The 115,343-nt window shown below is 40.8% G+C and carries 104 protein-coding genes, 1 tRNA gene and 1 other RNA gene (2 of these 106 only partly in view); 29 read left to right on the top strand and 77 right to left on the bottom strand.

The genetic code is table 11. The features are described 5' to 3' along the window. From DW036_RS15210 to DW036_RS15160, 11 genes are all read right to left on the bottom strand, one after another. Positions 1 to 339, bottom strand: the beginning of a protein-coding gene (locus tag DW036_RS15210; RefSeq protein WP_118465132.1) for a bifunctional fucokinase/fucose-1-phosphate guanylyltransferase. It extends 2,496 nt beyond the left edge of the window; only the first 339 of its 2,835 coding nucleotides appear in the window; its start codon is at positions 337 to 339; its stop codon lies off the left edge, out of view. Between the two features lie 158 nt (positions 340 to 497). Beyond that, positions 498 to 1,034, bottom strand: a complete 537-nt coding sequence (locus tag DW036_RS15205) for a UpxY family transcription antiterminator (RefSeq protein WP_118465131.1) — start codon at positions 1,032 to 1,034, stop codon at positions 498 to 500. Between the two features lie 239 nt (positions 1,035 to 1,273). Next, positions 1,274 to 1,636 carry a MarR family winged helix-turn-helix transcriptional regulator gene (locus tag DW036_RS15200; RefSeq protein WP_115502755.1) on the bottom strand — a complete coding sequence of 121 codons (363 nt, stop codon included), beginning with the start codon at positions 1,634 to 1,636 and terminating at the stop codon, positions 1,274 to 1,276. A 34-nt stretch (positions 1,637 to 1,670) separates the two neighbouring features. After that, a complete protein-coding gene (locus DW036_RS15195; protein WP_118465130.1) occupies positions 1,671 to 4,115 on the bottom strand; it encodes an FAD-dependent oxidoreductase in 2,445 nt (814 codons plus the stop codon). Between the two features lie 255 nt (positions 4,116 to 4,370). Beyond that, on the bottom strand, positions 4,371 to 5,837 hold the full coding sequence (locus DW036_RS15190; protein WP_118465129.1) for a clostripain-related cysteine peptidase: 1,467 nt from the start codon (positions 5,835 to 5,837) through the stop codon (positions 4,371 to 4,373). A gap of 52 nt (positions 5,838 to 5,889) precedes the next feature. Beyond that, positions 5,890 to 6,300, bottom strand: coding sequence for a hypothetical protein (locus DW036_RS15185; RefSeq protein WP_022391989.1), 411 nt, complete (start codon positions 6,298 to 6,300; stop codon positions 5,890 to 5,892). Positions 6,301 to 6,492: 192 nt separating this feature from the next. Then, entirely contained in the window at positions 6,493 to 7,353 is an 861-nt protein-coding gene (locus tag DW036_RS15180) for an RNA polymerase sigma factor RpoD/SigA (protein ID WP_007209697.1), read from the bottom strand. A gap of 189 nt (positions 7,354 to 7,542) precedes the next feature. Next, a complete protein-coding gene (locus DW036_RS15175) occupies positions 7,543 to 9,117 on the bottom strand; it encodes a trypsin-like peptidase domain-containing protein (RefSeq protein ID WP_118465128.1) in 1,575 nt (524 codons plus the stop codon). 345 nt (positions 9,118 to 9,462) lie between these two features. After that, a complete protein-coding gene (locus DW036_RS15170; RefSeq protein ID WP_118465127.1) occupies positions 9,463 to 10,797 on the bottom strand; it encodes a transglutaminase family protein in 1,335 nt (444 codons plus the stop codon). Positions 10,798 to 10,836: 39 nt separating this feature from the next. Continuing rightward, complete coding sequence (locus DW036_RS15165; protein ID WP_118465126.1) at positions 10,837 to 12,003, bottom strand: dipeptide epimerase; 1,167 nt, start codon at positions 12,001 to 12,003, stop codon at positions 10,837 to 10,839. Positions 12,004 to 12,048: 45 nt separating this feature from the next. Continuing rightward, on the bottom strand, positions 12,049 to 13,251 hold the full coding sequence (locus DW036_RS15160; protein ID WP_118465125.1) for an NlpC/P60 family protein: 1,203 nt from the start codon (positions 13,249 to 13,251) through the stop codon (positions 12,049 to 12,051). 359 nt (positions 13,252 to 13,610) lie between these two features. Between DW036_RS15160 and rnpB the strand changes: the two genes are divergently transcribed. Together rnpB and DW036_RS15150 are read left to right on the top strand one after the other, a co-directional pair. Then, an RNA gene (gene rnpB / locus DW036_RS15155) (RNase P RNA component class A) lies at positions 13,611 to 14,012 on the top strand. A 130-nt stretch (positions 14,013 to 14,142) separates the two neighbouring features. Then, the gene (locus DW036_RS15150; protein WP_007664898.1) at positions 14,143 to 15,459 is read left to right on the top strand and encodes a YihY/virulence factor BrkB family protein; all 1,317 of its coding nucleotides are present in this window, start codon (positions 14,143 to 14,145) and stop codon (positions 15,457 to 15,459) included. 89 nt (positions 15,460 to 15,548) lie between these two features. On the opposite strand, the gene DW036_RS15145 is transcribed toward DW036_RS15150, so the two are convergent. The 8 genes from DW036_RS15145 to DW036_RS15105 all read right to left on the bottom strand — a co-directional run bounded on the left by DW036_RS15145 (position 15,549) and on the right by DW036_RS15105 (position 22,685). Next, positions 15,549 to 16,088: a nitroreductase family protein gene (locus DW036_RS15145; RefSeq protein ID WP_007664900.1), complete on the bottom strand. Its 540-nt coding sequence runs from the start codon at positions 16,086 to 16,088 to the stop codon at positions 15,549 to 15,551. A gap of 5 nt (positions 16,089 to 16,093) precedes the next feature. Beyond that, the gene (locus DW036_RS15140; RefSeq protein WP_118465124.1) at positions 16,094 to 16,696 is read right to left on the bottom strand and encodes a riboflavin synthase; all 603 of its coding nucleotides are present in this window, start codon (positions 16,694 to 16,696) and stop codon (positions 16,094 to 16,096) included. 577 nt (positions 16,697 to 17,273) lie between these two features. After that, the gene (locus DW036_RS26190; protein ID WP_255421313.1) at positions 17,274 to 17,402 is read right to left on the bottom strand and encodes a hypothetical protein; all 129 of its coding nucleotides are present in this window, start codon (positions 17,400 to 17,402) and stop codon (positions 17,274 to 17,276) included. Between the two features lie 172 nt (positions 17,403 to 17,574). Continuing rightward, positions 17,575 to 18,585, bottom strand: coding sequence for a hypothetical protein (locus DW036_RS15130; RefSeq protein ID WP_118465123.1), 1,011 nt, complete (start codon positions 18,583 to 18,585; stop codon positions 17,575 to 17,577). Positions 18,586 to 18,838: 253 nt separating this feature from the next. Further along, positions 18,839 to 19,684, bottom strand: a complete 846-nt coding sequence (locus tag DW036_RS15125) for a hypothetical protein (protein WP_233560451.1) — start codon at positions 19,682 to 19,684, stop codon at positions 18,839 to 18,841. Positions 19,685 to 19,766: 82 nt separating this feature from the next. Beyond that, positions 19,767 to 20,093, bottom strand: coding sequence for a hypothetical protein (locus DW036_RS15120; protein ID WP_118465122.1), 327 nt, complete (start codon positions 20,091 to 20,093; stop codon positions 19,767 to 19,769). Between the two features lie 591 nt (positions 20,094 to 20,684). Then, positions 20,685 to 21,323: a recombinase family protein gene (locus tag DW036_RS15115; RefSeq protein WP_118465121.1), complete on the bottom strand. Its 639-nt coding sequence runs from the start codon at positions 21,321 to 21,323 to the stop codon at positions 20,685 to 20,687. Between the two features lie 339 nt (positions 21,324 to 21,662). Then, positions 21,663 to 22,685: a DUF3871 family protein gene (locus DW036_RS15105; protein WP_118465120.1), complete on the bottom strand. Its 1,023-nt coding sequence runs from the start codon at positions 22,683 to 22,685 to the stop codon at positions 21,663 to 21,665. Between the two features lie 787 nt (positions 22,686 to 23,472). Here DW036_RS15105 and DW036_RS15100 point away from each other — a divergent pair. Beyond that, positions 23,473 to 23,712 (top strand): hypothetical protein, encoded by a 240-nt coding sequence (locus DW036_RS15100; protein WP_118465119.1) that lies wholly within the window; start codon positions 23,473 to 23,475, stop codon positions 23,710 to 23,712. On the opposite strand, the gene DW036_RS15095 is transcribed toward DW036_RS15100, so the two are convergent. From DW036_RS15095 to pstC, 9 genes are all read right to left on the bottom strand, one after another. Further along, entirely contained in the window at positions 23,705 to 24,385 is a 681-nt protein-coding gene (locus DW036_RS15095) for a hypothetical protein (protein ID WP_118465118.1), read from the bottom strand. The genes DW036_RS15100 and DW036_RS15095 overlap by 8 nt on opposite strands. Before the next feature lie 174 nt (positions 24,386 to 24,559). Beyond that, positions 24,560 to 25,465: a hypothetical protein gene (locus tag DW036_RS15090; RefSeq protein ID WP_233560450.1), complete on the bottom strand. Its 906-nt coding sequence runs from the start codon at positions 25,463 to 25,465 to the stop codon at positions 24,560 to 24,562. Positions 25,466 to 25,782: 317 nt separating this feature from the next. Continuing rightward, a complete protein-coding gene (locus DW036_RS25770) occupies positions 25,783 to 25,956 on the bottom strand; it encodes a hypothetical protein (protein WP_187374618.1) in 174 nt (57 codons plus the stop codon). A 239-nt stretch (positions 25,957 to 26,195) separates the two neighbouring features. Beyond that, positions 26,196 to 27,188, bottom strand: coding sequence for a site-specific integrase (locus DW036_RS26010; protein ID WP_233560449.1), 993 nt, complete (start codon positions 27,186 to 27,188; stop codon positions 26,196 to 26,198). Next, positions 27,163 to 27,819 (bottom strand): phage integrase SAM-like domain-containing protein, encoded by a 657-nt coding sequence (locus DW036_RS26005; protein WP_233560448.1) that lies wholly within the window; start codon positions 27,817 to 27,819, stop codon positions 27,163 to 27,165. The genes DW036_RS26010 and DW036_RS26005 overlap by 26 nt, the downstream gene beginning before the upstream one ends. Positions 27,820 to 28,241: 422 nt before the next feature. Beyond that, the gene (gene phoU / locus DW036_RS15080; RefSeq protein WP_118465116.1) at positions 28,242 to 28,937 is read right to left on the bottom strand and encodes a phosphate signaling complex protein PhoU; all 696 of its coding nucleotides are present in this window, start codon (positions 28,935 to 28,937) and stop codon (positions 28,242 to 28,244) included. Positions 28,938 to 29,107: 170 nt separating this feature from the next. Then, positions 29,108 to 29,863, bottom strand: a complete 756-nt coding sequence (pstB, locus tag DW036_RS15075; RefSeq protein ID WP_118465115.1) for a phosphate ABC transporter ATP-binding protein PstB — start codon at positions 29,861 to 29,863, stop codon at positions 29,108 to 29,110. A 22-nt stretch (positions 29,864 to 29,885) separates the two neighbouring features. After that, on the bottom strand, positions 29,886 to 30,746 hold the full coding sequence (pstA, locus tag DW036_RS15070) for a phosphate ABC transporter permease PstA (protein WP_118465114.1): 861 nt from the start codon (positions 30,744 to 30,746) through the stop codon (positions 29,886 to 29,888). 27 nt (positions 30,747 to 30,773) lie between these two features. After that, positions 30,774 to 31,958, bottom strand: coding sequence for a phosphate ABC transporter permease subunit PstC (pstC, locus tag DW036_RS15065; RefSeq protein ID WP_118465113.1), 1,185 nt, complete (start codon positions 31,956 to 31,958; stop codon positions 30,774 to 30,776). Between the two features lie 259 nt (positions 31,959 to 32,217). Here pstC and DW036_RS15060 point away from each other — a divergent pair, with 259 nt between their 5' ends. From DW036_RS15060 to DW036_RS15050, 3 genes are all read left to right on the top strand, one after another. Beyond that, positions 32,218 to 33,027 carry a PstS family phosphate ABC transporter substrate-binding protein gene (locus tag DW036_RS15060; RefSeq protein ID WP_118465112.1) on the top strand — a complete coding sequence of 270 codons (810 nt, stop codon included), beginning with the start codon at positions 32,218 to 32,220 and terminating at the stop codon, positions 33,025 to 33,027. A 62-nt stretch (positions 33,028 to 33,089) separates the two neighbouring features. Then, positions 33,090 to 34,829 (top strand): glutamine--tRNA ligase/YqeY domain fusion protein, encoded by a 1,740-nt coding sequence (locus DW036_RS15055; RefSeq protein WP_118465111.1) that lies wholly within the window; start codon positions 33,090 to 33,092, stop codon positions 34,827 to 34,829. Between the two features lie 27 nt (positions 34,830 to 34,856). Then, complete coding sequence (locus DW036_RS15050) at positions 34,857 to 36,281, top strand: lipopolysaccharide assembly protein LapB (protein ID WP_118465110.1); 1,425 nt, start codon at positions 34,857 to 34,859, stop codon at positions 36,279 to 36,281. A gap of 72 nt (positions 36,282 to 36,353) precedes the next feature. Here the strand turns inward: DW036_RS15050 and DW036_RS15045 are convergent, their stop codons facing one another. After that, the gene (locus DW036_RS15045) at positions 36,354 to 37,262 is read right to left on the bottom strand and encodes a DUF368 domain-containing protein (RefSeq protein WP_118465109.1); all 909 of its coding nucleotides are present in this window, start codon (positions 37,260 to 37,262) and stop codon (positions 36,354 to 36,356) included. Between the two features lie 221 nt (positions 37,263 to 37,483). After that, positions 37,484 to 37,984: a thiol peroxidase gene (tpx, locus tag DW036_RS15040; protein WP_021967221.1), complete on the bottom strand. Its 501-nt coding sequence runs from the start codon at positions 37,982 to 37,984 to the stop codon at positions 37,484 to 37,486. Between the two features lie 125 nt (positions 37,985 to 38,109). Here tpx and DW036_RS15035 point away from each other — a divergent pair, with 125 nt between their 5' ends. Continuing rightward, a complete protein-coding gene (locus tag DW036_RS15035) occupies positions 38,110 to 38,718 on the top strand; it encodes an HdeD family acid-resistance protein (protein WP_118465108.1) in 609 nt (202 codons plus the stop codon). Between the two features lie 72 nt (positions 38,719 to 38,790). Here the strand turns inward: DW036_RS15035 and DW036_RS15030 are convergent, their stop codons facing one another. Further along, positions 38,791 to 39,384 (bottom strand): master DNA invertase Mpi family serine-type recombinase, encoded by a 594-nt coding sequence (locus tag DW036_RS15030; RefSeq protein WP_270460710.1) that lies wholly within the window; start codon positions 39,382 to 39,384, stop codon positions 38,791 to 38,793. A 608-nt stretch (positions 39,385 to 39,992) separates the two neighbouring features. Between DW036_RS15030 and DW036_RS15025 the strand changes: the two genes are divergently transcribed. Genes DW036_RS15025 through DW036_RS15015 form a run of 3 tightly spaced genes read left to right on the top strand, consistent with a single transcriptional unit; the run spans position 39,993 to position 42,143 of the window. After that, complete coding sequence (locus DW036_RS15025) at positions 39,993 to 40,457, top strand: DUF4494 domain-containing protein (protein ID WP_007664937.1); 465 nt, start codon at positions 39,993 to 39,995, stop codon at positions 40,455 to 40,457. Between the two features lie 14 nt (positions 40,458 to 40,471). Beyond that, entirely contained in the window at positions 40,472 to 41,140 is a 669-nt protein-coding gene (locus DW036_RS15020; RefSeq protein WP_118465107.1) for a YggS family pyridoxal phosphate-dependent enzyme, read from the top strand. A gap of 25 nt (positions 41,141 to 41,165) precedes the next feature. Continuing rightward, positions 41,166 to 42,143 (top strand): dihydroorotate dehydrogenase-like protein, encoded by a 978-nt coding sequence (locus DW036_RS15015; RefSeq protein WP_118465106.1) that lies wholly within the window; start codon positions 41,166 to 41,168, stop codon positions 42,141 to 42,143. A 119-nt stretch (positions 42,144 to 42,262) separates the two neighbouring features. On the opposite strand, the gene DW036_RS15010 is transcribed toward DW036_RS15015, so the two are convergent. Further along, the gene (locus tag DW036_RS15010) at positions 42,263 to 44,170 is read right to left on the bottom strand and encodes a nucleoside-diphosphate sugar epimerase/dehydratase (protein ID WP_118465105.1); all 1,908 of its coding nucleotides are present in this window, start codon (positions 44,168 to 44,170) and stop codon (positions 42,263 to 42,265) included. 150 nt (positions 44,171 to 44,320) lie between these two features. Further along, positions 44,321 to 45,646: a PhoH family protein gene (locus tag DW036_RS15005; protein ID WP_007664946.1), complete on the bottom strand. Its 1,326-nt coding sequence runs from the start codon at positions 45,644 to 45,646 to the stop codon at positions 44,321 to 44,323. Between the two features lie 178 nt (positions 45,647 to 45,824). Here DW036_RS15005 and DW036_RS15000 point away from each other — a divergent pair, with 178 nt between their 5' ends. Beyond that, positions 45,825 to 47,078 (top strand): folylpolyglutamate synthase/dihydrofolate synthase family protein, encoded by a 1,254-nt coding sequence (locus DW036_RS15000; protein WP_118465104.1) that lies wholly within the window; start codon positions 45,825 to 45,827, stop codon positions 47,076 to 47,078. On the opposite strand, the gene DW036_RS14995 is transcribed toward DW036_RS15000, so the two are convergent. The 8 genes from DW036_RS14995 to dnaN form a co-directional block, all read right to left on the bottom strand. After that, the gene (locus DW036_RS14995) at positions 47,046 to 47,420 is read right to left on the bottom strand and encodes a RidA family protein (RefSeq protein WP_118465103.1); all 375 of its coding nucleotides are present in this window, start codon (positions 47,418 to 47,420) and stop codon (positions 47,046 to 47,048) included. The genes DW036_RS15000 and DW036_RS14995 overlap by 33 nt on opposite strands. A gap of 240 nt (positions 47,421 to 47,660) precedes the next feature. After that, complete coding sequence (locus DW036_RS14990; protein ID WP_118465102.1) at positions 47,661 to 49,364, bottom strand: serine protease; 1,704 nt, start codon at positions 49,362 to 49,364, stop codon at positions 47,661 to 47,663. 3 nt (positions 49,365 to 49,367) lie between these two features. Beyond that, positions 49,368 to 50,108 (bottom strand): 23S rRNA (guanosine(2251)-2'-O)-methyltransferase RlmB, encoded by a 741-nt coding sequence (gene rlmB, locus DW036_RS14985; protein WP_118465101.1) that lies wholly within the window; start codon positions 50,106 to 50,108, stop codon positions 49,368 to 49,370. A 37-nt stretch (positions 50,109 to 50,145) separates the two neighbouring features. Next, complete coding sequence (recN, locus tag DW036_RS14980) at positions 50,146 to 51,810, bottom strand: DNA repair protein RecN (RefSeq protein WP_118465100.1); 1,665 nt, start codon at positions 51,808 to 51,810, stop codon at positions 50,146 to 50,148. A gap of 36 nt (positions 51,811 to 51,846) precedes the next feature. After that, the gene (locus DW036_RS14975) at positions 51,847 to 52,728 is read right to left on the bottom strand and encodes a DUF4835 family protein (protein ID WP_118465099.1); all 882 of its coding nucleotides are present in this window, start codon (positions 52,726 to 52,728) and stop codon (positions 51,847 to 51,849) included. A gap of 30 nt (positions 52,729 to 52,758) precedes the next feature. Then, entirely contained in the window at positions 52,759 to 53,973 is a 1,215-nt protein-coding gene (gene coaBC, locus DW036_RS14970) for a bifunctional phosphopantothenoylcysteine decarboxylase/phosphopantothenate--cysteine ligase CoaBC (protein ID WP_118465098.1), read from the bottom strand. Positions 53,974 to 53,979: 6 nt separating this feature from the next. Then, positions 53,980 to 54,750 (bottom strand): 3'-5' exonuclease, encoded by a 771-nt coding sequence (locus DW036_RS14965; protein WP_118465097.1) that lies wholly within the window; start codon positions 54,748 to 54,750, stop codon positions 53,980 to 53,982. 111 nt (positions 54,751 to 54,861) lie between these two features. Next, positions 54,862 to 55,986 (bottom strand): DNA polymerase III subunit beta, encoded by a 1,125-nt coding sequence (dnaN, locus tag DW036_RS14960; RefSeq protein ID WP_118223803.1) that lies wholly within the window; start codon positions 55,984 to 55,986, stop codon positions 54,862 to 54,864. Positions 55,987 to 56,163: 177 nt separating this feature from the next. Between dnaN and DW036_RS14955 the strand changes: the two genes are divergently transcribed. After that, complete coding sequence (locus DW036_RS14955) at positions 56,164 to 56,538, top strand: DUF3127 domain-containing protein (RefSeq protein WP_118223851.1); 375 nt, start codon at positions 56,164 to 56,166, stop codon at positions 56,536 to 56,538. 84 nt (positions 56,539 to 56,622) lie between these two features. Here DW036_RS14955 and DW036_RS14950 read toward each other — a convergent pair whose 3' ends face one another. The 5 genes from DW036_RS14950 to DW036_RS14930 all read right to left on the bottom strand — a co-directional run bounded on the left by DW036_RS14950 (position 56,623) and on the right by DW036_RS14930 (position 61,985). Further along, entirely contained in the window at positions 56,623 to 58,254 is a 1,632-nt protein-coding gene (locus DW036_RS14950; RefSeq protein WP_044533985.1) for a hypothetical protein, read from the bottom strand. 109 nt (positions 58,255 to 58,363) lie between these two features. Next, a complete protein-coding gene (locus tag DW036_RS14945) occupies positions 58,364 to 59,128 on the bottom strand; it encodes an MBL fold metallo-hydrolase (RefSeq protein ID WP_118465096.1) in 765 nt (254 codons plus the stop codon). A gap of 27 nt (positions 59,129 to 59,155) precedes the next feature. Beyond that, complete coding sequence (gene murB / locus DW036_RS14940; RefSeq protein WP_118465095.1) at positions 59,156 to 60,136, bottom strand: UDP-N-acetylmuramate dehydrogenase; 981 nt, start codon at positions 60,134 to 60,136, stop codon at positions 59,156 to 59,158. 21 nt (positions 60,137 to 60,157) lie between these two features. Further along, positions 60,158 to 61,006 (bottom strand): DUF4348 domain-containing protein, encoded by an 849-nt coding sequence (locus DW036_RS14935; protein ID WP_118465094.1) that lies wholly within the window; start codon positions 61,004 to 61,006, stop codon positions 60,158 to 60,160. A 22-nt stretch (positions 61,007 to 61,028) separates the two neighbouring features. After that, positions 61,029 to 61,985, bottom strand: coding sequence for an NAD-dependent epimerase/dehydratase family protein (locus tag DW036_RS14930; RefSeq protein ID WP_021967226.1), 957 nt, complete (start codon positions 61,983 to 61,985; stop codon positions 61,029 to 61,031). A gap of 153 nt (positions 61,986 to 62,138) precedes the next feature. On the opposite strand from DW036_RS14930, the gene kbl reads away from it, so the two are divergent. Then, a complete protein-coding gene (gene kbl / locus DW036_RS14925) occupies positions 62,139 to 63,329 on the top strand; it encodes a glycine C-acetyltransferase (RefSeq protein ID WP_118465093.1) in 1,191 nt (396 codons plus the stop codon). A 107-nt stretch (positions 63,330 to 63,436) separates the two neighbouring features. Here the strand turns inward: kbl and DW036_RS14920 are convergent, their stop codons facing one another. The 10 genes from DW036_RS14920 to purU form a co-directional block, all read right to left on the bottom strand. Beyond that, entirely contained in the window at positions 63,437 to 65,701 is a 2,265-nt protein-coding gene (locus DW036_RS14920) for a HAMP domain-containing sensor histidine kinase (RefSeq protein ID WP_118465092.1), read from the bottom strand. A gap of 129 nt (positions 65,702 to 65,830) precedes the next feature. Further along, positions 65,831 to 66,310 carry a ferritin gene (locus DW036_RS14915; protein WP_118465091.1) on the bottom strand — a complete coding sequence of 160 codons (480 nt, stop codon included), beginning with the start codon at positions 66,308 to 66,310 and terminating at the stop codon, positions 65,831 to 65,833. Positions 66,311 to 66,549: 239 nt separating this feature from the next. Beyond that, complete coding sequence (gene lysA / locus DW036_RS14910; RefSeq protein ID WP_118465090.1) at positions 66,550 to 67,710, bottom strand: diaminopimelate decarboxylase; 1,161 nt, start codon at positions 67,708 to 67,710, stop codon at positions 66,550 to 66,552. A 129-nt stretch (positions 67,711 to 67,839) separates the two neighbouring features. Beyond that, complete coding sequence (locus DW036_RS14905; protein ID WP_118465089.1) at positions 67,840 to 69,159, bottom strand: aspartate kinase; 1,320 nt, start codon at positions 69,157 to 69,159, stop codon at positions 67,840 to 67,842. 21 nt (positions 69,160 to 69,180) lie between these two features. Next, the gene (locus tag DW036_RS14900; protein WP_007209750.1) at positions 69,181 to 69,906 is read right to left on the bottom strand and encodes a cell division ATP-binding protein FtsE; all 726 of its coding nucleotides are present in this window, start codon (positions 69,904 to 69,906) and stop codon (positions 69,181 to 69,183) included. A gap of 28 nt (positions 69,907 to 69,934) precedes the next feature. Next, complete coding sequence (gene hisIE, locus DW036_RS14895) at positions 69,935 to 70,546, bottom strand: bifunctional phosphoribosyl-AMP cyclohydrolase/phosphoribosyl-ATP diphosphatase HisIE (RefSeq protein WP_118403606.1); 612 nt, start codon at positions 70,544 to 70,546, stop codon at positions 69,935 to 69,937. A 56-nt stretch (positions 70,547 to 70,602) separates the two neighbouring features. Continuing rightward, positions 70,603 to 71,361 carry an imidazole glycerol phosphate synthase subunit HisF gene (gene hisF / locus DW036_RS14890; RefSeq protein WP_118465088.1) on the bottom strand — a complete coding sequence of 253 codons (759 nt, stop codon included), beginning with the start codon at positions 71,359 to 71,361 and terminating at the stop codon, positions 70,603 to 70,605. A gap of 83 nt (positions 71,362 to 71,444) precedes the next feature. Beyond that, positions 71,445 to 72,164: a 1-(5-phosphoribosyl)-5-[(5-phosphoribosylamino)methylideneamino]imidazole-4-carboxamide isomerase gene (gene hisA / locus DW036_RS14885; RefSeq protein WP_118465087.1), complete on the bottom strand. Its 720-nt coding sequence runs from the start codon at positions 72,162 to 72,164 to the stop codon at positions 71,445 to 71,447. 16 nt (positions 72,165 to 72,180) lie between these two features. Next, positions 72,181 to 72,774, bottom strand: a complete 594-nt coding sequence (gene hisH / locus DW036_RS14880; protein WP_007216310.1) for an imidazole glycerol phosphate synthase subunit HisH — start codon at positions 72,772 to 72,774, stop codon at positions 72,181 to 72,183. A 9-nt stretch (positions 72,775 to 72,783) separates the two neighbouring features. Then, complete coding sequence (gene purU, locus DW036_RS14875) at positions 72,784 to 73,641, bottom strand: formyltetrahydrofolate deformylase (RefSeq protein ID WP_118465086.1); 858 nt, start codon at positions 73,639 to 73,641, stop codon at positions 72,784 to 72,786. 339 nt (positions 73,642 to 73,980) lie between these two features. On the opposite strand from purU, the gene DW036_RS14870 reads away from it, so the two are divergent. After that, a tRNA-Asp gene (locus DW036_RS14870) sits at positions 73,981 to 74,054 on the top strand. A gap of 70 nt (positions 74,055 to 74,124) precedes the next feature. On the opposite strand, the gene DW036_RS14865 is transcribed toward DW036_RS14870, so the two are convergent. Then, a complete protein-coding gene (locus DW036_RS14865) occupies positions 74,125 to 76,416 on the bottom strand; it encodes an outer membrane beta-barrel family protein (protein WP_118465085.1) in 2,292 nt (763 codons plus the stop codon). Positions 76,417 to 76,745: 329 nt separating this feature from the next. Continuing rightward, entirely contained in the window at positions 76,746 to 77,528 is a 783-nt protein-coding gene (locus DW036_RS14860; protein WP_118465084.1) for a DUF4377 domain-containing protein, read from the bottom strand. A gap of 164 nt (positions 77,529 to 77,692) precedes the next feature. On the opposite strand from DW036_RS14860, the gene DW036_RS14855 reads away from it, so the two are divergent. Both DW036_RS14855 and DW036_RS14850 read left to right on the top strand, forming a co-directional pair. Further along, positions 77,693 to 78,337: a hypothetical protein gene (locus DW036_RS14855; protein ID WP_118465083.1), complete on the top strand. Its 645-nt coding sequence runs from the start codon at positions 77,693 to 77,695 to the stop codon at positions 78,335 to 78,337. A gap of 42 nt (positions 78,338 to 78,379) precedes the next feature. Continuing rightward, the gene (locus tag DW036_RS14850) at positions 78,380 to 79,765 is read left to right on the top strand and encodes a S9 family peptidase (protein ID WP_118465082.1); all 1,386 of its coding nucleotides are present in this window, start codon (positions 78,380 to 78,382) and stop codon (positions 79,763 to 79,765) included. Positions 79,766 to 79,838: 73 nt separating this feature from the next. Here DW036_RS14850 and DW036_RS14845 read toward each other — a convergent pair whose 3' ends face one another. From DW036_RS14845 to DW036_RS14835, 3 genes are all read right to left on the bottom strand, one after another. Beyond that, on the bottom strand, positions 79,839 to 80,612 hold the full coding sequence (locus DW036_RS14845) for a class I SAM-dependent methyltransferase (protein WP_118465081.1): 774 nt from the start codon (positions 80,610 to 80,612) through the stop codon (positions 79,839 to 79,841). Positions 80,613 to 80,809: 197 nt separating this feature from the next. Further along, complete coding sequence (locus tag DW036_RS14840) at positions 80,810 to 81,646, bottom strand: zinc finger domain-containing protein (RefSeq protein WP_118465080.1); 837 nt, start codon at positions 81,644 to 81,646, stop codon at positions 80,810 to 80,812. A 15-nt stretch (positions 81,647 to 81,661) separates the two neighbouring features. After that, positions 81,662 to 82,795 (bottom strand): GyrI-like domain-containing protein, encoded by a 1,134-nt coding sequence (locus DW036_RS14835; protein WP_118465079.1) that lies wholly within the window; start codon positions 82,793 to 82,795, stop codon positions 81,662 to 81,664. Positions 82,796 to 82,980: 185 nt separating this feature from the next. On the opposite strand from DW036_RS14835, the gene DW036_RS14830 reads away from it, so the two are divergent. The 3 genes from DW036_RS14830 (at position 82,981) to DW036_RS14820 (ending at position 85,743) form a co-directional block, all read left to right on the top strand. Beyond that, the gene (locus DW036_RS14830; protein WP_118465078.1) at positions 82,981 to 83,886 is read left to right on the top strand and encodes a DUF6268 family outer membrane beta-barrel protein; all 906 of its coding nucleotides are present in this window, start codon (positions 82,981 to 82,983) and stop codon (positions 83,884 to 83,886) included. A gap of 96 nt (positions 83,887 to 83,982) precedes the next feature. Next, positions 83,983 to 84,741 carry a LytTR family DNA-binding domain-containing protein gene (locus DW036_RS14825; RefSeq protein WP_118465077.1) on the top strand — a complete coding sequence of 253 codons (759 nt, stop codon included), beginning with the start codon at positions 83,983 to 83,985 and terminating at the stop codon, positions 84,739 to 84,741. 9 nt (positions 84,742 to 84,750) lie between these two features. After that, positions 84,751 to 85,743, top strand: coding sequence for a sensor histidine kinase (locus DW036_RS14820; protein ID WP_118465076.1), 993 nt, complete (start codon positions 84,751 to 84,753; stop codon positions 85,741 to 85,743). 4 nt (positions 85,744 to 85,747) lie between these two features. On the opposite strand, the gene DW036_RS14815 is transcribed toward DW036_RS14820, so the two are convergent. The 13 genes from DW036_RS14815 to DW036_RS14755 form a co-directional block, all read right to left on the bottom strand. Beyond that, positions 85,748 to 86,167: a pyridoxamine 5'-phosphate oxidase family protein gene (locus tag DW036_RS14815; RefSeq protein ID WP_118465075.1), complete on the bottom strand. Its 420-nt coding sequence runs from the start codon at positions 86,165 to 86,167 to the stop codon at positions 85,748 to 85,750. A 90-nt stretch (positions 86,168 to 86,257) separates the two neighbouring features. Next, on the bottom strand, positions 86,258 to 87,133 hold the full coding sequence (locus DW036_RS14810; RefSeq protein ID WP_118465074.1) for an AraC family transcriptional regulator: 876 nt from the start codon (positions 87,131 to 87,133) through the stop codon (positions 86,258 to 86,260). Positions 87,134 to 87,205: 72 nt separating this feature from the next. Next, positions 87,206 to 87,640 (bottom strand): hypothetical protein, encoded by a 435-nt coding sequence (locus tag DW036_RS14805; RefSeq protein WP_118465073.1) that lies wholly within the window; start codon positions 87,638 to 87,640, stop codon positions 87,206 to 87,208. Positions 87,641 to 87,733: 93 nt separating this feature from the next. Continuing rightward, on the bottom strand, positions 87,734 to 87,934 hold the full coding sequence (locus tag DW036_RS14800) for a hypothetical protein (RefSeq protein ID WP_147401495.1): 201 nt from the start codon (positions 87,932 to 87,934) through the stop codon (positions 87,734 to 87,736). Between the two features lie 354 nt (positions 87,935 to 88,288). Next, complete coding sequence (locus tag DW036_RS14795) at positions 88,289 to 89,608, bottom strand: carboxypeptidase regulatory-like domain-containing protein (RefSeq protein WP_118465071.1); 1,320 nt, start codon at positions 89,606 to 89,608, stop codon at positions 88,289 to 88,291. Between the two features lie 78 nt (positions 89,609 to 89,686). Beyond that, positions 89,687 to 90,226: a DUF5043 domain-containing protein gene (locus DW036_RS14790; protein WP_118465070.1), complete on the bottom strand. Its 540-nt coding sequence runs from the start codon at positions 90,224 to 90,226 to the stop codon at positions 89,687 to 89,689. After that, a complete protein-coding gene (locus tag DW036_RS14785) occupies positions 90,226 to 91,422 on the bottom strand; it encodes a hypothetical protein (protein ID WP_118465069.1) in 1,197 nt (398 codons plus the stop codon). Before DW036_RS14785 ends, DW036_RS14790 begins: the two co-directional genes overlap by 1 nt. 6 nt (positions 91,423 to 91,428) lie before the next feature. Next, positions 91,429 to 91,785, bottom strand: a complete 357-nt coding sequence (locus DW036_RS14780; protein ID WP_118465068.1) for a hypothetical protein — start codon at positions 91,783 to 91,785, stop codon at positions 91,429 to 91,431. 24 nt (positions 91,786 to 91,809) lie between these two features. Then, positions 91,810 to 93,564, bottom strand: a complete 1,755-nt coding sequence (locus DW036_RS14775) for an O-antigen ligase family protein (protein WP_118465067.1) — start codon at positions 93,562 to 93,564, stop codon at positions 91,810 to 91,812. 10 nt (positions 93,565 to 93,574) lie between these two features. Then, positions 93,575 to 95,743: a hypothetical protein gene (locus DW036_RS14770; RefSeq protein ID WP_118465066.1), complete on the bottom strand. Its 2,169-nt coding sequence runs from the start codon at positions 95,741 to 95,743 to the stop codon at positions 93,575 to 93,577. A gap of 24 nt (positions 95,744 to 95,767) precedes the next feature. Beyond that, entirely contained in the window at positions 95,768 to 96,175 is a 408-nt protein-coding gene (locus tag DW036_RS14765) for a DUF3244 domain-containing protein (protein WP_118465065.1), read from the bottom strand. 149 nt (positions 96,176 to 96,324) lie between these two features. Next, positions 96,325 to 98,112: a hypothetical protein gene (locus tag DW036_RS14760; RefSeq protein WP_118465064.1), complete on the bottom strand. Its 1,788-nt coding sequence runs from the start codon at positions 98,110 to 98,112 to the stop codon at positions 96,325 to 96,327. 68 nt (positions 98,113 to 98,180) lie between these two features. Beyond that, on the bottom strand, positions 98,181 to 100,268 hold the full coding sequence (locus DW036_RS14755; RefSeq protein WP_118465063.1) for a BT4734/BF3469 family protein: 2,088 nt from the start codon (positions 100,266 to 100,268) through the stop codon (positions 98,181 to 98,183). Between the two features lie 415 nt (positions 100,269 to 100,683). On the opposite strand from DW036_RS14755, the gene DW036_RS14750 reads away from it, so the two are divergent. Beyond that, the gene (locus DW036_RS14750; RefSeq protein ID WP_118465062.1) at positions 100,684 to 101,319 is read left to right on the top strand and encodes an HU family DNA-binding protein; all 636 of its coding nucleotides are present in this window, start codon (positions 100,684 to 100,686) and stop codon (positions 101,317 to 101,319) included. Between the two features lie 485 nt (positions 101,320 to 101,804). Then, positions 101,805 to 102,935: an OmpA family protein gene (locus DW036_RS14745; RefSeq protein ID WP_118465061.1), complete on the top strand. Its 1,131-nt coding sequence runs from the start codon at positions 101,805 to 101,807 to the stop codon at positions 102,933 to 102,935. Between the two features lie 91 nt (positions 102,936 to 103,026). Here DW036_RS14745 and DW036_RS14740 read toward each other — a convergent pair whose 3' ends face one another. Beyond that, positions 103,027 to 103,662, bottom strand: coding sequence for a SagB/ThcOx family dehydrogenase (locus DW036_RS14740; protein WP_118465060.1), 636 nt, complete (start codon positions 103,660 to 103,662; stop codon positions 103,027 to 103,029). 102 nt (positions 103,663 to 103,764) lie between these two features. Here DW036_RS14740 and DW036_RS14735 point away from each other — a divergent pair, with 102 nt between their 5' ends. The 5 genes from DW036_RS14735 to DW036_RS14715 are packed head-to-tail and all read left to right on the top strand — an operon-like array spanning position 103,765 to position 111,049. Further along, positions 103,765 to 105,093 carry an SWIM zinc finger domain-containing protein gene (locus DW036_RS14735; protein WP_118465059.1) on the top strand — a complete coding sequence of 443 codons (1,329 nt, stop codon included), beginning with the start codon at positions 103,765 to 103,767 and terminating at the stop codon, positions 105,091 to 105,093. Beyond that, positions 105,080 to 106,558 carry a DUF5691 domain-containing protein gene (locus DW036_RS14730; RefSeq protein ID WP_118465058.1) on the top strand — a complete coding sequence of 493 codons (1,479 nt, stop codon included), beginning with the start codon at positions 105,080 to 105,082 and terminating at the stop codon, positions 106,556 to 106,558. Before DW036_RS14735 ends, DW036_RS14730 begins: the two co-directional genes overlap by 14 nt. Before the next feature lie 11 nt (positions 106,559 to 106,569). Beyond that, on the top strand, positions 106,570 to 107,649 hold the full coding sequence (locus DW036_RS14725) for an AAA family ATPase (protein WP_029328066.1): 1,080 nt from the start codon (positions 106,570 to 106,572) through the stop codon (positions 107,647 to 107,649). Positions 107,650 to 107,688: 39 nt separating this feature from the next. Beyond that, the gene (locus DW036_RS14720; RefSeq protein WP_118465057.1) at positions 107,689 to 109,908 is read left to right on the top strand and encodes a DUF5682 family protein; all 2,220 of its coding nucleotides are present in this window, start codon (positions 107,689 to 107,691) and stop codon (positions 109,906 to 109,908) included. Between the two features lie 10 nt (positions 109,909 to 109,918). Next, on the top strand, positions 109,919 to 111,049 hold the full coding sequence (locus DW036_RS14715; RefSeq protein WP_118465056.1) for a VWA domain-containing protein: 1,131 nt from the start codon (positions 109,919 to 109,921) through the stop codon (positions 111,047 to 111,049). Here DW036_RS14715 and DW036_RS14710 read toward each other — a convergent pair. Together DW036_RS14710 and DW036_RS14705 are read right to left on the bottom strand one after the other, a co-directional pair. Then, positions 111,046 to 111,942: an AraC family transcriptional regulator gene (locus tag DW036_RS14710; protein ID WP_118465055.1), complete on the bottom strand. Its 897-nt coding sequence runs from the start codon at positions 111,940 to 111,942 to the stop codon at positions 111,046 to 111,048. The genes DW036_RS14715 and DW036_RS14710 overlap by 4 nt on opposite strands. Next, the gene (locus DW036_RS14705) at positions 111,939 to 112,847 is read right to left on the bottom strand and encodes an AraC family transcriptional regulator (RefSeq protein WP_118465237.1); all 909 of its coding nucleotides are present in this window, start codon (positions 112,845 to 112,847) and stop codon (positions 111,939 to 111,941) included. The genes DW036_RS14710 and DW036_RS14705 overlap by 4 nt, the downstream gene beginning before the upstream one ends. A gap of 561 nt (positions 112,848 to 113,408) precedes the next feature. On the opposite strand from DW036_RS14705, the gene DW036_RS14700 reads away from it, so the two are divergent. The 3 genes in view from DW036_RS14700 to DW036_RS14690 are tightly spaced (at most 40 nt apart) and all read left to right on the top strand, a layout consistent with a single transcriptional unit that may run on beyond the window. Further along, complete coding sequence (locus tag DW036_RS14700; protein WP_118465054.1) at positions 113,409 to 114,605, top strand: MFS transporter; 1,197 nt, start codon at positions 113,409 to 113,411, stop codon at positions 114,603 to 114,605. A 40-nt stretch (positions 114,606 to 114,645) separates the two neighbouring features. Then, positions 114,646 to 115,188 carry a flavodoxin family protein gene (locus DW036_RS14695; RefSeq protein ID WP_118465236.1) on the top strand — a complete coding sequence of 181 codons (543 nt, stop codon included), beginning with the start codon at positions 114,646 to 114,648 and terminating at the stop codon, positions 115,186 to 115,188. Positions 115,189 to 115,215: 27 nt separating this feature from the next. Beyond that, a protein-coding gene (locus DW036_RS14690) for an iron-containing alcohol dehydrogenase (protein ID WP_118465053.1) crosses the window boundary here: on the top strand, positions 115,216 to 115,343 show its start. It continues 1,048 nt past the right edge of the window; 128 of the gene's 1,176 nt are visible here — the first part of the coding sequence; it begins with the start codon at positions 115,216 to 115,218; its stop codon lies beyond the right edge, outside the window.

Here is a 115,343-nt window from a genome sequence, read left to right as displayed (position 1 = left end):
TTTCTCATAAAGTGGAACTTGCAAGGATAATAAGTTTTGTCCCAGCTTCTGCCCGCGTGCCCAGCGAAATACCGGTATCGGGGTTAATATCTTTCCGGAGGGAGCATATCCCGGCAGACGGCGGCTTTGTCCACCGGCATGCAACAGGATACGTTTCTCTGTTGAGTGTTCTGTTTGTTGGTTTCTATACCATTCGCGCAAGAGCCAGGTTGTTCCCCCACCCGATCCCAGTTTCATTCCTACAGGATCAGAGGTACAAAACCATTCCGTACGGTCTACATTTTCCAGTTCATAGAATGCCGACACAAGATTAGGCGGCAAGGATAATAATTTTTGCATATCCGATTGCTATAATGCTTAATATATTAGCTGCAAATTAAAGCAATCTTAAGCAAAATCCACGAAAAATTTTAATGATTTTGAAGATGAAGATAGAAATATCCCCGTACGACGAAAATAGAAGCGAAACTTAAGCGTAAAGCCTATACAAAGATCTCCTATATCTGTTCAATTAAAGAAGGATGGATAAAAGCTGTAGCCACAGCCATAAGACCCTGAATAACAACAACTACACGACGATCATCTTTTATACGAACAAATTCACCTTCCACACCTTCAAAAACGCCACCGGTAATACGAACACGCTGTCCTCTCTTCAGATTAATGGTAGTGGGATCTAAGTAGACAACCTGCTGATCGCAATTACCCGCAACAGCTATGAAACTCCGCATTTGTACATCCGGAATCGTAATAGGTTGTTGAGTTTCGCAATCCATGATGTACCGAATTGGAAGAATAGCTCCTTTGGCCTCTTTTATCTCTTCAAGTTGCTTTCGGGTGGAGTGGACAAAGACCAGATTATGAATAGCAGGAACAAGCTTGCGGATTTTACGTTCATTCCTCACAATATACTCATAACGCATTGGAATAAAATTTTCGATTTGCTTGCTGTCCAGATATTTTTTTAAGGCCAACTCGCGGCTATAAGTAATGCGCAGGGGATACCAATTCAGATCGGCGGAGCTTGTATTCACAATAGGATTTTTTATATAGCATTTAGACTTTTACTATGTATGAACTAATAAATTAGCCACAATAATGCAGACTTAATCGTTCATCCAACGGACGCAAAGTTAAAGCGTAACAATGAGAATACAAAATATTGCGATAAAGAAAAAGCAGTTCCGAGTAAAAGCTTTTCCATGAAATGCAAAAAGTTGACTTCCCGTTGACAAGAAGTTAAGAGTTTGTCAACAGGAAGTTAACCCTTTTTCTATTTTTCCAGCATATCTACTACTTGCTGTAATAATGCAGGCATTTTATGATTGGAATTCTTAATCGTATGAATCTGCTCTTTTCCTTCCGCAGTCAGTGAGAAATACATTTGGCGTTTATCGACTTTACCGATAATGCGGGCAATCAACTTCTTCTCCTCCACAGAGCGTATTAGCTTGGAAGTATTAGAATGAGTAAGTCCTAATGCCTCTGCTATTTCTCCGGAGGTGAGCCGGGGATTATCCAGAAGTGCACAGAGCAACATCCCCTCATTCAACGAGAGGTTGTATTGCTGGATAAACTGGGTTTCAAACTCGGCTATCGCCCGATAAACATCACGAATTTTACATAAATCCTCCATATATTCTCTTTTTTATTTGTTAAATAACAAATTACTAGATAAAAAGGTTGACATTGGCTTTATCTGCCCGCTCCATGTAAGTAGCAACACCACCGATAGTTACCTCATCCAACAGTTCTTCACGACTGATTCCCATCATATCCATTGACATTTGGCAGGCTATAAATTCTACGCCCTGTGCGAGAGCCTGAGAACGGAGTGATTCCAAAGAGTCCACCCCTTTCTGTTTCATAAGGAAGCGCATCATCCGGCTACCCATGCCAAACATATTCATTTTGGATAACTTCAATTTCAAAGAACTGGAAGGAAGCATCATGCCAAACATCTTACCAAAAATATCTTTCTTAACTTTCGGTTTCTGCACTTTCTTCAGAACATTCAATCCCCAGAAAGTGAAAAAGACCGTAACCTTCTGTCCTGTTGCCGCAGCACCATTTGCCAGTACAAAGGTAGCCAAAGCTTTGTCTAAATCATCACTGAAAAGGATCAAAGTTTTTCCCCTACCCGCTATTGCTCCGGCAGACGATGGACAAACAGCAGCCGGATCACCTTTCTCTATAGTGACCATATAACGGCCTTTTTCTTCATGACTTCCTATCAGACGGTTTCCCGTCGTATCACACCATGCTGAAGCATCACGTGCAAATCCGGCATCAGTTGCCACAATCTCCACTTGTTCTCCCGGAGCAAGAGTATCCATTGCCTTCTTAACTTGCATGATAGGCCCCGGACATTGCAGGCCACAGGCATTAATTTTCAATGGCCCTTTAGAAGAACTCACCGTAGATTCTATTGAATTAACTTGAGGTGTGATAACTTTATCGGGTACAGGTACAGGTGTTACTGCAGCAGAATAGAGCTTATATCCTCCTGAGAGGTTACGCACATTCCGATACCCATTCCCCATCAGGATACGTTGTGCCAGATATCCACGCAACCCTACCGCACAAAACAAGACAACCGGCTTGCTTGTAGGAACTTCCGACATACGATCTCTTAAATCATCCAAGGGAATATTAATTGCTCCCGGAATAGAACCGAAAGAAAATTCCTCGGGAGTACGGGTATCTATCAACATGACTTCATTCTTCTGCTGTACCAGTTCACGCCAGGTAATAATGGGCATTGCACCGCTTATTATATTAGAAGCCACATATCCTGCAATAGCAATAGGATCTTTAGCCGAAGAGAACGGAGGTGCATAAGTGTGCTCTGTTTTCATCAGATCGTAAACCGTCCCGCCCCGCTTAATAAGTCCGGCAATCTGATCGATACGTTTGTCCACTCCTTCATAACCAATGCACTGTGCACCATATAATTTTCCCGTAACAGGATGGAAAGTTAATTTTAAAGTCAGTGGCAATGCATCCGGATAATAGCCTGCATGAGAAGCAGAATGGGTTACAGAACTCTGATATTCCATCTCCCATTGCTTCAAGCGCTTAGCAGCAAGCCCTGTGGAGGCAACAGTCATATCAAAGACCTTGGCAATAGAAGTACCAATAGCACCTTCATAAGAAACTTTATTGCCAAATACCATATTATCAGCCACGATACGTCCCTGACGATTGGCCGGATTAGCCAGATAATTAAGCCATGGTTTTCCGGTCAGCGGATGCGGATATTCAATTGCATCCCCTACGGCATAGATATCTTTCTCAGAAGTTTCCAGATACTCATTCACCCAGATACCTCCGGCTTCTCCTATTTTTAATCCGGCATCTTTGGCCAAAGCAGTTGCCGGACGTACACCGATAGAAAGCAACACCATATCTGCCGGAATTGTCTTCCCACTTTTCAAGAAAACTGTAATACCTTGTTCTGTGCGCTGAAAATGGGTTACTCCTTCTTCCAAATAAAGTGAAACACCCTTCTGAACCAGATGTTGATGAACAGGAGCAGCCATAGAGAAGTCGATAGGTGCCATTACCTGATTGCCCATTTCCACTACAGATACAGAGACTCCTGCATGATGCAGATTTTCCGCCATTTCCAAGCCGATAAACCCTGCACCAACTACGACTGCACGTTTTACAGCATGTTCTGTGAGATAAGATTTAATACGGTCGGTATCTTCAACATTACGAAGGGTAAAGATTCCCTCTGAATCAATGCCTTCCAACGGTGGCCTGACCGGAGTAGCTCCCGGTGACAACAAAAGCTTATCATAAGTTTCTTCATATTCGCCTCCGTCAACCGTACGAACCGTAATGGTTTTATTCTGCGGATGAATGGCAATCACTTCATTCTCTACACGCACATCCACTCTGAAGCGCTGACCGAAAGAAGCCGGCGTCTGCACCAGTAACTTCTCACGTTCGTCAATCACGCCACCAATATAATAAGGTAGACCGCAATTTGCATACGATATATACTTTCCCTTCTCTAATAAAAGGATATCAGACTTTTCATCTACCCTTCTCAATCGTGCCGCCGCTGTAGCTCCCCCGGCAACACCTCCAATAATTATATACTTCATACTTCTTTATTTTAGTTTTGATGGTGCAAAGAAAATAATATTTTCTTAAATAAAATAGTTTCCGCTGGAAAATAATGTTAAAACACAGCACAACAGTACAATAACCAAGAGAATTACTATCATAAAGCATGGAACATACAGAGAAGAAGAAAGTTCATAAATGCAAGATATAAGTTAACAGGAAAGTACACACACATTTGTTTCAAGGCATATTTATGCCTCGAAAGATCATATAACAACCCTAAAAATCGAGAATTACCAACCGAGTTTTTCGAAACCGGCAGATGTATACCACTCAGTAGAACGGTATGCCTTATCAGTGGCAGTATTAGAAGTTGAAGGAATATAACAAGATACACCGTTAGCTCCTTCCATAGAGAACATACTCTGGGAAAAACCAGAAAAGTTCATAGGAGTAGTAACCCAATATGCTACAGCAGAATTAAAAATCTGTTTCCATGCTTCATAAGCATTATCGTCAGTAATCATTCGCATCATGCCCACCAGATCATAATACCCTACATGACCATCCTGATATCCATCAGAGCCACGACGTTTATCATAATCAAATACTGATTTACGAAGTGATGCATTATCAATCGTTCCAGATAAAATTTGCTTTGTCAAGACAGCCAGATCAACTAATGGCTCGGTTCTCAAAGCACATACAGAAGCACCACCAGTCCAATTAGTATTCGAAATTCCATTACCCTCATCATATTTAACTGCATAAGGTTCATAATAAGCCTTGGCTATATCTACTGCCGCATCTTCTGAAAAAAACATAGCAGGTACTAATTCATCATACGAAGCACCGGGGCCTGGTATCTCTGTTGGAGAGCCAATGCAATAATCCGTATAGTCACGCAATTCATAAGCGACCTCTACCGATTGCATAAAACAAGCATCAAACAGGATAAAATCAAAATGAGGAGTAACCTCCAATATCTCGACAAACTCAGAAATATTCATTCTCTTATCACCGTTACCTATATCTTGCCCCACCCAGCGGGTGTTGGCGCCTAACGGATAAGGAAGCCAGCCGTCACCATGCGACCAGTAAACCAATCCATAACTATCAGCCTGATATTGAGTATTTGAGAAAACAGCTGCAAAGACTTCCTGCGTTTCAGATACACCTACCGAATTACGACTAGAATAGGTCTTTACTACCTTTTCTACAATTGTCCCATTTTCATTTTTCAGTTCAAGCAGCTGAGGAGTTCCACCCTTATCTATATAAACCAGGAAATTCACATCAACATCTTCCACTTTTGCCATACCTACTTTCATTTCCTCAAAGTCCAGCGAAGCAAATCCAGAAAGGCTGTTATCTGCAGCAACATATACTAGCACCGTGCGACTACTCTTAAGTGGATCGCCCGGTTCAACAGTTACCGTACAAGTAGCAGTTTTCCCACCATCCTCAGTAATGACAGTAATCGTAGCTGTTCCCGGTTTTAGAGCTCTAATCTTACCATTGGCATCAACCGTAGCAATATCCGGATCACTTGATTTCCATGTTACACTCTGATTGGTAGCATCATCCGGAGTAATGGTAGCAGACAAAGTCACATTCCTCCCCTCTTTTAACGAAAGGGCGCTCTCATTCAATGCAACGCTTGTTACAGCAACGATATCCGGCTCCTGTGGATGATCTTCACAGGCCACAAACAATACAGAAAAACAAATCCACAGAAGAAAATCAAGTTTAGTTCTCATGGTTACAAGTAATAATGGATAGCTCCTTGTTTCAGCAAGGAAGTGAAGCCGACTATTCTTCCGGCTTCTTGAAGCGGAATGCATCAGGGTCGATAGGCATCAACACTATCGATTTATTCTTCTTATATTTACCTTTTACTTTTGCAGACTCTTTCTCCAACTTCTTTTTATTCTCAGAGAAATAAATCATGCAAGTATAATCAGGGCATTTCAAATCAAATTCCAAGTAATTCTTTAACTGATACGTATAAAGATCACGTTTAGGCAGGAAACCACCTTTGTCCAGCTTAATACTATCCAACACCTGGATATCGGTAAAATACACTACCGTGTCATTGAAAGAGGCAGCAACACCGAATGCATACACAGCCTTTTCCTTGCCTTCTTTTCCTTTTTTGAATGAGAATGCCGAGCATACCATAAAAACCAACGCTACGGCAAAAAGTATACGAACGTATTTCATAATCTGTTTTTTGTTATATGTTGGCGGCAAAGATAATGCAAACCGAGAGCAAAATAAAATGAATTCATTCATTTTTTTATGCTGAAGCGCAGCTCATCTTCACTTTTATGGTAAAAAAACAAAAAAACCGATGATCATAATATGACCATCGGTTTTTAATTCTTTCTATTTGTCGGAAATTGATATTTCTTATTATCCCAAATAAGACTTGAGCAATTTACTACGATTACTTTGTCTTAATCTTCTAATTGCTTTTTCTTTAATCTGGCGTACACGTTCACGGGTCAAACCGAATTTGTCGCCGATTTCTTCCAATGTCATTTCTTGTTGTCCGATACCGAAAAACATCTGTATGATTTCTTTTTCCCTATCGGTTAACGTAGAAAGTGCTCTATCAATTTCCCTCGCAAGAGACTCGTTCACCAAAGAGCGATCCGCCATAGGAGAGTCGTCGTTTACTAACACATCCAGCAAGCTGTTGTCTTCTCCTTCCACGAAAGGTGCGTCCACCGAAATATGGCGTCCGGATACCTTCAATGTATCGGAGATTTTGTCAACAGGGATTTCCAGTTCATCTGCCAGCTCTTCGGGAGACGGGCGACGTTCATTTTCCTGTTCGAACTTGGAGAATGCTTTGCTGATCTTGTTCAGCGATCCTACCTGGTTCAACGGAAGACGCACAATACGCGACTGCTCTGCCAAAGCCTGCAAAATGGACTGACGTATCCACCATACAGCATAACTGATGAATTTGAAACCACGTGTTTCATCGAACTTTTCGGCGGCCTTGATCAGTCCTAAATTGCCCTCGTTAATCAAGTCGGGCAAACTCAAACCTTGGTTCTGGTACTGCTTGGCCACAGATACAACGAAACGCAGATTGGCACGTGTCAACTTCTCCAGTGCGATACGGTCACCCTTACGGATGCGTTGAGCGAGCTCTACCTCTTCTTCGACAGTTATGAGGTCTTCGCGACCGATTTCCTGCAAATACTTGTCAAGAGAAGCGCTCTCTCTGTTAGTGATACTTTTTGTAATCTTAAGTTGTCTCATTCTTCTAAAACAGATTTGGGTTGCAAAGTTACGACATTTAATTTAGTTATAAGCTAACTTGCCCTAACTTTTTTATCTTATTCACTATAGTATTATAAACAAAAAGAATGCCGACAAGTTAGTTGTCGACATCCTTTTTCTTCTTTGTTAGCTAATATTACAATCTTCTTACCTAAAAAACATACCTTTTTATTCTTGAGTCAAATCTACCGCATAATTAGCACGTTTACCTGACGGGAACATACCTGTAATAAAGAGTACCTGATCCGGAGACTTCGTAGCTTCCTTCAGTACCTTTTCCAAGTCCTCTACAGTTTTCATCTGTACGCCATTGGCTTTTAAGATAATGAAGCCTTTACGGATACCGGCAGCTCCCATCTTGCCACTGTTAACACCTGTTACTTCAAGACCATAACCCAGATTCAGTTGTTTCTTCAATTCATCAGGTATAGGACGGAAAGCTGCACCAAGAATATCCATTCCTGCATCTTTTACTACTTTTGTAGTACCTTGTTCATTCTTCAGCGTCACTTCAACAGTCTTTTCTTTCTTATCGCGTATCAATTTCACTTTAACCTTATCACCGGGACGATGTTTTGCCAAAGCTTCCTGTAAATCGGCAAATTTATGAATAGGTTTATCGTCAATACCGATAAGAACGTCATCAACCTTGATATCGGCACCTGCAGCAGAACTACCTTCTACGATTTCTCCTACTAAAAGGCCATCAACAACACCTGATTTTTCACGAGCCTCTTTTTTAAATTCACTCAATTTCTTGCCACTCTTATCTACCGGACGTTGAGTATCACCCGGTTCTTCTACAAGCGGAGTAACAGCAACACCCAGTTTTACACGTTGAACTGTACCGAATTGTTTCAAGTCAGCAACAACTTTCTTCATGATACTGGTAGGAATGGCAAAACCATAACCCGTATTTGATCCCGTCGGAGAGAAAAGAGCAGCATTGATACCAATCAATTCACCGCGTGCATTTACCAAAGCCCCCCCACTATTACCTTGATTAATAGCAGCATCAGTCTGGATGTACGACTCAATGCTTTCCGTACCAGTCTGCTGCCCCATTCCTAAAGAGCGTGCTTTAGCACTAACAATACCTGCAGTCACTGTAGAAGTCAAATTAAACGGATTACCTACAGCAAGCACCCATTCACCAACTTTCAATGCATCGGAATCACCTACCGGAATAGTAGGAAAATCATCTCCCTCTATTTTAATCAAGGCAAGGTCCGTGACTTCATCCGTACCAATGATACGTCCTTTAAGCTGACGGTTGTCATTCAGCGTAACACTGATTTCATCCGCACCGGCAATTACGTGATTATTCGTTACGATATATCCGTCTTTAGAGATGATAACACCGGAACCAAAACCTGTACGTTCAGGAGTCTGAACCTGTCGTCTTTGTGTACCACCCCGACCACCAAAAAATTCACCGAAGAAATCAGAGAACGGGTCTCTAACTTCTACTTCCTGAACTTTGGAAGCTTGAGTAGAACGAATATGTACCACGGCGTGAACTGAATTTTCTGCTGCTTGCGTCAAATCTACAGGTTGCGCATCAACGGCATTATAAGAGGCCAAACGTACGTTCGGATTCTGCTGGAACATATCACTAAATGCAGCAGTACTATCAGCAGGCATATTTTTTTGCAGCATCTTATAGGTGGTTAAACCTGCTACTCCTGAACTGAGAAGTACAATAGCTGCAACCCCAAGAATGTTTTTTGTTGTCTGTTTCATACTTAATTTCTATTCTTTTAATTGTTAATATTCAAATCTCGTTTAACATTTCGACGTTAAAATAACGACAAAAATCGTTCACTTATTCCGCTTGTCACTCTTTTTTGTTCTCTTTTAACAGTGAACTTTTGGGGCTTAACAGCGGTTAACGGCAAGACCTGACAATTTTACATTTATGCACGTTTACTGACGTGAAAATAAGGCAGATAGACGTTAAAACAAGGCAGACCATCTATCTGTTTGAAATAGATGGTCTGTCAGGGGCAAACAGATGGTCTGTTGAGGGTAAACAGATGATGCGTTTGGGGCAAACAGACCATCTATTTTCATAGAGGAGATATATCCTTAATTATCAAGGTATTCTATATCCATGTGATAATCCCATTTCGGGAAGTAAAGATTGCCTCCCTCCCATTCCACTTCACCACGCTGGAAGTCGACGGTTTCACTGCGGGGATATTTCTTTTCGGGCATCAAAGGCATACCGTAGTCACTATTCACAATCATACGCCAGGAGTCGATCCCCCCCAGGAAGAAATATTCTTCGTCTGCATTACGGGCGAAAGTAGGAATACCAAATGATTGATCTACAGGCACCCAACCGATACCTTCAAAATAAATCTCTGCCCAGTCGTGCAAATTCCATGCTTTGGGATACATCATGAAACCGCTTTGGAAATGCGCAGGAATGCCACTGATACGACAAAGTGTAATGAACAACAGACTAACCTGACCGCAATCGCCCTTATTGTTATCCAGAACATATTCGGGGATATTCTCTATTGTAGAGTATTCACGTGCAGAAGCCCAGGGGAAGTTATCATTCACCCAACGAAAGATGCGTTTAGCCTTTAAGAAGGGATTGGTTTCACCCTCTGTCAATTTGGCAGCAAGCTGATGCATACGCGGTGAAAAGATGATGTGCTTCTCACGCTCGGCCGTATATTCCTTATATATAGAGGAGGTTGTGTCATACGGCTGAACATCTTCCGGCTTCAGATTATGCCATTCAGCATTGGCAGTATACTCAAAGCTTTCGGAGAATACAGTCGGTTCATCCTGCACAGCGCGTTTTTCCATATAAAGAGTGCTGTGAAGGCAATCCTGCGAGGAAAATGTATATTCCGGTTCGCTGGCAGAAATAAACCTCACATCCTGTTGTCGTGGCTGGTCAGTACGTGGATAAGGAAGCCAGCAACGAATCAACTCTCCGGCAGGAACAGCATTGATATCTACGGTAATAGTATAGGTGACACGCATCCGTTTGGGGGCGGTGATAGGATTACCATTCTTCTTCACACTTGCAATAACTTCAGGCAGATTTTCCATATTCACCTTTTCACTTCCACTAAAGGAAACACCGTCTTTTGCAACTTTTATCTTATAACAGGCAGAGTCCACGCGGAATAAGTTAGGTCCGGCATTGCGGAAGTAACGTTTCTCGCCATCCAGTGTCATACATTCCAAAGCCTTGGAAGCTTCCCATTGACGCATTTGCTCATCAGTAACATCAGGAATATACTTGCGGATGTAGTCTTTCACTTCAGTTTCTGTACGAGAGAAATCGGTAAGGAGACGTTGATGCAGGTCTTCTTCCCAGGTGTAAGGCTTGTTTTCGGGTTTTGTTGTACAAGCAGTTGCCAAGAAGAATAGAGCGGCGGTATACAATACTTTTTTCATAATGATTATTTTTATAGATGATGATGGAACAATACCACTTTATAGTTTCACAACTCCGATACCCGGCAAATCGGGCAATGTAATCTTACCCTTTATCACTTCCATTCCTTTGAAACGGTCGTTAGCAATAAGCAGATTGCCATCCAGATCGGCAAAATCAACTGCGGGAGAGAATTGAGCGGCGGCCGAACATGCACACGATGTTTCTGTCATACATCCCACCATCACTTTCATACCCAAAGCACGCGCCAATGTCACCATCTTCCAGCCCTCGCGCATACCTGTACATTTCATCAACTTAATATTGATACCATGAAATGCATCCTTCAAACCAGCCACATCACTCAGTCGTTGCAAAGATTCATCGGCAAAGATAGGCAACGGACTTTGCTGCGTCACCCAGGCAATGTCATCCAACTGGGTCTTAGGCATTGGTTGTTCAATCATGACAATTCCTTTTTCATGAAGCCAATGTATCATGTCGATGGCATAATGCTTATCCGTCCAACCCTGATTAGCATCTACTGCAATAGGAAGACTGGTTACAGAACGAATGGTTTCAATCATCTCCTTATCATTCTCACGCCCCAGTTTTACTTTGAGGATATTGAACTGATTCGCACATTCCTTCGTTTTCTCACGTACCACCTCGGGTGTATCAATACCGATAGTGAAGGTAGTAGAAGGGGCTTTGTCCTTATCCAGTCCCCAAATCTTATACCACGGGGCTTGCAGCAATTTTCCCACAAGATCATGTAAGGCGATATCTACAGCAGCTTTAGCAGCAGCATCTCCCGGCGAAAGTTTATCCACATAAACCAGAATATCTTCCAACTGGAAAGGATCGGGGAACTGCCCGATGACATCCTGCACTTTCTTCAGGAAAGCCATTACACTTTCCATTGTACCCAACTCTTTCTGCAGATAGGGCGGCATGGATGCTTCTCCATAACCGGTAATTCCATCATATTCAATCTCCACTTGCACATCAGGAGTTGTGGTGCGTGAGTAAGTAGCCACCGTAAATACATGACGCAACTTCAACTCATACGGGAAGAAACGCAATTTCATCCTGGCATTCACACCACTTTTATTGATATTGAACAGAGACGGGGTGCTTTCCCCTGCAAACACATTGTTAATAGCCACACTGGAACCTAATGCAGCGAAAGCCGCTGTTTTCAGGAAATCTCTTCTGTTTTGCATATGATTCGTTTTTAAATTATTAGATGATGATGGGAGAATTACGGATTATTCATAATAAGGGTTTGTTGCCGTTGTATTCAGGGATTCTTCCTTATTTATATAAGGTAACACACGCGTAGCAAACAACAGCCGTCCGAGGTTATATTCATCAAAGAGTTCGTCGGCAGGATCAAAACTACTGACATGCACATCTCCCTGTGAATGAATGAACCGTTTATCCCCAATATACATTCCCACATGCACCACACGCTCTTTACGATCTGCCGTAGCTTTACGGCCGAAGAAAATCAAATCCCCCGGTTGCAGGTTACCAAAATCAGGAGCAATATCAATATGCTCGCCCACATAAGCTTGTTGCGAAGCATCACGCGGAATGATAATATCATGTATGAACAGAATAGTACGCATGAAACCGCTACAATCAATTCCTTTGGAAGAAGTACCCGCCCAAAGATATGGAACGCCCATTAATGTGTGTGCCGTATGGATAATACTGGCAGCGTCTTGCTTCAAGGAAGCCCGCCATTTACTTTCCGGCATAGAGATGGATTTTGAGATATACCCCGTCCGTCCATCAGGATAAACAACCTTATAGTAAGCTCCTTTGCTTCCCTCCCACTTCAAGCGGTTACCTGCAACCACATCAGAAACAGTCTGGGAAGTTTGATTAGGTTCGGAATACACGAAGCCGTAATGAGAAGTCACCACAATTTTCTCTGCTGCATTCCAGGCATGAAATTCTTCTTTAGTTACCGGATGAATACCTACACGGTGTACCCAGGCAATGTAATTATCCGGTGTCTGAATGCGATACCAGCCATCGCGTTGCAACACGCGGATAGGCATCCCCATCAATCCCTGCGTCATCATTTCGGATGAAAAATCCGGTTCTACACGAAGATTGGATACCGATACATTAATGATACCATATGTTTTTCCTTCCAGCCCAGCCTCATCCGGCAATACCTTCAGACAGTCCATCACTTTATAATTGGCTTTCGACAATCCATTGAGAAGAGCTGCTTTCGCTTCAGGAGAGGTGGTTACACCACGTAACATCACATTTTTACCGGCAAAGGAATAATCTACATCAAAAAGTGCCACTCGTTTGTCCGGGGCATACTGACGTTTCAAGCTGTCGGATAACTGTGCCACATCGGCAGGAATAGCCCTGTCCCCGACTTCCGAAGCCACCGAACATAACGAAGCGAAAAGGAACAGGGATACGATAGGAATAAGTCTTTTCATTAGCTAAAATGATTTGGGGGTTATTAAGTATTAGCAAAGTTAGAAATAATTTCTATTTTGGTTATATATTTTCAGGAATATTAAGATATAGTTTTAGAATGAAACCCACCATCTCCGTATCAAGGCCGTACCAAAACCGTACCAACTCCGTATCAAGTCCGTATCAAGTCCAAGTGTATAGACACGGAGCAGGTACGAGGTTGATGTGGATCAGACAGAGAGTAGATAAAACATTGATTATGTCCGCTTGCAAAGAAGAATAAAAGGAGGAACAAACGCTTCATTCTTCAGAAGAAGTTAAAAAACTCAGCAAGGTTTTGTATCCGCTGGCATAAAAGTCGTATCTTTGCCCAACAAAAGCAGTTGGTCGGTCTGTCGCTTGCGCTTCGGCGCACGAGGAAAGTCCGGGCAACACAGAGCATCCCACTTCCTAACAGAAAGCTGTCCGCGAGGGTAGAGTAACGTAGAAGAAAACAACCGCCTGCGTCTTCGGGCGTCGGTAAGGGTGAGAAGGTGGGGTAAGAGCCTACCAGTCTTGTGGCGACACAAGGGCTGTGCGTCTTGGGAGTTGTAAGGTCATGTAAACCGACGCTATGAGAGCTGCTCGCTCCATGTCGGAGGGTAGACCGCTAAAGCTTGTATGGTGACATACGGCTCAGATAAATGATGGACACCTTGATGAATAAAGAATTAAGAATGAATAATGAAGAATTCTTCCTGAAAACAAGGAACAGAACCCGGCTTACAGACCGACTGCTTTTTTTTAATGAAGAGCTGAGAATGAAGAATGAAGAACTTCTGCATGATACAACAATTGGTACAACAATTTGATAGAGTTCTCCGTTCTATAGTCTTAATTCTTCATTCCTAATTCTTCATTCTTCATTGATTATGAATAAACGTATTACTGCTCTTTGGAAATTCCTGACATACGACATTTGGCGTATTACGGAGGACGAAGTCACTAAAACGACCTTCTCCCTCTATAATATTATTAAAACAATCTATCTATGCATTAACCGTTTCACTAAAGACAGACTGGTAAATAAAGCTTCTGCACTGACTTACAGCACACTGCTCGCCATTGTTCCCATTCTTGCCATCCTGTTTGCCATCGCACGCGGATTCGGCTTCGACAATCTTATGGAAAGCCAGGTGCGGATGGGATTTGGAGGACACAATCAAACGACGGAAGTAATCCTGCAGTTTGTCAATTCTTACCTGTCGCAGACTAAAAGCGGCATATTCATCGGAGTGGGTTTAATCATGTTGTTATGGACGGTTATCAACCTGATCAGCAGCATTGAAATCACGTTCAATCGTATTTGGGAAATAAAAAAAGCGCGAAGTATGTACCGTAAAATCACGGACTACTTCTCCATGTTCTTACTGATGCCTATATTGATTGTAATTTCGGGTGGTCTCTCTATCTTCATGTCTACCAGCTTAAAGTACATAGAAGACTTTGTTCTGCTGGCTCCTATCCTGAAGTTCCTGATACGCCTGATACCTTTCGTACTAACGTGGTTTATGTTCACGGGACTGTACATCTATATGCCAAATACCAAAGTTAGGTTTAAGCCTGCACTCATCTCAGGAATTCTTGCAGGAACGGCACACCAGGCATTCCAGTTTCTCTATATCAGTGGTCAGCTATGGGTATCACGCTATAATGCCATTTATGGTAGTTTTGCCGCACTCCCTTTGTTTCTGCTTTGGCTTCAGATATCATGGACCATCTGCCTGTTTGGCGCAGAGCTGACCTACGCAGGACAAAACATCCGGAATTTCAGCTTTGACAAGGATACCAAAAATATCAGCAGAAGGTTCCGGGATTTTGTTTCCATTCTTATCATGTCTCTTATAGCCAAGCGGTTTGAAGAGAATATTAAGCCGTACACTGCCGAAGAAATGTCCGAAGAATGCCAGATTCCTATCCGCCTGACGCATCAGGTGCTATACGAGCTACAGGAAATCAACCTGCTGCATGAAGTGGTAGATGAAAAAGACGAGGTAATCGGTTATCAGCCTGCAATGGACATCAATAAATTGAATGTCGCACTATTGTTGGACAGACTGGATACGCACGGTTCGGAAGATTTCAAGATCGATAAGGAAAAAGAATTCAGCGATCAATGGGATGTACTGATGAAGGCACGCGAGGAGTATTATAAGAGTGCGAGCCATGTACTGCTGAAAGACCTGTAAATTAGTGATTAGCGGTAAGTGATAAGTGATTAGCAACGCGACCATAGCGCAACTTGCTAATCACTTATCACTTACCGCTAATCACTAAATCAGTATTTATTGTAAGAAACCACCTTTTCTTTCGGCTTTCTTGCTTTCTTCCGCTTCTCTTTCACGGAATAGCCAATGGTGATAACCAACAGCAATCGCTTGGAAGACGGAATACCGGTCAGCTTCTTGATTTCTTTCTCATCAAACCAACCGAGAATACAAGAGCCCAGTCCTTCACTCTCAGCAGCCAATGTGATATGAGCAGTGGCAATGCCAATATCTATTAAAGGGAAATACTTGTCTTTAATCTTTGCACCCAGAAATGAAGTTACGTTCATTGATTCCTCCACCACCAAAATGTGTACAGGAGCATCTTTAGCGAACTTATTCATTCCCAGTCCGGCAGTAGCCTTACCTACTTTGACGGAAAGCTCCGGATCATTGATTACAACAAACTTCCACGGCTGCGCATTACAAGCCGAAGGTGCCAGACGAGCAGCTTCCAATATCCGTTCCAGCTTCTCAGGCTCAACGGGACGGCTCATATCATAAGCACGGTCGCTCTGCCGGGAAGCAACTAACTTCAGAAAATCTTCCATATCTATTAGTTAAACTGTATCATCCGGCTGATATACTTGCCGATAATATCAAATTCGAGATTCACTACACTGCCCGCTTTGATATCGTGGAAGTTCGTATGCTCGAAAGTGTAAGGAATAATAGCTACCTGGAAAGTATCGTCTGTCGGGTTGCACACTGTCAGGCTTACCCCGTTCACGGTTACCGAACCTTTGTCTACCGTGATATATCCACGCTTGGCCATTTCCTTATCGAAAGCATACCGGAAGGTAAAGTAATAACTTCCTTCGGCATCTTCCACATTCATGCAAGTGGCAGTCTGGTCCACATGTCCCTGCACAATATGCCCGTCCAGACGGCCGTTCATCATCATGCTGCGTTCTACGTTCACTGCATCCCCAACTTTCAGAAGCCCAAGATTAGAACATTCCAATGTTTCCTTCATGGCAGTAACCGTATAGGAATCCTCCGTCATGCTGACTACCGTAAGGCACACACCATTGTGAGACACACTTTGGTCTATCTTCAATTCATTTACAAATGAGCACTTGAACGTGAAGTGTACGTTCTCTTGTTCTTTTACCAATGCCACGAGGGTGGCGCATTCTTCTACTATTCCGGAAAACATAAGTCTATTTATAATTTAGTGATTTACAATTCCTCATTCTGGTGGTACAAAGATAATGCAAATTGAGCGCAGAACTTTCATGCTTGCATGAAAAAGTTCTGCCGAGATGCAGTTTATCTTCTCTAAAGATACGAAATAAATGGGACATAGGTACAAAAAAAATGGAGCTTTTCTAAACCCGTCTGATTACCAAACAAATACGTAAATTGTTCTTTATACTTGTACTTCAATTAGCCCGTAAGAACATCACAAAGATAATTCATTTATAGGAAAAATCAAGTAGTAAATTACATGATTACTTCCCTTCTTAATAAAAAATCCAACTACCACTTCTGATAGCTGGATTCTCTGTTCTGGCTATGTTATTCACTTAAACCATATTCTTGCGTTTTTCTTTATTTCTACCTTTGCGAACTTTCCCAGTGCTGCTACAAGTGCTTTCACTTCGTCTGCTGTTGGCTCTGGTATTTTTATCTTTCTATTGGTTTCATCATTGCTTTTTTGTTTGCAATGATAATAAAAAAAACAGCAAATGAATTGCTTCAAATGCTGTTTTCTTAATTAGATGATGTAGTACTTACTTCCTCTTCCAAGTAGTTTCGTAACCATAGTCACGGTCTATAGTTTTCATGATGCTACCATCAATAGTAACATCGTAACTATCAATCTCATCTTCACCTGCATGCTCCCCATAGTTAATAACCAATATAGAAGTCTTGCTATCATAAGTGTAGGTGAAAATCTATTAGACGATTATAGAGCTCTGCAAAAGATTGATATTGAAGATGTTATGTCATAAAAGGAGTTCGTGTATTGATAACAAAAAAGCCAGCTAACATTACGCTAGCTGGCAACTAATATCAATAACTAAAGATTAACTATTTTATTTTCTCATTTAATATCTCCATAAAATTATGCTTCTGTGCTTCCTTCATAATACTGTCCACATCTCTTTTTTCTGTTTTCTTTAACATTTTAGCTAATTTTGTATATTCAGTTCCTTGATTGTTCTTCTTAATAATCCAGTCGATGAAGAATCCTTTAGCCAAGAAACGATAAGTAAATCCTGCATCTAAACCAGCTTTAATAATCCTCTCTGCTCTTTCAACCACTTTTTCAGGCTCATTACCCACATGCTTCGTAAGAGTGTCTTCTCCATATTTACACGCATCTGCCAGTACCGATTCTTTTATATCAGTAGAATAAGTCAGATACTTACTAAGTGTTGTCAGCTTAAATCCACCATTCGGTAACATATCATCTACTTCACCCTTTTTTACTTTTTGATGTTGCATATCCATATACTTAACTATGAACTTAAAAACCTCATTATCGGGATACATAGCCACTGCTTGTTTAGCGAAATCAGCTTTATCCCACTTTACAGATGTGTTATTTGCTTCAGTAATAAGAGTCTGTATGAGTATCTCATTATTCAATGGATATCTAGCTTTTATGTGTGCAGGGGCTTTAGGCGTATATTCTTGGGGCTTATCTTCCTCGTTCCTTCCATTCTTCTGCCATTTCCTCGCTGCTTCTTCATACTTCTTCTTGCCACATCTGTCCTCTTCTCGAAGTGCCATTATAGCCATATACCTGTGCTGTCCATCAACAATTGCCAAATACTCCTTTGCCTTTTCTTTATCTATCGGAAGTCCAGACATAGGGTCTTTCAAACTTAGACCTTCATTTATTACATCTTCTCCATCGACGACTTCCAATTCCGATAGTTGACCACATTCCGTAATGGACTTCATTTTAGCTTTCACATTCGCTTTATCGATGTCTCGATTGATACCACCAGCAATAAAAGCAACTTTCTTTCCTTCGTTCAATTCTCTTGATTCCAGAGTAAAGATTTCATTCTTAATACTTTCTTTTGTATCCATATATTTTTGCAGTTTTTAGACTGGTGCGCTCCAGCTTTATTTATTTTTATACTGCAAAGATTGCCCTTTAATCGGAGAACTAAAAGAAACAAAAAAATGCGCATTTTCTGTTCCCCTACTAAAAGCACCAATTAATCTATGTTTTTCATGCTATAGCCCAAAATCAGACAAAAAAATCCTGCCTACCTATTTCTTGAGTAAAGTCCAATAGAAATAGGCAGGCAGGATCACCCCTAGCACGAAAAAATTCTCTTTAAAAATAGAATGAGTTCAGTCTTCTTATCTCCATATCTTTATACCGCATTAAGATAGTCTTTAGATATTCATAACTTACCTTCACGCTTTCATTGCTTATGATACCAGTAAGGTATAATAGATGTGCAATAACCATTTTCTCCTTATCTGAAAGGTTTGCCCCCTTCTTTCTTTTCTCCTTCACCTGCTCTTGGTGGTTAAAAGCGGAAATGATCATCTTGGAAAAATAATAAGCCAACACTGAAAAGGAATCTGAACTCTTACGAGTTATATCTACGAAATGCCCGTTAGGCAAATTAGTCAAGTCATTATTTTCTAATCCGTCATCGCAGAATTTAGCTATGCAGGCTATGGCATTATTGTTATCAATCACGATGTTTTTTCTGCCCATTTTCAAGGTTATACTTATTGGTTCATTGAAAATAGCTCCAAGCATACCACTGCCTGTATAGTTACTATAGATCGCATCTATAAAGCCTCTTATGTGCTCAACAGGAGACCTGTTTACCTCAATTCCTTCCATGCAAATTCCCCAACTATAGTCATAGCAAAAGAGCAACAGATACCAGAACTCCTCACTATCCAATTCCAATGCTTTCAGATAGCCTTGCAGTTCTTTATCCTGCATATATTCCTCTACTGTGAATTTATGTCGCAACTTACGTGCGTTATACCTTCCTTTAAAAATATCTGGAGCTTGCGAAACTGCCATGTAAGATTCACCTGTATTCTCGTTATAATCAAAGTCTGGTGCATATTCTTGAGCTACAGGATATACATATTCAAGTAGTTTATATTCCTCTACATTATATTGGAAAGAAAACTTTTCTATTGGTTGCATCATTGCTTTTTTATTTGCAATGATAATAAAAAAACAGCAAATGAATTGCTTCAAATGCTGTCTTTATTATGATATTATGCCAATGTTACTTAAGGCGCTTCAATGTCATTGTGTAGTCCTTTCCATCTTCTTCATCTGTATAAGTCCATTTCATTAAAGCATTATCGGTAATACTCATGCGCATTTCTTCAAAACCATCTCCGTCTTCATAATCAATATATATGATTGTATTGTCTGAATTGATTTTATATGTTATTGTTGAAGAATCTTTCCCACTGTTATCTACCCATTCAAGTAAACCTGTTCCATCTGAATAGAATGTATAGATATCACCAATGTCATTGTATTCTTCATCAGAGGTATCACCTGTTACCTCCCATGTACCTATATATAGTATTAGATTGCTTATCATCTTCATCATCATCGTCACTGCAAGCCATAAAATTCACACTCATAATTACGGCAATTACTGCCATTCCAATAAATCTTAATGTTTTCATCTTTATAAATAGTTTATGCCTCCATGTTCCCTATAGATGCTGTTAATAAGTAAGTTCTGAATAAGTGTGAGGAACACAGCGATAGCTGCACACTGTTTTAATAGTTTGCTACATTAGAGAATAGAATATCTGTTTCTTGACTTGTATGTATTATAGTCAGTGTTCCCTACTGACTGTTATACAAAAAAGAAGCGTGGGAACTATTGTTATTACTGCATTGAGGCTCTCGACTGCCCTTCTTCAAATAATAAACAATAGCCCACGCCCTATGAAATTATATAGTCTTCCCATTAGCATGAGAAGTATATAACAACATACAAGCGTGAGCGTTCTTGCCTATTATCTTTGAAGAATGAAATTGTCGAGATTTCAATGCAAGATAATATCTTAAACGCTCTTTGTTAACTAATAAGTCCTTTCAGCCTTAACTCATTAAGTACCTGAAATTGCTGCAAAGTTACGAAAAGTGTTTATATTGGCAAGAACTATTGTTCATTAAAAGTTCATGTTCTGATAAATTGATTCTTAATTCTCTGAACTGTAGAAATACCAATACCCTGTAGTTTGGCTATGTTTCTGACTGAATAGCCTTTCTTTAGTAAAGCTATGGTATCTCTGTATTCTTCCAGTTTCTTTTCTTCCGTCTTCATACTGCCTTTCTTTCTTCCCAGCTTTCCACCTTTGGCAATATAGTTAGCCCTTCCACTATTTAAGCGGTATTGTATGTTTGACCGTTCTATGTTTCCCATCTCTGCCAACATAGTAGTCAATACTGAAACAATGGGATTGACCTTGCCATCAGCTTGTAATGTGTAAAGTCCCAAGTTCTGTATATAAACAGATACCTTTGCCTCATGCAGTACTTCTAAAGAGCGAAGAACCTGTAATGTACTTCTTCCAAGTCTCGAAAGCTCTGATAATAACAGATAGTTGACTGAATGAGTAGTGCAATAATTCAAGCAATTTGTAAGAACTTGCCTTTCCTCATTCTTCTTTGCACCGCTTATATGTTCCTGGAATACGTTCACGATTTCTATATTCTGAGAAACGGCATACTTCCTTAAATCCTCTATTTGCCTTGTTGTGTCCTGTCTGTCATTTGACGAACTGACACGGGCATATATCACTGCTTTTGTTTTCATATTATTCAAAGATTAAATTGATAACAGAAAGAAGCGTATTCAAACCACCTGTACAGACTTATTTGAACACATTCATTTTTTGATTTCATTCTCATACCGTTCATATCTCCTTTTCACTGGTCTACTGTTATTCATCCACTTTACAGGTGGCTTTTCTGCCTCTTGTTTTATAAAGTTTGGAATACATAGGATTATCAAAATAAGCGGTAGGCAACCAGTGAACAATGCGATTATCAGCCAAAATAGCCAAATGAATAGTTTCTTATAAAACATGATTCTCAATTTTAAGTAGTTAATAAAAAGGGGAATACTCGTATTTCAGAATATTCCCCGTTTCAATCAATCAATAAACCATCTATATTTATCGTCTCCATGCAGAGCGGCATTTATGCCTATTGCCATCTCTGTAGCATTATAAGCCCTATCCAAGAAACTGTCTATATAGCTGTTTTTATTTGCACCTGTCAGTAAATTGTAGAATTTCCACATTGATAAGTCACTTCCCAAGCTGCCAAAATTCTCATCTTGAATATAAGACTTTGCCACATTATTAATCTGACTGTCAGTTAGTAACATTCTTGGTATGGCTTTCTGTTGGCTCTGTGGTAATGATTGATAAAGTCTCATTCTCCCAAGTAATTGGCAAAACTGGTGTTCCGTTAAGTAAGTATTGCCTAAAGTCTGCATCAAATGTATGTGCTTGGCTGGATCATAACGATTGAACATTTCCAAAACGGCACGATACAACTCATTTGTATTAGTGACTTCCAAACATGAAAGATACCCGTCAGTTGATACACACAAGTTCGTACACACCTTACAGGTAAAGCCTATGAATACTTTAAATCGTTCTGCTGTCTTCTTACTGTATAAGTTCGTATGGTTATACGCACGAACTCCACCAATAGTAAGAGTCAACCTGTTACCGTTTACTGTCTCATAGATAGTAGGTATTTCAATCACAAAAGCACACCTTTCGTAATAGATAGTCTTATCACTTTCCAGTAATTGATTGGCAGGCTTATGAATTGCTTCGGGTATTCTGCCTTTAATAACATGAGACACACGAATATCAGGCAATTCTATTTGTTCACCTTGAAAGAATGTCCTTGCAGCGTCTTGCACAGTTTCAATGAAAGCCACATGTGATAAGGTAGCCTCATTATCCTTTGCGAATACAGGGATAATGCAGTCACTCTTTAGATGATCCAAAGTAGCCTCCATAGTATTGGCTTCAATGAATAACGGTCTCTTTTCCTTTGTGGGTTGTTCTTCCATTACTAAAGTAGCGTCTTCTGCATACTCACCCAAATTTAAACTTCTTCTGTTCTGTGGCAAATTGCCAATAACTAAATTTCTCATAATGAATTAATTTTAAATGGTTTATAAATTGATAGGATGAAGCAATGAATATTTTCATTTATCTTCAACTATTCTCGGGGGGGGTTAGAGGTTACTGTGAATTCGTGCTTATAACTAACTCTACACGCTCTTTTTTGTCACTTTTCAGTTCATAAACCTATGAGAAATAACTCTATATATATTTCTTCTTTAGCAATGATGGGGAGGGGTATCTTTATATAAGTACCCGTACTTTATCGTGCGCATAAATGTATAATTTCATAGGGGTGGAAGTAGTCACGACCACTACAGAAAGTGGTATCAACATAGTGGCAATGTTTCAAGAATATGCACCGTTCGTTTTTTTACCTGATTTCTTATTTGTAAATTTGTAGTACACAAGAAAGAAAAATATACATGTTCCTGAATAGCTCATATCTCCTAATTATGCTCATTCTCAGGAATTATAATCTTTCACCTTTCAATCTTCCATAGATAAAATTCAGCTAAATAGATTTAATGGTAGTCCTCTATAAGCATTGTATTTAGAGTGACTTTTTCATTTTGTAGGATAGTGGCAAAAAAACGGGGTATTTGGCGTCTACTCCGTCGCTTGCCACTTTTCATTTTTTATATTTATCCCATCTATGCCAACAATATACACTTATCAGGATTTACGTGAATTAGCCTTGAAGAATAACATCAGAGACAATAAAGTCCATATTGGCGTATGGATACAGACACAAGGTTATCGCAAACAAAGAAGACAGATTAATCATATTAGAAAGACATTTTATTTAAAAACACAATGACCACTATCAGAATACCAATCGTACCCAATGCCATTACTACCTTTACGGATGAAACAGAAGAGCACTGCATCCGTTATAAGACAACAATTCAGATAGATAAAGCACCATTGAAGATTTCACCTGAATTGCTTGCCCGATTGATAAAAGCCGCCTCAGAACTTGACCTTACTCCCAAAGGACGGCTTGTAAAAAGGCATAAATACAATCTAAAAGCTAACTATTACATATTTAAATAAACATTTTAATATTGTTACGTTTTCGCCAAGTAGATATAGATTCATCCTCTGAAGACAACAAATTCGAATACACAGTTAACGTTTCCCCTAAAAAAACATATTCACAATCTGTATATATTAGCTCTTTCTCATGCCATTGTTGTATTAGCTCTTCAGCCTTCTTATCATTGTTTTTGCATAAATATTTTACAAGATTACAGAATATCTGTTTTTTTATGCCACCAAAATGTTCTTTAGATATATATTTTTCATTAGAAAATATGTCATATAGAAAACTTTCATATACATAAGAATATTTTCTGAATTGCATGTATTTATATTTTTCTGAAGCTTTACGATATTCCTTTTCTATCTGTTCTGCATACAATAACCTCTCACAACGACATTTTTCTTTTTTCTCTGAAAAAATTCTCTTAGCTAATTGATAATCAAAATCATCTCCATATTTATCTAATCGAGAATATTCAATATCCTCATGTGGCATCCCTTCTGCAGTGAAATAATATTTAATATCAACAGCCCTAGGCTTATGTATTTTACTATATTCTTCTGCATAAACATGACTATAGACGGCTATTTTTTTGAAATATTTATATTCGGCAATTTTGCTTATCACAAATTTAGTCAACATAAGCACAGCCACTAAAATACAAATCCACAAATAAATAATCATAATATATTTATCACTTTAATATAACTAGCAATATTGCAATGTGTAGGCAAAAATAGCACAATATTTATTATTTATATTGTGTCTTATAGATAAATATTTTATAAGCCTCAATTATTGACTATAATAGTAGGAATATAATAATTGGCATACGAAAATTATCTTATTATCTAATCTTTACAAGACTATAGACCCTCTTATTGATAATCGCTGTTTTTTTAATTCAATATTCAGAATAGCTTTTTTGAAATATTCCCAGTGTGGTTCTTCTGGAAGTGTAGGAAACCTATTAGGCAGTAAAACATTTCTAATATATTCATTAAATTCCAATAAAGGTTCTTTTTTCTTCTTAGCTTCCTCTATGTGCATACTCCATTTACTAAAGATGGCAGGTGTAAGCATAGTAAGCCCTTCACATTCTATAGACTGTCCTTTCCTGTTAAATTCATACCTATTAGGTGGTACTGCTCCTTTGTCTAGGCAGTGTTTATATATGGTATTATATACTATATCTTCACAGGTCTTTTCTGTATTCAGTAAAAATGAATCCTCTAGAATTATGTAGCCCCGTGGTATTGGCTTTATCAATCCCATCTTCTCGCATTTATTCAATAAGCTTGTAGCTTTCTCTCTACTTATTTTCAAATCGCTAGCTATAGATGATATATTGGCTTTGCCTTTTCGACTATTTGCTGTATAAATCTTAGTAGTGCCAAGGTCACACAAACAAGCCAAACGAATTAGGAAGCCTTTAATTTCATTGTCAATATCTGTTCTGTAGATTATACTAGGCTTTAGATAGTAAAATGTTTCTGGATCATGGAAGTAATATACATTCTTCTTTCTTCCATCCCCATCATAATGTAAACCAAGAATCTTTTCAATTTCTGCCCTGTCATTCTTATTACTAGGGATTAAAGTCCTTATGGATAGTATATCTGTATATTCTTTCAGCTTTTTAATATAGCCTTCGACTGTGCTTTCTGGTAATTCCAATTCATCTTGTATTCTCTTTTCACCAATGGCAGAAGCATTATCTTTATTACATTTAGTTCGTATGTAGTATAATAGCAACACTTCCATATTGGCACTCTTACTTTGAGGTATAAGAAGTAGATTATTGTTTACCGTTATATAATTCATCAGTAGCTATGAAGTTATGGTTGTCAATCAAAACAATCTCTTTCTTTTCTTTTTCAATCTTCCTGTATCGTGAAGTGCCAAAATATATTTTGGCTTCCTTCCTGTTTACAAACAATTTTCCAGTTGGTATGTGCAATATCATATATAAAGGCGATATAGAAGGGTTATACCCTATGGGTATTCGTATATTAATATTATTATATTATCCTTGAGAATCTGACACTTGAAAAACGAGAATCTGACACTTCATATAAATCTTAGTTGGGTTGAGTCTGTGGTGCATAATACATAGTGTACACCTTCTTCTTTATCTGTTTTCTTGTTTTAATATAACCTTTCAGACTAGCCCACATACCAATGCTGACCTTATTGTCTGAAATGCCCTGTAATAATGCTTTTTCTCTGATTTCTTCATACGTAAGTAGCTGCATGATGAATTTGAGGGTTAAAGAGTTGATATATGACGAATCTTTGGTGTGTACGTATCTAGTAGTATTCTTGTAATCTATTGATACAAAGATACTAAACTATAGACAGCCCACCAAATGATAGTACCACAAACTGAAAAAAACGACTAGAAGTGAAGCTAAAGTTATAATACTGCCTTTCTCGTATTATGAACTATGGAAAGGTAAATGATTCCCATCACAAGCTTAGTTCATACAGAAAATCATTCAGACTCATCTATTTCTTCAAACTTAATTTTTTTCTTCTTCGTATCCTTTCTAAGAATAAAATTTCTACTAGTAGCACTATCACTCAAAGATACTTCTAAACCAGTCCTCTCTATAGCTTTAGCAATCGAATGAGCGTCTATATCATCTTCTGCCAAACTTATTAAAATACTACTCGCATCTTCCATTTTTTGTTCCGCTTTTTGTTTCTTTATATCCTCATTATAAGTCTGCTTTACTGTGTCAATGATAGCTACAAAGTTATTAACATCTTGAGCCGTCACTTTCTGCTCAGTTGATTCCTTCTTAGTTTCAGATAGTACTTTTCCACTTTCTTTTTTAAGAATAACATTTGCAGCGTCATCAGACGTTATCTTAACATATTTCTGAAAGGACTCAATATCATTATGCCCTGTAATCCTCATTATAATACTAGCATCATATCCACGTTGTAGCATATTACTAACAAATGAGCGTCTTGCCGTGTGAGTACCAATAAGTTCATAAGCTGGCACTTGCTTCGTGGTTACTTCTCCTCCTCTATCTTCTGTAACATTATGTAATCTTGTTATACCTGCCTTCTCTCCAATCTTCTTTAAATAATTTAAAGCCGTTTGGTTGGAATAAAGAGGAAAACCTGTCTTATATTTATCAAGAATCTCTATAGCAACAGGCAGAAGAGGAATTGACACTCTATGAGTTTTTTTCTCTTGCACAATTTCTATCACCTTTCCTGTCCCATTAGGAGCGTCTTTTATAATACCATCATTAATTGACTGAGTATCAGCAAATCGTTGTCCTATCCAACATTGAAGTACAAATAAATCCCTTACCTTTTCTTCTACACCAGTTAATTGCAGAGCATAGATTTTATCTATTTCATCTTCTGATAAATAGATTTCGTTATCATTACCTTGCCTACTTTGAGGCTTCTTATACTTATCGAGTTTGGCTTCATGAATATCAATCATACCTTGCTGCTCTTCCAAGAATACAGATTATTTTCTCTACTTTATTACCAACTGTCGTAGTTTTAGTTGTTTTACCTTTACCTACCTTCTTATTAAAGAGATACTGTTCATAATCTTTTATTAATGGCAGATTTATATCAATGAAGCTAATAGGGGATTTACCTGTGTCATTTATAAACTCCTCAAAAGATTTAATCTGCTTCACATAATCACTTCTTGTACTGTCTTTTATAGTCTTATCTAGAGCCAGTGTATTACGTAACCAGTGTATTGCATTTACAGCTTGCTTTTTTTTCTCCATAATAGTATCTTTATATATGAACCTCTTTAGAATTTCAATACTATCCTCAATTTCGCTAGGATTATCACAAAGATAATGTTTATACTGTAAAAATCTATTCTTAATCTCTATAATTTTCTGGTTTACAATAGTATTATTAAGATTATCAAGTTCACTTATCCTACAACTAATATAAGCTTCTTGTTTCTTTTCATTCCAATGGTCAGGATATATCTTAACACCTGTAGCCAGTTTTACCTGTTTTCCACTTATTCGGCACACCAAATAAATGTTCGTAGGCTTATTAGCTTTCGGTTCTCTCAGATTAAACCTAACCTGTAGCTCATTGAAAAAAAACTGCTCTGCCATAACCTTGTTATTCAAATCCGTTCTTCAAATCTGTTCTTTAAACTCGTTCTTCAAATCCGTTCTTTCAAGGTTAAAAGCACATTGCGTAAAAGATAGTATCGCATCCCAGAGTACTGGATAAGTAGGTTAATCAGCATGAGTATAGAGCAAAAAAAAATGGAGCTTTTCACAAAGCCCCATTTTTCAGTTTTCAATAGGTATTAGTTTTTTTTTAAGGTAAAAAGATTGTTTTCAGGATAACGCTGCAAATATAGCGGCTTTTCGAGATACTTACCAAATTTAAAAACATGTCTTATAACATCTTTTTGAAATTTCTTTGGTTTTATTACCACTTATGTAGCCTTTCTACACCCGCAATCGTTTTCAATGGACAAATATATATCATTTTTCTAACAAACACTAAATTTTATCTAAAAAAGAGCTTATTTCTTAGTTAAAGGGTAATGTTCGTCTGTTTTTCCGCTATGTTTTAACACTTTTGCATCGATAAAGAAGACTATTTCTTCTGCAATGTTAGTGATGTGGTCGCCGGAACGCTCCAACTTACGGAAGACACTTACCAGGTTCAAACAGGGCAGTACAGTCTCGGGATGCCGGGCAATGTAGTCTGCTAAAACAGTAGTAGCTTCTGCATTGATTTCATCCAATAAATTATCTTTAGCAAATACCGAAGTCGCCAAATCCTGACTTTCTTCCTGAAGAGCTTTCTTGGCAAGCTCCAGCATAGCAAGTACCTGCCCCTGCATTTCTTCCAGACGCAATCGTTTCAGAAGTTCCGGATCAAGAACCGGTTCCTTACAATTCAGAACGAAGCGGGCAATGCCCTCGGCAAAGTCACCAAGACGCTCCAGATTCGTATTTATCTTTAGCATGGCAAGCACAAAGCGCAGGTCAATGGCTACAGGATTATACAAAGCAATGATATCTTCAACATCGCTGTCTATCTTCAATTCCAAGGCATTCACACGACGTTCGCGTACCAGTACCTGTTGCGCCAGTTCGCGGTCAAAGGTCAGCACAGCCTCCCCTGCCCTGTCGAGCTGGTTATATACTAAGGTCCACATTTCGTCTATTTCTTTTTTTAGCAAGACGAGTTCCGATTCGATAAACTTTACCATAAATTTCTATTTTAAGATTACTTGTATCATCAATTAAAGGAAGCCTGCGGTTCCTTTTTGTTTCTCCACAGGAAACCTTTTGTTTCATTACTTGAAACTGTTTGTTTCATGCCTTGAAACATTTTGTTTCATTACGGGAAACACATTGTTTCACGCCGGGAAACAAATGCCTACCCGAAGCGTCCCGTAATGTAATTCTGAGTCTCCACTTTATCGGGGTTCGTAAATATTTTCTTGGTATCGTCAAACTCCACCATTTGCCCCAGATAAAAGAACGCTGTTTTATCACTAACGCGAGCAGCCTGCTGCATATTGTGTGTAACGATAACAATCGTATACTGCTCTTTCAGTTCGTGAATAAGTTCTTCTACCTTAGCCGTAGAAATGGGATCGAGTGCAGAAGCCGGTTCGTCCATCAGCAACACGGAGGGAGATACAGCCATGGCCCGAGCTATGCAAAGGCGCTGCTGCTGTCCGCCGGAAAGGGCATAGGCAGAAACTTTCAGCTTATCCTTTACCTCATCCCACAAAGCTGCCCCTTTCAGGGATTCTTCTACACGCTGGCGGATGAAGCTACTGTCTGTCACGCCATTCACGCGAAGTCCATAGGCCACATTCTCAAAGATGCTTTTCGGAAAAGGATTAGGACGCTGGAATACCATACCTACCTTCTTGCGAAGTTCATCTACCTGAATATCTTTTCCATAGATATTCTCTCCGTCGATATGAATCTCACCTGTCAGGCGGGTATTGGGAATAAGATCGTTCATGCGATTGAACAACCGGAGGAAAGTAGATTTGCCACATCCCGAAGGTCCGATAAATGCTACTACCGAACGTTCTTCTATCAACATGCTGATACCTTTCAAAGCATGGAAATCTCCATACCAGAAGTTTACATTATTTGCTTCTATTTTACCAATCATTTTGCTTACTGTTTTATTCCTGTTAGTTCATCTTTACTTTTTTCTCGAAATACTTCCGCAAAGCATTCGCCAGAAGGTTTACCAAAAGGATGATTACGATTAAGACCAGAGCAGTGCCATAAGCCAGCGGAAGCTGGGCATCCATATCCGTGCCACTGGTAGAAATAACATACAGGTGATAAGGCAATGCCATACACTGGTCGAGTATACTTGTAGGGAGTTGCGGAAGGAAATAAGCAGCACAAGTAAACAGGATAGGTGCAGTCTCACCGGAAACACGTCCCAGAGCCAGAATCAGCCCCGTAATCACATTAGGCATTGCCATAGGCAGAATAACGTGCCAGATGGTCTGCAACTTAGTGGCCCCTAACGCACGGCTTCCCTCACGCAAAGTATCGGGAATGGCTTTCAACGCTTCTTCTGTGGTACGGATAACTAAAGGCACACACAGCAATCCCAACGTAAGTGAACCGGCCAGGATGCTATCGCCAAATCCCATATAGTTAACAAATAAAGCCATACCGAAAAGACCAAAGACAATGGAAGGTATGCCGCTCAGGTTATTTGTCATCATACGGATGAACCGGACTACCCAGCCTTTCGGCGCATACTCATTCATATAGATTCCACTCATCACTCCTACCGGGAAGGCAAACAGGGCACTGCCTATCATCAGATAGAATGTTCCGACAATAGCGGGGAAAACACCTCCTGCCGTCATACCGTCCGTGGGGGCAGTAGTCAGGAACTCCCAGCTAATAACTCCCACACCTTTATATATGATGAAGCCGAGAATGGCAAAGAGTATCCCCACCACTGTCAGGCTCAGCAAACGGAATGTTCCGAATGCAATACGTTGCGAAAGATGTTTCCTATCTATCATACTTATTTTTCTTTTCTCTATAAGACATTATCTTTTCCGGGCTGACACAGCTTCTACCGTAAAGTTTATCAGCAAACTAATAAAGAACAACACTACACCCAAAAGAAATAAGGCTTCATAATGCGCTCCCCCGGCAGGTGCTTCTCCCAATTCCGCTGCAATCGTTGCAGGTATGGTACGCAACGGTTCCAGAATGGTATGCGGTATGACTGCCGCATTACCTGTCACCATCAGTACCGCCATTGTTTCACCGATAGCACGCCCGATTCCCAATACCACACCGGAAGTGATACCTGATACGGAATAAGGTATCACCACCTTATATATGGTCTGCCATTGCGAAGCTCCCAAAGCAAGGCTGGCTTCCCGCATGGCACGGGGACAGTTGCGCATGGCATCTTCCGTCACCGTTATAATCGTAGGCAATGCCATTATGGCCAACACAATGCTTCCCGCCAATCCACTTTCACCCACAGGCAGATTGAATACTTTCTGGATGAATGGTACAATCACAATCAGTCCGAAGAAACCATAAACCACCGATGGAATACCACTCAGCAACTCAATTATCGGTTTCAGCAGATTACGTATCCTGGAATTTGCCACTTCGGACATATAGATAGCAACTGAAAGCCCAAAAGGCAATGCTATCAGGATGGCAAATAAACTCACCCACAGCGTACCGGTTATTAAGGGTAGAAAGCCGAATTGTGCGGCGGGTGTAGCAGTCGGAAACCATTCCGCCCCCGCAAAGACGTCTTTCACCGAAATGGTGTTATCCTGCAATAAGTGCACGGAATCCGGATGGACGATAAACTGCTGTGGTACAAAAGCAATAATGCCCGGCGTACGTTCCACCAGTTCGGTAATCTTTACTCCAGCATGTTCATAAGCTGCCCCCAGTTCTTCCTCGGTATAATACTGAGTGATATCTTCCAAACGGAAAAGCCGGATGGGCATATCCTGCCCTCCGACTTCATTCCAGTTTGTTATCTCCTCATCGAAAACATCCTTTATCTGAGCTGGGGTTAGCTCACTTACCTTATTATCTTTATTCAATGCCAATACATATCCTTCTTCAATTACCCGGCTGTTGAATAGTCCCAACGCCTCGGAAAAGAGAAACAGGATAATGAGCACAATGGTGATGCTTGTTACAAAACCGCTACAAGCTAACACTCCTTCTACTATTTTCTCAAAAAGCTTCTTCATAAATGCCTATTGAATTTCGTATGCAAAGAAACCACGTCGATGTTAAGAGAGTGTGACTAAGGTTTGAAAGAAATGTTTCAAACATATTACAAAAGCGTTACAGCCTCCAAAAACACAAGTTTTGTAATTAGATTGTAATGCGCTATTGTTTTATTTGCAAGCAATAAACAAATAGAATAATATTTGGGTTCTATTATCACCCACTTTTGAGTATAATAAAATTCATTATAAATAGAATCAGAAACAATTTTTGAATAAAATGAAAACAATAAGTATTATCCTATTCCTGACATTGGCTGTAAGCAGCCTACAGGCGCAACGCATCAAAGGCAGTGACACCGTACTACCTGTAGCACAACAGACTGCCGAAAGATTTATGGCACTCAATCCCGACGCCCGTGTTACCGTAACCGGTGGTGGCACCGGAGTAGGTATTTCCGCTCTATTGGACGGAACGACAGATATTGCCATGGCATCCCGCCCCATTAAATTCAGTGAGAAGATGAAAGTAAAGGCAGCCGGAAAAGAAGTGGAAGAAGTAATCGTAGCTTACGATGCCCTTGCCGTTGTGGTTCACCCCTCCAATCCCGTAAAGCAACTGACGCGCCAACAACTGGAAGATATCTTCCGGGGTAAGATTACGAATTGGAAGCAAGTGGGTGGAGATGACCGTAAAATCGTGGTGTACTCTCGCGAAACATCTTCGGGTACTTATGAATTCTTCAAAGAAAGCGTTCTCAAAAATAAAAATTATATGAGTAGCAGCCTCTCTATGCCTGCCACCGGTGCCATTATACAATCTGTCAGCCAGACGAAGGGAGCAATAGGATACGTAGGATTGGCTTATCTTTCCCCTCGCGTCAAATCACTGTCCATTTCTTACGACGGGACACACTTTGCTCCACCTACTATGGAGAGTGCTACAGATAAGAGTTACCCCATTGTGCGGCCTCTATACTATTATTATAACACAGAAAACTCCGAACAAGCAACCCCTCTCATTCATTTCATCCTTTCACCTGCAGGTCAGGAAATCATTAAAAAGAGTGGATATATTCCCGTGAAATAAGGATATACGAAAAAAATGTCTTACTTTTGTAGCTCGATTTTTAGAATATATACATACCAATTATGGCAGATATTAAGAGCGAAGAAGCAGGCGAAAAAAAGAGCCTCAACTTCATTGAACAAATTGTTGAGAAAGACTTGAAAGAGGGTAAAAATGGTGGTAAAGTGCAAACACGTTTCCCACCGGAGCCCAACGGATACCTCCACATCGGACATGCCAAGGCAATTTGCCTTGATTTTGGTATTGCAGCCGATCACAATGGCATTTGCAATCTGCGTTTCGATGATACGAATCCGACCAAAGAAGATGTGGAATATGTAGAAGCTATCAAGGAAGACATCCAATGGCTGGGTTACCAGTGGGGTAATGAATACTACGCATCCGATTACTTCCAGCAATTGTGGGACTTTGCCATCCGCCTCATTGAAGAAGGTAAAGCATATATCGACGAGCAGACTTCAGAACAAATAGCACAGCAAAAAGGCACTCCTACCCAACCGGGTGTGGAAAGCCCTTACCGTAACCGTCCGATAGAGGAAAGCCTCTCCCTGTTCAAGAAAATGAATACAGGTGAAATAGCAGAAGGCGCTATGGTGCTTCGTGCCAAGATTGATATGGCAAACCCGAATATGCACTTCCGCGATCCTATCATCTATCGCGTAGTGAACCATCCGCATCACCGTACTGGTACAACGTGGAAGGCCTATCCGATGTATGACTTCGCTCACGGACAAAGTGACTACTTTGAAGGTGTAACGCACTCTCTCTGTACATTGGAATTTGTTCCCCACCGTCCACTCTATGATCTCTTTGTAGACTGGGTAAAGGAGGGTAAAGATCTGGATGATAACCGCCCCCATCAGTACGAATTCAACAAGCTGAATCTCAGTTATACCCTGATGAGCAAGCGCAACCTGCTGATTCTGGTAAAAGAAAAATTGGTGAACGGATGGGATGATCCCCGTATGCCGACTATCTGTGGTTTCCGCCGTCGCGGATACTCACCTGAGTCCATTCACAAGTTTATTGATAAAATCGGATATACCACATACGATGCACTTAATGAATTCGCCTTGCTGGAAAGTGCTTTACGCGAAGATCTTAACACCCGTGCAACCCGTATCTCGGCAGTAATGAACCCGGTGAAACTGGTTATCACCAACTATCCTGAAGGAAAAGTGGAAGAACTGGAAGCAATCAATAATCCGGAAAAGCCGGAAGAAGGCAGCCACTTCATTGAGTTCAGCCGCGAACTGTGGATGGAACGCGAAGACTTCATGGAAGATGCTCCGAAGAAATACTTCCGTATGACTCCGGGTCAGGAAGTACGCTTAAAGAGTGCTTATATTGTGAAATGTACCGGTTGCAAGAAAAATGAAGCCGGAGAAGTAGTTGAAGTATATTGCGAATATGATCCGAACACCAAAAGTGGTATGCCCGAAGCTAACCGTAAGGTGAAAGGTACCCTGCACTGGGTAAGTTGCAATCATTGCCTTGAAGCAGAAGTACGCCTCTACGACCGTCTTTGGAAAGTGGAAAACCCGCGTGACGAATTGGCTGCCATACGCGAAGCTAAAAACTGTGATGCACTGGAAGCAATGAAAGATATCATCAATCCGGACTCACTGAATATATTGCCTCATTGCTACATTGAAAAATATGCCGCCGGCATGAAACCGCTTACTTATTTACAGTTCCAGCGCATCGGATATTTCAACGTAGATCCAGACTCCACACCAGAGAAAATGGTATTCAACCGCACTGTAGGCTTGAAAGATACCTGGGGCAAAATAAACAAATAAAAATAGGATTATAGGAGTAAACAATTAATGAGCAATAAAAACCTGCTGTCCGGCAGGGACAAAGAGTTACAGGAACTTGCCGAACAATATGAAGCGGCAATGGCCGAAAACAAGCCGTTCTATCAGGATGCGGATGAGTTGGCTGACCTTGCCGACTGGTATGGAACAAAGAAAAAGTATGATAAGGCTTTCGAAATTGCAGAATATGGATTAAAACTGCATCCCGACAGTACCGAACTTATGATCGAATATGCATACCTTCATCTGGATAGTGGTAAAAAAGCAAAGGCACGCGAAATCATTGAAAATCTTCCCGATACTTATTCGCCGGAAGCAAAGGTGGTACGTGCCCACTTGTTATTAAGTGAAGGTAAACTGGATGATGCCGAACAGTTACTCGACACGATTGAGGATAAAGATGATCTGGCAAACGTAGTAGATGTATCCTATATGTACCTTGATATGGGGTATCCGGATAAAGCCTTGGCATGGCTCGATCCGGTAAAGGAAGAATACTCTAATGAGGAGGCCTATATTGCCGTAGTTGCAGACTGTCTTTATGGCAAAAGCATGACCGAGGAAGCAATTCCCCTGTACAACCGACTTATAGATATGAATCCATATTCGGCTCCTTACTGGTTCGGATTGGCAAGATGTCACTTTGAAGAGATGAACTTCAACCAAGCTATTGATGCTTGTGATTATGCATTGGTGAGTGATGATGAATTTGCAGACGCCTATGTAATGAAAGGACATTGCTTCTACCAGTTGGGTAATGAAGATGCTGCATTGGAATGTTATCTGAAAGCAAAGGAACTTCATGGACTTGCTCCCGAATTTATCTATACATACATCGGATTATGTAAAGTATCCAAAGGAGAATGGGAGGAAGGCTATGAAAATCTTGAAAAGGCAATTCAGGAAAATGAAACTGACGAAGCTCTTTCTCCAATGTTGCCTAACTTATATGCCAATGCAGGGCTATGCCTCTCCAAGATGGGGAAGAAACGCAAAGCACACCAGTATTGTAAGAAAGCACATAAACTGGCACCGGAAGACCCGGAATCTCTCTTGATAGAAGGTCGCATATACATTGAAGAAGGTGACTATGACAAAGGAATAAAGCAATGGGCAAAAGCCTTGAACTGCTCTCCCACTGCCGACACCTGGAATGAAATAGGTATGCATAGCATGGAAATTGGTTATCTGGATTATGCCAAGATAGCTTTTGAACGTGTCAGCGAATTGGAACCGGACTTTGACGGTATCAATGAAAAGCTGACGGTACTTTACATGACGCTGCATGATAAAGAGAACTTCATAAAGTATAATCAGAAATGCCCTCGCCCGTTCGATTTGAAAGAACTGGAGAAGATGCAGATGCTTATGGAAAGTGAAGACCGGGAAGATTTAGCTGCTTATATGCAAAACATTATAAAAGCATTGCAATAAAAAGAAATAGAGAGTAAAGGAATCTTTACTCTCTATTTTATATATACCCTCAAGATATTTATTTGCTACCTCTTATTTAGCACTACGAGTAGAAAGCTTTTCCAGGAAATATACCAGAAAGAAACCTACTATCATCAATACTACAGCCTCAACAACATACTGATTGGGCAGAATATTGCTTTCAACCAATGGCTTCACTACCCCATGATTATCAGTAAAAGTTTCTATAGTTTCTTTCCAAGGCCATACTTTGTTTAGTGACCCCAACATGAAACCTGTCAATACAGCCAATGTAATATTGCGGAAATGCTTTAATGCGTAAGAAAGAATACGTGAGAAAGAAGTTATACCAATAAAAGCACCCACAAAAAACACTAATAAAACCGTTATATCAAGTGTTTTGACAGCTTCCATTATAAAGAAGTACTTACCTAACAGTACCAAAATAAAACTTCCCGATATACCCGGCAATATCATAGCACAAATGGCAATCGCTCCACAAAGGAATATAAAAAATAAGTTAGAAGGAGTTTCAGCAGGAGTTGCTACCGTAATATAATATGCAACTGCCACACCTATAATAAATGCCGGAATCGTTTTCTTGTTCCATTCCTTTATGTCTTTTCCTACAAACCATGTGGATGCCAGTACCAGTCCGAAAAAGAAAGCCCAAACCATAACCGGATGGTCCGTAAGCAACCATGTGATAATTTTAGCTAATGAAAATACGCTAATTCCAATTCCCACCAGCAGAGAGATCAGAAAATTACCGTTAATCGCTTTCCAGAATGCTCCCCATTTTCCTGTGAAAAACAACTTTAAATTTTTTCCGTTAATGCTTTTTATCGAATCTATCAATTCGTCATAAATACCTACAATAAAAGCAATTGTTCCCCCCGATACACCGGGAACCACATCGGCTGCTCCCATTCCCACACCTTTCAGCATGAGTAGGGCGTAGTCTTTTAAACCTCGTTCCATCTTTTTCTTTATCAATTAACCTATTAATACTTGATTTATAGGACGCAAAGTAAAACAAAAAAAGCCAGTTACTCACTATAAATCAATCAAAAATATCCGAAAAACACATTGGAATTTTATACAACAGTTGGATACGGGTATAAAAAAGAAATGGTGTATAATAGTCTCACGACTACTATACACCTGGTCTTTTCTAATTGCTTATTAAAATCTGAGGTTTACTACTTTACAGCCTCTATTGCTTTGTCATAATCCGGCTCCTGAGTAATTTCAGGTACCAGTTCAGTGTATGCAACCTTTCCATCCTTACCGACAATAACTACTGCACGCGCCAGCAAGCCACCCAATGGTCCATCTGCCATACGCACACCGTAACTTTCATCAAAATCAGAGAAACGGAAATCAGACAAAGGAATTACATTTTCAATACCTTCCGTAGTACAGAACCGTGCATGGGCAAAAGGCAAGTCTTTGGAAATCGCCAAAACCACGGTATCAGGCAGACTCGCTGCCAGCTTGTTGAACTTGCGCACAGATGTTGCACAGACACTGGTATCCAAACTTGGAAAGATATTCAATATTACATTCTTCCCTTTCAAATCTTTCAAAAAGAAAGAAGAAAGATCTGTTTTTACTAACTCAAAGTCGGGAGCAACTGTCCCTACTTTTATAAACTCGCCGATAATCTTAACCGGCTGTCCTTTAAATTTTGTTGTAGCCATAGTTTTCTTGTTTTATATGCCTATATAACAAACGAACTGTTGGAAAAGTTCGCCCAAAACTTTTCCAACTGCAAATTGTTACTCTCACAAACATGATTATAATAACCATTTAAAATTAAATTTGCATGAAAACTTTATTTGACGAACTTCAATACGAAGTAAAAAACTGGTGGATGTCTCTCCTACTTGGTATACTCTATGTAGTAGTTGCTATAAGTCTGATGTTTGCTCCGTTCAGCGGTTATGCGGTTTTGAGTATTCTGTTCAGTATCTCTATGCTGTTCAGCGGTTTGTTAGAAATTTCTTTCGCCGTAAGCAACCGAAAGAATGTTTCCAGCTGGGGTTGGTATCTGGCAGGCGGTATCATCGACATGATATTAGGTTTCTATCTGATAGCTTATCCGCTGTTAAGCATGGAAGTAATTCCATTCATCATCGCATTCTGGTTAATGTTCCGCGGCTTTTCTTCCATCGGCTATGCCATGGATCTGAAAAGATATGGTACCAGAGACTGGGGATGGTATATTGCCTTCGGCATATTAGCTGTGATTTGTTCACTCCTCATTCTGTGGCAACCGGCAATAGGTGCCATGTATGCTGTCTACATGATCTCATTTGCATTCCTTATTATCGGATTTTTCCGCATTATGTTGTCTTTTGAATTGAAGAATCTTCATAAGCGAGGAAGAAGTATGAAAGATAAAAATGAAGAAAAAGAAATTCCAGTAGAATAAGTAGCAATCCAGCCCGGAAAAACGAGTTGACTAAAGAACCTGGCAACAGGAACTTGCCAACTCGCTTTTTCATTAGTTACACTTCAGAAAGCGGTGCATGGTGGTTCTGGATACCCCCATTTGACGGGCTAATTCCGAACAAGAAACCCCTCGTCTGGATTCACGCATCAAACGTCTTTTATTCTCACGGAGTACCCGCATTGCAGGACAGGTTCCTTTTTTACGGCCTAACTTGACACCTTCCTGTTTTCGTCTTGCCAACGCTTCCTTAGTTCGCATGGAAATCAAATTACGCTCTATCTCCGCCATCAATCCAAATGCAAACCCCAATACTTTACTGTTAATGTCATTTTGAAAAACATATCCCTCTTTCGTGCTGTACAAAATAATTTCTTTCTTTATACACGAATTGAGAATAGTCATGATTTCCAACAAGGTACGACTCAATCTCGAAATCTCCGTTACAATCAACGTATCCCCCCGCTGCATCCGGTTCAACATCCCCGACAGCTTTCGCTCCTTACTACTCACACTACCACTCACTGTCTCAGTGTACCACTTGTCAATCTTCAATCCATTTTTCTCTGCAAAGCGCAGAAGTTCTTCACGCTGATTAGCCAGAAACTGCTTTTCTGTACTCACTCTTAAATAAGCTACTACCATAATTTTGTTGTTTTTATAGGTTTAACAGTGCCAAAGAACAGCAATAACAGTGAAAAATCACAATATCATTAAGCAATGAAATACAGCAAGTTCGCGCACTTTACCCCTTTTATTTTACATCACTTATTTCAAAGATGGCAAAGCAAATTATGTAGAAATACACATTTCCATACCGGAAGCTGGTTATAAAAAGAAACAAGAAAAAATCTTCTTTCTTTTCTATAATAGACAATTTTTCCTTTTCAGCTTCCCACAAGTCCTAATATTGAGTTCTTGAAACGTTAATTATCTAATTATGAATCCATTGCATTTACCAACTGCTCACATCATAATGTAAAAGCATTTACCTCAGCATATAACGTTCTTTACTCCATATTGTGACAACCTTTACCACGGTATGTAACGGTCGTTACCGCGTCATGCGAACAGGATTAGCATTGGGGATAAAAAGAGTCATCATGAAAGAAAACGCCGCATCTCTGTAAGATTTCAATTCCGCTCTTCCCATAAAAAAATGAATAGATTCATTTTATTCTACCCTTCGTTTGCATTATCTTTGTGGTCAGTTTTATAACAAGAATATAAATTCATAATTAAAAAACAAAGAAATTATGGCAATGCATACATGGTTTGAGTGCAAAATCCGTTACGAGAAAGTAATGGAAAACGGAATGAACAAGAAAGTAACCGAACCTTATCTAGTAGATGCACTCAGCTTCACGGAAGCAGAAGCACGTATTATTGAGGAAATGACACCGTTTATTTCAGGAGAGTTTACGGTATCGGACATCAAACGTGCTAACTATAGCGAATTATTCCCAAGCGAAGAAGAAGCCGCAGATCGCTGGTTCAAATGCAAACTGGTCTTCATCACTCTGGATGAAAAGAGCGGAGCTGAAAAGAAAACATCTACTCAGGTATTGGTACAGGCTGCCGACCTTCGTGATGCCGTTAAGAAGCTGGATGAAGGTATGAAGGGTACAATGGCCGATTATCAGATTGCTTTAGTGTCCGAAACACCTCTTATGGATGTATATCCATACAGTGCAGAACCCAATGATAAACCGGAGGTTTAATATATATTAGTATCATGAATATTGCAGATAATCTTCAACAAGTGCTGAACGAACTACCTGAAGGAGTGCGATTGGTAGCTGTTTCCAAATTTCACCCCAATGAAGCGATAGAAGAAGCCTATCGCTCCGGGCAGCGAGTGTTCGGTGAAAGTAAGGTGCAAGAAATGACTGCCAAGTACGAAAGCCTTCCCAAAGACATTGAATGGCATTTTATCGGGCATCTGCAAACTAATAAAATAAAGTATATTGTACCCTACGTAGCCCTGATTCACGGCATTGATTCATACAAACTTCTTGTTGAGGTCAATAAACAGGCCGAAAAGGCCGGGAAAGTGGTCAACTGCCTGCTACAACTACACATTGCAGAGGAAGAGACTAAATTTGGTTTCAGTTTTGACGAATGTCGGGATATGTTAGCGGAAAGTGAATGGAAAACTCTCAGTAACATACAATTATGCGGCTTGATGGGCATGGCGACAAATACAGACGACAATGAACAAATAGAGAAGGAATTTTGTTCATTAAGTAGCTTCTTCAAAGAAGTGAAAGACTCATGGTTTGCCGACACAGAGGCTTTTCGGGAGTTGTCCATGGGAATGTCCCACGATTATCACCAAGCTATTGCGGCTGGCAGTACTCTGATACGCGTAGGAAGCAAAATCTTTGGAGACAGAACGTATTAATCATTATTCATTAAACATTATTACCATGGCAACATTAAAAACTACTTTTGCCGGGTTAGAATTAAGAAACCCGATTATCGTCAGCAGTTCAGGCTTAACTGATAGTGCTGAAAAAAATCAGAAATTCTATGAAGCCGGTGTCGGTGCCATTGTTCTGAAATCTCTTTTCGAGGAGCAGATCATGATGGAAGCTGACTGGCTTGGAGATCCGAATATGTACCCGGAAGGCAGTGATTACTTGGTAGAATACGTCCGCCAGCATAAGCTGTCTGAATATCTGGAATTGATTAAAGAGACTAAGAAAGTATGTCCTATTCCTGTTATTGCCAGTATCAACTGCTATCAGGATGCTGAATGGGTAGGCTTTGCACAACAAATGGAAGCTGCAGGCGCCGATGCTATAGAGATTAATATTTTGGCGTTACAAACAGGTGTTCAGTACAATTACGGTTCATTTGAACAACGTCATATTGATATTCTCAGCCACATCAAAAAGACAGTTCGCATTCCGATCATCATGAAGTTAGGTGATAATCTGACTAATCCGATAGCTCTGATAGACCAGTTATATGCCAACGGAGCCGCTGCTGTCGTATTGTTCAATCGTTTCTATCAGCCGGATATTGATATCGAGAAGATGAAGCAAATCTCAGGAAATGTATTCAGCACAGGAGCTGATCTGGTTAAGTCTTTACGCTGGATAGGTATTGCCTCGGCAGCAGTAAGTAAGCTGGATTATGCAGCATCAGGCGGTATTCATTCTCCCGAAGGAATTGTAAAAGCAATTCTTGCAGGAGCTTCAGCAGTAGAAATCTGTAGTGCATTCTATCAGAACAGTTATGCGCTTGTAGCAGAATATACCCGTTTCCTGAATTTATGGATGGATCGTAAAGGAATGGAAACAATCTCTCAATTCAAAGGAATGTTGAATGTTAGCGATTTGAATGGTGTGAATACCTTTGAACGTACTCAGTTCATGAAATATTTCTCCAGCAGAAAATAACAGGAACCACACAACATATCATTATACGTAATGCCCCGTAACATATATTGTTAGTGTATCTAACATATATTGTTACGAGGCATTACATTTATTACTACTTCCTTACAGGATATATTTATTTAATCCGGTTTCTTGTCCAATGCTTCGAAACACGAATTCTTACTGATAAATTCAGGAACAATATCCTTCATAGCTGACACAATCTTCATCTGATCATAAGTATAACTAACGTCTATCAGTTTTTGAATGCGCTCTTTTACTTCGTCATAATCGTATTCACGGACTGTTGCAATCATGATCTTCTCATGGTAGGTCGGTTTAGTCAACTCTTTTACATTCAGCAACTCTTCATAAAGTTTTTCTCCATGGCGTAGTCCTGTAAACTCAATCTTCACATCCGTACGTCCTGAAAGACTGATCATACGTTTGGCAAGATCTACAATCTTCACCGGCTTACCCATATCAAAAATATAAATCTCACCCCCATTTCCCATACTACCGGCTTCAAGTACCAAGCGGCAGGCTTCAGGAATCGTCATGAAATAACGGATTATTTCAGGATGAGTAACAGTCACCGGACCACCACGTTGTATCTGATCACGGAAGCGGGGAATTACAGAACCGTTGGAGCCTAATACATTGCCGAAACGCGTCGTAATGAATTGGGTCACATGCCCACCTTTCTGTTGCAGTTTTTTAGCCAAAGACTGTACATAAATCTCACAAATACGTTTGGAACACCCCATCACATTTGTCGGGTTTACAGCTTTATCAGTAGAGATCATTACAAACTTCTCAGCTCCATATTTCACAGCCAAATCAGCAATAGTACGGGTTCCATACACATTAATCTGAATAGACTCTGAAACATTATCCTCCATCATCGGCACATGCTTGTAAGCAGCCGCGTGGAAAATATACTGAGGTTTATATTCTCTAAAAATATCTTCCATACGCGTAGCATTGGAAATATCTGCAATAATCGTTTCCGCATCAATATCACGCCAACGATCCTGTAACTCCAGACGAATATCATGCAACGGAGTTTCTGCCTGATCTACCAGAATCAACTTATAAGGATTGAAAGAGGCTACCTGACGCATAATTTCACTACCGATAGAACCGGCAGCGCCGGTTATCATCACTCTCTTTCCTTCCAAATGAGAGGCAACTTTATGAATATCGATTTCAATAGGATTACGTTGCAAGAGGTCTTCAATCTGTATTTCTTTCAGTTGAGTACGGTTCAAAGTCTGCCCACTCCATTCACTCAAAGGAGGCGCAGTCATTAATTTGATGTTATGAGCCAAAAGACGGTCAGCCATATCTGATTTTTTCAGTTCCTCCATCTTGGCAGGCGAAATAATAATGGTATGCACATCACGATCGTTCAGTACATCAATTAGCGTCTCGTCATTGGGAAATACTTTCACTCCCATCATCACTTTATTTATCAGCTCCGGCTCATCGGCTATGAAACCACGTAGACGATAGTGATTACGCAAATTTACACGCAATGCTTTAGCAATATTGACTCCTGCCTCCTTAGCACCATAAATAAAAACATTGGCACTATGACTTCCATCGAAATTCAGAAGTTCATAAAACATCTTCACAACAATACGCGAACAAGACATCATGGCAAAACTAATAATATATGCCATGAAGAATACGCTCACAGGTGCCAAGCGAACATCCATGTAGCTTGATAAAAGTACACTCGAAATCATCAGCAGCGCATAAGACACTGTCAATGCAACGAAGATACGCATAATATCTATAAACGAAGAAAAGCGCAACACGTTGGAATATGTGCGGAACACCCGAAAAAATACTAAGTTGACAATGACTGTACATACAATCGTTTTGTCAATAGTAGAGGATTCCAGAAAAATACTCCGGAAATCATATCGAAGTGCATAAGCCAACAGGCTGGATACAACGATTATCAATACATCGATCAACAGAATAGTCCAAATCGGCAATACCTTTGCTGAGAGGTATCGATGAAAAAATTTATGCTTCATTTCGTTTGACAGTTTTGTTTTAGGCGAGGCAAAGATACATTATTTTTTATCAAATATTGGAAGAAAAAGATAAAAATGTGTGATAAAATTAAATGGCGGCAAAGTTACATATATAACCTTGCCGCCATATTTACTGCCTATAAAGCTCTGTTACATCAAATTACTAGCTAATTCACTTAGCTGACTACGTTCTCCTTTTAACAAATTCACATGAGCAAAAAGATTCTGATCTTTCATACGGTCAATCATGTAAACCAGGCCATTGGACTGGCTGTCCAGATACGGTTGGTCTATCTGTTGGATATCACCGGTGAACACCATCTTGGTTCCTTCGCCAGCACGGGTGATAATCGTTTTTATTTCATGAGGAGTCAAGTTTTGTGCTTCATCAATGATGCAATAAGTTTCACTCAAACTACGTCCACGAATGAAAGCTAATGCCTCGATTACCAGCTGCTCGCTTTTCTGCATATCTTCCAAACGTTTTACTTCAGTAGAATTAGAAGCAAACTGACGTTTAATGACATTCAGATTATCAAACAAGGGCTGCATGTAAGGTGCCACTTTCTCTTTTGCATCCCCCGGTAGGAAACCAATGTCTTTATTGGATAGAGCAACAATCGGACGTGCCAGCAGAATCTGTTTATAATCATTCATCTGACTAAGGGCAGCTGCTAAAGCCAGCAAAGTTTTTCCCGTACCAGCTTTACCCGTCAGAGCAACCAACTTAATATTAGGATCAGTCAACACTTCGAAAGCAAAACTTTGTTCAGCATTTCTGGGTTCAATACCATAGTTCTTTGTTTTATTTACCCGGCAGATGGTATGTGTAAAAGGATTATAACGCGCAAGAACACTATTCCTGTCACTTTTCAGGATAAAACATTCATTCGGATGGATAATATCTTTAAAATCAAACTCACTGATATCCAGTCCTTCTCTGGAAGAATAAATCCGGTCTATCAAAGCAGGATCAATTCCTTCGAATACCTCATTTGACTTTTCAAATATATCCACATTTATCACCTTGTCGTTGATATAATCTTCGCAAAGCAGTCCTATGGAACGTGCTTTCATCCGGAGGTTCACATCTTTAGTCACCAAGATCGTTTTCATATCCTTCTTCTGGCGCGTCAGCCAGTCCACTACAGCCAGAATCTTATGATCTGGAATACGCTCGGGGAATGAGTCGAACACATCCGGAGCATCCACCGAACCGGCTATCACAAATAAACTTCCCAGACCTTCGCCCAGGGAAGCACCTTTATTGAAAAGATTGTCATCGGTAACTAAATCGAGTTCACGGAGAAATTCACGGGCATTGAAGTTTATCTGTTCATTCCCTTTCTTGAATTTGTCCAATTCTTCAAGAACTACGATGGGAAGATAAATGTCGTTCTCTTGGAAATTCTTAAGACAGTTATAGTCGTGAAGGATCACATTCGTATCAATCACAAAATTTTTCTTTGTTCCCATACTCTTTTAGATTTAAATTGTTGATATATTTACCTCCAAAGCGAAGATAAGCTGCACTTCGGCATAAAAAATGAACAAGTTCATTTTATTCTGCTCTCAGTTTGCATTATCTTTGCAGCTTCTAAGATAGGAATTAAAAAGAGAGAATGGCATGCTTTCTCGTTAAATATTTTAAAAGATGGATTATCAGAACACTTTATTATACTTATATAACAGTGTCCCCATGTTTCAACAAATGGGAAGTTCAGCATACAAGGAAGGTTTAGAGAATACACTGACACTGGACGAACATTTCGGACACCCGCACCAGCACTTCCACAGCATCCATGTAGGGGGAACTAATGGAAAAGGCTCATGTTCGCACACACTTGCCGCCATTTTGCAGGAAGCAGGATATCGGGTAGGACTTTACACTTCTCCACACCTTGTAGACTTCCGCGAGCGTATTCGGGTGAATGGACAATCCATCCCGGAAGAGTATGTAGTCCGATTTGTGGAAAAAGAACGAAATTTCTTCGAACCTCTGCATCCTTCTTTCTTTGAATTGACTACTGCTATGGCATTCCGTTATTTCGCCGATGAACATGTAGATGTAGCAGTTATTGAAGTAGGACTGGGTGGAAGACTGGATTGTACCAATATTATACATCCTGATTTATGTATTATCACCAATATAAGTTTTGATCATACCCAGTTCCTCGGTAATACATTAGAAAAGATAGCAAGCGAAAAAGCCGGTATTATCAAAAGCGGAATACCCATTGTAATCGGAGAAACCACTTCCGAAACAAAACCTGTATTTACAAAAAAGGCTCGCGAAGTGGATGCGCCCATTTTCTTTGCAGAAGAAAACAAAAAAGATGATTACCCCGGATTGGAATGTGAGCTGAAAGGATTATACCAAGCTAAGAATACCCATACTTTACTCACAGCCATCGCACAGCTACAGCAAGCCGGATACAATCTGAGTGAGCAGGCCGTCCGTGGTGGTTTTGCTCATGTCTGTGAACTAACCGGCCTGATGGGACGTTGGCAGAAATTGCAGGACACCCCTACTCTGATATGTGATACCGGACATAATGTAGGTGGTATCACATATATCACAAAGCAGTTAAAACAACAATCTTACCGAAAGTTACATATGATTATAGGGATGGTGAATGACAAAGACATACGTGGTGTATTGGCATTACTGCCCAAAAACGCTGAATATTATTTCACGAAAGCCAGCGTCAAACGTGCATTACCCGAAAATGAACTTTCCCAGCTTGCTTCTGAAGCCGGATTACAAGGAAGTTGTTACCCGGATGTCCCTTCCGCTGTGCAGGTGGCACAAGAAAAAAGCCTCCCGGAAGACTTTATCTTCGTAGGAGGCAGTAGCTTTATTGTTGCTGATCTGTTAGCGAACCGCGATACACTCAATCTCCACTAAAGCATCTTTCGGCAGAGCTTTCACTGCAACAGCCGAACGAGCAGGGAAATCACCACCAAAATAGGTGGCATATACTTTATTCATATCTGCAAACAATGACATATCTTGCAGGAAAACAGTAGTTTTGACAATATTTTCCATTGTCAAACCTGCTTCTCCAAGGATATGCTTAATATTCTCCAATGACTGGCGGGCCTGTGCTTCAGCCCCTTCTGCCATCTGTCCGGTAGCTGCATCAATAGGCAACTGACCAGATACAAATATCATTCCATTCGCTTCGATAGCCTGGCTGTAAGGACCGATAGCCCCCGGAGCTTTCTGACTGCAAATTACTTTTTTCATTCCAATAATATTTTAATATTCAACAATTTATGATTTATGCAAGAAAAAAACAGATATTCCATGCAGTATTCTGCAACTTCATGCATTTACCTAATAGGATTATACACAAAAGAAAAATTCACTTATACCTGTTTTAAAAACCTAGACTTAGCTAATTCTTTTTTGACACGGGAGTTTCCCGATAAAGGCTCGGCTTGTGAAAGCAGAGCCTTTTTTACAGACATATCATCTGTATTACAACTACTTACAATGCTTCTCAATCAAGGCATCAACGTTCGGATCACCCAGTTCTTTTGCTTTCGCAAAACTAGCACAAGCCTCCTTGCTCTGCTTCAACTGCAATTGTGCAACTCCCATCAAACGATAAGCTTCAGCATATTTAGGATCAATTGTCAAGGCATCTTTCAGAACTTTAATGGCTTCTTCATTTCTACCCACACGAATATTCACCGCAGCAAGTTCCGAACGATAAGTCAACTCATTCGGATTGAGTTCAATTGCTTTTGCCATATCATCCAACGCACGTTGGAATTGTTTTGCTTGGAAAGCGGCTTGTTCACGGTAATAGTAGAACACATCGTTCACATTACCACGCACAGCTTTATAATATTCATCATAATCAAGCATTGCATTACGCCCCTGTCCGGCATTCATGCGCGCTTGGGCACGTTCCAACAGATAAGGGGCAGCATCTTCAGTGTACGGCTGCAGGCAATGTGCTATACAGCTATCCATCAAAACCAGCACTTCTTCCGGAGCGGCTTCCATCAATTCTTTTGTCTTAGCAGCACTGAAGAATGTAGCAGGAGAAACAATATTGGTTTTATTTACTTTCTCATAGCTGGCAAGAGCTGCTGTATAGTCTTTTTTAGCAAACTGAATATCTCCTTCCAACTGAACATAAACCGGAAGTTCCTCAATTGCTATTGCTTTACGAACTTCATCCAATGCTTTGTCATATGTCCAATCTTTATAGGTGGTTTCCGGCTTAGTCAACTGATAATTATAAATTAATTTGGCACGATTGAAATATGCATCATCTTTCTTTTGTGCTACTTCAAGTGCTTTATCTATATCAGCAGCAGCCTTATCCATCGAACTTATTTCTTTCGACAAATACATTTGACTGTTGGCACGACGAAAATAACCATCGGCACTGTTAGGATACTGGGCAATAAAATCATTCAGCAATTCGGCATATTTCTCCGAAGTTTGCTGTGAAGAAGCCATATAAAGATATACCAGCGCTTGTTCTTCTGTATCGGGCAACGCTTTCTTAATGCCAATACTTGATAAAGCATGATCATTAAAAGAAAGAGGACTGATTTTCTGAGCCATAGCATAATCAGCGCCTACTGCATAGCAAATGGTAGCTGTATCTTTTCCTGAAGATTTCTGTGCAAGACCGAAAACTTGTCCGTCAGCAGTCATTACCGGACAACTCACCATCTTGTCTTTCAGATGCATATCAAGCGTATAATAATGGTATTGTCCATCTACCTTAGATTCTTCTTTCACCTGTCCGGTAGTATAAGAACGGTCCTTTTGTGTAGAATAAGGCAACAAGTAGACACTTGTACCTACAGTCGGAGCCGTAGGAGATACCACTAATGCAGGTACTTTTTTTCCTGAAATCGCTACATGGAACTTCACAACATCATACATGTCGTTTGCTCCCATGATAACTTCCACAGGCATTTGTTCACCCTCTGAATTAATGACTACGGCACGTTGCGCACCTTTAAACAGACTATAATCAGACAGAGCCATTCCATCCTCGGTAACAAAAAATCCGTTTCCCGTATTGAGTATCTTATCACTCTCATCGTACGTAACTACCGAGAAAACAGCACGCTTGGCTTTTTCCACCCATTTGGGTGCCTGAGCTACACTCCACTGTGCCAGCAAACAGAGGGCGAGCGTCAACAACAAGTTCTTTTTCATATCTTAGTTGGTTCTTTGTTTCACAGCTTCATAAATCAAAATACCTGCCGCAACAGAAACATTGAGCGACTCGATAGTACCCAGCATCGGGATTTTCACCCATTCATCACAAAGAGCCAGATTCTCATAAGAAACACCTTTATCCTCAGCTCCCATTATGATACACATCGGTCCTGTATAATCAGCCTTAGTATAATCATAGTCCCCTTTTTCTGTAGCTGCTACAATACGAAAGCCACTATCTTTGAGATATTGCAATGTAGTCTTCAGGTTCTGCTCACGGCAAACCGGAAGAACATGTAATGCCCCGGCAGATGTTTTCATAGCATCAGCATTTACCGTCACGCTTCCTTTAGCAGGAATAATAATAGCATCTACTGCTGCACACTCACAGGTACGGGCTATGGCACCAAAGTTACGAACATCAGTCACACCATCCAACATAACGAACAACGGATTCTTGCCTTCTTCGAAAAGGAAAGGCACCAGGTCTTCTGCCTTCTGATACGTAACGGATGAAATAAAAGCAATCACCCCTTGATGGTTCTTACGGGTAATGCGGTTAATGCGTTCCACCGGAACACGTTGCACCGGAATCAAAGTTCCTTTTAGTGCAGCAAAAAGTTCTTTGGATAAATCGCTCTGAATGTCTTTCTTCACCAGAATCTTATCGATTTCCTTTCCTGCCTGTACTGCTTCTATCACAGCGCGAACGCCGAAAATCATTTCACTCTTATCAACCATCTTTGAGAAATTAAAATTAGAAATTAAAAATTAAAGGCTATCTTTTGATACCAAGAAGCGCCTTTGCATTATTCAAAGCAGCTTCTGTCAAAGTAGCCCCACTGAGCATATGGGCTATTTCCTCTACCCTCTCCTCATCTGCCAGACGGCGTATGTGGCTATTGGTTTCGGTTTCGTTATCTTGCTTATATACTTTATAATGTGCACATCCGCGCGCAGCAATTTGCGGCAGATGGGTAATACTGATTACCTGGCGATCCTGTTCGCCCATTTCTTGCATAATATCTGCCATACGATCGGCAATCTCACCGGATACTCCTGTATCTATTTCATCGAATACAATAGTGGGCAATTTCACCGCACCGGCTATCATAGCCTTGATGGACAACATGACACGTGCAATCTCACCACCGGAAGCTACCGATGAAATGCTTTGCAATGCGCCGTTCTTATTGGCAGAGAAAAGAAAGTTTACAGTATCTTCACCGTGTACACCAGGCTCTTTTCTCATTCCCATTTCCACCTGAAAACGCACATTAGGCATACCCAACGGAACCAAACGGGAAGCCATCTGCTTCTCAACTTCACGGGCAGCACCAGTACGGGCTTTGGTAAGTACAGAAGCCTGCTTTTTCACCTTATTATATAAGGTATCACAAAGAGTTGTCAACTCACCGATACGTTCATCATAAGAAGTAATGGCTGCCAACTTTGCTGCATATTCCTCAGTAAGTGCCAGCAACTCTTCTACGGTAGTTACTCTATGCTTTTGCTGTAAGGTATAAATCAGATTCAACCGATCGTTCACCTCTTCCAGACGCTCAGGGTTAAACTCGACATCCTCTTCCTGAGAAGAAACCTCCTGAGAAACATCTTTCAATTCAATATATGTACTTTCCAGACGTTCAGCAAGTTCAGTAGCCGGAGAATAAACTTTTTGCAGACTAAGCATTGTATTCAGACTTTCCTTCAACCCAGCCAACAAACTACCTTCATCAGAAATCAGCAACTGCCCGACACGGAACAAACCGGCCTTTATTTCTTCAGCATGACTCAATGTATCCGTCTCTTGCTCCAGTTCTTCCTGTTCACCTACAGATAAATTCGCTTCTTCTAACTGTTCCAACTGGAAACGGATATAGTCTTCATCTGCTTTATTCTGCTCAGCACGAGCTATAAGATCAGTCAAGTCCTGTTGTGCCTGCTTCCATTCTCTGTACAAAGATTGATAAGCGGAAAGTTGTTCATCATTATGAGACAATATATCGAGTACATTCAACTGGAATCCTTCTTTATTCAACAAAAGATTCTGGTGCTGAGAGTGCACGTCAATTAACTGTTCCCCAAGCTCTTTCATTTGTACAAGCGAAGCCGGAGTATCATTGATAAAGGCACGACTCTTGCCGGATGCATAAACCTCACGACGCAAGATACACTCTTCTTCATATTCCAGTTCATTCTCTTCAAAAAAAGGCTCCATACCATAAGTTGAAATATCAAAACGAGCCTCAATCACACACTTCGATACACCCTGGCGAATGGCCTTTACTTCGGCACGCTGCCCCAGCAACAAGCCGATAGCACCTAGTATAATAGACTTACCAGCACCCGTCTCACCCGTAATAACAGAGAAACCTGCACCAAAGCTAATATCAAGCTTTTCTATAAGCGCGTAATTTTGTATGTAAAGCGAACGTAACATGATTTATTTACAATTTTAAATCTTACTCACTTCCTATTATTGTTTTATCTTTTCCCACTCGGTAGCCAGCGAAGGATTGATAGAAGAAAGCAGTTCACAAACCTCTTCTTTTTCCTTCATTGCAGCACGAGAATAAAGATTAATCAATTCATCTTTCTTTATTTCAGTAAACAAACCGGGCAATGCCGACATAGGTTTATTCTGCTGCGCCTCTTTCAGACCGCTAAGCATAGATGTTATTGTAGCACGGGCACGGGTAGCATTCACTGAAAGTTCATCCATACCTGTACGATGATACCCATACATCAATTTGCGCAAAGGCGTCATACCATCTTCCAGATAATCGGAAACCAACGCATAACGATTCCGACTGCTATCGAACGCTTTCCAACCGGTTTCACCAAGATTCTGTGCAGCTGTTACAATATCTTCAGCCGCCCGAAAAACCTCCGTACCACCTTGTGGAGCCATTGTATCCATGTCCAGTCCGATAATCATATAAGCATAGTAAGCAATTACTGCCGTCAGATTACTGTCAATAACATTATCCCGCAGTTCCAGCGGATCAAACTCACGATAGTTGAAAGCAACATCCGTATCTTTAAAGCTAAAAACTACCGTCTGGTAACCGGATTGCCAGACAGGACGTGTAGACTGTATAATCAACTCACATTTCCAACGCCCGTCCGCCTCATTATACTCTTTCACAGTCAAGTTCATAGAGCAACGAATCCGTTCATTCATTTCATACTGTGCCTGCGTCCACCGACGGGTATTGATAAACTCCATCAAAGCATTTTCAAGCGTAGTGAAAACCTGTGTACTCGTACCTTGTATCTGAGAATAATTCACCGTAAATTTACAATTCAATTCCTGGGCAGCAGACTTTAACACCACCACAACCAGAAGCAGAATCATATAAAGTGTCTTATTCCTCACTAGCTATATTTACTTATTCTTCAATACTTCCACCAGACGATCTACAATATCCGCAGCTACTTCCGCTTTTGATTTCAACGGAAAGTCCGTCTTACTTTCAGGGTCGATGATACTGATTTTATTCGTATCGTACTGAAAACCGGCTCCCTTATCATTCAGGGAATTCAATACGATAAAATCCAGATTCTTCCGTTGCAATTTATCTTCAGCATTATGCAGCTCGTCATTCGTTTCCAAAGCAAAACCTACCAGCACCTGGCGATCTTTCTTCATCTGTCCCAGACAAGCGGCTATGTCTTTCGTAGGTTTCAAACGCAACGTCATTTCCTCTTCCTTTTCCCGCTTTATCTTAGCATCAGCAACCTGTTCCGGTGTAAAATCGGCAACAGCAGCCGAAAGAATAGCAGCATCAGCCTCCATAAAAAAGTTACACGCTGCATTATACATCTGATCTGCTGATTCCACAACAAACCAATTTGCCGGATATTTCAATTGCTGTTGCACCGGACCTGATATCATAATAACCTTAGCTCCACGGGCAGCACATTCATCAGCAATAGCAAAACCCATTTTACCGGAAGAATAATTTCCGATAAAACGCACCGGATCAATCTTCTCATAAGTAGGTCCGGCAGTAATCATAATGGTCTTACCACGCAAATCACCTTCTTTTCCGGCAAAATAATTCGCCAAATACTGAATAATGACTTCCGGTTCTTCCATGCGTCCCTTACCTACCAGATGGCTGGCAAGTTCTCCCGTACCCGGTTCTATAATATGATTTCCGTAAGAACGAAGCGTATCCAGATTCTTTTGTGTAGAAGGGTGGGCATACATATCGAGATCCATGGCAGGTGCCACAAATACCGGAGCTTTAGCCGACAAATAAGTCGTTATCAGCATATTGTCAGCCACACCGTTGGCCATCTTGCCAATCGTTGAAGCAGTAGCCGGAGCTACAAGCATAGCATCCGCCCATAAGCCCAGATCCACATGGCTATTCCATGTACCGTCACGCTGGGTAAAAAACTCACTGATAACCGGTTTACTCGTCAGTGCCGAAAGCGTAATTGGAGTTATAAATTCTTTCCCCGCAGGAGTAATGACAACCTGTACCTCAGCACCTTGTTTTATCAATCCCCGGATTATATAACAAGCTTTATAGGCAGCAATACTTCCGGTTATACCTAATACAATTTTCTTACCTTTCAGTGTATTCGCCATGATACTCTACTTATTGGTTAATTCACGTAGACGAATCTTAGTCAACATTGCCTTGGTATTCAGTGTAAAGTCGCTGTTCAGTATCCAACTATAATAGCCCGGATCACGCTTCAATACATCTGTCACCGACATCCCTTTGTATTTTCCAAAATTGAATACTTCCACACCATTATCATCATAAACCATACGTCCTGCGAAATCCACATTCTTGTTAAAGCTGGAATATTCAGCCAGGAAAGCGATGTCATTCTGCAATTCCGGATAACGGTCCAGCTGTGCCATCAGCACCTCATAAGTGGCTTGTGTATCAGCTGCCGCCGTATGTGCATCCTCCAGATTCTTTCCACAATAGAATTTATAAGCAGCAGAAAGTGTACGTTGCTCCAATTTATGGAAAATGACCTGTACATCCACAAACTTACGGCGGCTCAGGTCAATATCTACACCGGCACGAAGAAATTCTTCCGCCAGCACGGGAATATCAAAACGGTTGGAATTAAATCCTGCCAAATCACATCCTTCTATATCATTGGCAATGGTACGGGCCACTTCTTTGAAGGTAGGGCAATCTGCCACATCCGCATCATAGATACCATGAACGGCAGAAGCGCCTTCGGGAATATGCATTTCCGGATTAATACGAAGTGTTTTTGCTTCCTCATTACCGTTGGGGTGTACTTTGAGATAACAGATTTCAACGATACGGTCTACATTGATACTCGTTCCGGTCGTCTCTAAATCAAAAAAAACAATCGGGTTTTTGAGGTTTAATTTCATTATTATTATAAGTATAAGCTACAAGCTACGAGCTACAAGCTATAAGTGACTACACTATGTCCCGAAAGACACTCGTAGTCTGTAGCTTGTAGCTCGTAGCTATAGCAATTATTAATCATTCAGCATCATCGGCATCAGCAGCATCAACAAATCCTCATTTTCTTCTTGTTCAACGGGGATGATGACACCTGCACGTGACGGGTCTGCCAGTTCAATTATCACTTCATCAGCAGCAATATTATTCAAAATATCAATCAAGAAAGTTGATTTAAAACCAATACTCATCGGATTACCATCATACTGGCAAGCCAATGTCTCTTCAGCAGAAGTAGAGAAATCGATGTCCTGGGCTGAAATCACAATCTGATTGGGCTGCATACGCAACTTGATAAGACTACTTGCCTGTGACGAGAAAATAGATACACGACGCAGTGCACCTACCAGCTGCATACGGTCCACAGTCACTTTATAAGGATTATTCTGCGGTATTACTGAATTATAATTAGGATAACGTCCTTCAATCAGACGACATACCATGCGGTATTTCTCCAATGTAAATACAGCATTACGCTCATCGAACTCAATAACAACCTGTCCTTGTTCTTTAGGCAACAGGTTCTTAATCAACGAAGCCGGTTTTTTAGGCAGAATAAATGCTGCACGTTCATTACCTTTGGCCGCTAATGTTTTGCAACGCACCAGTTTGTGACCATCAGATGCCACCATTGTAATATCTTCTGTGGTGATATCAAAATAGATACCATTCATCACCGGACGAAGTTCATCATCAGCCGTAGCAAATACGGCACGATTAATGCCACCCAACAATACGGATGCTTCCATCTCTACACGTACGGCATTATCGCCCAGCATAGCCGATTGAGGAAATTCATCGGCATTTTGCCCCATCAGACTATACTTACCGTTTTGATACTGTACTGTGATTTCCAAGGAATCAGTATTCACTTCAAACGACAGCGGTTGCTCGGGAATTTCCTTCAAAGCATCCAGAATTGTTTTAGCAGCCACGGCAAAACGTCCGTCAGCATCACTTTCATTCACTTCAACTGATGTTACCATCGTCGTTTCACTATCCGAAACAGTAACCGACAATGTTCCATCTTTCAGTTCAAAGAGGAAACAATCCAAAATGGGCAACGCATTCTTCGAATTAATCACACGGCTGATAGCCTGTAAATGGCTGGAGAGCGCAGTACTCGAAACGATAAATTTCATATGTTCTGTGTATTTAAGTTTTATATTATTCCCTATTCATACTATATCTTCATAGTATCGGACAAAGTTACAAAAAAAGATCTTCCCACAACAAAGAAAATTAAGAAAAAACGCCCGGAACTTCTCCGGATTTCCCTAAAAAATTGTAACTTCGCCGCATCATTTAAAAAGAATGCAATGGAATTTACTGGAAAAATTATCGCTATACTCCAGCCAAGAGGCGGAGTGGCAAAGTCGGGCAATGAGTGGAAAGCACAAGAATACGTGATTGAAGACCACGGCCAATATCCCCGCAAAATGTGTTTCGATGTTTTCGGAGCAGACAAAATAGAACAGTTTAACATCCAGATGGGTGAAGAACTGACCGTATCATTTGATGTAGATGCACGCCAATGGCAAGACCGTTGGTTCAATAGTATCCGCGCATGGAAAGTAGAGCGTGTCAGCGCTGCAGCTCCTGCCGGTGTACCGGGTGCACCTGTTCCGCCACCGGCACCGACTGCTGCACCGGAATTCTTGGCAGGTGATGCTAAAGATGATCTGCCGTTCTAAAGTATATAAAATTTAGGTATAATAAAAAAGAGGAGAATTCTCCTCTTTTTTATTATATAATTACAAGTATTTTGAACCTCACATTTACCCTTTGTATAAAAGCACCAAATTCGGATATACCACCTCTTCTACACAAGTAAACTGTATGGAAAGTATAAAATGGCGGAAAAACTTCGCTTGACGAAAGAAAAAGTTAGGTATCAGACGTACATATGTTTCCGGTTGCTCTACCATCCTTTCCATATCCACCATCATCACAAAGCTATACGATGGTGAAAGACTTCCTATTCCTTCCTCGTAAAGTGCCGTATCATCCAGCACCTCTCCATTCTCCATAGCATCTATATAGGCAGTAAGACTAACCACATCCGGTGCCATCAACAAATGCCCACGATAAAAACAGACATACGTATAAAGAGCCGATTCTGTGATACCTGTTAACTGAGTCAGTAAAGTATTTCGAGGCAATACATAATAACGGTGTCCCCATGCTTTGGGATAAAGATGATAATCAGGACGTTCCTGCGGAACAGGAGGTGCATCCACTTCCTTGGGAGAAGTGTAAAGCAATGATTGCAAACGACGTTCAGCCTGCGACATATTCTTCACCGGAACACTCATCACTGCACATGGATACTCACTTAATGTATCTTTCGGCTCGAAGAGGCAAGAAATCACCTGATCTCCCGCATAAGTCTTCAGAAAGTCCATCCACTCCTCATCCCTCTCTTTGATATAATCGGAATAAGTAGCTTTGGCATATTCCTGCTCTGCCGTAAAACTGCACATGGCATCCATATCTGAAATAGCCCAACAGTCATAAAAGAAAGTAGAAAGTGGAAGTTGTTCTCCCGGAAACCCCTCCACCGGCTGCTGATGGCGTAAAGCATTAATAAAAGTGCGTGTAGTGTCCGAGCCATGGCTGATACCTGAACAATAAATGGCAGTTTCATTCAGCTTCAAATCAAACTCCGCCCAACTTCCCAAATAGGTTTGCGAACGAATGCCATCCGTATTTTTCCCCATATCTACCGACTTGATGCGCACATACACCGTAGCTTCCACATTCGTATTCTTTCCTGCATGCATCAGCTTGAATGAGGGCATATCTATTAACGATTTCTTAGAAAGTCGTGCATCAATCACTTGTTCTACCAATCGTTTCTGAAAACTAATTGCCAGAAAGTCCGGCGTGAAATACGCCGCCAAAAAGCGCCCCTCAGGCATAGGATAAATACTAATCTCTTCACCCCTGTAATCAAAGAATTTAGAAGGAAATGCACTGGAACTATATTTCCTGATAAACGACTCCACCAACTCATAATCGCCCGAACCCAGACTGCAATACAACACCTGATTCAATGGGTTATCCGGTTCATGGAAACTGATAAGCATTTTATTCATCTGCTTACTAAGACCATGCGGAGTATCATCGAGCAAGGTATGCAGATAGTTTTTCAGATAGACAAAGAGTTCGGAAGCATAAAGGAAGTGATTATCTTTGCTGCAACTCAGTTGATTGATACCATCAACCAGCTCAGCCATACGATCTGTCTCCAACACAGCCATTGCACTTTGAGGGACTAAAGTATAAAGATTAAAATCTTTCTGACTCTCCACCTCATTCAACCTGAAGAATGAATACACCCCGAACCCCGTACATAGCAATACTATGGACACAATCACGGCAATTCTTATGATAAGACGTAACTTCATGGTTTTTCAGGCATCAAGTTTCGGCAAAAATAATTATTTCTACTAATAAAACAAAACAAATGTTTCAAAAACTTTAGTAGATATAAAAAAGTTTTAGAATGCCTGTACCTTAAAACTCAATTTCCATACCGTCAAAGGTCAAATGTACATCGGGCGGAAGCTGTTTTTCAAGCTCGGCATGCAATCCGGCATGATGACTCATATGGATAAAATAAGTTTCCCGTGCGCCAATGCGCTTCGCCGTTTCCAATGCTTCGGAAATACTCTGATGCGTAGGATGCGATTTTACACGTAAGGCATTCACAACCAGAACATCCAAGCCATGTAATTGTTCATAGGATTCTTCGGGCATAGTCAGCATATCTGTAATATAAGCCATACATTTACCGATACGATATCCCAGAATAGGCAGACGTCCGTGCATCACCTGCAAAGGGATAATCTCCGTATTATTGATGAAGAACGTTTTTCCGGCTTCCACTTCCTGCAAAAAAATTTGAGGAACACCCGGGTATTTATGCTCCAGAAAACAATAGGGCATCCGTGCTCGCAAGTGAGTTGCCGTATACTCATCGGAGTATATAGGTATTTCACCGAAACGACAAAAAGGACGGAGATCATCCAACCCACCTACATGGTCATAATGTTCATGGGTAATCAGCACTCCATCTATTTTTTCAAACGAAGCTGCACGCAACATCTGCTCCCGAAAATCCGGTCCACAATCAATCAATATCACCGCATCATCCGTATGCAACAAAGACGATGCACGCAAACGGTTATCACGCGGATCGGCAGAAGTACAAACTTCACACTTACAACCTATTTCAGGCACTCCTGTCGATGTTCCGCTCCCTAATATTCTTAGTTTCACGTCTATTACCTATTAATTATCAATCTTTCAAATAAAATTCACTTCGGGATGAATGTCAATACCAAACTTCTCACGAACTGATGCCCGTACAGCATCCGAAAGTGCTACAATGTCAGTTCCCGTTGCCCCACCCCGGTTTACTAATACCAACGCCTGCTTATCATGCACAGCGGCAGGTCCCAGCGCCTTACCTTTCCAACCGCACTGGTCTATCATCCAGCCTGCAGGAATTTTGATCCGGTCAGTCCCCATCTCATAAAAAGGCATTTGAGGATACTCTTCCTTCAAAGCCTCAAAGACTTCACGCGAAACGACAGGATTCATAAAAAAACTCCCGGCATTACCCAGCAGTTTCGGATCAGGCAATTTACTTTCACGAATATCAATGATCACCCGGCGCAATGTTTTCAAATCTACTTTCGGATATTTTTCAAGCTCCTGGCGGATCGTACCGTAATCCAGCGTATAATGTTCTTTCTTACTCAAAGAGAAACAAACATACGTGACAAATACCTGCTTCATTTCCGGATTTTTAAAAATACTGTTCCGATATGAGTAATTACATTCATCCACTTGGTAAACATATTTCGTTCCTTGTATGTTCACCGTCTCCACGGAAGAAATCAAGTCTTTCACCTCTACACCATAGGCACCAATATTCTGTACAGCTGCCGCTCCTACCTCACCAGGTATAAGAGACAGGTTCTCAGTTCCGTACCAACCACGTTCCGTGCAATAGTCCACGAAATCATCCCATACCACACCGGCACCTATACGCACCAAAACCTTTTCTTCATTTTCAGCCGTTACTTCAATGCCACCAATGCGCGAATGCAATATCACCCCTTCATAATTTCCAGTAAACAGCAGATTACTCCCTCCGCCAATATGCAGATAAGGAGAAGTGATACACCCGTCGGCAATCAACTTCTCCAATTCTTCTACCGAACTGTATTCCAGAAACACGGCAGCTTCCACATCAAGTCCGAATGTATTCGGTATCTTCATTTAATTTTTAATTATTAATTATTAAATGCTCGTATCCTCATATTTATGTAATTCCCACTCTCCGCGATGTCTGCGGAAATAGAAGATATTGGTATATCCATTTCCAATCCCGTTCACTTTCAGGATTTTCGTATTTGAGTTATCACTATTCTTCTGTCCATAATTGATATTGGATAGTTTATCCACAGGCAATACAGGGCGGAAAGCATACCACTGGTTCAAATCAAGCGTAGTCTCCAAAATAGAAAACTCATCATCCGGATCTATTGTGATATACTCCAAAGGTTCCCGGATATGTCGACTCTGATAAATGCTGTCGGTTACAAAGCGAGAGTAAAACGCAACGAAGTCTTCATTTTCCCCCTGCTCTATCTGGCGAAGATTGATAGCTTCCAACATCCATACCCCCTTAGTACGTTCAAAATAGTATTTCTTCACCATACGGTTTTCAAGAAAAATCCATTCCACCTGTACAGAAGTGAGTGCAGTATCTCCCACCAACTCCAGATCATCTTCATCATCAAAGAGCAATGTATAATAACTCTGCTGGGTAAACAAATAATCATGTTCCCAATCCTCCTTCTCTATTTTCGAAGGTGTATCGACGTTGTAAAAAGGCAACGGAAATTTGGTCCGCTGCCGTTGCAGGGCATCATCCGAAGCATAACTATAGATAAAATCATCAAATGATTCATCCGCTTCTATGGGCTTAGGGCCGTTATCCTCTTCAACCTCCGGCACAGTATCAACCTTATGTGAAGCAGAATCCACCAAATTGGTGATTGTTGCAAAAGGGTCCATCTTCGTTTTCTTGTTGCCGCATGACATCAAGAAAACGAGAAGAAAGAACCCCAATCCTATTTTTCTCATTCTTTACCGAGACCTCATCAGGTCACTTATTTAATTTAGCTCTTAACTTTTCAAGCATGTCCACCGTCATGGACTCTAAATCATACTGCGGTTTCCAATCCCACTCTTCACGAGCACAGGTATCATCCAGACTATCAGGCCAACTGTCAGCAATAGATTGCTTCAATGGATCAATTTCATATACCATTTCAAAGTCGGGCACATGCTTCTTGATAGCCTGACAGATCTCTTCCGGATCAAAGCTCATAGCAGCGATATTGAAAGCATTCCGATGCTTCAGACGTGCCGGAGCAGCCTCCATCAATGAAATAGCTGCATTCAGCGCATCAGGCATATACATCATATCCATATAAGTACCAGGTTTCAAAGGACATACAAACCTTTCACCTTTCACTGCGGAGTAAAATATATCGACTGCATAGTCGGTAGTACCTCCACCCGGAGGGGTCACATTGGAGATAATACCCGGAAAACGAACCGCACGGGTATCTACACCATATTTAGTATAATAATAATCACTCAATAATTCGGTAGTTACTTTGGTTACACCATACATTGTACGGGGACGCTGAATCGTATCTTGCGGCGTCTTCACATGAGGTGTAGCTTCTCCGAACGAACCGATGGAACTCGGGGTAAAGACTGCACAACCATACTCGCGCGCTACTTCCAGTACATTCCATAATCCGTCGATACCGATTTTCCAAGCCATGGCCGGACGACTTTCAGCAACCACCGAAAGCAAAGCAGCCAGATTATAAATCGTATCAATCTTGAATTGGCGTGCTACCACTTCAATAGACTGACGGTCGGTCACGTCAGCAATAGCTGAAGGCCCTGACGCTTTTAACTCCCCTTTAGGCATAGCACTCGGAATGTATCCAGCGATAACGTGGTCATCCCCATAACGTTTACGCAACTCCAATGTGAGTTCCGAACCTATCTGTCCGGTTGCTCCAATTACCAAAATATTCTTCATACGACTTATTTATAAGGTACTCCTTACTTAGAGACGCGCAAATATACATACTTTTTTTTCATTATTCTATCATTTTGCTATTGTTATTTGAAGAAAAATCGTGTCCTTTGTATCGTTTAGTATTAAGATGACAAACTTTTAATTTATAAAGCTATGTACGGGAAAATGAAAGAACACCTCAGCAACACACTTGCTGAAATTAAAGAGGCCGGACTCTATAAAGAAGAACGCCTGATCGAGAGTGCGCAACAAGCCGCCATCACCGTAAAAGGGAAGGAAGTGCTGAATTTCTGCGCCAACAATTACCTGGGTTTGTCCAACCATCCGCGACTGATTGCCGCTGCCCAAAGGATGATGGATCACCGTGGCTACGGCATGTCTTCCGTACGCTTCATCTGTGGAACACAAGACATTCACAAAGAACTGGAAGCTGCTATCTCCGACTATTTCAAGACAGAAGATACCATTCTCTATGCTGCCTGCTTCGATGCCAATGGCGGAGTATTCGAACCCCTTTTCACTGAGGAAGATGCTATCATCTCCGATTCACTGAACCATGCCTCTATCATCGACGGCGTGCGTTTGTGCAAGGCCAAACGCTACCGCTATGCCAATGCTGACATGAGCGAACTGGAGAAATGTTTGCAGGAAGCACAGGCCCAACGTTTCCGCATTGTTGTAACAGATGGTGTATTCTCCATGGACGGCAATGTAGCTCCGATGGACAAGATCTGTGACCTGGCAGAAAAATATAATGCCCTGGTCATGGTAGACGAATCCCATTCCGCAGGCGTAGTAGGACCCACAGGACATGGCGTAAGTGAATTGTACAAGACTTACGGTCGTGTAGATATTTATACCGGCACATTGGGTAAGGCATTCGGCGGTGCCATGGGCGGATTCACCACAGGACCGAAAGAAATTATCGACCTGTTACGTCAACGCAGTCGCCCATACCTGTTCTCCAACTCTGTAGCTCCGGCCGTAATCGGCGCAAGCATCGAAGTCTTCAAGATGCTGAAAGAAAGCAATGCCCTGCATGATAAGTTGGTAGAAAATGTAAATTACTTCCGTGAAAAGATGACTGCTGCCGGGTTCGACATCAAACCGACCCAAAGTGCTATCTGTGCCGTCATGTTGTACGATGCCAAACTTTCTCAGATTTACGCTGCCCGTATGCAGGAAGAAGGTATTTACGTCACCGGATTCTATTACCCTGTAGTTCCGAAAGACCAGGCACGTATCCGCGTACAAATTTCTGCCGGACATGAAAAAGAACATCTGGATAAATGTATAGAAGCATTTATTAAGGTAGGAAAAGAACTTGGAGTATTATCGCGCTAAAGCGCGATAAGCTACGAGCTACAAGTGACAAGTTACAAGTTGCTGCGCTGTATTCGTGAGCGAATAATTATTTGCCAGACTACCATACCGGAAGACCTTGCAACTCGTCACTTGTAGCTTGTAGCTTTTATCACCGGCAATACCACCGTAAACCTGCTTCCCTTTCCCAACTCCGACCACAGTTCGATTCTTCCTTGCAATTTCTCTACAATCACCTGGCAAATGGAAAGCCCCAAGCCGGCTCCCTGTGAAAATTCATCCTGTTTATAGAAGCGACTGAAGATCATCTTCTGTTCCGAATGTGCAATTCCCCTTCCGGTATCTTCCACATAAATGGCAACCTTATCCTCATCAGAAAGATAACAATATCCCAGCTTAATATACCCTACCTTAGTAAACTTGGAAGCATTATTCAGGAAATTAGTTAGCACCTGTGTCAAACGTCCCTTATCAACCATTACTTCCACTTGTACAGCATTCAATTCTTTGATAAATTCCAGTTGTTCAGGGATTAGCATTTGATGAGTAGTATAAATACTGTCGACCAAATCCGAAACAAGACACTTCTCATATTCAAACGACATATACCCGGACTCAATACGTGACAATTCCAGAATATCATTAATCAACTTCAGCAATAAATCACTATTCTTATTTATACTACCGATATACTCCAGTCGTTCCTCCGGATTCAGTTCATCATCAAGCGCCAATATATTAGAGAATCCCACAATTGCATTCAACGGTGTACGTATCTCGTGACTCATATTTGCCAAGAAAGATTGCTTCAGCTCAGCCTTTTCAGCCAGTAGTCGCGCTTCTTCCAACTCTTGTTCACGATCTTTAATCGCTTGTATATTCAACAATAATCCGGCAGCTTTATATCCTCCTCCCGGCAATATAATGGTCTTATAACGAAATTCCCACCACTGATATCCTTTTCCATTGAAATCACAACGCACCTGAGAGATGACCTTACCTGCCTTAGAAATATTCCTCCAATACCTCTTTACCTCCTCCCAATGGTCCGGATGCATACATGATAGCAAATCTTCAAAACTAAACGATTTGGATATCATATTCTGCGATTTCCAAAAATCTTTTTCAAAGATAAAGTGATCATTTTCCAGCCTCCATGCAAATGTATCACTGCCCTCAATAGCTAAGGCTAATGTTTCTTTCTCATTTTCCAATTCATAAAGGGCACGCTTCTTTCTGCCTTGTTCACGACGATAAAGGAAAAAAAGCCAAACAAACAGTGTGGAAAGTGAAATAATAATCACCAAAACTCCTGTTCCCCATAATACCGGATATTTCTCACGGAAAGGAATATTTATAATAGTACATTCCTCCGGAATCCTTTCTTTGGAAATACCTCGCTGCTGCATCACATTCCAATCTATCACATATTTCTTTCGGCTCTCCCTAATAGGTATATCCGAAGGCTTTTCGCCATGCAAAATACGTACAGCTGCGCTCACCTCCTCTTCCGCCAGAATCGGAAATGTCGTTATATATCCGCCAAGCAATTTTTCATTATATCCGAATGCCTCATTGATAGCTGTCAGGCTGGGACTCGCACAAATATTCCCGATATTGACAGTCGTATAGTCACGCTTCATCTGGAGGTAACACATTCCTGTAGAATATTTACTCAATGTCCAGATAAAATTGGCAGTCTCCTGCCTTTTCCCAATCCGTACCGACAAACTGGAAAAACGTGCATACCCAGGCTTTCTGGGATACTGTAATTGTTTTTCACGAGGCAATCCCGTGTAGCCCACCAGGCAAGTCACCTTCTCATCTTTCAACTGCTCCTTTATTTCTTCACGTATCTGTCGGTCAATATACGTAGAGTCTAGCACCGTAAACAGTTCCACTTCTTCACCAAACAGTTTTGCTCCCAGACGTATATTTCTCATAATATCCATTCGGTCATGAAAGCCCGTTGCGTTGGGATACTCTTTTAGTAATTCCCAGTTCGGATAATTCACTCCACCAAAAACAATAGGAACCTCCTTCACTAAAGGATGACTGCACTTAAATAGTGAATAAGCAGCCTGATCATCATTCACCAAAATAATTTCAGGCTTCCACCCCTCAGAAACCGAATCGAGTAATTGATGCATACGCTTCAGTTCCGGTTCTTCTTGATAGGCTTCACAGTCCAGATATACAATGCGAATATCCGCATCCACCCCATTTCTTCTGAACTCTTTATCTATAAATCGATTAAAATCAGGATAGCCGATATAGCTTTCCTCATAGGAATGTACGATCAGAATCCGCCTTTCTTCCCAATCCGAGCAACTACTCAAAACGAAAAAAAACGGAAGAATTAATACATATATACACAGGAGGGCGTTTTTCATTATTCAATACCCTAATTTACGGTGGAGCAAAGGTAGGATAAATCATTAATAATCCCAAGAAAACAAAAAAGAAGCTGTCTAAAAAAATCAGACAGCTTCCCTACTTAGCAATTCTATATCAAAAGATTATTAACGTTCGCCCAATTTCACATCTACAAAGAAGACACCAGTTGCACCAGCTCTCTTAATCATATCAACGATACCTGAAGCAGTAGCCTCTTCTTCTACCTGTTCGCGTACAAATCCCCAAAGGAAGTCCTGCGTTGCTTTATCTTTTTCGGCAGCAGCCACATCCACCAATTTGTCAATCATTTCAGATACACGGCATTCGTGTTTGTACACCTGTTCAAAGACTTCCAGCGGAGTACCGAAATCGTTGGGAACTACATCCAGCTTATCAACTTTGGCCTTACCGCCACGTTTAATTACGTAATCGGCCAATGCACAGGCATGTTCGTTCTCTTCTGCCCACTGTTTTTTCAACCAATGTGCCATACCACAATATCCTTCTTTCTCCATATAGAAAGACATAGCTAAATACATGTTAGCCGACCACATTTCAGCTGTAATCTGCTCGTTAATTGCATTTTGTAATTTTTCAGTAATCATAATCGTATTTTTAGTTAAATTGAAATCATTACAAAAGTAACAATGATACACAGACATTGTTCATTTGATAACATTTTTTATATAAAAGATATCAGATCGAGGAGCTACTCCCTGCAGAATTGCTACAACATCGATATATGAACGCTCATTAATCCACACTTCAACTCTATTATTCAAAAAAGAAAGCGCACAAACCTATTATTAGGAGGCTTGTACGCTTCGTGTATATATTGGTAATTTTACACCAGTTCGTCCGAAGTATACCCCTGTGGCAACTCACGACAGTTATAGCTCGAAGCCATTATCTCACCATAAGCACCGGCAGAACGCAACGCTATCAGATCTCCGCGCTTCACTCTATTCAAATCAACAGCTTTTCCGAAAACATCCGACGATTCACAGATAGGCCCTACCACATCATACGCCTCAACTGTATCCTCGGAAGTAATATTCTCTATCTTATGATAAGCCTGGTACAATGCAGGACGAATCAAATCCGTCATACCAGCATCAAGGATGGCAAACTTCTTATTTGCTCCCTGCTTTACATAAAGCACCTGTGAAATAAGTGAACCGCACTGCCCCGTTATGGCACGCCCCAATTCAAAATGGAGTGTTTGATAAGAACGAAGTTTCAGATGCTCGGCATAAGTAGAGAAGTAATCCTTAAAATCAGGTATTGCCTGACGGTTGGGATGCTTATAATCAATACCCAGTCCACCGCCTACATTGATATGCTCGATGCGGATGCGACGAGCTTCCAGCTTGTCCTGCAATTCATTCACACGATTGCACAGGGCAACGAAATCACCCATATCCAATATCTGCGAACCAATGTGGAAATGCAGTCCGATAAACTTCACATTCTTCATCTCCAAAGCCACTTCTATCACATGATCCATGTCTTGCATGCTAATGCCAAACTTGTTTTCCGCCAGTCCGGTAGTGATATTGGCATGAGTATGAGCCCCCACATTCGGATTGATGCGAAAAGCGACATTAGCCACTTTACCTTTAGCCGCAGCCAGTTCATTGATAATCTCCAGTTCGGGAATGGACTCTACGTTAAAACAGAAAATATTATAGTCCAGACTTTGGTTTATTTCCCAATCAGACTTGCCCACTCCGGCAAAAACAATCTTATTTGTAGGAAAACCTGCCTTAACAGCAGCACGCACTTCTCCTCCACTCACACAATCGGCACCCAGTCCGTTCTCACGGATAATAGAAAGCACCTTCGGATTAGCATTTGCTTTCACAGCATAATGTACCTCAAAATTGCCATACTTGGCGGCTTCTGCACGTACACAAGAAAGAGTGTCGCGCAACACCTTCGTATCATAATAATAAAAGGGGGTACGCAACTCACGGAATTTATCAATAGGAAATGTTCCTTTCATACTTCAAACTTTGTTTATAAAGAAAGGAACGCAAATTACGCGAATCACACAAGAGCCTTTATCAGGGAATTGTGCAATTTGTGTAATTTGCGTTCCATATCATATTATATCTGTACTTTCTTATTTCTCTTATTCTTCGTTGAACAGTGCATCACTAAGCGATCGTAATGCCTGATTCTTATCGCACTCACGGATAAGGAAAGAAATGTTGTAGTTACTGCCACCAAATGAAATCATTCGTACCGGTATGTCGCGCATGGCATCCAATGCTTTCGCTTCAAAACCTACATTTTCCCACTCCAAATCACCTACCACGCAAACGATACACATATCCTTATCCACCGTTACAGTTCCGTACTTTTTCAGGTCATCCAGAATCTCGTTGAGATGCTTCGTATTATCTATAGATACAGATACTCCTACCTCAGAAGTACAAATCATATCGATAGAAGTCTGATAGCTTTCGAAAATTTCAAAGACCTTGCGCAAGAAACCGTGAGCAAGCAACATGCGGCTGGATTTAATCTTGATAGCCGTAATGTTATCTTTTGCTGCAACTGCCTTGATTTTGCCCTTCTCGGTATCATTGGAAATCATAGTACCGGGAGCAGTCGGGTCCATCGTATTCAGCAGACGCACCGGTATGTTGGCATACTTGGCGGGCTGTATACAAGTGGGGTGAAGAATCTTCGCACCAAAATAAGCCAACTCAGCAGCTTCTTCAAAATGAAGATGACGCACAGGAGCAGTCTTGTCAACAATACGCGGGTCATTATTGTGCATACCATCAATATCGGTCCATATCTGAATTTCGGAAGCATTGATAGCTGCACCGATCAGAGAAGCAGTATAATCGCTTCCTCCACGTTGCAGATTATCTATTTCTCCGTAAGCGTTGCGGCAAATATATCCTTGTGTGATGTAAATCTCAGCACCGGGATGCAATTCCAACTGCATCTGAAGTTTCTCCTTAATATATACAGGATCGGGCTCCGCATTCTTATCGGTACGCATATATTCCAAAGCCGGAAGCAAAATAGACTTCACGCCACACTCTTGCAGGTAATAGTTCATCATGGCGGTAGAGATCAGTTCTCCCTGTGCCAGAACCACTTTCTCCTCAAACAGCGTGAAAAGGTCTTTGGTATAAGAACGGATGTAGTCAAAATGAGATTTAATCAGTTCCTGACCTTTCTGTTTATACTCGGGAGTGGAATACAACTCATTCACATGCTGTTTATATTTAGCCTCCAGCTTGTTAATGATTTCGTTGGCACCCTCCGGATTTTTCTTGTACAGATAGTCCGAAATTTCCACCAATGTATTAGTTGTTCCCGACATAGCCGAGAGTACAACTATCTTCTGTTCACCATCAGTGATCAATTTGGCTACTTCCTTTATCCGCGGTGCAGAACCTACGGAAGTACCTCCAAACTTTAAAACTTTCATTTTCGTTCCTGTATTAAATGATTATATATTATTATTTGTTTCTTCTACAGTCGGCATCATACCCGAATACTCGGACGTTACGTCTGTTATCTGATGACCAGCACAGCGATATACCTGTCCCGGAAACTCGTGAAGCAGATGAAGGTTATGCGTAGTCATCAATACCAGTGAGCCACCCGTGCGGCTGATGTTATGTAATAGTCCTACAATGGCACGTCCTGTTTCCGCATCCAGATTACCGGTCGGTTCATCCGCCAAGATAATCTCCGGAGAGTTGAGCATAGCACGGGCAATAACGATGCGTTGCTGTTCGCCTCCCGAAAGTTCGTTAGGGAACTTATATCCTTTATTACCCATTCCTACCTGCATCAGCACTTCAGCAATACGATCTTTTATTTCCGATTTGTTTTTCCAGCCCGTAGCCTTCAATACAAAAGCAAGATTATCGTTCACCGTACGGTCCGTCAACAGTTGGAAATCCTGAAACACGATGCCCAACTTACGACGCAACTGTGGAATATGCTTGCGCTTAATACGACTCATATCATAACCCAGCACCATTGCTTCGCCGGCAGTAATATCCAGTTCTCCGTAGAGAGTCTTTAGCAAACTGGTCTTACCCGAACCGACCTTACCGATCAGATACACAAACTCTCCCTTCTGCAGCTCGAGGTTTACCTCATTCAGCACGCACAAGTCCTGTTGGTGTACTTCCACATCTTTATATCGTATCAGCGGTTCAGCCATTCCCGTTTAATTATTAATTTTTAATTATTTAGTGTTTCTTCCACGAAGCGCTATGGCGTTCCTGCAATTCGCGTGCCAAATCTTCCAAACTGTATCCTTTGGATGTCAGCAGCACGATGAGGTGGTATATCAAATCGGCTCCTTCATAAATCAACCGTTCATCAGTTCCGTTGCAAGCTTCGATCACTGTTTCTACAGCTTCTTCACCCACTTTCTGTGCCATTTTATTCACACCTGACTCAAACAGACTGGTTGTGTAAGAACCTTCCGGCATCTCCTCGTGACGCTTAGTTATAAAATCCTGAAGATGCTTCAGGAACATTACAGGCTGTTCATTTTTCTCGCCCCAACATGTATCCGTACCTGTATGGCAAACTGGTCCCACAGGGTGTACCTGAATCAGCAATGTATCCTGATCACAGTCTTCCTTGATAGAAACGACATTCAGGAAATTACCACTCTCCTCACCTTTCGTCCAAAGACGGTTCTTGGTGCGGCTGAAGAAAGTCACTTTACCGGTTTCTACCGTTTTGTCGTAAGCTTCTTTATTCATGAAGCCCAACATTAACACCTTAGCGGTGTCTGCGTCTTGTATGATTGCCGGAACAAGTCCGTTCATCTTATCAAAATCCATTTTTATATAATTACGAATTACAATTTACGAATTACAATGCGGTATAAGCATCTTATCATCCCTTACACCGTTCGCATCGAGATTCCTTGGGCGCAAAGATAAGATTTTAAATCGGGAATTTTAATTTCTCCGAAATGAAAAACACTGGCTGCCAACGCTGCATCTGCTTTTCCTTGCAAAAACACATCACGAAAATGCTCTTTTGTTCCTGCTCCGCCCGATGCAATCACCGGAATAGAGAGGTTATCAGACATTTCAGCAAGTGCTTCATTGGCATATCCGGTCTTTACGCCATCATGATTCATGCTGGTGAAAAGTATTTCTCCGGCACCACGTTCCTGAGCTTCTTTGGTCCAGGTAAACAGCTCCTTATCTGTTTCTACACGGCCTCCATTCAGATAGCACCACCAGCCTTTTTCGGTCTGTTTGGCATCTACCGCCAGCACACATACCTGTGAACCGAAGTTCTTAGCTATTTCATCAATCAGTTCGGGACAGCGAATTGCAGAAGAATTGATAGAAATCTTATCTGCACCAGCATTCAGCAGACGGTCTACATCACTCAATTCGTTGATACCGCCACCTACCGTAAACGGAATACTGATATTGGCAGCAATGCGCTTTACCAACTCTGCAAATGTCTTGCGACCTTCAAAACTGGCTGTTATATCCAGAAAAACCAACTCATCAGCACCTTGCTCACTATACGCGCGTGCCAGTTCCACCGGATCGCCCGCTTGACGCAAATTGACGAAATTGGTTCCTTTCACTGTTTGTCCGTCTTTGATATCGAGACAGGGAATAATTCTTTTCGCTAACACCTCTGTTTTGTTTTAACGATTTATATTCATGAGGATATATATAATCTAAATCTAACTCAATTGAGAATGATTTGTCAATAATCCTACATCATTCTTTCAATTTCCTTCAGAGTAATATGCCCTTCATACAGAGCCTTACCAAAAATTACAGCCGGTACTCCAGCCGCTTCCAATGCACGTATATCTTCCATACTGCTGACCCCCCCACTTGCTATCAGGTAAAGGTCAGGATGTTGTTCCAGCATTTCCTTGTACAGTTCAATAGAAGGCCCTTGCAACATACCGTCACAACTAATATCCGTGCAAATTACTTTCTGAATACCTTTCTCTACATATTCTTTCAGAAAAGGGAACAATTTACAAGCACTTTCGTCCTTCCAGCCATTCACAGCTATCTTCCGGTCTTTCACATCCGCACCAAGAATTATCTTCTCACTGCCGTAAACTTCCAGCCAATGGCAGAACAACTCAGGATTTTTCACCGCAATACTGCCGCCTGTAACCATCTGCGCCCCATTCTCAAAAGCTATCTTCAAGTCTTCATCACTTTTCACACCACCACCGAAATCAACGATCAGGGAAGTCTGTGAGGTGATTCTATTCAAAACATTATAATTGACTACATGATGAGAAGCCGCTCCGTCCAGGTCTACCACATGAAGCCGGCGAATACCGTGTGCCTCCATTTCTTTGGCCACTTCTACCGGATTTTCGTTATATACCTTCTTACTGTCATAGTCACCTTGCGAAAGGCGTACACACTTTCCGTCGATAATATCTATTGCAGGAATAAGCTCTATCATATATTCATCTACTTAATTATAATTCTAAAAAATTGCGCAAGATACGCTCTCCCACACCTCCACTTTTCTCCGGATGGAATTGGGTAGCGTAATAATTATCCTTATGCAAGGCAGCGCTAAACGGTTGTATATAGTCCGTCACAGCAGCCGTATATTCATTGACGGGAACATAGAAGCTATGCACAAAATAGACAAACTCTTCTTTTGTAAAGCCTTTGAATAAGCCACTGTTCGTCTCTGTGAGCGTATTCCAACCCATGTGAGGCACTTTATCCTCATGCTTCTGTGGAACGAAACGCTTCACTTCCGTATCAAAAATACCCAGACAGTCCACATCTCCTCCTTCTTCAGAATGGCGGCACATCACTTGCATACCCAGACATATCCCTAGAAGAGGCTGTCTAAGCTCCTTTATCAATGCATCCATACCACTGGCACGCAGAAACTTCATGGTTGTTTCCGCCTCGCCCACACCTGGAAAGATCACTTTGTCCGCCGCACGCAATTCATCTTTATCCGCCGTTACCACAGCTTCCACGCCCAAACGCTTCAGCGCATAATCCACCGAATAGATATTGCCTGCATTATATTTGATAATCGCTACTTTCATGAATATACCTTAACTAAATATCACTGTTTTATTCTTATATGCCAGTACCTTGCGCTCAATATGCTTCTGCACGGCACGCGAGAGAACAATCTTTTCCAGGTCTTTCCCCTTATTTACAAGATCCTCTACAGCATCCTTATGAGTGATACGAACCACATCTTGTTCAATGATCGGCCCTGCATCCAGTTCCGTTGTTACATAATGACTGGTAGCACCAATGATCTTCACACCACGCTCAAATGCTGCATGATAAGGTTTTGCTCCCACAAATGCAGGAAGGAAAGAATGATGAATATTGATAATCCTATTAGGATAGGCATCAATCATCCGTTCTGAAATCACCTGCATATAACGCGCCAGTACAATAAAGTTCACCTTATGCTTTGCCAGCAATTCCATTTCTTTTTTCTCCTGTTCTTCTTTAGTCTCCTTTGTAATAGGGAACAAATAGAAAGGTATTCCGAAACGTTCGGCTACATGTTGCAAGTCGGGATGGTTGCTTATAATAAGAGGAATCTCGACGTTCCACTCTCCTGCCGTATAGCGTGCCAGTAAATCGAACAGGCAATGTGACATCTTAGACACAAATATTGCCATGCGTGGTTTCGTATCCGAGAAATAGAGACGGAAAAACATTTCATATTTCTGTGCGTACAGCGTAGCAAAATAATCTTCAATTTTCTCTTGCGGTATCAGGAAGTTCTTCAATTCCCACTCGATACGCATGAAAAAGATATTCTCCACATGATCGACATATTGGTCCAGATAGATAATATTTCCCTTGTTTACCGTTATAAAGTCTGTCACTTCTGCCAGAATTCCCGGTTTGTCGGGACAGTGAAGTAACAGTTTGGCCGTTTTCATCATCCTAAATTATCGTTTTTATCGTTTTCAAATTACAATTTTCTCGATTTGAGTTTGCAAAAATAACGATTTATTGTAAAATAACGAAGTTTTCGAGCAAGAAGTTTAAATCAAGCAACAGAAAGCTTCGTTTTCATTACAAAACCATCCCAATCCCCTTTCACAAAAAGCTCTGCAAGAACTTATTTTTTTTCATATTCCAATGTTCTCAAAATGAGGATATAAAAGGAAAAGTGATAAAATCAAGCAAAAAAATTTCATCATAGCTATTGCAGGTTTCAAAGAAATGCCTACCTTTGCAACCGCAATCGAGAGAGAAAGCAATTAAAGAAATGAAATTATGGTGCGTTAGTTCAGTTGGTTAGAATACATGCCTGTCACGCATGGGGTCACGGGTTCGAGTCCCGTACGCACCGCTTAAAACTCTGAAATCGAATGATTTCAGAGTTTTTTTTCAGTATACCGGATGACTCCGTCTAATAGCAATTACATTCCAAACCTCGATGTATCCACTTCTTTCAGATTCTTTTTCTTATACCCTCCAAAGCGATAAATGAAATTCAGAGTAAAAGCCCGCGAATAGAAAGCACTGTTCATATCTAAGTCTTGTCCCTTGAAACGAACTTTAGTCTTAGGCATCCCTGTATTAAGAATATCATTACAACGAGTGGAAAGGCTCATCCTGTCGTTTGCAAAACTCCATTTCAGTCCGGCAGTAAGATTAAAGATAGATTCAATATCGAATGTTCCTTGTATAACCGGCGTTTGCACATTCCCCATCAATTCAAAAGCCAGATTTTTATTCACTTTAAAAGTATTATCCAGCATAGCACTGAACATCCACTTTTTTCGATTGAAAGGTATATCAAAGAAATCATCACAACGTTGCCTCATCTGCATACCGGCTACAGTCAATCGAGAATCCAACCAATTTCCTGTTTTGAAAGGTAATATGATATTTGCTCCCCACAACTGCATATAGTTCCAGTTTGTATTTTTATAAATTAGCACCAGTCTGTCGGTAGATTGATAAGGAGTTTGTATAAAGTAATCTGGAGTATGCATAAAGAACAGGTTAAAAATATATTTTTGCTTCAAGATATAACTCCCGTTCAGATTGTAATTAGTCATAGGTTTCAATCCCGGCGTTCCCCACAGTTCAGTGTACCCGTTGAGATAACTAACAGACGATTGCATATCCCAATAGCTCGGATACGTCTTATCTGTAGATAAGGAGAATTGGAATGTATGCTTTGGCGTTTTAAAGTAAGTCAGCGATGCCTGTGGATAAACCGCCCATTTATGATAATTGCCAATAGTATAATATTCTCCCGTAGCCGATACTGAGAACGAAACTCCTGTCTCGTAGTTTTTACTGAGTGACACATAAAAATTAGTAGTCTGCTCTTTCAGATCGGAATACATATTCTGAGTATGAATATCCCCCACTACCTTATCATAAGTTTGAAAATCACGATCTTTTGCAAACCGATAGGATACCCCATATCCTAAACTCCACCCTTTAGATAATGGATGCTTTTGATCTGCATAAATAGAATAGCGATCTATTCTTTGTCCGCCAACCATTGAAAAACTGCTTTGCCTGCCATCCTGATAGTCAGCATAGAGGCTTTGATGATTGTCGGATTTATAATGCGTATAATCACCACCTATTTCAAGCCCAAATCCTGAATGATACTGCAATGTGACATTATTCATCTGCGTATCAAGATATTTATCTACATTACTGGTTTGATAATTTCCTGTCGTTTCGCTACTATTATGCTGATCGGGGCTATAACTGCCTGTATATATCACATTGATTGTATGATTGTCATTGAAATTATATTCAAATGCAGTTCTGAAATTGTGATTCCAATACTTACTGCGTAATTGCTCATTCTGACTGATATCGTACCGTTCATTTTTCAGTGTATGCCTGGAATCGAGGTCTATATATTCCATATTCTTCACATCATTCGCTCCATACATCACATCAAAAGCCATCCTGGGTGTCGATATACGGAAATTCCCCTTCATGCCACCACTATTAAAATATTGATTCTTATAATCAGCACTTACTTCTCCTTGAAAAGAATAGTCATTCGAGCGTTTTAAAACAACATTGATAACCGCTCCCCGTACATGATATTCAGGGGGTGCACTATACATTACTTCCACTTTCTCCACCCTGCTTACCGGCGTATTACGCAAAAGAGTTTCAAGCTGCCCGACATCCATTGTGGTAGGTTTTCCATTCAGGATTACAGTCAGATTTCCTGCACCGACCAGAGTCATTGCCCCCTTACTTTCTTGCACTCCCGGTAGCCTCATCAATGCTTCATAGGCATTATTCACTACTTGCTTTTCAGACAAAACAGCGAGATTATAACCTAAACGTCCATTCTCCACTTTCACAAATGGGCGTTCCGCCTTTACCACCACTTCATCCAAGGCATAATCCTGAGGCTGTAACTGAATAGTCCCGGCATTTTTTCCATTGCCGGTTACTTGCTTCGTATGAAATAAAAGATGTTGGATAATCAAGCGGTATTTTTCTTGTTGACCATTCAAAGTGAATATACCGTCAGCGTTTGATATAGACGCATCTATATAAATAGAGTCTACCGTTTGCAATACAATGGTTGCTCCCTCTATGGGGCGCTGTTCGCTGTCTATTATCTTGCCGTTAATGGTTTGTCCCCAAACGGCTGTTTGAAAACTGCCTACTACAATATAGCTGATTACAGATAAGATTACTTTATTCAATCGCATCATTCTATGTCATTTACAGATACTAATGTCACCATTAGTTCGGATTACAGAAATTTCATGTTTTGATTTCTCTGTTTATAGACGAAGCGAAAAAATCATATTTGGTTTATAAAGAAGAAAAACATTTAATATTCTTAAATATAAGATTCACTCATAACCCTTGATGTATCCATTAATATACGCTCGCTGCCTTACCAAGTCCGTACCAACTCCGTATCAAGTCCGTACCTGCTCCGTATCAACTCCCAATAAAGGTACCTTTATACGGACCAGGTACGGAGTTGGTACGGAGCAGACACGGTTCAGGTATGTTTTAAATATTATTTCAGAGTTTATTCAGCAAATGTGCCTGTAGACATAAAGACTACCGAATACATAAAATAATCCTCACCCTCTGTCTGCGGTTGTTCAAACAGTTGTTTATAAATAGGCTCCGGCTCAGGTCCGAAAAGCAAATCTGCATCCGGAGTGTAAATACCACAATACCATACAGGAGCCGCTTTCATATTAAAGCGCGGAATGCCTTCTATTACAAATTTATAAAACCCAACCTTATCGCCATCTTTTACGACTCTTGTCAGCCCTCCGTAATTGGTACCCATATTATATCTCAACCCTTTTAAAGGAATATATCCATCTTCAACCAGGTTACCCTCTGCAAATTTCTTCGCTTTACAGGTAAAAGGTATTTCATATTCACCACCTTCGGGAGACAGGATAAAAGGATTAGGACCATCTACTTTTATAGTGTATTCATACTCTACTTTTGCCTTCGATATTACATCTATCAATTTGTAGACAATGCTACTTCCATCAGCAGGAGGATCAACCAAGGTTCTTTTCTCAACCCATAAAGCATACTCATAGCCTTTTTCGTAAATGAAATCAGCAATTCCTTGAAAATCCAGCGTTTTGTAGTCGCTTTCACTTTCTTCTTTCACCAGCATACAATCGATGGGAGAATCACTTCCCCAAGGCTGATAAGTACCTGTTTTGTCAGAAATAAGCATTTTTACAGTTTCTACCTTGTCTTGCGGTTCATCATCACTACAAGCAACAAAGCCAGTGATTGGCAGGATTAATAGCAATAATCCTAATAAGCGTTTTGTCTTCATAATGTTTTCTTTAAGTCTAGTTTTGTAATTATGCAAAGATATACAAAATCTCTTTAAGCTTATTATAAACAAAGCCTTTTATTTCTCTTCTCAGAAGAAGCTTGAATAGAATTTTAAAGGAGATAGGCTATATGAAGATATAAAAGCGTACCTTCGTCAACAGAATGAGATATCGAAGAATAACAACCACCGGAGAAATCCGGGAAAAAAAGAAAGATCGTAGGCAAACTATATATGTCTGGCTGATAGTAATTGTGATCGTGGCAATACTTACCGGAGTGGGTTATCTGGCCACTCCCAGTACTTCATTGCTCCAGCAAACAGCATTTCGTGGTATCAGCTATCGCCCACTCACGGCACTCGTGATGCTTTTCACTGCCATTCTTATCATTGTTATTGGTGTACTACTGGCAGATAAATACACAAAAGTCGGATATTACCTGAAGACCATCGCCTGTGGCATTGTTATAGGAATGCTTTTTCACAGCATGGGTATCAATCTGTTACTGAATATGAATCGTTGGTTGGCAAGCAGGACTCCCGTACGCAAAGAATACAGAGTAACAGAAATCCGTTTTCTAATGCCCAATAAATTGGCTCGTTATCGGACCATATTGCCTGAATGCAGAATTCTGAAAGCTGTCGACCAGGATAATCCTGACGACTGCCTTTACTTCCATGTCCCCATAGATGCACAAGTAGCCATGGGATGTATATTGCATGTTACAATAAAAAACGGTATCTTTGGGTGGAAAGCAGTGGATGAACTGGCGGTAGATTGTAAAGAACTACATGAGTATGTCAAATAAGAAACTCAAAATATTATATGAAAACCATTTAAATCACCGGATATGAAAAAACACTCCATTCTATTCCTTTTAGGATTTATCTTTCCTATCTGCACCCATGCTCAGGACATATCCGGAACATGGAATGGAAAGTTGTCGCTCCCCAACGCTTCCTTGACTATTTGCTTCAACCTGCAACAAACCGAGCAGGGATATACCTCTACTTGTGACAGTCCCGATCAGAATGTAAAAGGCATTCCGACAGGCTCCACACTCTTTCAGGATTCGATTTTGACGATTCAGATTCCTGAGATCCGTGCCTCTTACAAAGGAAAGCTAGAGAAAGACGGCAAAATATACGGAGACTTCACACAAGGACTTAGATTCAAACTAAATCTGGAAAAAGGAGAAGTAGCCAAACCTAAACGCCCCCAAGAACCACAACCGCCTTTCCTCTATAAAGCAGAAGACATTACTTTTGAAAATAAAGAAGCCGGAATCACACTTGCCGGCACTCTGACGCTTCCTGAACAGGGAAAAAAATTCCCGGCAGTAGTATTGGTTACCGGTAGTGGCGCACAGAACAGGGATGAGGAAATAATGGGACATAAGCCATTCCTGGTAATAGCAGACTACCTGACCCGTAACGGTATAGCCGTACTTCGCTGCGACGACAGAGGCGTAGGAGGCTCAACAGGCGTTTTTGCAGAAGCCACCAACGAAGATTATGCCAGCGATGCAGAAGCAGCAATCAACTACCTGAAAGGTAGAAAAGAGATTAATCCCAAACAGATAGGAATCATCGGTCATAGCTGTGGCGGAACCGTGGCTTTTATATTGGGTGCCCGTAACAAAGATATTGCTTACATCGTTTCAATGGCCGGCGCTACCATAAAAGGAGACAGCCTGATGTTGAAACAAGCAGAAACAGTTAGCAAGTCAGGTGGCACCTCCGATGCCATGTGGGAATTATACAAACCCACATTACGCGCCCGTTATGCTATATTGGCACAGGACAAAAGCACTGAGGAAATTCGGAAAGAGCTATATGCCAACATTATTGCAACACTGCCACCCGTACAACTGCAAGACCCAAACATCGCCAAACAAATAGAAGTTGAGATGAACGGAATGCTCTCCCCGTGGTATCTTCATTTCATGAAATACGATCCGACCCAAGATTTAAAGAAGATAAAATGTCCGGTACTGGCTGTCAATGGAGATAAAGACATACAGGTAGATGCAGACATGAATCTCAAAGCTGTGGAAGATTGGGTCAAGTCTAACGGGAACAAGAAAGTTACCACCAAGAAATATCCCGGTTTGAACCATTTGTTCCAATCCTGTAAGACTTGTACAATTATGGAATACGGGCAATTAGAAGAAACCATCAGTCCTGAGGTCCTGAAAGATATGACAGAATGGATTCTGCTGAATTGTAAACATTAGAGTTTTGCAACGCATAAGAAAGGCCGTATCAGAATAAATGAAATTCTTTTATTGATACGGCTTTTTTCTTTACTTAGATTTTCTTTCCGATGTAGAATGCATAACCATAAAAGTCTTTATACTTATAGTATAATTGTTGTTCATGGCGCTGATTGGCAATCAGTTCTTCAGCAGCTTGGTTACCTTTATATTTTCGTAGGAAGTCCTCTTGGGCTTCAACCTGCGGCATATAGAAATGTTCGATCCAGCAATTTTCCGGTATACAGAAACAGGCTACAGGGATATATCCGGCCTTCTGCATCTGTGCCAGCTTATTGGGAATCGTATTTATTTCAGGATAAGCATCCATCCAGAAATCATCGATCTCAGCCGGACGTTCGTCAGTAAACCATGACACCTCTGATACAGCAATATAACCGCCTTTCTTCAAAAACGGACGCCATAGATTCAACCCGTATTCAAAACCAATATTATAGATGGCTCCTTCCGACCAGATAAGATCTAATTCTTCATTCCGGAACGGGAGTTCATCCATTGATCCAATAATACCTTTCACTCTGTCCTGAAGGTTAAAGTGCTCGGCATTACTATTGAATTGGTTGATAAAATCAGGAAACAAATCAATGCCTGTAATTTGTCCCGGGGCATGTTGCGCCAGCGTAATCGTCTGGCCACCTGTGCCACAACCCAGATCAGCAATCAGAGATTTATCCGTAAGCCCCTCAACAAAGCTAAGAGCCTTGATTGTTGTTTCAGCACTTCCCGGTCCCTGACGTTCTACACTTGAAAAGTATTCGCAGATTAAACTAAAATCGAATTCGTGAATAGATTTATTTTCGTTACTCATGATGCCCACAGTTATTTACTTACCGAATCCTTCTTAACTTTAAACATCCAACATTTTTTTATACCTCCACAAAGATAGGCAGACTTTTTATTCCTGCAAATTATCGGAAGAGAAAAAAGAAAGCCGCTTTTTTCAAAGCAGCTGTTGCAGAAGCATAATATCTGTTACTTTCGCTATAACTATAATTTAAGTTGCTATTATATTTTCCTTATTTTCTGACACTCAGGACAATAGTAAACCGATCCTCCAAGATAAGCTTCTTTCACAATCACACTGCTACAGCGCGGACAGGGATTCTTCCATGTTTTGGAAGAAAGAATCGTTTTATACCCTCCCTCATTTCCATAAAGATCCGTCTGGGTATCACGACCTCTTCCGGAAGTCATAGCCATTAAAGTATCCTTCAGAGATTTAAAAAGTACCCCTTTCTGTCCATCCGACAAGTCAAGCACTTTCTGTTTCGGGTGAATCCCGGCATTGAACAGAATATCCTGCGTTACCCCATTGCCTACACCCGGAATACGTTGTTCGGTAGCCAACAGAGCTTTAGCCGTCAATGTCTTTTTGGCTGAAGCAAATAATTTCTCAAATTCCGCTTCCGTATAAGCATCACTCAGCGGGGAAATACTTTCACGGCTTATCGTATAATATTTATTGTCGATAACCCCATCGGGATAGGCACTGATAAAGCCATACATGGCAACCGTAAATACAAGAAACGATTCATCTTCAAAAGTCAGCAGCAATTGGTAATTGGCAGGAACTTTATCACCCGGATTATAGTAACGTGCGCTCACCCCGTCACCGATATTCATTATCACATTGTCCGACAGGTAAAAATCGACAAACATCCCATATCCTTTAGACGACAGAATCGTCTTTCCGACGAGCAACTTTCCATACTCCAGTGGATCGCCACTATAGAACGTGAACTTATGAGGCTTGGTAGCATTGAACACTTGCGTAATCGTTTTACCACTTAAAACATCATTGGCTTGCTTACTCAGTGTAAGTACTTCTGGCAATTCTAACATACTTATATCATTTAATTATTTATCAATAGGAATATAAATCTCCGTCAGCAATCCCTCAACCGGCGTTTCATCCGGTGAATTGAGATACACCTCAAACGTCAACGGACGTTTCTGATGATACATACTGTAAGGAAACCATTGATTATAAATCGTCTTATAAAATTCAGGTAAATCAGAATAACTGCCTTTATACCTGAAAACAGCGTACATTCCTCCGGGTATTTCCCGAAGCGATAATTTCCCCTCGGACTTGGCACTCCCTTCAACAAGAATCCCGATATAGAACCGCCGTTGTTCCATCGGTGTAATCAAGGGATTATCCTGACTTATACTCACAAAAAGACTACTGGGAGCATTCTGCAAATGAACTGCTTTATAATGCAGTAATTGCTTCCAGATCGTGGTGTAAGCATATTTATCACGAAAAGTATCACCCACTTCTATGCAAACAGCTTTCAGGGTATTGATACGCATAATCTTAGCCTCGGGCATGCTATCCGGTTCTTGGCTCGCATTGACAGACTCATACTTTTCGCGATAAGCCGACATGGAAATGCCAAAGTGCTTTTTAAAAGCCTTTGCCAGACTGAACTTTGTCTGATAATTGGTCTGCATACCAATTTCCTCAATGCTCTGTCCGGTAGTTATAAGCAAATGGGCAATGTATTCCAAACGCAGACGCTGGATATATGTACCAATATTCTCTCCGGTAACATTCCTGAAAACCTTTCGGAAATGGAAAAATGAGAGATTGACAATCTTAGCCAACTGCTCTGGATCGATTTCCTGAAAGAGGTTTTGGTCAATATAAGTCCGAACCCAATTGATAGCTTCATAGTGAACATGTTGCGTCATCTCTTTCTGTCGCCAGCGTTTCAGGGTGGGAAGACGCTTGTTCAATAAGGTTCTTAATTCTTGTGGAGTATAGTCGGTTCCCGAATACCAGTTGTATTTATCGGTATATTTTACCCAGATATCCACCATCTCATTCATAGAGATATCCACTGTATAACTCCCGTCTTTCAGGCAATAGTAGCAATACTCGTCACTGTAGGAGTGATCGGCATTGGTGCCTAAATACTCTTCCACATCGAAACGGAGGGGCATCCCACAACTCTGGCAATATTGCTTATCTGCTATTTGTTCCATGCTACAAAGATACGAAGCTGATCCAAAATACAGTTATCCAAAATAGGTATCTTTCATATCCTCCACTTTCAATCCGTCCACTGAATACCGAATTTCAACCAGCAGATTATGCAACCTGTCCGGAAGCACTTGCCTACTGCCCTTTCAGAGTAATATCTTTGCCGGAAACAATTTATAATAACCACATGAAAATTACTTTTAAGATTCTATTGACACCATTGCTTGTCATTCTTCCGGGCTTAAGTTACGGACAGGGCTATATCAGCAGCGATTATATGCCGGCAAGTACCCTTAAAGATGATGCCGGCAATAAATACGGGTCGGGAGATTTACTTATTCTATCCGGCAGGTATACTCTGCCGTTCTCTGTCAGACACAATGAAAAAGGACAAGTAACGGCATGGTCAGCAACCCTCAATTGTTCCTATGGCATTCTCAACAACAAAGGACCGGCCAAAGAATTAAACCCTGATAATATACTGAACAGCAGTTTAAATATATCACACATCAGGCCCTTGTCCGATAGATGGAGCATTATCGCTTCTTTAGGTGCCGGAGTCTATGCTTCACCCAGTGAAATAATGATAAAGAGCGTATTAGCCAATGGTGCCGTTGTCTTTGTATATAAGCTAAGGAACAATCTTGACCTCGGAATCGGGGGTGGGCTTACCAATTCATACGGTATCCCGATGATATTACCCATGATATACTTCAGCTGGAGGAACACGGGCAAATACGAGCTTAAAGTAGACATGTCCAGCGGTATAAAAATATCTGCCGCTACCTGGCTGAACAAGAAATTTAAGGTAGAACTCACTGCTATCGAAATGGATGGCATGTCGGCCGTGATGAGCATAGACGGAAAGTCCAAAATCTATTCAACGGTAAGCATGAAATCTTATATAAGTCCGTCATTCTACATAAGCAAGAAGACGAGCATTTATCTGGGCATAGGTGGCAACTGGATACGTAGCGCAAAAATCTCAGACCGTAGTTTCAAAGGCTTTATCGAAAACTTTAAAGAAGACGATGGGAGCTGTAATTTCGGCACCTCCTTACGTTTTACGGCAGGTTTCCGGTGCGGCTTCTGACGAAAACAGACATTTATTCTCTAAAAACTTACATGGCAGAATAATATATTGTATTTTTGACAAAGAAACAGTAATACCCTAAAGAACAGAATCAGTATGACAAGATATGTATTGGTGGAAGATGAACGGTTCGCCTATGAAGAAATGAAACGGATGATGCAAATGTTAAGGCCGGACTATCAACTGGTAGGCTGGGCAGAAAGCATTGAGCAGGCAGTCTTACTTCTCAGACAGAACAAGATAGACCTGATGATTGTCGATATACGCTTATCCGACGGACTTAGTTTCGAGATTTTTGAGCAATGCCCCATTGATATACCTGTCCTCTTCACAACGGCCTACGACGAATACGCCCTGCAGGCATTCAAAGTCAACAGCATTGATTATCTGCTGAAGCCCATTGAAGAAAATGAACTGGACGCAGCATTGCACAAGTTCGAACGAAACCATTCGCTACATTCCACCACTCCCCAATACAAGAAACTGGAGACCGATTACTTGGCAGGAAATAAGAAAAACCGTTTTTTAGTCCAGATAGGAGATACTTTCCAGTATGCTGAAACCCATGAAGTCGCTTTCTTCTACAGTGAAGAAAAGTACACCTACCTGCATCTGTTCACCAATAAAAGGTACATTATCAATTACTCATTGGATCAACTGGAACCAATGCTGGACAGGGATCTCTTTTTCCGCGTATCGAGAAATTGCATCTCCAATATAAAGGCCATTCAAAAGAGTTCCAGGTATTTCGGCAGCCGTTTAAAGTTATATTTCCGCCCGGAATGCCCGCATGAAGTATTGGTCAGCCGCAGCCGTGCGAACGATTTTCTGAAATGGATAGACGGTACTTTATAAACTACGCTGATGAAACATAAGAAATACATATTCCTCTTTATCCTCACGATATCAATCTCTCTATTTGTTATCGGCTGTATCTATAACATAGTCAGCGGAAAGCCTTTAAAGATAAATCTGGCTTATCAGTTTATCATCAACCTTCCGCTATGTATAGCACTCGGATTTATTGATTTCGGAGTAATCAATTGGGTATACAAGAGATTAAAATCCACAAGTAATGTAGTCAGAATTTCTATCGACTTGTTATTGACCACCTTTCTCAGCGTTTCATTGGCAGGAATCCTGAACTGCCTGTTAGCCAGTCCGGAGATGTCAGGTTGGGATATCTTTAAAAGCTCCCTGCCTGTAATCCCATGGAACTGGATTGCCGTCTTCCAGATTGAAATCTTTTTCTATAACCTGCAGCAGACGGAAATGGAAAAGCGGCTGGCTGTTATTGAAAAAGAAAGAGCTTTGTATCAATTCGAAGTACTAAAGAACCAGATTAATCCGCATTTCCTGTTCAACAGTCTCAACGTGCTTGCTTCCTTGACCTATCAGGATGCAGAGAAAGCGAACCTGTTCACCAAGAAATTATCCACTGTCTATCGCTATCTGCTCACAACTCACGGGCAATTAAAAGTCACGCTGAAAGAAGAACTGTCATTTGTCGACTCATATCTGTATCTGGAACATATACGTTTTGGAGATACCTTGCACATCGACATAGAAGACAACGGAAAGAATCATAACCGCTTTGTCATCCCTGCAAGCATACAAATGCTTGTGGAAAATGCCATAAAACACAATATCAGCACCACCAACTCCCCCTTAATAATCCACATCACCATTGATGATGAAATGATTATTGTTTCCAACAACCTCCAGTTGCGCAACTACGTAGCTAAAAGTGGAACAGGGCTCAAGAATCTGCAACGCCAATATGCCCTATACAACCGGCAAATTGATATATTTCAAAACGAAAAGGAATTTGCAGTCCGAATTCCTTTTCTGGACTGAGGAATCAGTCTATCACAAAGCTTTCCGATTTGAAGCCACTGTAATATCTTCCGGAAATTGCCGTGAATTTCAGGACGCAATAGTCGGGATCGGTCACGCCTTCCGGATAATACATCGTGTCCCCTTCCCGCCATATCATCTCCTTACTGACACTATCTGTCAGCACTTCCATTGTGCCGCGCAACATGACACCTCTGAAAAACCTTGCATCACAGAAGTAGATACAGGCATGATTATTTTCCCTGTATTGCGCAACACGCATTGACGAAGTGTTCGTTGTCAGATAAATAGTCTTTATCCCTTCCCTCTTCCTGGGTTGCAGCATAGCCTTGATATTAGGAAAGCCCTCTGCATCCACCGAACCGATAAAAGCTGTTTTCAGCTTATCCATCATACCTCCGACTGTCTTTTCCGCATCTCTCATAATCTTATTATTTTATGGGTTATTATTCCGCAAAGATAGGCCCTCAAGGAAAATACAACGCAATAAGAACTAAGGGAGAAATGACACTTTTTACGGTTTATGCTCTTTCCGGTAAGACAAAGGTGTTTCTCCCGTACACTGACGAAAGCAACGGACAAAGTAGGAAACGGTTGAAAAATGCAGTTCGAAAGCAATTTCTGAAATAGGCAGTTCCGTATAGACAAGCAGTCGTTTGGCTTCCTCCACAACTTTATTCTGAATGTATTGCTTTGCACTGATTCCCATAGCTGAACTGACAATTTCATTCAGATAGTTTGGTGTGATGCATAGCTTATCGGCATAATATTGAACAGAGTGATGTTCTCTCAAGTCAGCCCCTACCCACTCCATGAACTTGCTTATGCGGGTATTGCTTACCTCTTTATGAGTACTGCCGTCAGACAACATCTTTTGATATGCCCGGTCCAAAAGCATGAGAGCCTCATAAAGCAATGCTCTCAATACATGTACATCGTTTTGTTTATACGAATCGATCTCTGTCTTAATATCACTCAACAATTGAAGCATACGTACATAAAGCTCATTCGACAAGTGCAGTCCGGCAGATTTCCTCCCCACATTGAAGAAAGAAAGATGCTGCACAAACAACGGATCTTTAAAGAAGGAAGACAGAAACTCATCCTCGAAGATCAAAGCATAGCCATTTACAATGTGGCCGGTATCCCAATTCCGTATCTCTCCGGGTTTGGAAAACAGTACATCACAGGGAACTGCCTTATGCGTTTGATTATCGATAGAAAAATTACCTTCTCCCTCTGTAATGAAAGTAATATCATAGTAAGTCAATGTGTGCACAGTGCCCTTGGTCAAGAACCTTTTTACGTACTTCAGTTCTACGACATCCACTAAAAGTTCGCTTCCGTACTTAGTCTTATAGAAAGTATACCGGGGAATTGAATTTTTCATTGAAAAGGTTCTTACTCTAAGGATCACATTACTGCATGCAAATATATTGAATCTTACGGAAAAACTACTTATTTATTCCCATCGATACTCTTCATTCACAGTATGTTTAAATTCAGTAAATCCTTTAAATCGAGCTTGAATATGTATTTCTATTTCCACAGTATAAATATCATTTACGGTATTTCCCTTAAACTGTTCACATAAATTGATTTTATAATCCTTATTCTTTTTAGATTCTATAAAGATTTCATTACTACGCATTTTAAAAACATAGTTAGTGGATGAGCTTAATATCTTTCCTTCTATATCTTTATAGTTTATCTTATAGTATGTTCCCGATCCAGGAGCATCATCCATACGAGGTTCAATGATAGCCAATTCATCAAATTGATTGGTTAAATTCAAATTTACAATTTTAGTTTGCTTATCATAAGATAATTTATAAGCTATTTGAGCTTGGCTAACTAATGAAAAAAACAGCGACAATGCAATTAGTAATGTTCTCATATTTTACAGTCTTTTACGTGAAACGATTTTCATGATTCAAATTAAGTGATTTACTGAGGCTCTTACGCCTACCAATAAAAATATAAAGCCCGATTAAAGGATGCTTATAAATGTTTCAAAGCGTTTGCTTTTACCTACTACGACAATATTTTCCTCTTTTATTAATCTAACAGAAAAATCTATTGTTACAAATATATCTTTCATACTCAACCAGTTTCTTTTATTCTTTAGATTAATACCAAAATATTTTTCTTCATATGGGTTTATCCAACTCATAGGACGAAATTCTTTCAAAATATCAGCCTTTTTATCATACTCTATCAATAGAAACATCCCTTCACCAGAAACAGGACTTTGTGGACTCTTCCTAAGGTAAACAACACTTCCATCAAACTCATTTGTACCAATGCGACCATTGAATATTCCAAATGATTTACTACTCTCATTTTTTACTGTTATGAGTAAAATTTGTGTTTCATTTTAAAAAGAGACATCTACCTTTAATTCATTTTGAGAAAAACACAAAACAGGAACGACACACAACATTATTGTATAAATAGTATATTTCATCATATATATAGTTTATTTACATTATACTCCTTTTGAAAGAATTTCCGTAAAATTACAAAATCAATCGAAAGGATTTTTTTACTTTAGATAATCTGTTGTAACTTCCTTGAAGACCCATTTTTTGTGCTTCCTTTGGAATTTGATTTTTATGAATACTTTAGTCTGCTTATCTGCATAGTTTTTGGCATATACATATGCTCCTGATTCTTTCAATTCTATTCGGACTATTTCTAAAACCTGGGTGGATGATAACTTATCTGCTTCCTCCCTGGTTACAGCCTTAAAAATAGAATAGTCATTATTTGAAGTAAATTTATTCTTAATCAAATAATGAAGTTCAAACTTCTCAGCCAAAGCCGTGACAATGCGTGCAGTAGTGCGTTCATCCGGCAAAGTTACTTTCTCTATTCGATGCATGACGACATTATTGGGTAAGACGAAATCGCCTTTTACAGCTTTTCGGATTACCAGACGATTGTGCTCTTTACTGGATTTCAAAACATCCATCTCCCATAATGCCATATTTTGCTCTGCATTTAGAAAAGTAAATGTGATAAAAGCACGATGTTTACCAAACGGATTATGCGCTTGCCGGAGATAAACATATTTATCAGACTTCATCAAGTCGCCACGATCGCTAAATAAAAATCCTCTTTGTTTGTAATTGATGCTATGAGAGAAAGCTTCTCTCATCTTTATAGGAATATGCATACTGGAAAAAAGAATTGAATCACCGACTTGATATTCATAACGACCAACTAATTGATTAAATATCATTTTTGTAATTTTCTTGGAATACTTTCGTTTTTCACTCTCTACAGGATGTGACCTCATATCCGAATTAACTCTTTCTACTTCAACTAATTCTACTGTAAAAATGGTGTCACAATCTACTGATTTCCATTGCCAACATCCTTCAAAACTACCCATTTTATAATTTGTCTCATCTGTTATATAGGCAGGAATAAGCTTGTCATCACCTACCCAACTTATTTCAGCTCCATATATTATTGTTGGTTTATATATAATAGTCCATTCCGGAATCTTAGCTTCCACGTTCACCTCATTCAATACATAGTTATTCGTTTGTAGTTGTATTTCGCCTAAATGAACATCAGTATTATTTATAGGCAAGGGAATTATTTTGGTTATCATTCCGATAGCCCTAAACTTTAATATATATTCCCCATTAGAGATTGCTTCATATAAGAAACATCCCAATGAATCACTAACAGTAATTGCTAAAGAATTAATAGTATCCGTCGAATGATAAAGTAGTATATGAATATCGGGCAGAGGCAAATGTTTTTCGTCTGTAAGTTTGCCATCTATAGTATGCTGAGCATAAGATAATAAAGGCAATAAAGTAAAAATTAAAAAGAGAAAGTATCGATTCATAATAGTTACAATGAAGTCATGTTCTCATTTGTGATTATTTGCTACTTATCATTACTAAAAGCCATATAGAACAAAATCTTATTTCGGCTCTTGTGCCCACCAATAAAATATATAACTCAGCATTTTTCCCTCTGTAGTAAGAGTGAACCATATATCTTTCTTAAGCTCTATTTCAATCTTACGATAAACAGAAATAGGAATTTCCGCAAAAGGATCGGACTTATGAAACTCAAAACTTACTTCATCAACTCTACCTGTACTTGAATTTATATACATAATTATATAAAAATCATGCCCTTTTACCTTCTGTTTTTCACTATCAGAGAATGCAGCATTTACAATAGATTTACATTTAGAACTGGTCCAATTGTCATCTTCAAACAGTTCAATGCCTGCATCTGTTTGTGCAAAAGATTCACCTGTACTTTTATAAACAGGATAAACTTTAATCCATTTATTGCTTTTATTATAAAGTGTAACAAACCCAGAGGCTCGTACATCACACTGATAAATATAGCCATCTTGATTGAAAGTTTTAGTAGTGGTATAATAATTCGTCTGTGCATACATATATGTAGCACTGAACAGTATACTGATAAAAATAATTAAAGTTTTCATTAGCAATTTATTGTTAGTTTCTTTAAATTCGTAAAATTTTCCAATCCTGGTCTATCATAATCAAAGGGATATTTATCCGCTGGATAATAGTTCTCATGAAAAGTAGGTACCACCCTATTTGCAATTTCAAGTTCCAATTCTCCAACACTCTTTCCGGACCGTATATTTCCTTTATGATCAACTATATTCGTCAAATTTTTAATTGCAATTCGCCGTGGATCAGTATTATCTCTTTTTTCCCATTTGCTTCCTGGATATTCCGGTAATCTGCTTGTATAAAGATACTGTGCATACCATGCTTCTATTTCTCCGTTCATATTAGAACCTTTATAAGAAGAAAGTGTCTCCTGATAAGCCCTGTAAGCATGCATCATTTCATGGAATAGCTGGTTACTTTCCATTTGGCTACCAAGGGTAATACCCGCCGTTGACCCATTCCCACTAAATAAGCCGTCTGACCCATTACTAAACTGAATAGTTAAAGTCTGACCATTAAGAAAACTTGCCAAGCCATTATACAATGCTTCCCCCATGCAGTCAGCTAAAATCTTATCAAGCATTTTCTCCAAAACTTTCCAGTTAGCCTCAGTCATATTCGAATTGCGAAAAATCTTTTTAGCTTTTGGAGTATTATTGCTCCCAGGTTTAACCGGATAAGTTTCATTACCTGCTCCTCCCGGAGGATAAGGATTATTCCACCAGTTGTCATCATCATCATTATCACTTGTACTATCTTCAACATAATGACAATCTTGATAAGATGTTGTATAAGGTATATAATCACAATATTTTACAATATCATATATTAAGCCAGTTTCCATATCACCTCCAACAAGCTCATATTCATCGTGGCAATCCTGCCTATATTCTGTTGTATATACATCATGACAATCTTGATAACCACGAGTCTGGACTGAAGATTCACCTTGTTCATTATATGAAGGTGAAATATAGCCCACAAGTTTTCCATTAGAGTATCTCCAACCATTGATAAAGGTACCATTTATCGCGTAATACAGTACCATTCCATCATAATCGGGTTCTCTATAGAGATAGCTGTTTCTTCCCATATTCCGACTACGCGTCAAATAATCATACGATCCTACAAATACCATAATGAAACTTCGAGTTTTATTAGTTACCAAATCTTTCAATACAACCATTTTTGTTGTATTACGGATATAATCAGCTTTCATACCTGGTTACCAATGCTTTGCAGTTTCCTCATCAAGGATTATATGCATTCCTTTACTTAAAGTAGGAGTTTCAACAATTTCAAAACGTCCCCTATTACTTTCTTTGGCTTTATCCCAATATGGTTTTATAGCCAGTTCTTTTCCTTCTCCACCTGAAGTACGTGTCGTTACAACTGGAGCATAATTACTTTCAAACCACTCTTTAGCTGCTACTGATGTGAGTTCTCTATTTTTATTTTTCGAACGTCTTGTTGTGGACCTTTCATCATCCTGCAACATGTGATCAGCGCAGGCAAATAGCATGCAAAGTATTCCTATACATGCTAAAATACGCCATTTTTTACATTTTCCAATGTTTTTCATGCTTTTTCTTTTTTCATTAAACAATTATTTTAGTTCATCTTCGAAGATTCTTCTTAAATCACGATGCAAATCGAAGGTACTAAAGCTGTAAACTTTTACATCTTCAGTAAGTATGTCGTGGGCTATTGCTACTGCTTCTTCTTTTCTACCAGTTTCATTGTATAAAAAAGCCAATTTCCCACGAGGCAGTTGTAGGGAAGGCATCATATCCGATGCTAATTTATAAGCTTCTTCAGCTTCTTTCCAGCGGCTCTTTTTTTTAAAATAATCTCCTTTCATAAGTAATAATCCCGGTGTAGGAAAGCTCCTTTCCAAATAATCTGATATGCGCAAAAATTCAATCTCTTGATGTCTCATTTTTGTTAATTGACAATAGAGGTAAGCGAAATTAATATCGTCAATCATTTCTTCTTGTAACCGAACAAAAATGTTAGAATCTTGAGAAATAGATTGAAAACTTTGAGAGTCTAAGCAAGTGTATAATTCATGATAGGAAGTCCATTTATTCCAAAGTTTCATACCTAAAAAACTACTTGTACCACATATTACTATTATTACAATTTTAGAAAGTAGCCTATTTGTACCCGAGAACTCATATGTAGTTCTAAAGTTTTTATTTAAATAGCAAGCTATAGCAATAATCCATAAAGCTTGTATAGAAAATACTTGATCTGGATATCCAAACATACCCCAGATTACTATTCCTGCAAGAAAAGCTTTGAACAAAACACAAACAGTAGTCCGGTTGGTAGATAAAAAAAGTATCCAAATAATAAAAGAGGAATAGATAATTAATCCAATAAGCCCATATTCCACAGTTATACGCAATGGCTCATTAAAAGCAAGATGAGTACTTCCTGCCAATCTTCGTTCTTCAGGAGACGCAAATGATTTCATGTAGTCCGCTTGATAATATAGATAGTTTGCAGCAAAACCACCTTTTCCAAATCCTGTTAAGGGTTTATCCTGTATCATTCTACAACTTATCTTCCATACCAGAAAGCGTCCATTAGCCGACTGTGGCTTTAGTTTGTATAGCATTCCGATAGAAATCAAAATTACAAATAATACCCCTGCTGAATAGTATAGCTTTATCTTTCTTCCCTTCCCATTATTCCTCAATTTTAGATAAAAACAATATAAGACAGATACAAACAGTGCTAAATAGGCAGCACGAGCATAGGTTAATATTAAAAGAGGGATACAAAATAGAACAACTGTAATTATGAATACCAGAAAGAATTTATGATTTATCAGTGATCTATAAAACAGTATAATACTGTTTAGAGCTATACTCAACAACAGGCTTAGTATAATAGCAAAAACTGCCGGATTATGAAATGGACCTGTTATGCGAAAATATTCACTATTAGAAGGGATATATTCAAAATATTGCAAATATCCCCATATCGTAAGTAAAACAGCAGTACCCAGCAAACTTTTAAAGATAATAATATAATGTATTTGCTGCAGCAAATGACTAGCAATAAATAAAGACAATAAGCATAAATATCCTATGTTCCATATAGTATTCAGATGTGAAAAGTCTATTACATAAAGTAACAAGAATAAGAAGCAAAATATATTCAATCTAGAAAATTTGATATCTTTTTGAGGTGCAATAAAACATAAAAAGCTTATTATAAGAGATATTCCAGCCATTCCAAAAACTGCAAATGTTTTAGGATGGTTGAATACCTCGACTGGTATACCAGCTACAGACATAATTATTAGTAAACCTAATAACAATGAAATTAAGTAATTTATTTTGCTTTTCATTTTATATTAACTACAATAATACAGTATCGATATGCAAAAAATATTGTTTTTCATTAATATAGAAGAAAGGAAGTTCCTCTTTGCCTTCTGTTAAATTCCGCAGCCAATACAAGGTAGCTACAGGAACATTTTCAAAATCCAAATATTGATGTTCTGCCCGTAATACTTTATGTTCTTTCCATTCACCATCGTAATAAAGAAGCATATAACTATTACCGGGAACAATCATGTTATTGGCATTGCGAGGCACAAAACGAATACTTGTTATTTGTACAGGCGTTTTAAAATCCATGCCAATACTTGCTGCGCCGACATACGTATTATAATTATTATCAAAAGCATATTCGGGTTTACTGCCTGTCCGTATCGGAACTCCATTTATACGATAGAGTTGACATGATTTTTGCCGTACCAATTCTTCTTCTGAGAAAACAGGCAAAGCCGTAGGAATTGTACAATTATGATTTGGAGAATAATTTCCAAGAAACTCCATATGTGCAATATTTACAGGTTCACTATTGGAAGTGCAAAAGCGATAATAGCGATATTGCTTACAATTCTCAAAAGCAATTTCTTGTAAATAAGGTACAGGCATCTCCTTTATGGTGCAAAGTGTATCATATTCCCCTCGCTCTTGATTACCTCCCAGTAGGCAAGCGCCATTCAATTTTTCATAAAAAGTTTTCATTCTTCTTTTTTGTGGATACTTGCGTAGCAAATGCATCCTGATTTTTTGAGAAGTATCACAATTCAATGTCAAATACTTTAAATCAGACCATCTTCTCTGTTTGTTAAATGATAGTTTTCCATCAATTACAGACACATCTACTACATTCCGAGGTAATTCATTCGTTGTTAAAGGTTCAGGTATATCTTTTGATATTGAGGATGAATAAATGATAAATGGTTCAGCTATAGGTAGCATATTGTCTGCATCATAACAAACCGGAAAAAATAAAGTATTTAAAGGAACTTGTTCGAAGATAATCTCATGTTTTGAATGATCTATTTTCCCCCAACCTACCGGAACTAATTTATTATCGACAGTAAACATCGCTAAATAAGCTATGTTATTATGGCTATCTACCTTAAAGGGTAATCGTAAAGTTATTGTCTGATGATATCTGAATGTTTGATCACTAAGTAGTGGAGTCTTAAAACTTTCTGGAATAAATTCATCTTCATCAGCCCAAAAGTAAGGAGTGTTTTTTTGTGCTCCATAGGTCTTACGGTATACCTTTCCTGCATATTTAATATCACTTTCCCAATCTTCTCTGATATTATTATCTGGTGCGGTATAAGGTTGTAATATGCCAATGGAGTCAGGAGAAACACACCAAAAATGTCGATTATCCCGATCGGTCCATTTAGGGGTAAATTCGTATATCGTTGGAATGCCGCAAGCACGAAGAACATTACAACTCCAATTTGTCATATTATGACAATCCATTTTAAATTTTGGCACAAACAGATCATAGATACCTAAATGTCCTTTAGGTTTTGTATGATGATTTATCCATCTACATTTATCTACATAAATTTTATAGTGTTCAATTTGTGTACGGATAGAAGCAGTGTCCACTAATAAACTCTCGTACATTTTACGTATTTCACTACGTTTATGCGCTAGATACTCATTCGTTGTTCGATACGGAAGAATGAACTCTTTAAAAAAATCAAAATCTTTTCGATAGTCATATTCATTTGCCTCCCAAATTTTAATCGCCTCCTCAATATTATCTATTAAAAAGTTCGACTTAACAGTTTGCAAATCAGAAAGGTGAACACCTGACTTAATTTGTGGAGCTGGCAATGTATTAAAAATTTCACCTAAAGTCAAACGCAAAGAATCATATTCTCGTCCCTTATATTCTTTCTGTTCGTTTAGAGGTATTTTGCTAAAAATACCTCTATAAAGAGAATCTGTATGTATGAAATAGCTATTATACAAACTGTCTAATACAATTTCATCTTTACTTTCGTGGTATTGCATATTGGTTATTAGAAAACATGCTGATTCATAAGCCACTTTACCTCGGTCTCTAAAATGATTAAGAACAGCTTCAAGTTCAGGCCGATTATTACCTGCTAATACCAGTGCTTCTTCCAAATCTGACGAACGGAAATTACAAGATGTTAGGACAAATAACAATATGCCCCATAAACGTATTAATTTCATGATATGGAAATTTATTTCAGAATATTATTGGTCTATACTAAATTCTCCCCATAAAAAGAAATATATAGAATTTATCATAATCTGATATTCCCCTTTATTTTTCGTGTTTATATCAATTATTATATCAGGTTGATTATGATTCCCAAAATATATGTATTTGCCAGTACTTTTATCAATGATAGCAATTTTAACATCATTGACAGGACATGCAAAATTAACATACACACAATTTCCATAAAGAAAAGCAGTAGCAGCAGATTGTCGTACAGGAGTACGCGCAATGCCCTCATCAAAATCAGTATCATCTCCTTTCAATGGTATATCTTGTTTAGAAAACTTAGAAAAGTCATCGACGGGAGAAGTTTGAGAATAGATCTCTGTATTACAACATAAAGTTGCAAGAATGATAAAAAATAGAATTGCATTTTTCATATCTTATTTTTTTAATTTGCCGCAAAGTTCAAGCAAAATTCATTATAAAAATATTAGAGTGATATGTTAATGCATAAGAACACAGAATATAACTATTTAATAATCAACAAACTGCTAAATTACTCCTGATGATTATTCCACTTTTTCCGTCAAATATTTCTCAATATTTCTTTGAGCTTTATTGTATGTTCCATATCCATTCTGCGTAATATAGACTTCTCTTTTTTATATACAGCATCTACACTGCAACCAAGGATTAGTGCTATTTCAGAGAATTTGAATCCAAGTTTTATGAGACAGCAAAATCTGATATCATTATCTACTAAAGAATCATATCGATCTACTAAACGTGTGGTGAAATTAAAAGATACCAAATCTATTTCTAATAATAACTCCTCCCAATCTTTTTCTTCCAAATTCATTTTACCAGTAGAGTTTTTAGCATTTTCATCTTTTATATACAGTAATCGTTGATAAATAGGAGTGTCTTCTATTAGTCTCTTAAACTTAATACCTTTCAGCTGTTTTATTTCTTCTTCCTTTTGCTCTAATAGCTCTTTCAAGTCACTAACAATATGCCTTTCCTCTTCCAAAAGTCCATTTAAGCAACTATTTATTTGTAGTTGTTTAATTCTATCACCTTCACTTTCTGCGCATGATTGTTCCAAAAGATTAATTTCATCACGTTTTTCCTGTAAAAGTTGTTCAAGTGCACTTTCTTTTATCTGGATATCTTGCTGATTTAGTAATGATAATTTAACTTTATGTTGTTCTGTAAAGTGCCGCCAAACAATGCTGCTGATTGCAATCAATAAAACTATGGATAATAATAGTATATACAATCTATAGCGAGACATGAAAGTCTCATATTGATATACAGACTGATGATAGAACATATCTTTTAATGTTGCAATAACCTTAGCAGGATATTCTTCCTTTATTGCAGAATCTTTATAAACTATGTATGCATCTTCATATTGCAATGCCTCTGAATATCTCCCTTGTATTCTAGCCACATCAGCCAATCTCATATAAGCTCCATATTTTGTATAATAAGATTTGGATTGCACTGCCTTTTTTAAATAATAGGTAGCAGAATCATATTGTCCTTCTTTATAAAAACTACTTCCAGCTATCAAAAAAGAAGCATAGTACTTCGCTGTATCGGATTCTATGATGAAAAAATTGTGTACAGTTTCTATCGCTTCTTCCGTCCTTCCCATATATTGATATAATGACGCAAGAGAATATAGCATTTTCTTTACCAAAGGAGTGTTACCGCCAGAAGACAATATTGTTTGAGCTTTCAACAGTTTCCGCTCTGCCTCCAAATAGAAACCTTCTCCTCTTTCCATACAAATATCTGCTCTTTTGATGAGGCTTACTACCCATCTCAACGAATCTTTATGTTCACTCGCCATTCGTTCTGCTTGTTGATATACAGAATCGGCTTCTTCAAGCAATCCATGTGTATAAAATAAGTGTCCCAAATTAGATTGTAATAAGCATAATAGATCATAATCTTGCGTTTTGTTTGCCATGGGCAATGCTTTCATAAATTCGCGCACAGTTCCAATTACATCTTTATTATCCTGGCACACACGCCCCCAGTAATAATGTGCTTTTGCACACATCGATTCATTCTTTGAATTATCGTAATATTTCACAGCTATACGTATCAATGAATCATCAGTATGACGAATATAATTTTTATCGTAGGCCTGAGTTAATAACAAAGCATATCTGGCTTGTGAAGCCGGTGTATATAAAGATTCCGGTGAAACAGAACCAAGAATTTGCAAGGCACTATCATAATATAACTTTCTAATCAATGTGTCTGCATAAGCCAAAATTTTATCCTGACTATTTGTCGGACGTGGGGTACAAGAAATGAATCCAACCCCCATAAGCAATAAAACATATAATATATTTTTCATAAATTACATAATAAGGAACATTACCTCAAAAATAAGAAAAAATGCAATATAACGGTTCTAAATACTTATCACAATCTCACCAAATAATACACCGTCCCCCTATTCGACTTCTTACAAGGAATATCCAATTTCTTCAGCGAACGACCGAAGTGCCCTATTTTGCTGACCGACAGTTTATCACGGGTTTTCTGCTGTAGATAATTGAATATCTCCATTGCGGTCAGCCATTCCCCTTCCCGTTCTTCTTCCGTCACCCGGAAATAGCAGTGGAAAAGCTGTTCGAGCGGACTGATCTGTTCAAAATCCCGGTTGGTCTCTTTCAGTATAGCTTCGTCCTCATCATTCAGCCAGTAGCGCTCACCTTTATAAATGGCATCCATGGCCTGAGCATACAATTGTTTGTAATTAATGGTGACATTCGTATCAATAGGCGCAGTCACTTCGATACAGATAAAACGGCGGCTGCCGCTGGGATCGGTAAGCAGGTCCATCTGATTACTGGTACCGATAAACGAGGCATAACGGCGCACTTCCTGGATGGTAGCACCGTAAGGTTTCCGCAAATTTGCCACAGGTTTCTGCAAAAGATGTTTCAGAAAACCCTGCTGGTTGGAGCTAATCTGATCAAACTCATCCAGGTTCACCAGCAGAAAACGCCCCAGATAACGCTCCGCATCCTGTTTGCTTTTAAAATCAAGACTATCCGTATATCCGAAACGCAGTTCAGGCGGCAAAATAATGCGACAATAGGTAGATTTACGATACCCCTGTGCCCCAACCAGTAATGGCGATGTACTGTTTCCATGTTGGCGGTCGAGCCCACGCCAGTGAGCCACCATACTGAGAAACCAGCGATAAAACAACTCCCGCCAATGCGGATTATTGCATGGCACAAGATTGGCAAGTGCCCGGATGCGGTCTTTTCCGTCCCAGCGCCCCACGCTGCAAAGGTATTCTTCAACAGGATTGTACAAAGACACATACTCTGATGTCAGATAACGCTCCACGTCACGGTCCCAGGCACGAATTCCCTCTTTCAGGGCATTAATCGCCACGGTATTGCGTACCCTCCGATCCACCGGTCTGAAATAGAAATGAATGGAATCCCGCTGACGATATTCCAGATCGTTCAACACCGTGTTATAACGAAACTCATAGCGCCGTTCCATAAACTCTTCCAGACGCAAAGCGGTATCCTGCTCCGGAGTCAAAATAGTTTTAGAGCCAAAGCCCTTAGACTCTTGGTAAATATTATGAACCATAGCACGTACCGTTTGCTGCTCCGCCTGTGCATAATAATGAATAATCGTCTGCCTCACAACTTCCTCTTCCGGTATGCCCGCCTTGTAGCAATACTCCGCAAGGCGGACAAGCAACGGTTGGAGGTCGTCTCCCCGTCGCCAGTTCTCCATATCCCGGAGCGCCTTATCGAGGGCGGTTTCAAAAAGCATGGTGAAGGTCTGCGATGTTTCAAAACCCGGTTCCAGCCTCAGCAACGGATTTTTCTCAGCCAACTGCCGTTGCCGGAAGGTCTGTTCGCCGGGCATGGAGAATGGCTGCTCCAGACAGAAAGGTACCGCATGAGGATTGTATCCGGGATGTTCATCGAGCGTCATCCGGCAGCTTTGCATCAGTGAAGGCTCTTTCAAGGCAATAGGAAACGGGAACAACGGCTGATAGCAACTCACCGCCAAGCGATAGGCATGGGCATGAAACAGCGTAGCTTCCTGTTCACGCTTCGGCAAGTTTCCATCCGGTAAGGCGAAACACACCCATATTTTCACACTCCTTCCGCTGGAACCGCAAAAAGCGGCAAACGTCTGGGGAAGCAGCATCGCCTGACGTTTCACCAGTTCGGCTTCCGCCAGTCCGGCCAGCTTCTTCACTTCAAGCTGAACCAGACCATTGTATTGTTTCATTCTTCGTCCCCCGTCTTTAGTACGGGCATACTCCACGGCAGGATAAATACGTGGAAGTTTATCAATATGAACGAATATAGAACCGCTACTTTCCAACTGAGGGATGGCGGTTCGTAATCCCGTTACATACCCGTCTCTGGTTTCCGTTTTCATCTTCTCCATCAGCACGTTGGCATCATAAACAGTCATCATCTCTCTGCCTGCATCTTTGTCATGTCTTATTGAAGTGATTTTCATGTCATTATCTGTTTTGAATTTTATTTATATAGTATAATACCATTAAAGAACTACAAAGATACTGCTCCAGAAAGCGAAAGTCAAGTATTTAAGCATATTATTCTGCATTTATTTCAAAAAAGTTCAGCCTACACATTTTGCAGTAAAAGCTTCAATAATAATTGATAAATACACAGGGAATCACTTGACTTTGCCCTAGTTATTTTGTATCTTTGTGGTAAGTCCGATTGAGTGTTAACCTTGGTTGACAGGGCGATTAACGCAGGTCAACAGGCCGAGCAACCAACGTTAACAGGCCTGTTGACCAAGGTTGACACCCAATCATTCCTAAGGGTAAACGGGATGTTCCTTAGGAGGAAACAGAATAGTCCCTAATGTAAAACAAATTAATACCTTATAATTAAAACAAGCAACTATGGCAATCTTATTTGAATGGTACGAAAACCCGGTGGCTCCCAACCAGCCACAAGAAGAAACGAAACTTCATGCACGCATCACACTGAACGGAAAAACAGGAACCGACCGATTGCGACGCAAAATCCAGGAACGTTGTTCACTGACGGAAACGGATGTGTCGGCCGTGCTCGACGCCCTGTCTCATGCAATGGGTGAAGAACTGGCGGAAGGCAGGCAGGTACATCTGGATGGTATCGGTTACTTCCACCCTACCCTGGTCTGCACGGAAGAAATAAAAGAAGATACCAAACGGAAGAATACGAAAGTAAGGCTGAAAGGCATCAAATTCCGGGCGGACCAGGAACTGAGAAGTGAAATCGGAAATGTGAAACTGAAGAATATAAAACACAACGGACACTCCAACAAATTATCGGATGAAGAAATAGACCGCCGACTGACCATCTACTTCAGCCAGCACCACATGATGACAAGAAGTGACTTCCAAAGGGTATGCGGCATGATGAAATCGACTGCAATGGGGCATATCCGCCGTTTACGCGGGGAAGGAAAGCTAAAAAACATCGGATTGCAGAACCAACCGATATATGCGCCAAACGTGGGGTATTACGGTATAACAGAAGAAGTTATGATGTAGAAATGTAAAAATCCGGCGTGAGAGTAAGCGGCTTACTCTCACGCCGGATTTTTACCCTCACCCACACTTAATATTCTAATTATCAATAAGCTATTTTAAAAGTGAGGGTAGTGAGAGTAAACCGAGCCAACTTTTTATTGAATCTTGAGCAACATTAAATTATTGTTAATTACCCTTTCATACATCGAACCATGTTTCAAAGATTATGTTGTTACAAATGAACAGCAACCTTAATTATGAATTTAAAATAATGAATTATGAAGAAGAAAATTAAATTTTTAAAGAAAGAATCGCTGTTACGTTAATGAACGGGATTCGAGAAAGAGTAGATTATATGATTAAACTAACTTTAAACTTAACAATAATCAAAGCAAACAAGAAATCTGCAACCTAACCCTCCCGCTTTATTCCTGAAAAGAGCAAACAAATAAACTACTTCAGGGCATGTTATATTTTATTGTATCAACTATTAATGCATTTCAATTATGAAAAAATCAATTATTTTATCAGCATTTGTTTTAGCAGCATTGACTGCAAATGCCCAGACTACCGTACAAGGCAGCAAATTCACAGACAATTGGTCTATAGAACTAAAAACCGGTATTATAACTCCTGTAAGCCACAGCGCCTTCTTCAAGAATGCCCGCCCGGCTTTGGGAATTGAGTTTACCAAGCAACTTACCCCCGTTTTCGGACTGGGAGTTCAAGGCATGGGATATATAAACACCTCGAACAGTAAGACAGCTTTTGATGCTTCAGACCTTAGCTTATTGGGTAAAGTCAACCTGATGAACCTGTTCGCAGGCTATACAGGTGTTCCCCGGGTATTTGAAGTAGAGGCCGTAGCCGGTGCGGGATGGCTGCACTACTATATGAATGGTTCCGGAGATATGAACTCCTGGTCCAGTCGTTTCGGCATGAATTTCAACTTCAATCTCGGAGAAGCTAAAGCTTGGACGATAGGTGTCAAACCGGCATTGGTATATGATATGCAAGGCGACTACAACCGTAGCCGATTCAATGTGAACAATGCCGCCTTTGAACTAACAGCGGGTGTAGCTTATCACTTTGGCGGCAGCAACGGAAGCCATCACTTTACCTTGGCTAAACTCTATGATCCGGCCGAGATAAGCGACCTGAACAATTCTATCAATAATCTTCGCTCACAAGTGAACGAGAAAAACGGTCAGATCAATGTCGACGCACAGAAGATCAGTGCACTGCAACAAGAAGTAAACAATTTACAGAACCGGGTAATTCCTGTTGAGACGATAGTGGAAACCAGCCGTATTCCGGAATCCATCGTTACTTTCAGACAAGGTAAATCTACAGTCGATGCCTCTCAGTTGCCAAATGTGGAACGTGTCGCTTCTTACATGAAGAAACACGCAAATACAACAGTGGTGATTAAGGGATACGCTTCACCGGAAGGTAGTGCCGAAGTCAATGCAAGAATAGCTAAAGCGCGTGCCGAAGCCGTAAAGACAATCCTGGTCAATAAGTATAAAATCAGCCCGTCACGTATTACCGCCGAAGGTCAGGGAGTGGGTGACATGTTCACAGAACCAGACTGGAACCGGGTTAGTATCTGTTCTATTATTGAAGATGCCAAATAAACAAAATTAAAATCCCCCTCGCCACAGATAGTTGTAGCGAGGGGGATTTTTAGTTTATGAGAGTTTCGACACACCCTCATTTCTTATTCCATTATTTAAAGTATCCTACAGGATGATTCAACATAGGAATCTGACTATCTTTCAGTCTTAATACTTTCTTCAACTGAGTGGCATCCATCGAACCTCGCGGCACTGTAGCCAATTTGGCATTAGCACAGAATAAAGAGATATTCTGCGAAACGATACCAACGTCCATAGCTCCAACCACCTGATTTTGTGGTTTCTGAGCATCGCCAAAGAGGGAAACATCACTAACCAGCACCAAAGATACCGGAGCCATTTTTGCAAAAGTCTGACCACCGGCAACAGCATCGCGATGATCTCCTTCGGAAACCAGATTTAACTGATGATTTTTCGCATCGTACACATAGCTCCCTTCGGGTAATATCACGTATACATCTACATCCTGCTTATTCAAAGCTGATGGAGCTGTCCGCTTTCCAGACTCCGGACGATTGATTCCGTTAGCAGCCCACAACAAATCCGACAAGTCAGCAAGACTCAATGCTTTCGAAGCATATTCGCGTGTAGACTGGCGTTCAGACAATGCTTTCATTACCGTACCGGTACGATTCATATTGGGCTTTGGTAACTTAACTACCTTATCAGCAGCGGAAGCTGCCACTGAAAGCGCTAAACAAACTAACAATAGTTGTACTTTTCTCATAACTGTGGTATTTTAAAAGTTGAGAGGCAAATATACAAAAAAACAGAAAAAAAGCATTATACTTGCAATCTAAAAACACACTAATAGCTGACTAAGATTATCATGTTATTAAATCTAACAGAAGAACAAATCATACAATTAGCCCCGGATGCAGCCTCCGTAAAAGCCGGAAAAGGGCTCGCGACAAGAGCCAAGTGGGTGTTGCTGGAACACAGTGACCGTGCTATATGGGGACATTGCCAGGGAAGCGGGAAAACTCCATACCAGACCGTAATCGATACAAAAAACGTAGCATTCAAATGTTCCTGTCCCAGCCGGAAGTTTCCATGCAAGCATGGATTGGGACTCTTATTTCTATATGCCGCACAGGCTGAGCAGTTCAAAGAAGCGGACGAACCGGCATGGGTGACTTCCTGGCTTTCCAAGCGGGAAGAAAAAGCCGAAAAGAAGGAACAGAAAGCCAAAAGCGACACGCCTGTAGATGAAGCTGCACAAGCCAAACGTCAGGCTATGCGCCACCAAAAGGTGCTGAACGGTATTGATGAACTGGAGATTTGGCTGAAAGACCTGCTACGCAACGGGTTAATCAATATACCGGAACGGGCTTATACTCTTTTCGACGGTATTGCCCGCCGTATGGTCGACGCCCAGGCTCCCGGACTTGCCAATCGGTTGAAAGCCATTCAGGAAATAAACTTCTACGAGGAAAGCTGGAAATACAAGTTAACCGACCAACTCGGAAAACTCTATCTCCTGATGAAGAGTTACCGGAACCTGGACCTGCAACCGGAAGAGTGGCAACAGGAAATCCGCACACAGATAGGTTATCCGCAAGCAAAAGAAGATGTGCTGGCGGGTGAAACAATTACCGACCAGTGGCTGGTACTCCATAAAAGAAGTCAGAAACTAAACGAGCTGAATAATGATATTTACTGGCTATACGGATGCCGGAGCAATCGCTTCGCCATCTATCTCAGTTTCACAGCTCCCGGAACCTTGGCGGAGTTCAATCTTGTTCCCGGCAGTACCTACGACGGAAAACTCTGTTATTATAAAGGAGTAGGCAGTCTTCGCGCCTTGTTCAAAGAATGTGAATTATCCGAAGAAGCGGTTACCCCGCATTTCTGTGCGAATCTGCAAGAAGCGACCGCCCGATACAGGGAAGCCCTGCAACAGAACCCATTTGCCGAAAATGTACCCGTATTAGTAGAAAATCTACGACTGGCTGTTCAAGGGAAACAACTCTGTGTTCAGGATGCAAACAACGAACTGATGCCTGTGCAGATGCAAGACATCACCCGAACAGACATTTTATCCGTCACGGGTGGAAAGCCGTTTGCCGCCTTCTTTCTGGCAGACGCCAATTGCTGGGAGCTAAATTCAATGTGGTATCAATCTGACTATTATATTTGGAGAGATGAACGTAACTGAACCAATCATTAATGCAGCCTTATTGGGAACCGCTGCCAAAGAATTCATTCCAAACGGTTTACCGGAAACTCTGGAAGAAAACTTCCGGTTGCTGCAAGAAAAGAGCGAAGATGCGGAAGATGCTTTCTATCAGTTTTCAGCCCTGACTTTCGCCTACAGCCGTGCCGGAATGGAACCGTTACCTGCCGGAGAAGCTATCGCCATGAATGAAGCTCCGGATGACAGTCTACCTTATTTCGACCGGAATATCGGCGACCTGCTGATTCAGATGGTCAATGAACAGAACCGGCATCTTTTATTATATGCTTACCGGAAAGCTGTCCGGTGCAACAAGCTTATTCCGCCATTCTATCTGCGGACACTAATCGCACATGCCTACGACCGCAATAATCCCGATAAGCACGAAGAGCAAGCACTGCTTTCTTCCTTAACAGGTAACCGTGGACGCTGGCTGCTTACCCATATGGGATTACCGGACTGGGGAGATACCGGAAACGAAACTTGGGAAACAGCCTCGCATGAAGAACGGAAGCGGATGCTGCAACGCCTGAGAAAAGAGAACCCCGGACAAGGGCTTGCCTTACTGCAAACCGAACTGAAAAATGAATCTGCCGCCCACCGCGACGAACTGATACAATACCTGCGCACCAATCTGAGTAAAGCGGATGAAAACTTCCTGCAAGAGATTGCCACTACCGACCGAAGCAGTAATGTAAAAGAAACCGCCCGTCGCCTGTTATGCAGTCTGCCCGACTCGGAACTGGTAAAAACATACTGTGACCTGCTGCGTGGAAAACTTCATTATAAGATGTTGCTGGGCTGGTCGTACGATAAAATCACCTTTACACCTGAAATGAAGAAATTGGGCTTGGAAGAGGTCAGTTCCAACAAGAAAGAAAAAGATGAAGAGTTTCTGCTCCGCCAGCTCGCCGAACGTGTACCGCTCAGTTTCTGGGCAGAGTTCTACGACTGTTCACCGGAGAAAGCCGCCGCAAAACTGGCAAAAAAACCACCATTCGGTTCCTACTTCAACTTATGCCAGCCGATAGAAAACTTCGGTGACAATCTGTGGGCGTATCAAACCCTGAAAGAAGATTCAAATGAAGCCTACGCCTCTTCGCTGATGGGATTACTGACGCCGGAGCAACGGGAGGAAATCAACTTCCAGACAGACAGCAAGAGCAATTATATTCCCGAATCCTGGTATAATGCGGACGGAACGCAATGGGGAATAAAATTCTCCACACGGGCTTTACAAAGATTGTTCCATAGCAATTATTACTATTATCCGAAAGAGATGGCAGAACGCCTGTCGCTATACTTTCCTCCGGAGATGTTACCCAAAGTGGAACAACAGGCAGTGGCATACGATGCCGACCACGCCATTGCCAAATTCTGCCGACTGACAGCGGAGTATATGAGAATGAAAGAAAAAATAAACAGCTTGTTTAATGACAATAAATAATACAAAACAATATGAGTACCTTACTTAGACAACATGCCGAACAGCAATTCGCAGAAGAGCTGCACGAACTGAAAAAGAATGAAACAAACTCTGTTCCCGAAAATTGGGAAATGTCTCCGCAATCGGTAGTCACCTACCTGATGGGTGGCAAACTGAAGAACGGATTTGAAGTTTCACCTAAATATATAGGTAACCGCCGCCTGATGGAGATAGCAGTAGCTACCCTGGTAACAGACCGCGCATTGCTGCTATACGGACTTCCCGGTACGGCGAAAAGCTGGGTGAGCGAGCATATTGCTGCTGCCATTTCCGGTAACTCCACACTGATAGTGCAAGGTACTGCCGGAACAGGAGAAGAAGCCATCCGCTACGGTTGGAACTATGCCCGACTGCTGGCAGAAGGACCCAGTGAAGGTGCACTGGTGCAAACCCCAATTATGAAGGCTATGCAGGAAGGCAAGATAGGACGTATCGAAGAGTTGACACGTATCGGCTCTGACGTGCAGGATACTCTGATCACGATTCTTTCGGAGAAAACACTTCCGGTTCCGGAGTTGAATAAAGAAGTACAAGCGATACGCGGTTTCAATATCATTGCAACAGCAAACAACCGCGACAAAGGAGTCAATGATCTGTCGAGCGCCTTGAAACGGCGTTTCAATACCGTTATTCTCCCTTTGCCGGATACGATTGACGAAGAGATAGACATTGTACGCCGCCGCGTGGAAAGCTTTGAAAAGGTGATGCAACTTCCGGCAGAGAAACCGGCACTTGAAGAAATCCGTCGTGTAGTAACCATTTTCCGTGAATTGCGGCAGGGAGCTACCAATGATGGAAAGACGAAGTTGAAAGCACCCAGTGGTACATTAAGTACGGCCGAGGCTATCTCGGTGGTAAATAACGGTCTGGCCATGGCAGGTTATTTCGGAGACGGACAGATACATGCCGAAGACCTTGTTTCGGGCATTCTCGGAGCAGTGGTGAAAGACCCGGTACAGGATAAAGTGGTATGGCAGGAATATATGGAAACAGTAGTGAAGAACCGCGACGGATGGAAAGATATCTACCGTGCATCAAGGGATATGATCTGATACCTCCCACTCCATCATACGAACTAAAAGATTAAAAGAATGGCAATTCACTTATTAGGAATAAGGCATCACGGTCCCGGTTCATGCCGGAACGTACTGGAATACCTGCAAGAGCTTCAGCCCGATCTCATCTTGCTGGAAGGTCCGGCAGAAGCCGAGACTCTGCTTCCATGCGTGCTGAATGAGCAGATGGAACCACCCATCGCCTTACTCGCCTATCAACCCGACCAGCCACAGAATGCGGTGTTCTATCCATTTGCCGAATTCTCTCCGGAATGGCAGACGATAGTTTACGCCCTGCGGAACGAAGTACCGTTACGCTTCTTCGATTTACCACTGGTACATTCGATGGCGCAAAATCAGGAGCCCCATAATACAACCGAAGAGCAACAGGAGGAGATTATCCCCACCGTATACAGAGATCCTTTTGACTATCTGGCAGAAGCGGCCGGATATACAGATGGGGAGTCATGGTGGGAAACTACCATTGAGCACCGCAAAGACAGTGCCGATGTATTTCAGGCTGTGAAAGAAGCCGTAACCGCATTGCGGGAGGAACTTCCCGAACATACCTCTCCCCGTGATCAGCTCCGCGAAGCCTGGATGCGTAAGATGATCCGCACGGCACAGAAAGAAAACTTCGAACGCATCGCCGTGGTCTGTGGTGCCTGGCATGTGCCCGCCCTCGAAAATATGCCTAAAGTAAAAGAGGATAACGAACTGCTGAAAGGACTGCCCAAAATAAAAATAGAATGTACCTGGATTCCCTGGACATACGACCGGCTTGCTTTCCGCAGCGGATATGGAGCCGGTATAGAATCTCCGGGCTGGTATCACTATCTTTGGCATCATCCGCAGGACGACGGTACACTCTGGATCAGTCAGGCTGCTTCCCTTTTCCGTAAGAAGAATATGGATATCTCCGTAGCCCATGTCATCGAAACTGTGCGTCTGGCACAGGTTACGGCTGCTTTACGCAATCTCCCCGCCCCTTCACTGGCTGAGTTTAATGAAGCCATCACCACCGTCATGGGCTTTGGCGACGATATCCTTTTACAGATCATCAAGGAAGAACTTATCATCAGTAACCGTCTGGGACGTGTTCCCGATGATGTACCCAAAGTTCCCTTGCTGGTAGATGTGGAAAAGGCTCAAAAACGGCTGCGTGTTCCATTTACAGCCGAAATCAAAGAGCTGACTCTCGACCTTCGTAAACCGAATGATCTGGATAGAAGTATCTTCTTCCATCGCCTGCACCTGCTCGACATAGATTGGGCAATTGCGGGCGGTACTGACGGTAAAGGTACTTTCAAAGAAAAATGGACACTCTACCACAAGCCGGAACAGATTATAAACATCATCGAAAAGGCTATCTGGGGAAATACACTGGAAGAAGCAACGCAGAAGTTTCTGCTCAAACAGACGAAAGAGATACGGCATATTCCGGAACTCACCCGGCTGCTCGACCGGGTAATTCCTGCCAATCTACCGGACTTAGTGGAGGCCATGACGGTGCAACTCGACCGCCTCTCGGCTGCCTCCACTGATATCATCGAGATGATGGAGGCAGTACCCGATCTGGTAAATATCGTCCGCTACGGCAATGTCCGTAATCTGGATTTCTCAAAGGTAGGCGATATGCTCCAAGCTATGATTGCCCGTATCCTTGCAGGTGGAGTACTTGTTTGTATCAATATAGACGAGGAGGCCGCTACGGACATACTCAACAAACTGGTGTCTACGGATTACGCAGTTTCCACTCTCAATGATCCGGAACTGAACAGGATGTGGCTGGAGTTTATCCGCCAGGTGCGTACATCCGTTAATGTACATCCGCTGTTGTCCGGCTATGCCACACGGCTGCTGAACGACAAAGGAGACATTTCAGCCGAAGAAGCGCAGAATACCCTTAGTTATTATTCTTCCATAGGTAATGCTCCGGCGGATATGGCCTACTGGTTCGAGGGTTTCCTCCGTTCTTCCGGTTCCATTCTGCTGCTGGATGATAATTTGTGGAACCTGGTAAATAACTGGGTATGTTCGCAGGAAAAAGAAACCTTCATGGAACTGCTTCCCATACTGAAACGCACGTTCAGCGAGTTCAGTCCCGCAGAACGCCGGAAGTTGGGTGAGAAAGCCAAGGCGGGCGGCGCAGGCGGCATACAGACTGCAACAGCCTCAGCAACTTCACACAATGAAGAGGAAGCTGTGAAGGTGATTCCCTTGATTCACCGGTTATTAGGAATTGAAACGAAGTAAAGAGAAAACAATGGAAGAAGAATATCTGAAAAGGTGGCGCCTGATACTGGGCGGAAACGAAGCCGACGGAACGGGTATCACACTGACACCGGAAGAGCAACGCATCGACCAGTCATTAGAAGCCGTATATGACAGCGACCGCCGCGGAGGACTCGGATCATCCGCCCCAAAGGTAAGCCGCTGGTTGGGAGATATCCGTGAGTTCTTTCCGCAGACTGTGGTACAGGTCATTCAGCGCGATGCCATCAAACGACTGAATATCACCTCACTGTTGACGGAAAAGGAAATGCTTGAAACGGTAGTGCCGGATGTGCATCTTGTAGCTACACTGATGTCACTCAGTCGGGTTATTCCTGAAAAGAATAAGGAAATGGCACGGCAGGTAGTCCGCAAAGTGGTGGACGAACTGCTACGCAAGCTCTCCGCCCCTACCCAACAGGCTGTGACGGGAGCGCTCAACCGTTCTGCACGGCGGAGAAATCCACGTTATAACGAGATAGACTGGAAGACCACCATCACCAAGAATTTGAAAAACTACCAACCGGAATACAAGACTATCATCCCGGAAGTCCGTATCGGTTACGGCAGAAAACGAAAAGCAATGAAAGACATCATCCTCTGTCTGGACCAGAGCGGTTCAATGGGGACATCCGTCATTTACTCCGGAATCTTCGGGTCTGTACTGGCTTCCATTCCGGCAGTGAACACGCGGATGGTGGTATTTGATACGGCTGTGGTAGACCTTACCGATGACTTGCAAGATCCGGTAGACTTACTCTTCGGTGTACAGTTGGGTGGCGGTACGGATATCGCCCGCGCCCTGACCTATTGCCAAGGAGTAATCACCCGTCCGCAAGATACGGTGCTGGTACTGGTGACCGACTTGTATGAAGGGGGCGATCCGAGAGAAATGCGAAAGAAGTTCGTATCACTGGTGAATAGTGGCGTGCAACTTATCGTACTGCCCGCCCTGAATGATGACGGAGCACCTTCTTATGACAGGGACCATGCAGAATTTCTGGCAAATATCGGTGTACCTACCTTTGCTTGTACGCCCGATAAGTTCCCCGACCTGATGGCGGCGGCACTCAGTAAGCAGGATATAGGAATGTGGGTATCGCAGAATGTCAAGAGCACTTAGTTTTGTGACAATCTATATTCGCAGGGAGATACCCCTACCAGTTTTCTAAACAGGTTGCTGAAATATTGTACGCTTGGATAGCCCAATTTTTCAGCAACCGAACTTACCGTATAACCTTTGCCTAATAGCATCTCCTTAGCGACTTCCAGCCTTTTCAACTGGAAGTATTCATCCAGATTCTTCCCCGTTTCAAACTTCAACAAATCACTGAAATAACGGGGAGATAAATGAAGTATATCTGCGCAGTATTTTGTAGAGGGTAATACACCGTTTTTCAATTGTCCGGACTGGATATAGTCATCCAATGCAATATCCATCTTATTCAATATTGCCTTATTGACTTCATTCCGAGTGATAAACTGACGGTCATAGAAACGGGAACAATAATCCAACAGAAGTTCTATATATCTTGCAATCAAGGTCTTGCTATGACAGTCTATTGCATGTTGCAGTTCCTTATCAATATTGTACATACATTCAATTGCTTTATCCTTTTCGCGCAAGGAAAGGTGCAACGCTTCATTCAGGTGATAAGAAAAGAAAGAGTAATTCTTAATGTTCCGCCCCAATGAAGTGCCGCAAAGCAAGTCGGGATGAAAAGCCAACAACCAGCCCTTTGGGGGAAATGCCTTTCCTTCGTTGATATTGATGAATTGTCCCGGAGTCAGGAAAATCATTGTTGCATTGGAATAGTCGTAATACTTACGCCCGTAGATGAAATCCTCACATTCGCATTCCAACAGTAAGATGGTGTAGAAATCGAACTTGATAGTACGCTGCATCACATTGGCTTTAGATAAATCAATGGCGCTCACCAACGGATGTAAGGTCTTATTTCCCAAACAGCAATTGCACTGGTGTACGGTCTCTATGTTCAATATATCCTTTTTCAAAACTGTACATTTTGCAGTCTATATTCATTGGGCGTACAGCCGACACGTTTTTTGAACAGGCGGCTGAGGTGTTGCGGATATTGAAATCCCAAGGTGTAAGCAATCTCGCTGATTGTCTCGTCCGTTTCAACGATATGTTCTTTAGCCAGTTCGATCACTTTCATCTGAATATGTTCCTGAGGTGTCATACCTGTTTCTTTCTTAATCATGTCACCAAAATAATTGGGCGAGAGATAGATTTTATCCGCAAAGTATTTCACGGACGGCAAACCATCCTGCACAGGAAGATTGCTTCTGAAATATTCATCCAGAAGTTGCTCAAACTTGGTAAGAGAGTCTTTATTGATGCCGCTCCGGGTGATGAACTGGCGTTCATAGAACCGCATACAGTAATTAAGTAAAAGCTCGATATTCATGGCAATCAATGCTTTACTATGCTTATCGATAGGATGCTCCAGCTCGATGCTGATCTTTTTCAGACAATCCATCACGGTCTCTTTTTCCTGATCGGACAGGTGCAAAGCCTCGCTTACTGAATAAGAGAAGAAAGTATAATCCTTTATTGTCTTTCCGAGGGAGGTTCCGCGAATCAGGTCGGGATGAAAGAGGATGCCGTACACTTCTTGCTGCACTACATCATTCAGCATCTCTACTCCGGCAGTCTGACCGGGAGCAAAGCAAACGATAGTTCCTTCCTGATAGTCATAATGCTGGCGACCATACTTGATATCACAGTTCTTAGCTCCTTTCAGAAAGAGTGCATAAAGGCCATAAGTCATTTGGATATGATTAACCGATTTGGTTGCTTTGGTAAGATCCACCACACTCACCAGAGGATGCAGGGTTTCCAATCCGTAGAGACTGTTATAGTGATCTACATTATCTAATTTTATAACTCTATCCATATTCATAAGTATTTGAACTGCAACAAAGATAGAAATTATTTCGATTGAGAAATCAGGTATCTGTAATTGGGGTTGTCATATCCGTAATAAGGGTACAAGTTTCAGGAAAGAGGCTTCTTTATCTGTTGGCGGAATTAATTCAAAACAGGAAAATAATGAGCTAAATGATAATTTATCGGGCTGAATTTTAAGCCTGAAAGGCTTGCATTATATAGCGTAGGGCATCGCCCTACGTAATATACATCCCCATTTTTGAGCCCTGAAAGGGCGAGATAAAGCGTGTATGCTTGATTGCGCCCTTTCAGGGCTTAAATAGAGATATACATAATCACGTAGGGCGTTGCCCTACGCTATGTAATCTCAGGCTTTCAGCCTTATAAAATCCGCGTTCGTCCGCCTTGTCCGCGTATCAATTTAGTTCATAACCATATAGAAAGGAGTATATTTTGTAAATTCACTATATCAATCTGAAGAAACTGTATTTGGGGTTATCATATCCGTAATTTATCTACAAAGGAATCACTGCATTTCCCCGACCTTTGCAGTACAAAAAAGAAATATATGAAGAATAAATTCAAACTCAATTCAAGCACCCTACTTGTATTCATCCTCACAACCGGTGTATTCGGAATAATCAATACCGAAATGGGTGTGATTGGAATTTTGCCCCTGATAGCCGAGAACTTTCAAGTAACTGTTCCGGAAGCAGGTTGGACGGTCAGCATATTTGCACTGGTAGTAGCAATATCCGCTCCCATCACTCCTTTACTGTTTTCGGGTATCAACCGGAAAAAAGTGATGGTACTGGCACTGGGATTATTTACATTAAGTAATATCATCTCCATGATGACCACTAATTTTACGGCATTGCTGATATCCCGTGCACTTCCGGCATTCCTTCATCCGGTATATGTATCTATGGCTTTCACGGTAGCGGCAGCATCTGTCAGTAAGGAGAAGGCACCAAAAGCAGTAGCAAAAGTATTCATCGGCGTATCAGCAGGTATGGTGCTGGGGGTGCCGGTGACGAGCTACATTGCAAGCGAAGTTTCGTATTCAATGGGCATGTTATTCTTCACCGTTGTAAATGCATTGGTACTGGTTGCAACCATCCTGTTTGTACCTTCCATGCCGGTCAAAGAGAAACTGTCCTACGGTACACAACTCAGTATATTAAAAAAGAAAGTAGTCTGGTACTCCATTCTCGCTATCACGCTGATTAACGGAGCCTTATTCGGATTCTTCAGCTATATGTCTGATTACTTGAAGACAATCACCGGGGTTTCGTACACCGTAATCAGTACAATGCTACTGATTTATGGACTGGCCAATATAATAGGAAATGTAATAGGCGGAAAGCAACTGGCGGTCAATCCGGTACGTAGTATGATAATGATTCCTTTGGCACTACTGGCCTTTTATATAGGAGTATTCGCTTTTGGGGAATGGCTTATGGCAATGGCAATTATCATTCTGATCCTGGGGATTCTGGCGGGATACGGACAGAACACCATGCAATACATGATAACGCATGCAGCTCCCGAAGCACCGGATTTTGCCAACGGACTGTATTTGTTGTCTGCCAATCTCGGTACTACAGTAGGTGCAGCCGTCTGCGGATTGTTTATCACCTTCTTCAATACGCGTTATTCCGTCATCGGCTCTTTGATATTCCTTGTTTTAAGCATTGTATTCGTCGTATTAAGAATACGTGCCACACAATCCGCAAGGCAAATCAGAATGGAAATGGCTGCATAAGAAATAAGAAGTGGTTTTAACTTTATAATATAAAATGATTATGACTAAGAAAGTATTGATTTTATCATCCAGCCCTCGTCGTGGCGGAAACTCTGATACCCTTTGCGACGAATTTATGCGAGGAGCAATTGAAAGTGGTAACGAAGCAGAAAAGTTTTTCCTGCGTGACAAGACAATCCATTATTGCACAGGATGCAGCACATGTAGCCTGCACGGAAAACCTTGCCCGCAGAAAGATGATGCGGCAGAGATTATAGAGAAGATGGTGGCAGCCGATGTAATAGTTATGGCTACACCCGTTTATTTCTACACGATGAGTGCACAGATGAAAACGTTGATAGACCGTTGCTGTGGCCTCTATACGGAAATGAAGAATAAGGAATTTTATTTCATAGTAACCGCTGCCGAAGATGATCGGAAACTAATGGAACGTACCGTGGACACTTTCCAGGGATTTCTGGATTGCCTGGAAAGTCCAACCATCAAAGGAGTTGTGTATGGAACCGGAGTTTGGCATGTAGGTGAAATAAAAGATAAACCAGCCCTACGGGAAGCTTATGAAATGGGAAAAGAAATAGAATAATTTATAGGATTTAAAAAAAGAAGAAGAATGAGTCATTTTAGAATTTACATTCCTACCCGCACCTTGTTTGGTACCGGTATGGTGAAGGAACTTCACAATCAGCAATTGCCCGGAAAGAAAGCAATGATTGTTATTTCAAACGGTCGCTCTACCAA

Source organism: Bacteroides sp. AF39-11AC (assembly GCF_003474285.1).
In the GTDB taxonomy this organism is placed as follows: Bacteria; Bacteroidota; Bacteroidia; order Bacteroidales; family Bacteroidaceae; genus Bacteroides.
The sequence above is the reverse complement of the archived record's forward strand: the minus strand, read 5'-3'. Positions and strand labels throughout refer to the sequence as shown.

Bases quoted from the DNA above. Each gene is read 5' to 3' on its own strand.
- DW036_RS15200 (WP_115502755.1), bottom strand. From the start codon at position 1,636: ATGGAGGATTTATGTAAAATTCGTGATGTTTATCGGGCGATAGCCGAG.
- DW036_RS15195 (WP_118465130.1), bottom strand. From the start codon at position 4,115: ATGAAGTATATAATTATTGGAGGTGTTGCCGGGGGAGCTACAGCGGCG.
- DW036_RS15190 (WP_118465129.1), bottom strand. From the start codon at position 5,837: ATGAGAACTAAACTTGATTTTCTTCTGTGGATTTGTTTTTCTGTATTG.
- DW036_RS15185 (WP_022391989.1), bottom strand. From the start codon at position 6,300: ATGAAATACGTTCGTATACTTTTTGCCGTAGCGTTGGTTTTTATGGTA.
- DW036_RS15180 (WP_007209697.1), bottom strand. From the start codon at position 7,353: ATGAGACAACTTAAGATTACAAAAAGTATCACTAACAGAGAGAGCGCT.
- DW036_RS15175 (WP_118465128.1), bottom strand. From the start codon at position 9,117: ATGAAACAGACAACAAAAAACATTCTTGGGGTTGCAGCTATTGTACTT.
- DW036_RS15170 (WP_118465127.1), bottom strand. From the start codon at position 10,797: ATGAAAAAAGTATTGTATACCGCCGCTCTATTCTTCTTGGCAACTGCT.
- DW036_RS15165 (WP_118465126.1), bottom strand. From the start codon at position 12,003: ATGCAAAACAGAAGAGATTTCCTGAAAACAGCGGCTTTCGCTGCATTA.
- DW036_RS15160 (WP_118465125.1), bottom strand. From the start codon at position 13,251: ATGAAAAGACTTATTCCTATCGTATCCCTGTTCCTTTTCGCTTCGTTA.
- DW036_RS15150 (WP_007664898.1), top strand. From the start codon at position 14,143: ATGAATAAACGTATTACTGCTCTTTGGAAATTCCTGACATACGACATT.
- DW036_RS15145 (WP_007664900.1), bottom strand. From the start codon at position 16,088: ATGGAAGATTTTCTGAAGTTAGTTGCTTCCCGGCAGAGCGACCGTGCT.
- DW036_RS15140 (WP_118465124.1), bottom strand. From the start codon at position 16,696: ATGTTTTCCGGAATAGTAGAAGAATGCGCCACCCTCGTGGCATTGGTA.
- DW036_RS15130 (WP_118465123.1), bottom strand. From the start codon at position 18,585: ATGGATACAAAAGAAAGTATTAAGAATGAAATCTTTACTCTGGAATCA.
- DW036_RS15125 (WP_233560451.1), bottom strand. From the start codon at position 19,684: ATGATGCAACCAATAGAAAAGTTTTCTTTCCAATATAATGTAGAGGAA.
- DW036_RS15120 (WP_118465122.1), bottom strand. From the start codon at position 20,093: ATGATAAGCAATCTAATACTATATATAGGTACATGGGAGGTAACAGGT.
- DW036_RS15115 (WP_118465121.1), bottom strand. From the start codon at position 21,323: ATGAAAACAAAAGCAGTGATATATGCCCGTGTCAGTTCGTCAAATGAC.
- DW036_RS15105 (WP_118465120.1), bottom strand. From the start codon at position 22,685: ATGAGAAATTTAGTTATTGGCAATTTGCCACAGAACAGAAGAAGTTTA.
- DW036_RS15100 (WP_118465119.1), top strand. From the start codon at position 23,473: ATGACCACTATCAGAATACCAATCGTACCCAATGCCATTACTACCTTT.
- DW036_RS15095 (WP_118465118.1), bottom strand. From the start codon at position 24,385: ATGATTATTTATTTGTGGATTTGTATTTTAGTGGCTGTGCTTATGTTG.
- DW036_RS15090 (WP_233560450.1), bottom strand. From the start codon at position 25,465: ATGGAAGTGTTGCTATTATACTACATACGAACTAAATGTAATAAAGAT.
- DW036_RS25770 (WP_187374618.1), bottom strand. From the start codon at position 25,956: ATGCAGCTACTTACGTATGAAGAAATCAGAGAAAAAGCATTATTACAG.
- DW036_RS26005 (WP_233560448.1), bottom strand. From the start codon at position 27,819: ATGGCAGAGCAGTTTTTTTTCAATGAGCTACAGGTTAGGTTTAATCTG.
- phoU (WP_118465116.1), bottom strand. From the start codon at position 28,937: ATGGTAAAGTTTATCGAATCGGAACTCGTCTTGCTAAAAAAAGAAATA.
- pstB (WP_118465115.1), bottom strand. From the start codon at position 29,863: ATGATTGGTAAAATAGAAGCAAATAATGTAAACTTCTGGTATGGAGAT.
- pstA (WP_118465114.1), bottom strand. From the start codon at position 30,746: ATGATAGATAGGAAACATCTTTCGCAACGTATTGCATTCGGAACATTC.
- pstC (WP_118465113.1), bottom strand. From the start codon at position 31,958: ATGAAGAAGCTTTTTGAGAAAATAGTAGAAGGAGTGTTAGCTTGTAGC.
- DW036_RS15060 (WP_118465112.1), top strand. From the start codon at position 32,218: ATGAAAACAATAAGTATTATCCTATTCCTGACATTGGCTGTAAGCAGC.
- DW036_RS15055 (WP_118465111.1), top strand. From the start codon at position 33,090: ATGGCAGATATTAAGAGCGAAGAAGCAGGCGAAAAAAAGAGCCTCAAC.
- DW036_RS15050 (WP_118465110.1), top strand. From the start codon at position 34,857: ATGAGCAATAAAAACCTGCTGTCCGGCAGGGACAAAGAGTTACAGGAA.
- DW036_RS15045 (WP_118465109.1), bottom strand. From the start codon at position 37,262: ATGGAACGAGGTTTAAAAGACTACGCCCTACTCATGCTGAAAGGTGTG.
- tpx (WP_021967221.1), bottom strand. From the start codon at position 37,984: ATGGCTACAACAAAATTTAAAGGACAGCCGGTTAAGATTATCGGCGAG.
- DW036_RS15035 (WP_118465108.1), top strand. From the start codon at position 38,110: ATGAAAACTTTATTTGACGAACTTCAATACGAAGTAAAAAACTGGTGG.
- DW036_RS15025 (WP_007664937.1), top strand. From the start codon at position 39,993: ATGGCAATGCATACATGGTTTGAGTGCAAAATCCGTTACGAGAAAGTA.
- DW036_RS15020 (WP_118465107.1), top strand. From the start codon at position 40,472: ATGAATATTGCAGATAATCTTCAACAAGTGCTGAACGAACTACCTGAA.
- DW036_RS15015 (WP_118465106.1), top strand. From the start codon at position 41,166: ATGGCAACATTAAAAACTACTTTTGCCGGGTTAGAATTAAGAAACCCG.
- DW036_RS15010 (WP_118465105.1), bottom strand. From the start codon at position 44,170: ATGAAGCATAAATTTTTTCATCGATACCTCTCAGCAAAGGTATTGCCG.
- DW036_RS15005 (WP_007664946.1), bottom strand. From the start codon at position 45,646: ATGGGAACAAAGAAAAATTTTGTGATTGATACGAATGTGATCCTTCAC.
- DW036_RS15000 (WP_118465104.1), top strand. From the start codon at position 45,825: ATGGATTATCAGAACACTTTATTATACTTATATAACAGTGTCCCCATG.
- DW036_RS14995 (WP_118465103.1), bottom strand. From the start codon at position 47,420: ATGAAAAAAGTAATTTGCAGTCAGAAAGCTCCGGGGGCTATCGGTCCT.
- DW036_RS14990 (WP_118465102.1), bottom strand. From the start codon at position 49,364: ATGAAAAAGAACTTGTTGTTGACGCTCGCCCTCTGTTTGCTGGCACAG.
- rlmB (WP_118465101.1), bottom strand. From the start codon at position 50,108: ATGGTTGATAAGAGTGAAATGATTTTCGGCGTTCGCGCTGTGATAGAA.
- recN (WP_118465100.1), bottom strand. From the start codon at position 51,810: ATGTTACGTTCGCTTTACATACAAAATTACGCGCTTATAGAAAAGCTT.
- DW036_RS14975 (WP_118465099.1), bottom strand. From the start codon at position 52,728: ATGATTCTGCTTCTGGTTGTGGTGGTGTTAAAGTCTGCTGCCCAGGAA.
- coaBC (WP_118465098.1), bottom strand. From the start codon at position 53,973: ATGGCGAATACACTGAAAGGTAAGAAAATTGTATTAGGTATAACCGGA.
- DW036_RS14965 (WP_118465097.1), bottom strand. From the start codon at position 54,750: ATGAAATTAAACCTCAAAAACCCGATTGTTTTTTTTGATTTAGAGACG.
- dnaN (WP_118223803.1), bottom strand. From the start codon at position 55,986: ATGAAATTTATCGTTTCGAGTACTGCGCTCTCCAGCCATTTACAGGCT.
- DW036_RS14955 (WP_118223851.1), top strand. From the start codon at position 56,164: ATGGAATTTACTGGAAAAATTATCGCTATACTCCAGCCAAGAGGCGGA.
- DW036_RS14950 (WP_044533985.1), bottom strand. From the start codon at position 58,254: ATGAAGTTACGTCTTATCATAAGAATTGCCGTGATTGTGTCCATAGTA.
- murB (WP_118465095.1), bottom strand. From the start codon at position 60,136: ATGAAGATACCGAATACATTCGGACTTGATGTGGAAGCTGCCGTGTTT.
- DW036_RS14935 (WP_118465094.1), bottom strand. From the start codon at position 61,006: ATGAGAAAAATAGGATTGGGGTTCTTTCTTCTCGTTTTCTTGATGTCA.
- DW036_RS14930 (WP_021967226.1), bottom strand. From the start codon at position 61,985: ATGAAGAATATTTTGGTAATTGGAGCAACCGGACAGATAGGTTCGGAA.
- kbl (WP_118465093.1), top strand. From the start codon at position 62,139: ATGTACGGGAAAATGAAAGAACACCTCAGCAACACACTTGCTGAAATT.
- DW036_RS14920 (WP_118465092.1), bottom strand. From the start codon at position 65,701: ATGAAAAACGCCCTCCTGTGTATATATGTATTAATTCTTCCGTTTTTT.
- DW036_RS14915 (WP_118465091.1), bottom strand. From the start codon at position 66,310: ATGATTACTGAAAAATTACAAAATGCAATTAACGAGCAGATTACAGCT.
- lysA (WP_118465090.1), bottom strand. From the start codon at position 67,710: ATGAAAGGAACATTTCCTATTGATAAATTCCGTGAGTTGCGTACCCCC.
- DW036_RS14905 (WP_118465089.1), bottom strand. From the start codon at position 69,159: ATGAAAGTTTTAAAGTTTGGAGGTACTTCCGTAGGTTCTGCACCGCGG.
- DW036_RS14900 (WP_007209750.1), bottom strand. From the start codon at position 69,906: ATGGCTGAACCGCTGATACGATATAAAGATGTGGAAGTACACCAACAG.
- hisA (WP_118465087.1), bottom strand. From the start codon at position 72,164: ATGATAGAGCTTATTCCTGCAATAGATATTATCGACGGAAAGTGTGTA.
- hisH (WP_007216310.1), bottom strand. From the start codon at position 72,774: ATGAAAGTAGCGATTATCAAATATAATGCAGGCAATATCTATTCGGTG.
- purU (WP_118465086.1), bottom strand. From the start codon at position 73,641: ATGATGAAAACGGCCAAACTGTTACTTCACTGTCCCGACAAACCGGGA.
- DW036_RS14865 (WP_118465085.1), bottom strand. From the start codon at position 76,416: ATGATGCGATTGAATAAAGTAATCTTATCTGTAATCAGCTATATTGTA.
- DW036_RS14860 (WP_118465084.1), bottom strand. From the start codon at position 77,528: ATGAAGACAAAACGCTTATTAGGATTATTGCTATTAATCCTGCCAATC.
- DW036_RS14855 (WP_118465083.1), top strand. From the start codon at position 77,693: ATGAGATATCGAAGAATAACAACCACCGGAGAAATCCGGGAAAAAAAG.
- DW036_RS14850 (WP_118465082.1), top strand. From the start codon at position 78,380: ATGAAAAAACACTCCATTCTATTCCTTTTAGGATTTATCTTTCCTATC.
- DW036_RS14845 (WP_118465081.1), bottom strand. From the start codon at position 80,612: ATGAGTAACGAAAATAAATCTATTCACGAATTCGATTTTAGTTTAATC.
- DW036_RS14840 (WP_118465080.1), bottom strand. From the start codon at position 81,646: ATGTTAGAATTGCCAGAAGTACTTACACTGAGTAAGCAAGCCAATGAT.
- DW036_RS14835 (WP_118465079.1), bottom strand. From the start codon at position 82,795: ATGGAACAAATAGCAGATAAGCAATATTGCCAGAGTTGTGGGATGCCC.
- DW036_RS14830 (WP_118465078.1), top strand. From the start codon at position 82,981: ATGAAAATTACTTTTAAGATTCTATTGACACCATTGCTTGTCATTCTT.
- DW036_RS14825 (WP_118465077.1), top strand. From the start codon at position 83,983: ATGACAAGATATGTATTGGTGGAAGATGAACGGTTCGCCTATGAAGAA.
- DW036_RS14820 (WP_118465076.1), top strand. From the start codon at position 84,751: ATGAAACATAAGAAATACATATTCCTCTTTATCCTCACGATATCAATC.
- DW036_RS14815 (WP_118465075.1), bottom strand. From the start codon at position 86,167: ATGAGAGATGCGGAAAAGACAGTCGGAGGTATGATGGATAAGCTGAAA.
- DW036_RS14810 (WP_118465074.1), bottom strand. From the start codon at position 87,133: ATGAAAAATTCAATTCCCCGGTATACTTTCTATAAGACTAAGTACGGA.
- DW036_RS14805 (WP_118465073.1), bottom strand. From the start codon at position 87,640: ATGAGAACATTACTAATTGCATTGTCGCTGTTTTTTTCATTAGTTAGC.
- DW036_RS14795 (WP_118465071.1), bottom strand. From the start codon at position 89,608: ATGAATCGATACTTTCTCTTTTTAATTTTTACTTTATTGCCTTTATTA.
- DW036_RS14790 (WP_118465070.1), bottom strand. From the start codon at position 90,226: ATGAAAACTTTAATTATTTTTATCAGTATACTGTTCAGTGCTACATAT.
- DW036_RS14785 (WP_118465069.1), bottom strand. From the start codon at position 91,422: ATGAAAGCTGATTATATCCGTAATACAACAAAAATGGTTGTATTGAAA.
- DW036_RS14780 (WP_118465068.1), bottom strand. From the start codon at position 91,785: ATGAAAAACATTGGAAAATGTAAAAAATGGCGTATTTTAGCATGTATA.
- DW036_RS14775 (WP_118465067.1), bottom strand. From the start codon at position 93,564: ATGAAAAGCAAAATAAATTACTTAATTTCATTGTTATTAGGTTTACTA.
- DW036_RS14770 (WP_118465066.1), bottom strand. From the start codon at position 95,743: ATGAAATTAATACGTTTATGGGGCATATTGTTATTTGTCCTAACATCT.
- DW036_RS14765 (WP_118465065.1), bottom strand. From the start codon at position 96,175: ATGAAAAATGCAATTCTATTTTTTATCATTCTTGCAACTTTATGTTGT.
- DW036_RS14760 (WP_118465064.1), bottom strand. From the start codon at position 98,112: ATGAAAAATATATTATATGTTTTATTGCTTATGGGGGTTGGATTCATT.
- DW036_RS14755 (WP_118465063.1), bottom strand. From the start codon at position 100,268: ATGAAAATCACTTCAATAAGACATGACAAAGATGCAGGCAGAGAGATG.
- DW036_RS14750 (WP_118465062.1), top strand. From the start codon at position 100,684: ATGGCAATCTTATTTGAATGGTACGAAAACCCGGTGGCTCCCAACCAG.
- DW036_RS14745 (WP_118465061.1), top strand. From the start codon at position 101,805: ATGAAAAAATCAATTATTTTATCAGCATTTGTTTTAGCAGCATTGACT.
- DW036_RS14740 (WP_118465060.1), bottom strand. From the start codon at position 103,662: ATGAGAAAAGTACAACTATTGTTAGTTTGTTTAGCGCTTTCAGTGGCA.
- DW036_RS14735 (WP_118465059.1), top strand. From the start codon at position 103,765: ATGTTATTAAATCTAACAGAAGAACAAATCATACAATTAGCCCCGGAT.
- DW036_RS14730 (WP_118465058.1), top strand. From the start codon at position 105,080: ATGAACGTAACTGAACCAATCATTAATGCAGCCTTATTGGGAACCGCT.
- DW036_RS14725 (WP_029328066.1), top strand. From the start codon at position 106,570: ATGAGTACCTTACTTAGACAACATGCCGAACAGCAATTCGCAGAAGAG.
- DW036_RS14720 (WP_118465057.1), top strand. From the start codon at position 107,689: ATGGCAATTCACTTATTAGGAATAAGGCATCACGGTCCCGGTTCATGC.
- DW036_RS14715 (WP_118465056.1), top strand. From the start codon at position 109,919: ATGGAAGAAGAATATCTGAAAAGGTGGCGCCTGATACTGGGCGGAAAC.
- DW036_RS14705 (WP_118465237.1), bottom strand. From the start codon at position 112,847: ATGGATAGAGTTATAAAATTAGATAATGTAGATCACTATAACAGTCTC.
- DW036_RS14700 (WP_118465054.1), top strand. From the start codon at position 113,409: ATGAAGAATAAATTCAAACTCAATTCAAGCACCCTACTTGTATTCATC.
- DW036_RS14695 (WP_118465236.1), top strand. From the start codon at position 114,646: ATGACTAAGAAAGTATTGATTTTATCATCCAGCCCTCGTCGTGGCGGA.